Origin of the sequence: Pseudonocardia hydrocarbonoxydans, assembly GCF_006539565.1 — a bacterium.
GTDB classification, from domain to species: Bacteria; Actinomycetota; Actinomycetes; order Mycobacteriales; family Pseudonocardiaceae; genus Pseudonocardia; species Pseudonocardia hydrocarbonoxydans.
Genome location: NZ_BJNG01000038.1, coordinates 1 through 110,893 on the forward strand (window position 1 = coordinate 1; position 110,893 = coordinate 110,893).

General features: G+C 74.8%; 115 protein-coding genes, 4 pseudogenes and 1 riboswitch (1 of these 120 cut by a window edge). Of the genes and pseudogenes, 40 read left to right on the forward strand and 79 right to left on the reverse strand.

From position 1 onward, the window contains the following. Nucleotides 1-290 precede the first annotated feature (290 nt). Entirely contained in the window at nucleotides 291-713 is a 423-nt protein-coding gene (locus tag PHY01_RS20670) for a hypothetical protein (RefSeq protein WP_141280918.1), read from the reverse strand. A gap of 508 nt (nucleotides 714-1,221) precedes the next feature. Between PHY01_RS20670 and PHY01_RS20675 the strand changes: the two genes are divergently transcribed. Further along, nucleotides 1,222-1,473: a WhiB family transcriptional regulator gene (locus tag PHY01_RS20675; RefSeq protein WP_075950692.1), complete on the forward strand. Its 252-nt coding sequence runs from the start codon at nucleotides 1,222-1,224 to the stop codon at nucleotides 1,471-1,473. A gap of 167 nt (nucleotides 1,474-1,640) precedes the next feature. On the opposite strand, the gene PHY01_RS20680 is transcribed toward PHY01_RS20675, so the two are convergent. After that, nucleotides 1,641-3,110, reverse strand: a complete 1,470-nt coding sequence (locus tag PHY01_RS20680) for a sensor histidine kinase (RefSeq protein ID WP_141280920.1) — start codon at nucleotides 3,108-3,110, stop codon at nucleotides 1,641-1,643. 63 nt (nucleotides 3,111-3,173) lie between these two features. Here PHY01_RS20680 and PHY01_RS28285 point away from each other — a divergent pair, with 63 nt between their 5' ends. Beyond that, a complete protein-coding gene (locus PHY01_RS28285) occupies nucleotides 3,174-3,248 on the forward strand; it encodes a 50S ribosomal protein bL37 (protein WP_370467464.1) in 75 nt (24 codons plus the stop codon). A gap of 65 nt (nucleotides 3,249-3,313) precedes the next feature. Here PHY01_RS28285 and rsrA read toward each other — a convergent pair whose 3' ends face one another. Then, a complete protein-coding gene (gene rsrA / locus PHY01_RS20685) occupies nucleotides 3,314-3,655 on the reverse strand; it encodes a mycothiol system anti-sigma-R factor (RefSeq protein ID WP_141280922.1) in 342 nt (113 codons plus the stop codon). Next, on the reverse strand, nucleotides 3,652-4,269 hold the full coding sequence (locus PHY01_RS20690; protein WP_370467465.1) for a sigma-70 family RNA polymerase sigma factor: 618 nt from the start codon (nucleotides 4,267-4,269) through the stop codon (nucleotides 3,652-3,654). Before PHY01_RS20690 ends, rsrA begins: the two co-directional genes overlap by 4 nt. Nucleotides 4,270-4,521: 252 nt before the next feature. Between PHY01_RS20690 and ybaK the strand changes: the two genes are divergently transcribed. Next, nucleotides 4,522-5,004: a Cys-tRNA(Pro) deacylase gene (gene ybaK / locus PHY01_RS20695; RefSeq protein ID WP_141280924.1), complete on the forward strand. Its 483-nt coding sequence runs from the start codon at nucleotides 4,522-4,524 to the stop codon at nucleotides 5,002-5,004. Here the strand turns inward: ybaK and PHY01_RS20700 are convergent. Together PHY01_RS20700 and PHY01_RS20705 are read right to left on the reverse strand one after the other, a co-directional pair. Further along, on the reverse strand, nucleotides 4,997-5,596 hold the full coding sequence (locus PHY01_RS20700; RefSeq protein ID WP_141280926.1) for an alpha/beta hydrolase family protein: 600 nt from the start codon (nucleotides 5,594-5,596) through the stop codon (nucleotides 4,997-4,999). The genes ybaK and PHY01_RS20700 overlap by 8 nt on opposite strands. Continuing rightward, the gene (locus tag PHY01_RS20705) at nucleotides 5,593-6,381 is read right to left on the reverse strand and encodes an SOS response-associated peptidase (RefSeq protein ID WP_141280928.1); all 789 of its coding nucleotides are present in this window, start codon (nucleotides 6,379-6,381) and stop codon (nucleotides 5,593-5,595) included. The genes PHY01_RS20700 and PHY01_RS20705 overlap by 4 nt, the downstream gene beginning before the upstream one ends. Nucleotides 6,382-6,446: 65 nt before the next feature. On the opposite strand from PHY01_RS20705, the gene aroA reads away from it, so the two are divergent. The 4 genes from aroA (at nucleotide 6,447) to PHY01_RS20725 (ending at nucleotide 11,065) form a co-directional block, all read left to right on the forward strand. Then, nucleotides 6,447-7,709: a 3-phosphoshikimate 1-carboxyvinyltransferase gene (gene aroA, locus PHY01_RS20710; RefSeq protein WP_141280930.1), complete on the forward strand. Its 1,263-nt coding sequence runs from the start codon at nucleotides 6,447-6,449 to the stop codon at nucleotides 7,707-7,709. After that, entirely contained in the window at nucleotides 7,706-8,710 is a 1,005-nt protein-coding gene (rsgA, locus tag PHY01_RS20715; RefSeq protein ID WP_141280932.1) for a ribosome small subunit-dependent GTPase A, read from the forward strand. The genes aroA and rsgA overlap by 4 nt, the downstream gene beginning before the upstream one ends. 41 nt (nucleotides 8,711-8,751) lie before the next feature. Continuing rightward, nucleotides 8,752-9,555, forward strand: coding sequence for an SCO4651 family lipoprotein (locus PHY01_RS20720; RefSeq protein ID WP_141280934.1), 804 nt, complete (start codon nucleotides 8,752-8,754; stop codon nucleotides 9,553-9,555). A 301-nt stretch (nucleotides 9,556-9,856) separates the two neighbouring features. Continuing rightward, the gene (locus PHY01_RS20725; protein WP_141280936.1) at nucleotides 9,857-11,065 is read left to right on the forward strand and encodes an FAD-binding domain-containing protein; all 1,209 of its coding nucleotides are present in this window, start codon (nucleotides 9,857-9,859) and stop codon (nucleotides 11,063-11,065) included. On the opposite strand, the gene PHY01_RS20730 is transcribed toward PHY01_RS20725, so the two are convergent. Together PHY01_RS20730 and PHY01_RS20735 are read right to left on the reverse strand one after the other, a co-directional pair. Continuing rightward, nucleotides 11,062-11,565: a DUF6912 family protein gene (locus PHY01_RS20730; protein ID WP_141280938.1), complete on the reverse strand. Its 504-nt coding sequence runs from the start codon at nucleotides 11,563-11,565 to the stop codon at nucleotides 11,062-11,064. The two genes, PHY01_RS20725 and PHY01_RS20730, sit on opposite strands and share 4 nt — an antisense overlap. Beyond that, on the reverse strand, nucleotides 11,565-13,001 hold the full coding sequence (locus PHY01_RS20735; protein ID WP_141280940.1) for a WS/DGAT/MGAT family O-acyltransferase: 1,437 nt from the start codon (nucleotides 12,999-13,001) through the stop codon (nucleotides 11,565-11,567). Before PHY01_RS20735 ends, PHY01_RS20730 begins: the two co-directional genes overlap by 1 nt. Before the next feature lie 77 nt (nucleotides 13,002-13,078). Here PHY01_RS20735 and PHY01_RS20740 point away from each other — a divergent pair, with 77 nt between their 5' ends. Genes PHY01_RS20740 through PHY01_RS20750 form a run of 3 tightly spaced genes read left to right on the forward strand, consistent with a single transcriptional unit; the run spans nucleotide 13,079 to nucleotide 15,363 of the window. Beyond that, complete coding sequence (locus tag PHY01_RS20740; protein WP_246086035.1) at nucleotides 13,079-13,801, forward strand: TrmH family RNA methyltransferase; 723 nt, start codon at nucleotides 13,079-13,081, stop codon at nucleotides 13,799-13,801. 39 nt (nucleotides 13,802-13,840) lie between these two features. Continuing rightward, complete coding sequence (locus PHY01_RS20745) at nucleotides 13,841-15,061, forward strand: alpha-hydroxy acid oxidase (protein WP_141280944.1); 1,221 nt, start codon at nucleotides 13,841-13,843, stop codon at nucleotides 15,059-15,061. Between the two features lie 44 nt (nucleotides 15,062-15,105). Continuing rightward, nucleotides 15,106-15,363, forward strand: coding sequence for an antitoxin (locus PHY01_RS20750; RefSeq protein ID WP_141280946.1), 258 nt, complete (start codon nucleotides 15,106-15,108; stop codon nucleotides 15,361-15,363). A 48-nt stretch (nucleotides 15,364-15,411) separates the two neighbouring features. Here PHY01_RS20750 and PHY01_RS20755 read toward each other — a convergent pair whose 3' ends face one another. Further along, complete coding sequence (locus PHY01_RS20755) at nucleotides 15,412-15,786, reverse strand: HAD-IA family hydrolase (RefSeq protein ID WP_246086036.1); 375 nt, start codon at nucleotides 15,784-15,786, stop codon at nucleotides 15,412-15,414. 94 nt (nucleotides 15,787-15,880) lie between these two features. Here PHY01_RS20755 and PHY01_RS27760 point away from each other — a divergent pair, with 94 nt between their 5' ends. After that, complete coding sequence (locus PHY01_RS27760; protein WP_246086037.1) at nucleotides 15,881-16,315, forward strand: Rv3235 family protein; 435 nt, start codon at nucleotides 15,881-15,883, stop codon at nucleotides 16,313-16,315. Between the two features lie 180 nt (nucleotides 16,316-16,495). On the opposite strand, the pseudogene PHY01_RS28390 reads toward PHY01_RS27760, so the two are convergent. From PHY01_RS28390 to PHY01_RS20825, 14 genes and pseudogenes are all read right to left on the reverse strand, one after another. After that, nucleotides 16,496-16,942, reverse strand: a pseudogene (locus PHY01_RS28390) (MarR family winged helix-turn-helix transcriptional regulator); the annotation flags it as partial. Next, nucleotides 16,830-19,760: pseudogene (gene secA / locus PHY01_RS20765) on the reverse strand (preprotein translocase subunit SecA); the annotation flags it as partial. The pseudogenes secA and PHY01_RS28390, both read right to left, overlap by 113 nt. A gap of 166 nt (nucleotides 19,761-19,926) precedes the next feature. Next, nucleotides 19,927-20,586, reverse strand: coding sequence for a ribosome hibernation-promoting factor, HPF/YfiA family (hpf, locus tag PHY01_RS20770; protein ID WP_141280952.1), 660 nt, complete (start codon nucleotides 20,584-20,586; stop codon nucleotides 19,927-19,929). Between the two features lie 249 nt (nucleotides 20,587-20,835). Further along, nucleotides 20,836-21,471 carry a ComF family protein gene (locus tag PHY01_RS20775; protein WP_141280954.1) on the reverse strand — a complete coding sequence of 212 codons (636 nt, stop codon included), beginning with the start codon at nucleotides 21,469-21,471 and terminating at the stop codon, nucleotides 20,836-20,838. Between the two features lie 76 nt (nucleotides 21,472-21,547). After that, nucleotides 21,548-23,272, reverse strand: coding sequence for an LpqB family beta-propeller domain-containing protein (locus PHY01_RS20780; protein WP_141280956.1), 1,725 nt, complete (start codon nucleotides 23,270-23,272; stop codon nucleotides 21,548-21,550). Continuing rightward, a complete protein-coding gene (gene mtrB, locus PHY01_RS20785; protein WP_141280958.1) occupies nucleotides 23,269-24,990 on the reverse strand; it encodes an MtrAB system histidine kinase MtrB in 1,722 nt (573 codons plus the stop codon). Before mtrB ends, PHY01_RS20780 begins: the two co-directional genes overlap by 4 nt. A gap of 7 nt (nucleotides 24,991-24,997) precedes the next feature. Then, a pseudogene (gene mtrA, locus PHY01_RS20790) lies at nucleotides 24,998-25,674 on the reverse strand (MtrAB system response regulator MtrA). 195 nt (nucleotides 25,675-25,869) lie between these two features. Then, nucleotides 25,870-26,511, reverse strand: coding sequence for a dTMP kinase (locus PHY01_RS20795; RefSeq protein ID WP_141280960.1), 642 nt, complete (start codon nucleotides 26,509-26,511; stop codon nucleotides 25,870-25,872). Nucleotides 26,512-26,529: 18 nt separating this feature from the next. Beyond that, the gene (locus PHY01_RS20800; protein ID WP_141280962.1) at nucleotides 26,530-27,750 is read right to left on the reverse strand and encodes a DUF8692 domain-containing protein; all 1,221 of its coding nucleotides are present in this window, start codon (nucleotides 27,748-27,750) and stop codon (nucleotides 26,530-26,532) included. An 82-nt stretch (nucleotides 27,751-27,832) separates the two neighbouring features. Further along, complete coding sequence (locus PHY01_RS20805) at nucleotides 27,833-28,714, reverse strand: alpha/beta fold hydrolase (protein WP_141280964.1); 882 nt, start codon at nucleotides 28,712-28,714, stop codon at nucleotides 27,833-27,835. Between the two features lie 27 nt (nucleotides 28,715-28,741). Next, nucleotides 28,742-29,206, reverse strand: coding sequence for an NUDIX hydrolase (locus tag PHY01_RS20810; protein WP_141280966.1), 465 nt, complete (start codon nucleotides 29,204-29,206; stop codon nucleotides 28,742-28,744). Nucleotides 29,207-29,309: 103 nt separating this feature from the next. Next, nucleotides 29,310-30,812: an adenosylhomocysteinase gene (ahcY, locus tag PHY01_RS20815; protein WP_141280968.1), complete on the reverse strand. Its 1,503-nt coding sequence runs from the start codon at nucleotides 30,810-30,812 to the stop codon at nucleotides 29,310-29,312. Nucleotides 30,813-30,896: 84 nt separating this feature from the next. Beyond that, nucleotides 30,897-30,978, reverse strand: a riboswitch (S-adenosyl-L-homocysteine riboswitch). A 91-nt stretch (nucleotides 30,979-31,069) separates the two neighbouring features. After that, the gene (locus PHY01_RS20820) at nucleotides 31,070-31,471 is read right to left on the reverse strand and encodes a hypothetical protein (protein WP_141280970.1); all 402 of its coding nucleotides are present in this window, start codon (nucleotides 31,469-31,471) and stop codon (nucleotides 31,070-31,072) included. 260 nt (nucleotides 31,472-31,731) lie between these two features. Further along, nucleotides 31,732-33,015: a glutamate mutase L gene (locus PHY01_RS20825; protein WP_246086038.1), complete on the reverse strand. Its 1,284-nt coding sequence runs from the start codon at nucleotides 33,013-33,015 to the stop codon at nucleotides 31,732-31,734. Between the two features lie 108 nt (nucleotides 33,016-33,123). Here PHY01_RS20825 and PHY01_RS20830 point away from each other — a divergent pair, with 108 nt between their 5' ends. Beyond that, nucleotides 33,124-34,767, forward strand: a complete 1,644-nt coding sequence (locus tag PHY01_RS20830; protein ID WP_141280974.1) for a long-chain fatty acid--CoA ligase — start codon at nucleotides 33,124-33,126, stop codon at nucleotides 34,765-34,767. Here the strand turns inward: PHY01_RS20830 and PHY01_RS20835 are convergent, their stop codons facing one another. Next, nucleotides 34,768-35,274, reverse strand: coding sequence for a GNAT family N-acetyltransferase (locus tag PHY01_RS20835; RefSeq protein WP_141280976.1), 507 nt, complete (start codon nucleotides 35,272-35,274; stop codon nucleotides 34,768-34,770). Nucleotides 35,275-35,320: 46 nt separating this feature from the next. Here PHY01_RS20835 and PHY01_RS20840 point away from each other — a divergent pair, with 46 nt between their 5' ends. Next, nucleotides 35,321-35,872: a nucleoside/nucleotide kinase family protein gene (locus tag PHY01_RS20840; protein ID WP_141280978.1), complete on the forward strand. Its 552-nt coding sequence runs from the start codon at nucleotides 35,321-35,323 to the stop codon at nucleotides 35,870-35,872. 56 nt (nucleotides 35,873-35,928) lie between these two features. Here PHY01_RS20840 and PHY01_RS20845 read toward each other — a convergent pair whose 3' ends face one another. The 8 genes from PHY01_RS20845 to PHY01_RS20880 all read right to left on the reverse strand — a co-directional run bounded on the left by PHY01_RS20845 (nucleotide 35,929) and on the right by PHY01_RS20880 (nucleotide 43,021). Next, nucleotides 35,929-36,630 carry an SRPBCC family protein gene (locus tag PHY01_RS20845; RefSeq protein ID WP_141280980.1) on the reverse strand — a complete coding sequence of 234 codons (702 nt, stop codon included), beginning with the start codon at nucleotides 36,628-36,630 and terminating at the stop codon, nucleotides 35,929-35,931. Further along, entirely contained in the window at nucleotides 36,627-36,941 is a 315-nt protein-coding gene (locus PHY01_RS20850; RefSeq protein ID WP_141280982.1) for an ArsR/SmtB family transcription factor, read from the reverse strand. The genes PHY01_RS20845 and PHY01_RS20850 overlap by 4 nt, the downstream gene beginning before the upstream one ends. A gap of 43 nt (nucleotides 36,942-36,984) precedes the next feature. Continuing rightward, nucleotides 36,985-38,475 (reverse strand): amino acid permease, encoded by a 1,491-nt coding sequence (locus PHY01_RS20855; protein WP_141280984.1) that lies wholly within the window; start codon nucleotides 38,473-38,475, stop codon nucleotides 36,985-36,987. 185 nt (nucleotides 38,476-38,660) lie between these two features. Continuing rightward, a complete protein-coding gene (gene manA / locus PHY01_RS20860; protein WP_141280986.1) occupies nucleotides 38,661-39,866 on the reverse strand; it encodes a mannose-6-phosphate isomerase, class I in 1,206 nt (401 codons plus the stop codon). A gap of 27 nt (nucleotides 39,867-39,893) precedes the next feature. Next, nucleotides 39,894-40,988, reverse strand: coding sequence for an SIS domain-containing protein (locus tag PHY01_RS20865; protein ID WP_141280988.1), 1,095 nt, complete (start codon nucleotides 40,986-40,988; stop codon nucleotides 39,894-39,896). Continuing rightward, complete coding sequence (locus PHY01_RS20870) at nucleotides 40,988-41,197, reverse strand: Trm112 family protein (RefSeq protein WP_141280990.1); 210 nt, start codon at nucleotides 41,195-41,197, stop codon at nucleotides 40,988-40,990. Before PHY01_RS20870 ends, PHY01_RS20865 begins: the two co-directional genes overlap by 1 nt. Before the next feature lie 93 nt (nucleotides 41,198-41,290). Further along, the gene (locus PHY01_RS20875; RefSeq protein ID WP_141280992.1) at nucleotides 41,291-42,649 is read right to left on the reverse strand and encodes a phosphomannomutase/phosphoglucomutase; all 1,359 of its coding nucleotides are present in this window, start codon (nucleotides 42,647-42,649) and stop codon (nucleotides 41,291-41,293) included. 24 nt (nucleotides 42,650-42,673) lie between these two features. Beyond that, nucleotides 42,674-43,021, reverse strand: coding sequence for a DUF3499 domain-containing protein (locus PHY01_RS20880; protein ID WP_141281135.1), 348 nt, complete (start codon nucleotides 43,019-43,021; stop codon nucleotides 42,674-42,676). 86 nt (nucleotides 43,022-43,107) lie between these two features. Between PHY01_RS20880 and PHY01_RS20885 the strand changes: the two genes are divergently transcribed. Next, complete coding sequence (locus tag PHY01_RS20885) at nucleotides 43,108-43,602, forward strand: metallopeptidase family protein (RefSeq protein WP_141280994.1); 495 nt, start codon at nucleotides 43,108-43,110, stop codon at nucleotides 43,600-43,602. 9 nt (nucleotides 43,603-43,611) lie between these two features. Here PHY01_RS20885 and PHY01_RS20890 read toward each other — a convergent pair whose 3' ends face one another. Continuing rightward, nucleotides 43,612-43,863, reverse strand: a complete 252-nt coding sequence (locus PHY01_RS20890) for a WhiB family transcriptional regulator (RefSeq protein ID WP_170183916.1) — start codon at nucleotides 43,861-43,863, stop codon at nucleotides 43,612-43,614. Nucleotides 43,864-44,118: 255 nt separating this feature from the next. On the opposite strand from PHY01_RS20890, the gene PHY01_RS20895 reads away from it, so the two are divergent. Beyond that, on the forward strand, nucleotides 44,119-44,868 hold the full coding sequence (locus tag PHY01_RS20895) for a site-2 protease family protein (protein ID WP_141280996.1): 750 nt from the start codon (nucleotides 44,119-44,121) through the stop codon (nucleotides 44,866-44,868). Here the strand turns inward: PHY01_RS20895 and PHY01_RS20900 are convergent. The 8 genes from PHY01_RS20900 to PHY01_RS20935 form a co-directional block, all read right to left on the reverse strand. Next, nucleotides 44,841-45,410, reverse strand: coding sequence for an NUDIX hydrolase (locus tag PHY01_RS20900; RefSeq protein ID WP_141280998.1), 570 nt, complete (start codon nucleotides 45,408-45,410; stop codon nucleotides 44,841-44,843). The two genes, PHY01_RS20895 and PHY01_RS20900, sit on opposite strands and share 28 nt — an antisense overlap. Beyond that, complete coding sequence (locus tag PHY01_RS20905) at nucleotides 45,404-46,747, reverse strand: coenzyme F420-0:L-glutamate ligase (RefSeq protein WP_141281000.1); 1,344 nt, start codon at nucleotides 46,745-46,747, stop codon at nucleotides 45,404-45,406. Before PHY01_RS20905 ends, PHY01_RS20900 begins: the two co-directional genes overlap by 7 nt. Then, a complete protein-coding gene (cofD, locus tag PHY01_RS20910) occupies nucleotides 46,740-47,696 on the reverse strand; it encodes a 2-phospho-L-lactate transferase (RefSeq protein ID WP_141281002.1) in 957 nt (318 codons plus the stop codon). The genes PHY01_RS20905 and cofD overlap by 8 nt, the downstream gene beginning before the upstream one ends. Nucleotides 47,697-47,746: 50 nt before the next feature. After that, on the reverse strand, nucleotides 47,747-48,661 hold the full coding sequence (locus PHY01_RS20915) for a DNA-3-methyladenine glycosylase family protein (protein WP_141281004.1): 915 nt from the start codon (nucleotides 48,659-48,661) through the stop codon (nucleotides 47,747-47,749). Next, nucleotides 48,654-49,718 (reverse strand): mannose-1-phosphate guanylyltransferase, encoded by a 1,065-nt coding sequence (gene manB / locus PHY01_RS20920; protein ID WP_141281006.1) that lies wholly within the window; start codon nucleotides 49,716-49,718, stop codon nucleotides 48,654-48,656. The genes PHY01_RS20915 and manB overlap by 8 nt, the downstream gene beginning before the upstream one ends. Continuing rightward, complete coding sequence (locus PHY01_RS20925) at nucleotides 49,711-50,370, reverse strand: glycosyltransferase family 2 protein (RefSeq protein WP_141281008.1); 660 nt, start codon at nucleotides 50,368-50,370, stop codon at nucleotides 49,711-49,713. Before PHY01_RS20925 ends, manB begins: the two co-directional genes overlap by 8 nt. 89 nt (nucleotides 50,371-50,459) lie before the next feature. Further along, nucleotides 50,460-51,302: a tetratricopeptide repeat protein gene (locus tag PHY01_RS20930; RefSeq protein ID WP_141281010.1), complete on the reverse strand. Its 843-nt coding sequence runs from the start codon at nucleotides 51,300-51,302 to the stop codon at nucleotides 50,460-50,462. 49 nt (nucleotides 51,303-51,351) lie between these two features. Continuing rightward, entirely contained in the window at nucleotides 51,352-52,254 is a 903-nt protein-coding gene (locus PHY01_RS20935; RefSeq protein ID WP_246086039.1) for a glycosyltransferase, read from the reverse strand. 234 nt (nucleotides 52,255-52,488) lie between these two features. On the opposite strand from PHY01_RS20935, the gene PHY01_RS20940 reads away from it, so the two are divergent. Together PHY01_RS20940 and PHY01_RS20945 are read left to right on the forward strand one after the other, a co-directional pair. After that, nucleotides 52,489-54,057 (forward strand): LCP family protein, encoded by a 1,569-nt coding sequence (locus PHY01_RS20940; RefSeq protein ID WP_141281012.1) that lies wholly within the window; start codon nucleotides 52,489-52,491, stop codon nucleotides 54,055-54,057. 15 nt (nucleotides 54,058-54,072) lie between these two features. Then, a complete protein-coding gene (locus PHY01_RS20945) occupies nucleotides 54,073-54,786 on the forward strand; it encodes a TIGR03089 family protein (protein ID WP_141281014.1) in 714 nt (237 codons plus the stop codon). Nucleotides 54,787-54,794: 8 nt separating this feature from the next. Here PHY01_RS20945 and PHY01_RS20950 read toward each other — a convergent pair whose 3' ends face one another. The 4 genes from PHY01_RS20950 to PHY01_RS20965 all read right to left on the reverse strand — a co-directional run bounded on the left by PHY01_RS20950 (nucleotide 54,795) and on the right by PHY01_RS20965 (nucleotide 60,971). After that, nucleotides 54,795-55,619 (reverse strand): TIGR02569 family protein, encoded by an 825-nt coding sequence (locus PHY01_RS20950; protein ID WP_141281016.1) that lies wholly within the window; start codon nucleotides 55,617-55,619, stop codon nucleotides 54,795-54,797. A gap of 77 nt (nucleotides 55,620-55,696) precedes the next feature. Continuing rightward, nucleotides 55,697-58,429 (reverse strand): hypothetical protein, encoded by a 2,733-nt coding sequence (locus PHY01_RS20955; protein ID WP_141281018.1) that lies wholly within the window; start codon nucleotides 58,427-58,429, stop codon nucleotides 55,697-55,699. 410 nt (nucleotides 58,430-58,839) lie between these two features. Beyond that, nucleotides 58,840-60,012 (reverse strand): adenylyltransferase/sulfurtransferase MoeZ, encoded by a 1,173-nt coding sequence (moeZ, locus tag PHY01_RS20960; RefSeq protein ID WP_141281020.1) that lies wholly within the window; start codon nucleotides 60,010-60,012, stop codon nucleotides 58,840-58,842. Nucleotides 60,013-60,056: 44 nt separating this feature from the next. Continuing rightward, the gene (locus tag PHY01_RS20965; RefSeq protein ID WP_141281022.1) at nucleotides 60,057-60,971 is read right to left on the reverse strand and encodes an alpha/beta fold hydrolase; all 915 of its coding nucleotides are present in this window, start codon (nucleotides 60,969-60,971) and stop codon (nucleotides 60,057-60,059) included. A gap of 122 nt (nucleotides 60,972-61,093) precedes the next feature. Between PHY01_RS20965 and PHY01_RS20970 the strand changes: the two genes are divergently transcribed. Next, nucleotides 61,094-62,050 (forward strand): Abi-alpha family protein, encoded by a 957-nt coding sequence (locus PHY01_RS20970; protein WP_246086040.1) that lies wholly within the window; start codon nucleotides 61,094-61,096, stop codon nucleotides 62,048-62,050. Between the two features lie 63 nt (nucleotides 62,051-62,113). Here PHY01_RS20970 and PHY01_RS20975 read toward each other — a convergent pair whose 3' ends face one another. After that, the gene (locus tag PHY01_RS20975; protein ID WP_370467409.1) at nucleotides 62,114-63,361 is read right to left on the reverse strand and encodes a DUF445 family protein; all 1,248 of its coding nucleotides are present in this window, start codon (nucleotides 63,359-63,361) and stop codon (nucleotides 62,114-62,116) included. Between the two features lie 15 nt (nucleotides 63,362-63,376). Next, nucleotides 63,377-64,273, reverse strand: coding sequence for an AurF N-oxygenase family protein (locus PHY01_RS20980; RefSeq protein WP_141281026.1), 897 nt, complete (start codon nucleotides 64,271-64,273; stop codon nucleotides 63,377-63,379). Between the two features lie 117 nt (nucleotides 64,274-64,390). On the opposite strand from PHY01_RS20980, the gene PHY01_RS20985 reads away from it, so the two are divergent. From PHY01_RS20985 to PHY01_RS21000, 4 genes are all read left to right on the forward strand, one after another. Beyond that, entirely contained in the window at nucleotides 64,391-65,254 is an 864-nt protein-coding gene (locus PHY01_RS20985; protein WP_141281028.1) for a DUF8832 domain-containing protein, read from the forward strand. Between the two features lies 1 nt (nucleotide 65,255). Beyond that, complete coding sequence (locus tag PHY01_RS20990; protein WP_141281030.1) at nucleotides 65,256-66,353, forward strand: hypothetical protein; 1,098 nt, start codon at nucleotides 65,256-65,258, stop codon at nucleotides 66,351-66,353. Nucleotides 66,354-66,426: 73 nt separating this feature from the next. After that, entirely contained in the window at nucleotides 66,427-67,044 is a 618-nt protein-coding gene (locus PHY01_RS20995; protein WP_141281032.1) for a TetR/AcrR family transcriptional regulator, read from the forward strand. 4 nt (nucleotides 67,045-67,048) lie between these two features. Further along, nucleotides 67,049-67,876: a CPBP family intramembrane glutamic endopeptidase gene (locus PHY01_RS21000; protein WP_141281034.1), complete on the forward strand. Its 828-nt coding sequence runs from the start codon at nucleotides 67,049-67,051 to the stop codon at nucleotides 67,874-67,876. A 4-nt stretch (nucleotides 67,877-67,880) separates the two neighbouring features. Here the strand turns inward: PHY01_RS21000 and PHY01_RS21005 are convergent, their stop codons facing one another. Next, the gene (locus PHY01_RS21005; RefSeq protein WP_141281036.1) at nucleotides 67,881-68,762 is read right to left on the reverse strand and encodes an alpha/beta fold hydrolase; all 882 of its coding nucleotides are present in this window, start codon (nucleotides 68,760-68,762) and stop codon (nucleotides 67,881-67,883) included. Then, nucleotides 68,762-69,664, reverse strand: a complete 903-nt coding sequence (locus PHY01_RS21010; RefSeq protein ID WP_141281038.1) for an AurF N-oxygenase family protein — start codon at nucleotides 69,662-69,664, stop codon at nucleotides 68,762-68,764. The genes PHY01_RS21005 and PHY01_RS21010 overlap by 1 nt, the downstream gene beginning before the upstream one ends. Before the next feature lie 60 nt (nucleotides 69,665-69,724). Between PHY01_RS21010 and PHY01_RS21015 the strand changes: the two genes are divergently transcribed. From PHY01_RS21015 to PHY01_RS21025, 3 genes and pseudogenes are all read left to right on the forward strand, one after another. After that, nucleotides 69,725-70,402 (forward strand): TetR/AcrR family transcriptional regulator, encoded by a 678-nt coding sequence (locus PHY01_RS21015; RefSeq protein WP_246086041.1) that lies wholly within the window; start codon nucleotides 69,725-69,727, stop codon nucleotides 70,400-70,402. Next, nucleotides 70,399-70,722, forward strand: a complete 324-nt coding sequence (locus tag PHY01_RS21020; protein ID WP_141281040.1) for a DUF4873 domain-containing protein — start codon at nucleotides 70,399-70,401, stop codon at nucleotides 70,720-70,722. Before PHY01_RS21015 ends, PHY01_RS21020 begins: the two co-directional genes overlap by 4 nt. 46 nt (nucleotides 70,723-70,768) lie before the next feature. Beyond that, nucleotides 70,769-71,720 (forward strand): annotated as a pseudogene (locus PHY01_RS21025) (IS5 family transposase). Between the two features lie 93 nt (nucleotides 71,721-71,813). On the opposite strand, the gene PHY01_RS21030 reads toward PHY01_RS21025, so the two are convergent. Further along, nucleotides 71,814-72,041: a DUF3107 domain-containing protein gene (locus PHY01_RS21030; protein ID WP_141281042.1), complete on the reverse strand. Its 228-nt coding sequence runs from the start codon at nucleotides 72,039-72,041 to the stop codon at nucleotides 71,814-71,816. Between the two features lie 93 nt (nucleotides 72,042-72,134). Then, complete coding sequence (locus PHY01_RS21035) at nucleotides 72,135-72,812, reverse strand: ferritin-like fold-containing protein (RefSeq protein WP_370467408.1); 678 nt, start codon at nucleotides 72,810-72,812, stop codon at nucleotides 72,135-72,137. Between the two features lie 346 nt (nucleotides 72,813-73,158). Between PHY01_RS21035 and PHY01_RS21040 the strand changes: the two genes are divergently transcribed. From PHY01_RS21040 to PHY01_RS21050, 3 genes are read left to right on the forward strand one after another with little or no spacing between them, the layout of a single operon-like run. Further along, complete coding sequence (locus PHY01_RS21040; protein ID WP_373865365.1) at nucleotides 73,159-74,910, forward strand: DEAD/DEAH box helicase; 1,752 nt, start codon at nucleotides 73,159-73,161, stop codon at nucleotides 74,908-74,910. Nucleotides 74,911-74,942: 32 nt separating this feature from the next. Then, on the forward strand, nucleotides 74,943-76,211 hold the full coding sequence (locus tag PHY01_RS21045) for an Rv3212 family protein (protein WP_141281046.1): 1,269 nt from the start codon (nucleotides 74,943-74,945) through the stop codon (nucleotides 76,209-76,211). Nucleotides 76,212-76,220: 9 nt separating this feature from the next. Then, nucleotides 76,221-77,042, forward strand: a complete 822-nt coding sequence (locus tag PHY01_RS21050) for an oxygenase MpaB family protein (protein ID WP_141281048.1) — start codon at nucleotides 76,221-76,223, stop codon at nucleotides 77,040-77,042. On the opposite strand, the gene PHY01_RS21055 is transcribed toward PHY01_RS21050, so the two are convergent. The 5 genes from PHY01_RS21055 to PHY01_RS26665 are packed head-to-tail and all read right to left on the reverse strand — an operon-like array spanning nucleotide 77,005 to nucleotide 79,764. After that, nucleotides 77,005-77,274, reverse strand: coding sequence for a hypothetical protein (locus PHY01_RS21055; RefSeq protein ID WP_141281050.1), 270 nt, complete (start codon nucleotides 77,272-77,274; stop codon nucleotides 77,005-77,007). The two genes, PHY01_RS21050 and PHY01_RS21055, sit on opposite strands and share 38 nt — an antisense overlap. Next, nucleotides 77,271-78,113: a RecB family exonuclease gene (locus PHY01_RS21060; RefSeq protein ID WP_141281052.1), complete on the reverse strand. Its 843-nt coding sequence runs from the start codon at nucleotides 78,111-78,113 to the stop codon at nucleotides 77,271-77,273. The genes PHY01_RS21055 and PHY01_RS21060 overlap by 4 nt, the downstream gene beginning before the upstream one ends. 30 nt (nucleotides 78,114-78,143) lie before the next feature. After that, nucleotides 78,144-79,019 carry a PHP domain-containing protein gene (locus PHY01_RS21065; RefSeq protein ID WP_141281054.1) on the reverse strand — a complete coding sequence of 292 codons (876 nt, stop codon included), beginning with the start codon at nucleotides 79,017-79,019 and terminating at the stop codon, nucleotides 78,144-78,146. A 13-nt stretch (nucleotides 79,020-79,032) separates the two neighbouring features. Next, the gene (locus tag PHY01_RS21070) at nucleotides 79,033-79,602 is read right to left on the reverse strand and encodes a PH domain-containing protein (RefSeq protein WP_141281056.1); all 570 of its coding nucleotides are present in this window, start codon (nucleotides 79,600-79,602) and stop codon (nucleotides 79,033-79,035) included. Between the two features lie 3 nt (nucleotides 79,603-79,605). Next, nucleotides 79,606-79,764: a hypothetical protein gene (locus PHY01_RS26665; protein ID WP_170183908.1), complete on the reverse strand. Its 159-nt coding sequence runs from the start codon at nucleotides 79,762-79,764 to the stop codon at nucleotides 79,606-79,608. A 122-nt stretch (nucleotides 79,765-79,886) separates the two neighbouring features. Between PHY01_RS26665 and PHY01_RS21075 the strand changes: the two genes are divergently transcribed. Further along, a complete protein-coding gene (locus tag PHY01_RS21075) occupies nucleotides 79,887-80,264 on the forward strand; it encodes an NUDIX hydrolase (RefSeq protein ID WP_141281058.1) in 378 nt (125 codons plus the stop codon). 21 nt (nucleotides 80,265-80,285) lie between these two features. On the opposite strand, the gene PHY01_RS21080 is transcribed toward PHY01_RS21075, so the two are convergent. Continuing rightward, a complete protein-coding gene (locus PHY01_RS21080; RefSeq protein WP_141281147.1) occupies nucleotides 80,286-80,789 on the reverse strand; it encodes a MaoC family dehydratase in 504 nt (167 codons plus the stop codon). A gap of 250 nt (nucleotides 80,790-81,039) precedes the next feature. Here PHY01_RS21080 and corA point away from each other — a divergent pair, with 250 nt between their 5' ends. Together corA and PHY01_RS21090 are read left to right on the forward strand one after the other, a co-directional pair. Next, nucleotides 81,040-82,107 (forward strand): magnesium/cobalt transporter CorA, encoded by a 1,068-nt coding sequence (corA, locus tag PHY01_RS21085; RefSeq protein WP_370467406.1) that lies wholly within the window; start codon nucleotides 81,040-81,042, stop codon nucleotides 82,105-82,107. A gap of 51 nt (nucleotides 82,108-82,158) precedes the next feature. Next, nucleotides 82,159-83,154 (forward strand): Rieske (2Fe-2S) protein, encoded by a 996-nt coding sequence (locus PHY01_RS21090; RefSeq protein WP_141281062.1) that lies wholly within the window; start codon nucleotides 82,159-82,161, stop codon nucleotides 83,152-83,154. A gap of 6 nt (nucleotides 83,155-83,160) precedes the next feature. On the opposite strand, the gene PHY01_RS21095 is transcribed toward PHY01_RS21090, so the two are convergent. From PHY01_RS21095 to PHY01_RS21105, 3 genes are all read right to left on the reverse strand, one after another. Continuing rightward, nucleotides 83,161-83,952 carry a class I SAM-dependent methyltransferase gene (locus PHY01_RS21095; protein WP_246086043.1) on the reverse strand — a complete coding sequence of 264 codons (792 nt, stop codon included), beginning with the start codon at nucleotides 83,950-83,952 and terminating at the stop codon, nucleotides 83,161-83,163. 56 nt (nucleotides 83,953-84,008) lie between these two features. Beyond that, entirely contained in the window at nucleotides 84,009-84,533 is a 525-nt protein-coding gene (locus PHY01_RS21100; protein ID WP_141281063.1) for a YflT domain-containing protein, read from the reverse strand. Nucleotides 84,534-84,699: 166 nt separating this feature from the next. Then, a complete protein-coding gene (locus PHY01_RS21105; protein ID WP_141281065.1) occupies nucleotides 84,700-85,893 on the reverse strand; it encodes an acyl-CoA dehydrogenase family protein in 1,194 nt (397 codons plus the stop codon). Nucleotides 85,894-86,031: 138 nt separating this feature from the next. Between PHY01_RS21105 and PHY01_RS21110 the strand changes: the two genes are divergently transcribed. After that, nucleotides 86,032-86,439 (forward strand): methyltransferase domain-containing protein, encoded by a 408-nt coding sequence (locus PHY01_RS21110; RefSeq protein ID WP_141281067.1) that lies wholly within the window; start codon nucleotides 86,032-86,034, stop codon nucleotides 86,437-86,439. Nucleotides 86,440-86,496: 57 nt separating this feature from the next. On the opposite strand, the gene PHY01_RS21115 is transcribed toward PHY01_RS21110, so the two are convergent. The 3 genes from PHY01_RS21115 to PHY01_RS21125 form a co-directional block, all read right to left on the reverse strand. Beyond that, a complete protein-coding gene (locus PHY01_RS21115; protein WP_141281069.1) occupies nucleotides 86,497-87,456 on the reverse strand; it encodes an HpcH/HpaI aldolase/citrate lyase family protein in 960 nt (319 codons plus the stop codon). A gap of 157 nt (nucleotides 87,457-87,613) precedes the next feature. Then, nucleotides 87,614-88,483, reverse strand: a complete 870-nt coding sequence (locus PHY01_RS21120) for a PhzF family phenazine biosynthesis protein (RefSeq protein WP_141281071.1) — start codon at nucleotides 88,481-88,483, stop codon at nucleotides 87,614-87,616. After that, entirely contained in the window at nucleotides 88,480-88,968 is a 489-nt protein-coding gene (locus PHY01_RS21125; RefSeq protein ID WP_141281073.1) for a dual specificity protein phosphatase family protein, read from the reverse strand. Before PHY01_RS21125 ends, PHY01_RS21120 begins: the two co-directional genes overlap by 4 nt. Before the next feature lie 37 nt (nucleotides 88,969-89,005). On the opposite strand from PHY01_RS21125, the gene PHY01_RS21130 reads away from it, so the two are divergent. Both PHY01_RS21130 and PHY01_RS21135 read left to right on the forward strand, forming a co-directional pair. Further along, on the forward strand, nucleotides 89,006-90,283 hold the full coding sequence (locus PHY01_RS21130; RefSeq protein ID WP_141281075.1) for a magnesium transporter MgtE N-terminal domain-containing protein: 1,278 nt from the start codon (nucleotides 89,006-89,008) through the stop codon (nucleotides 90,281-90,283). Next, complete coding sequence (locus tag PHY01_RS21135) at nucleotides 90,276-90,743, forward strand: DUF1003 domain-containing protein (RefSeq protein WP_141281077.1); 468 nt, start codon at nucleotides 90,276-90,278, stop codon at nucleotides 90,741-90,743. Before PHY01_RS21130 ends, PHY01_RS21135 begins: the two co-directional genes overlap by 8 nt. On the opposite strand, the gene PHY01_RS21140 is transcribed toward PHY01_RS21135, so the two are convergent. Next, a complete protein-coding gene (locus tag PHY01_RS21140) occupies nucleotides 90,721-91,200 on the reverse strand; it encodes a MarR family winged helix-turn-helix transcriptional regulator (RefSeq protein WP_246086044.1) in 480 nt (159 codons plus the stop codon). The genes PHY01_RS21135 and PHY01_RS21140 overlap by 23 nt on opposite strands. A 57-nt stretch (nucleotides 91,201-91,257) precedes the next feature. Here PHY01_RS21140 and PHY01_RS21145 point away from each other — a divergent pair, with 57 nt between their 5' ends. Continuing rightward, nucleotides 91,258-92,406, forward strand: a complete 1,149-nt coding sequence (locus tag PHY01_RS21145) for an Mrp/NBP35 family ATP-binding protein (protein ID WP_141281081.1) — start codon at nucleotides 91,258-91,260, stop codon at nucleotides 92,404-92,406. 49 nt (nucleotides 92,407-92,455) lie between these two features. Here PHY01_RS21145 and PHY01_RS21150 read toward each other — a convergent pair whose 3' ends face one another. From PHY01_RS21150 to PHY01_RS21170, 5 genes are all read right to left on the reverse strand, one after another. Beyond that, entirely contained in the window at nucleotides 92,456-93,703 is a 1,248-nt protein-coding gene (locus tag PHY01_RS21150; protein ID WP_141281083.1) for an aspartate aminotransferase family protein, read from the reverse strand. Between the two features lie 179 nt (nucleotides 93,704-93,882). Then, a complete protein-coding gene (locus tag PHY01_RS21155; protein WP_141281085.1) occupies nucleotides 93,883-94,791 on the reverse strand; it encodes a hypothetical protein in 909 nt (302 codons plus the stop codon). Nucleotides 94,792-94,967: 176 nt separating this feature from the next. Next, nucleotides 94,968-95,654 (reverse strand): GntR family transcriptional regulator, encoded by a 687-nt coding sequence (locus PHY01_RS21160; protein WP_141281087.1) that lies wholly within the window; start codon nucleotides 95,652-95,654, stop codon nucleotides 94,968-94,970. Between the two features lie 4 nt (nucleotides 95,655-95,658). Next, the gene (locus tag PHY01_RS21165; protein WP_141281089.1) at nucleotides 95,659-96,366 is read right to left on the reverse strand and encodes a maleate cis-trans isomerase family protein; all 708 of its coding nucleotides are present in this window, start codon (nucleotides 96,364-96,366) and stop codon (nucleotides 95,659-95,661) included. Further along, nucleotides 96,363-96,857, reverse strand: a complete 495-nt coding sequence (locus PHY01_RS21170) for a DUF3830 family protein (RefSeq protein ID WP_218030265.1) — start codon at nucleotides 96,855-96,857, stop codon at nucleotides 96,363-96,365. The genes PHY01_RS21165 and PHY01_RS21170 overlap by 4 nt, the downstream gene beginning before the upstream one ends. 100 nt (nucleotides 96,858-96,957) lie before the next feature. On the opposite strand from PHY01_RS21170, the gene PHY01_RS21175 reads away from it, so the two are divergent. Further along, on the forward strand, nucleotides 96,958-97,920 hold the full coding sequence (locus tag PHY01_RS21175; protein ID WP_141281091.1) for a D-2-hydroxyacid dehydrogenase: 963 nt from the start codon (nucleotides 96,958-96,960) through the stop codon (nucleotides 97,918-97,920). Next, nucleotides 97,917-99,317 (forward strand): amidase, encoded by a 1,401-nt coding sequence (locus PHY01_RS21180; RefSeq protein WP_141281093.1) that lies wholly within the window; start codon nucleotides 97,917-97,919, stop codon nucleotides 99,315-99,317. Before PHY01_RS21175 ends, PHY01_RS21180 begins: the two co-directional genes overlap by 4 nt. A 1-nt stretch (nucleotide 99,318) precedes the next feature. Here the strand turns inward: PHY01_RS21180 and tatB are convergent, their stop codons facing one another. From tatB to sigE, 4 genes are all read right to left on the reverse strand, one after another. After that, nucleotides 99,319-99,774: a Sec-independent protein translocase protein TatB gene (gene tatB / locus PHY01_RS21185; protein ID WP_141281095.1), complete on the reverse strand. Its 456-nt coding sequence runs from the start codon at nucleotides 99,772-99,774 to the stop codon at nucleotides 99,319-99,321. 26 nt (nucleotides 99,775-99,800) lie between these two features. Further along, the gene (locus tag PHY01_RS21190) at nucleotides 99,801-101,378 is read right to left on the reverse strand and encodes a S1C family serine protease (protein WP_141281097.1); all 1,578 of its coding nucleotides are present in this window, start codon (nucleotides 101,376-101,378) and stop codon (nucleotides 99,801-99,803) included. Between the two features lie 93 nt (nucleotides 101,379-101,471). After that, nucleotides 101,472-102,128 carry an anti-sigma factor family protein gene (locus PHY01_RS21195; protein ID WP_141281099.1) on the reverse strand — a complete coding sequence of 219 codons (657 nt, stop codon included), beginning with the start codon at nucleotides 102,126-102,128 and terminating at the stop codon, nucleotides 101,472-101,474. Beyond that, entirely contained in the window at nucleotides 102,125-102,739 is a 615-nt protein-coding gene (gene sigE / locus PHY01_RS21200; protein WP_141281101.1) for an RNA polymerase sigma factor SigE, read from the reverse strand. The genes PHY01_RS21195 and sigE overlap by 4 nt, the downstream gene beginning before the upstream one ends. 195 nt (nucleotides 102,740-102,934) lie before the next feature. On the opposite strand from sigE, the gene PHY01_RS21205 reads away from it, so the two are divergent. Together PHY01_RS21205 and PHY01_RS21210 are read left to right on the forward strand one after the other, a co-directional pair. Next, nucleotides 102,935-103,582: an O-methyltransferase gene (locus PHY01_RS21205; RefSeq protein ID WP_141281103.1), complete on the forward strand. Its 648-nt coding sequence runs from the start codon at nucleotides 102,935-102,937 to the stop codon at nucleotides 103,580-103,582. Between the two features lie 97 nt (nucleotides 103,583-103,679). Next, nucleotides 103,680-104,129 (forward strand): DUF6918 family protein, encoded by a 450-nt coding sequence (locus PHY01_RS21210; RefSeq protein ID WP_141281105.1) that lies wholly within the window; start codon nucleotides 103,680-103,682, stop codon nucleotides 104,127-104,129. Nucleotides 104,130-104,182: 53 nt separating this feature from the next. Here PHY01_RS21210 and glgC read toward each other — a convergent pair whose 3' ends face one another. Then, nucleotides 104,183-105,442, reverse strand: coding sequence for a glucose-1-phosphate adenylyltransferase (glgC, locus tag PHY01_RS21215; protein WP_141281107.1), 1,260 nt, complete (start codon nucleotides 105,440-105,442; stop codon nucleotides 104,183-104,185). 113 nt (nucleotides 105,443-105,555) lie between these two features. Between glgC and glgA the strand changes: the two genes are divergently transcribed. Continuing rightward, nucleotides 105,556-106,716, forward strand: a complete 1,161-nt coding sequence (glgA, locus tag PHY01_RS21220) for a glycogen synthase (protein WP_141281109.1) — start codon at nucleotides 105,556-105,558, stop codon at nucleotides 106,714-106,716. 90 nt (nucleotides 106,717-106,806) lie between these two features. On the opposite strand, the gene PHY01_RS21225 is transcribed toward glgA, so the two are convergent. From PHY01_RS21225 to PHY01_RS21245, 5 genes are all read right to left on the reverse strand, one after another. Further along, complete coding sequence (locus tag PHY01_RS21225; RefSeq protein WP_084211001.1) at nucleotides 106,807-106,974, reverse strand: DUF3117 domain-containing protein; 168 nt, start codon at nucleotides 106,972-106,974, stop codon at nucleotides 106,807-106,809. Nucleotides 106,975-107,126: 152 nt separating this feature from the next. After that, the gene (locus tag PHY01_RS21230; protein ID WP_141281111.1) at nucleotides 107,127-107,882 is read right to left on the reverse strand and encodes a hypothetical protein; all 756 of its coding nucleotides are present in this window, start codon (nucleotides 107,880-107,882) and stop codon (nucleotides 107,127-107,129) included. Further along, complete coding sequence (locus PHY01_RS21235; protein ID WP_170183911.1) at nucleotides 107,879-108,760, reverse strand: ATP-binding cassette domain-containing protein; 882 nt, start codon at nucleotides 108,758-108,760, stop codon at nucleotides 107,879-107,881. The genes PHY01_RS21230 and PHY01_RS21235 overlap by 4 nt, the downstream gene beginning before the upstream one ends. Nucleotides 108,761-108,780: 20 nt before the next feature. Next, nucleotides 108,781-109,443: an ABC transporter ATP-binding protein gene (locus PHY01_RS21240; RefSeq protein ID WP_141281115.1), complete on the reverse strand. Its 663-nt coding sequence runs from the start codon at nucleotides 109,441-109,443 to the stop codon at nucleotides 108,781-108,783. Then, nucleotides 109,440-110,893: the 3' portion of a hypothetical protein gene (locus tag PHY01_RS21245; protein ID WP_141281117.1), read on the reverse strand. Its footprint extends 55 nt past the window's final position; 1,454 of the gene's 1,509 nt are visible here — the last part of the coding sequence; its start codon lies off the right edge, out of view; its stop codon occupies nucleotides 109,440-109,442. The genes PHY01_RS21240 and PHY01_RS21245 overlap by 4 nt, the downstream gene beginning before the upstream one ends.

Consider the following 110,893-nt stretch of genomic DNA (forward strand, 5'->3'; position numbering starts at 1 on the left):
CATGTTCGATCATACACGACCTGAACTGGGAAAACGACCGTCCCCAGCATCGGACCGTACCCGCGCCATCGATCCGAACCGGACGCCGACGGCCGGCCCCGGCCAGCGGGACGCGACGCCCGCTCGTCGCCGAACTGGCGCGCCCAGCATCCCGCCGCCTACGACACGGCCCCGAAGGCAGCTCACGCGCCTCCCCCGGCTGCCGTACCCCACACTCGGCGACCCCAGGCCGCCGCGGGCGACGCCCCGACGCCGAGAGCCCATCGGCGAACACGAGTGCGCAGCGAGGATCAACGAGGAGCGTCGGGCAGGTCCAGCCCCATCGACCACTCCCGCGACCGTTCACTGATCAACAGCATGAACGCCACGAACACCGCCGCTCCGCAGACGATGCCCAGCACGAGCTGCCGCGACGGCCCGATCAGCGAGTACACCACCGGCAACAGCAGCAGCTGCGTGACGATCGCCGGCGTCCGGGCCCAGCGGCGCCCGACGACCAGCCCGGCCCCGACGGCCACCAGCGCCCCCCCGATGAGCACGAAGTACCCGGCCTCCCCGATCACGAAGGAGAGCGGCAGTTCCGCGTCACCCGCCCGCACGACGAGCAGCACGGAGAACGCCAGGCCGAGCAGCCCCTGGACGCCCACGATCAGACCGGCCACCCGCACCTGGACGGGCGGACCGGAGGGAATGGCGGGCTCGTCGGTCCTCACCGACCCGAGGATAGGCGCGCACCGGCACGGTGACCCGCAGTTCCCGTCCGAACCCGCTGAGCGACGAGTCGTCGTACGAAAGGCACTTCTCGTCGCGTCGAGCGGTTCGCGTCACCCGATTCGGTGATGCAGGGGGGCCATTCACCGACCGCGGCGGACCGTCGAGCCGATAAGGGCTCGCACCAGGGCAAACGAGGGCGCACTGTAGGTCCCGGACAAGCAAGGGCCCGTCGGCCGCGACGGTGACGGGCTCCGCGCATGGTCCGTCGGAGACCGGGTAACCGAACTCCGACGGGCGGCCGAGGATCAGCGTTCATCCGTACGACAGTCACGAAGCAGTAACCGATCGTGTCAGCCGTCGTTACGATGAGTGGGTGAGAGTGCTCACCGGACTGGGCCTTGACCCTTGAAAGACGTACGCGCTCGTGAAATCATTCACAAGCGCGGAAACACCGTGACGGACGATCGGCGCGACCCCGATCGCGCAAGTACGAGGAGCAGAGCAATCATGGACTGGCGCCACCGCGCAATCTGCCGCGACGAGGACCCCGAGCTGTTCTTCCCTGTGGGGACGAGCGGTCCTGCGCTGCTGCAGATCGCCGAGGCCAAGACCGTATGCCGGCGCTGCCCCGTGGTCACCGAGTGCCTCACCTGGGCACTCGAGAGCGGCCAGGACGCAGGCGTCTGGGGCGGCATGAGCGAGGACGAGCGTCGGGCGCTGAAGCGTCGCAACGCGCGTACCCGCGCTCGCACGGCCTGACGAGACGAGCAGTAGAACTCAAGACTCCCCCACCGAGGGCCCGAGACCGGACTGCACCCGGTCGCGGGCCCTCGGTCGTTCCCTCCGGGCGCACGCGGGGGCTGCTCCGGACGGGGGGTCGGCGACTCGCCAGTGCGACCTGCGTGCCGTCAACCACAGTCCCCAGGCTAACGCCCCCGTAACGAGAGCCTGATGAGGGCCTCGGTTCCGCCGCCCTCCCGCGCCCGGACCTGGAGCGCCGAGCCGAGCTCGGAGTCCAGCAACGTGCGGACGATCTGCAGGCCCAGGCCCCCGGCCGTCTCGACGTCGAACCCGGGCGGCAGGCCGCGCCCGTCGTCGAGGACCGCGACGTCGAGCGCGGACGCCGTGCGCCGGGCGGTGACGACGACCTCGCCGGCGCGGCCGGGCTCGAAGGCGTGCGCCAGCGCGTTGTGCACGAGCTCGGTGAGCACCAGCACGAGCGGCGTGGCCAGCTCGGCGGGCAGCTCGCCGAAGCTGCCGTCGCGGCGCACCTTGGCCCGCGACTCGGCGGTGGCGCCGTCGCCGATGGCGGGCAGGACCTTGTCGACGAGCTCGTCGAGGTCGACCCGCTCGGCCACCGACGCCGACAGCGTCTCGTGGACCAGCGCGATGGAGTCGACCCGCCGCACGCTCTCCGCCAGCGCCCGGCGGGCCTCGGGGATCGCCGTACGGCGGGCCTGCAGGCGCAGCAGGGCCGCGACGGTCTGGAGATTGTTCTTCACCCGGTGGTGGATCTCCCGGATCGTCGCGTCCTTGGACAGCAACGCCATGTCACGGCGGCGCAGGTCGGTGATGTCGCGGACCAGCACCAGCGCGCCCGCCGCGTCGCCCCGGGGCCGCAGCGGCAGCGCGCGCACGAGCATCACCGCGCCGCGGGCCCGGACCTCCATCCGCAGCGAGTGCCGCCCGGCCAGCGCGGACTCGATGCGCCCGGCGACCTCGGCGGCGTCGAAGGGGTCGAGGACGAGCGCGCGGGTGGCACGGTCGAGCGGCAGACCCACGAGGTCGCTGGCGTGGCCCATGCGGTGGTAGGCCGAGAGCGCGTTGGGGCTGGCGTAGGCGACGAGGCCGTGCGCGTCGAGGCGGACCAGGCCGTCCCCTGCCCGGGGGCTGGTGTCGGCGCCCGCGACGGTGGCGCGCGGCGGGAAGGTGCCGTCGGCGACCATCTGGCACAGGTCCGACGCGCTGCCCAGGTACGCGATCTCCAGCGGGCTCGGCACCCGCGGCATCGCGAGGTTCGTGTCGCGGGACAGGACCGCGACGACCGCCCCGGCGTGCCGCACCGGGATCGTCTCGGTACGGACCGGTACCTCCAGGTGCCACCGGGGGGCCTCGTCACGACAGATCCGCCCCTCGACGACCGCCCGGCGCAGCTGCGGGTTGTCCGCCACCGGCACCCGCCGGGCCACCATGTCCTCCGCGTGCGCGGTGGGCGCGGTGGTGGGCCGGGCCTGCGCCACGCAGAGGAAGTCGGAGTCGAGCGGGACCCAGAGCAGGAAGTCGGCGAAGGACATGTCGGCCAGCAGCTGCCACTCGGCGACGACCCGCTGCAGGTGCTCGACGGCGTCACCGGGCAGCTGCGTGTGCTCGGCCAGCAGCTCGCTCAGGGTGGACATCGGCGCCAGTCAATCACGTGCGATGCTGGTCCCAGCAGCCACGACCGTGTGAGGGAGGGAACCATGTCGAAGCGTGCACGCAAGCGCCGCGACCGCAAGAAGGGCGGCGCCAACCACGGCAAGCGCCCCAACACCTGAGGCCCGAACCCTCGTGAGACACCGGACGCCGGGACCCGACGGGTCCCGGCGTTCCGTGTGCGTGATCAGCCGCGGCGCTCGACGCGGGTCGTGCGCACCTCGACCGTGGTGGTGACGCCGTCGGGGCCGGACTCGACCGTGACCTCGGCCTGCTCCAGCACCGCGGTGCGGATCTGGTGGCGCAGCTTGTCCTTGAGCCCGGGCGGCGCCTGCTCCCCGCCGCACTTCGCGGCCAGCAGCCGCTTGAGCTTCTCGTCCAGGCCGTACTCGGCCAGGCACGGGCCGCACTCGTCGAGATGCTTGGACAGCAGCGCCCGGCGCTCGCCGTCGCACTCCTGGTCGAGGAACAGCCAGACCTCGGCCAGCACCTCCGAGCAGTCCGTCTCGTGGTGGTCGCCGCAGCTCATGAGGTGACCTCCTCCTGCTTGCCGCGCAGGAAGCCCCGCTCCCGGGCGGTCTCGGTGAGCATGTCGCGCAGCTGGCGGCGTCCGCGGTGCAGCCGCGACATGACGGTGCCGATCGGGGTGCCCATGATCTCGGCGATCTCCTTGTAGGCGAACCCCTCGACGTCGGCGTAGTACACCGCCATCCGGAAGTCCTCCGGGAGCGCCTGCAGCGCCGCCTTCACCGCGTCGTCGGGCAGCCCGTCGAGCGCCTCGGCCTCGGCCGAGGGCAGCCCCTTCGACGTGTGCTCACCGGCCTGCGCGATCTGCCAGTCGGTGATCTCGTCGGTGGGGGACTGCAGCGGCTGGCGCTGCTTCTTGCGGTACCCGTTGATGTAGGTGTTGGTGAGGATCCGGTACAGCCAGGCCTTGAGGTTGGTGCCCGCGCGGAAGGTGCCGAAGGCCGAGTAGGCCTTCAGGTAGGTCTCCTGCACCAGGTCCTCGGCGTCGGCGGGGTTGCGCGTCATGCGCAGACCGGCACCGTAGAGCTGGTCGATCAGGGGCATCGCGTCGCGCTCGAAGCGCGCCATGCGCTCCTCGGGGGTCTCCGCCTCCTGGTCGATCGCCTTCTGGTCGATCGCCTCCTGGTCGACGGCCTCCACCGCATCGGTGACCGGTGCGGTGCGGTCGGACGTGCTGCCGGGCACCGTGCTCCTCTCACGCCGGACCACGCGGGCCCCGGGGACGACCCCCGAAGCGGTGGCCGGACGACGAGGCGAGCCTACGCGCCTCGTCGCGGAGCGGCCCGGCGATGCCGGGGGGGAGTCCATCAGTGCGTGCGTCACGGCCCGTACAACACGCGCTCCCCGCCGGGTGATTCCCTGTCCGTCATGGCCGGAAGAGCAACCCCCGCGACGGCGCTGCTGGCGAAGGGCCGCGTGGCGCACGTCCTGCACTCCTACGAGCACGGCACCGGGCAGGCCTATGGGCCGGAGGCGGCGCAGATGCTGGGGCTGGACCCGGGGCGGGTGTTCAAGACCCTGGTCGCCGACGTCGACGGGCGGCTCACCGTCGCCGTCGTCCCGGTCACCGCGTCGCTGGACCTCAAGGCGCTGGCGGCGGCGGTCGGCGGGAAGCGGGCGCGGATGGCGGAGGTGGCCGACGCCGAGCGCGTCACCGGCTACGTCGCGGGCGGGATCTCGCCGCTGGGGCAGCGCAGGCGCCTGCCCACGGTGATCGACTCCTCGGCCCGCGGGTTCGACACGCTGTTCTGCAGCGCGGGACGGCGCGGCCTGGAGATGGAACTGGCCCCCGACGACCTCGCGCGCCTGGCCGGGGCGAGCTTCGCCCCCATCGCCACCGCGCTCAGCTGAGCAGGCCGCCCAGGAACCCGGCGACCGCGGCCCGGAGCTCGCCGTGCGCGGCCTTGAGGCCGTGGTCACCGGGCAGCAGCACGACCCGGCGACCGGGCGCCTCCTCGGGGCGGCCGAACGGGTCGCGCTCGCCCTGCACCACCAGCACCGGGACCTGCGGTGCGGCCAGCTCGGCGAGCCGGTGCTTCTCCGGGCTCCGCGGCGGGGCGACCGGGAACGCCAGGCACACCACGCCGACCGCGCCGCCCGCACCGGCCGTGCGGCAGGCGACCCGGGCACCGGAGGAGCGCCCGCCGAACACCAGCGGCAGATCCGCACGGACGTGCTCGACGACGGCCAGCCAGGCGGTGTCGAGCTGCCCGGCGGGCGCGGGGGCCCGACGACCGGCCACGCGGTAGGGCTGCTCGACGAGCACCACCGACACCCCGGTCGCGACGGCCGCGGCGGTGGCGGACACCAGGTCCGGCGCCCCCACCCCGCCACCCGCCCCGTGGCCGAGCAGCAGCACCGCCCGCGGGTCGGTGGCCTCGTGCCGGGTGACGCGGGCGGGGCCGTGCGGGGTGTCGACCTCGGTGGCCGCGACCTCGGTCACTGCGGGTTCGGCCCGGCCAGCAGGTCGAGCTGCAGCGGCTCGGGGACGTCGGTGAACGGCTCCAGCAGCTCGGGCCCGTTGTTGCGGACGCTGTTGACCAGCGGCGACACCGGACGCAGCTCCAGCGACGCCACCAGCTCCTCCGACGGCGGCGCGAGCCAGGACGCGACCGGGTCGGCGTCGGCGCCGGTGTCGGGGTCGAGCCAGGCGTCCCAGGCCGCGGGCGGGAGCAGCAGCGGCATCCGGTCGTGCACCTGGGCCAGCTCCCCCACCGCCGACGTCGTGAGCACCGCGGCGGTGACGAGCCCGTCGGGGTAGGCGCCCTCCGGGTCGTCCTTGGGCTTCCAGAACTCCCAGATGCCGGCCATCGCCAGGCTCGAGCGGTCGGCGTAGCGGGTGTAGTACGGCTGCTTGTGGTCGGGCCCGCGCTGCCACTCGTACCAGCCGTCGGCCGGGATCAGGCAGCGCCGCGCCCGCATCGCCCGCTTGAAGGCCGGCTTCTCCGCGGCCGTCTCCGACCGCGCGTTGATCATCCGGGCACCGCCCTTGGCGTCCTTGGCCCACGACGGCACCAGGCCCCAGGTGACCAGGCGCAGCGTGCGCTCGGTGACGTCCGGGTCCGGCGTGCCGTCGGCGTCGCGCGGGTGCCGCTGGACGACGGTGACGATGGTCTTGGTCGGTGCGACGTTGTAGTCGGGCTCCGCGGCGCCGTCGGTGGCGTCGACGGCGCGGAACTCGTCGGCGAGGTCGGTGGGCGCCTTGATCGAGGCGTAGCGGCCGCACATGGGTCCATCGTGGCACCCCACCCCGACACCCCGCGGGCCGGACGGAGTGGGGGATCATGGGTGCCGTGACCAGCCCCTGGACCGCACCCGTCGCGACCGGCCCCGTCCGCGGCCGGGTGTCCGTGCCCGGCTCCAAGTCGGTGACCAACCGCGCGCTGCTGCTCGCCGCCCTGTCCGGCGGCCCGGCGTCGGTGTCCGGTGCCCCGGCCACCCGCGACACCGCGCTCATGGTGGGGGCGCTGCGCGCGCTCGGCGTCCCGGTCACCGTCGACGGCGAGCACGTCGCGATCGGTGCGTACGACGGCCTGCGCGGCGGCGGGGCGGTCGACTGCGGGCTGGCCGGCACCGTCATGCGCTTCGTCCCGCCCGCCGCGGCGCTGGCCGACGGCCCGGTGGCCTTCGACGGCGACCCGCGCGCCCGCGAGCGGCCGATGGGCACCGTCCTTCACGCCCTGCGGGCCCTGGGTGCCGCGGTCGACGGCGACGGGCTGCCGTTCACGCTGCGCGGTTCCGGCGCGCTGCCCGGCGGCGACGTCGTGATCGACGCGTCGGCGTCGAGCCAGTTCGTCTCCGGGCTGCTGCTCTCGGCGGCGCGCTACGACAAGGGCGTGACCGTGCACCACGACGGCAAGCCGGTGCCGTCGCTGCCGCACATCGAGATGACGGTGGAGATGCTGCGCACCGCCGGGGTGCACGTCGACGACTCCTCCGCGAACACCTGGCACGTCGCCCCGGGCCCGATCGCGGCGCGTGACTGGGCCGTGGAGCCCGACCTGTCCAACGCCTCGGTGTTCCTCGCCGCCGCCGCGCTGACCGGGGGCTCGGTCACCGTCGCGGGCTGGCCGGCCGGCTCCACCCAGCCGGGCGCGGAGATCCTGTCGGTCCTCGCGCAGGCCGGGTGCACGGTCGAGCCCGGGCCGGACGGGATGACGGTGCACGGGCCGGACGCCCTGCTCGGCGTCGACGTCGACCTGCACGACGCCAGCGAGCTCACGCCCACCGTCGCCGCGCTCGCCGCGCTCGCCACCACCCCGTCGCGGATCCGCGGCGTCGCGCACATCCGCGGCCACGAGACCGACCGGATCGCCGCGCTCGCCCACGAGATCACCGCCGTCGGCGGCGACGTCACCGAGACCGACGACGGCCTGGAGATCCGCCCCGCGCCGCTGCACGGCGGACCGTGGGGGGCCTACGCGGACCACCGCATGGCCACCGCGGGCGCGCTGGTGGGGCTGCGCGTGCCCGGGGTGGAGATCGACGACATCGGCTGCACGGACAAGACGATCCCCGACTTCCCCGGGCGCTGGACGGCGCTGCTCGCTCCGTGAGCAAGCGGGAGTACGACGAGTCCGACGTCCGGATCCGCCCCGGGCGCCGGGGCTCGCGGCCGCGCACGAAACAGCGCCCCGACCACGCCGACGCCGCCGAGGCCATGGTCGTCACCGTCGACCGCGGCCGCTGGACCTGCGCCCCCGACGGCGACAGCACCCGCCCGCCGGTCACCGCGATGCGCGCCCGCGAGCTGGGTCGCACGCCGATCGTCGTCGGCGACCGGGTGGGCCTGGTCGGCGACCTGACCGGCGCCGTCGACACCCTCGCCCGGATCGTCCGCGTCGAGCCGCGCTCCACCGTCCTGCGCCGCACCGCCGAGGACGACGACCCGTTCGAGCGGGTGGTGGTGGCCAACGCCGAGCAGCTCGTGATCGTCACGGCGGTGGCCGACCCGGTGCCGCGGACCGGGTTCGTCGACCGCTGCCTCGTCGCCGCCTACGCGGGCGGGCTGCGGCCCGTGCTGTGCCTGACGAAGGCCGACCTCGCCGACCCCGAACCGTTCGCGGCGGCCTACCGGGAGCTGGACTTCCCGGTCGTGGTGACCCGGCGCGACCGGCCGCCGACGGAGCTGGCCGCGCTGCTCGCCGGGAAGGTGTCGGCACTGGTCGGGCACTCGGGGGTCGGCAAGTCCACGCTGGTCAACGCGCTGGTGCCGGACGCCGACCGGGCCGTCGGCGTGGTGTCGGCCGTCGGCAAGGGGCGGCACACCACCGTCGCCGCGCTGGCCCTGCCGCTGCCGCGCACCCCCGACGGCCGGGACGGGTGGGTCGTCGACACGCCGGGCGTCCGGTCGTTCGGGCTGGCGCACGTCACCCCCGACGACGTGCCCGCCGCGTTCGAGGACCTGGCCGCCGCCATCGAGGACTGCCCGCGCGGCTGCGGGCACCTCGGGCCGCCCGCCGACCCCGAGTGCGCGCTCGACGTCCGGGTGGCGCAGGGACTGTTGCGGCCGGGGCGGCTGGAGGCGCTGCGCCGGGTGCTCGTCGCGCTCCGGTGACCGACCGCTACCGTTCCTCAACCCCCGACGGAGGTGCCGTGGTGGCTTCGTGGATCCCCCGCCTGCTCGCGTTGCTGCTCGTGGTCGGTGCCGTCGTCGGCTGCGGCGGGCCGGAACCCGCCGCCGCCGCGCTCACCCGCTACGACGACATCGACGAGCTGATCGCGGCCGTGTCGGCGCAGCAGCGCCTCGACCGCACGGCCCGGTTCAGCCTGCGGGGCGAGCTCATCGGCGCCGACGACGTCCGGCTGCGGTTCACCGGCGCGGGCGAGCTGCGGATCAGCGACGACGACGTGGAGCTGTCGTTCACCCAGGTCGTCACGCAGCGGGGTGCCGACCCGCAGGAGACCGGCTTCGTGGTCCTGCCCGACGCGGTCTACCTGCGGATGCCGGCCGACGACGGCGACGACCGGCCGTGGGTGCGGGTCGACCCGGCCAGCACCGACCCGGACGCCCAGCAGCTCATCGCGCAGGCCGACCAGCTCACCGAGCGCGCCGACCTCACCGTCACCCTGGCCCGCTACGCCGACTCCACGCAGATCAGCGAGGCCGCCGACGACGTCATCGGCGGGGACCCGGCGGTGCGCTACACGATCGTCACCGACCTCGCCCGGGCCGCCGAGACCGCCACCGACCCCGCACTCAAGGCGCAGCTGGAGCAGCAGGTGCGGGCCGGGCTGACCCTCATCACCTCCACGCTGTGGGTCGACTCCGCGCACCGGCCGCTGCGCAGCGCCGCCCGCCAGCAGCTCCCCGGCATCGGCACCCTGGCGATCACGAGCAGCTACCGCGACTGGGGCCAGGCCGCCACGATCGCCCCGCCGCCGGACAACCGGGTGCGCTGAGGCCCACTCGGCCCCGCGCACCGTCGGGCCCCACGCGCATCGTCGACGGTGCGCGAGGGGCCGGAGGGTGCGCGGCGAGGGCGACGGTGCGCGCCGGCCGCAGAGGACGCCGCCGACCGCTTCACACCCGGCCACGCGCACCATCGCACCCCACGCGCACCCTCGACGGTGCGCGCCGGGCCGCAAGGTGCGCGCCGGGCCGAACGGTGCGCGTCGGCCGGTGGCAGGGCGGGCCCGGTGGGTGTGGCGGGCGGGCGGGTGTCGGCGCGCGGGCCGCGGCCGCCGGGGTGAGACTGGGCCGGTGCTGCTCCCCACGCCCGAGCCGGGCACCGCCGTCGGCTGGGTCCGCGACCACCTCGCCGACCTGTGCTGCGACGAACCCGCCCCGTCCCCCGCGTTCCGGGGCGGGCAGCAGGCCGCCGACACCGCGCTCGCCACGCTCGACCTCACCGGTTACGCGGCCCGCCGCAACGAGGTGCTCCCGGTGTCGCGCCGGGGCGCGACCCGGCTGTCGCCGTGGATCCGGCACGGCCTGATCGACCTGCCGACGGCCTGGGCGGCCGCCGCCGACGCCCCGCCGCGCGACCGCACCAAGTTCCGCGACGAGCTCGCCTGGCAGGAGTACGCCCGCCACCTCTACGCCCGGCTGGGCCGGCGCACCGCCTCCGCGCTGCGGGCCGCCCCGGCCCGCCCGGCGCGGTCGTGGGACGAGCCGTGGCCCGTGGAGATGAACTGCGTGGCGAGCTGCGTCGAGGAGTTGGAGACCGACGGCTGGCTGGTCAACCAGACCCGGATGTGGATGTCGTCGCAGTGGACCGTGCGCGCCGGGGCGGAGTGGACGGGCGGCGAGGACCGCTTCTTCACCCATCTGCTCGACGGCTCGCGCGCGGCCAACCGGCTGGGCTGGCAGTGGAGCATCGGGGCCGGCACCGGCAAGCCCTACGGCTTCTCGCGCTGGCAGGTGCAGAAGCGCGCGCCGCAGCTGTGCCGGGGTTGCGCCCTGCGCGACGCGTGCCCCATCCAGGACTGGCCGCCGGACGCCCCCGTCGACCGGCTCGACCCCGATCCGCGCATGCGCTCCGACCCCGACCCCGAGGCCACCGGCGGGCCGCGGGAACCGGCGGGCGAGGGCGACCCCGGGGCCGTGTGGCTCACCGCGGAGTCGCTCGGCGACGCCGACCCGGCGCTGGCGGCCCACCCCGACCTGCCCGCGGTGTTCGTGTTCGACGAGCCGCTCCTCGCGCGGCTTCGCCTGTCGGGCAAGCGCCTGGTGTTCCTCGCCGAGACCCTCGCCGACCTGGGCACCCGCCGCCCGGTCGAGGTGCGCCGCGGCGTCGTGGCCGACGAGCTGGCCGGGCGCGCGGTGGCCGTCACGCACGCCCCCGTGCCCGGCTTCGCCCGGCGGGCCGCGGCCGTCGGCCCGGTGCGGGTGCACCCCTGGCCGTGGCTGTTCCGCCCGCACTCCGGCCCGGTGACCTCCTACAGCGCGTGGCGGAAGAAGGCGCGCTAGCCCAGCTCCACCAGGAACGCGATCTCCGAGGGGTCATACCAGGCCAGCTCGTGGTCCTGCGCCTCGCCGATGAGGAACTCGGCGTCGAGGTCGCCCATGTCGGCGGCGTCGACCGCGCCCGCGGCCTGCCGCACGGCGTACTCCGCCTCCTCGGTGTCGACGTGCACCGCGGCGACCGCCGACATCGGCACCCCGCCGGAGATCCGCACCGCGCCGTCGTCGAGGTCGGGGCGCAGGGTGGCGTCGACGTCGGCGGCCACCACCACCCGCCGTGCGGGTACGTCGTTCTCCCCCAGCCCGAACTCGACGCCGAGCAGCCGCAGCGACGCGCGGGCGGCCTCGGCCATCGCCGCGTACTCCAGCTCCTCCTCGTCGCCCGCGGCGTAGCTCTCGCGCAGCTTCGGGGTGAGCGCGAACGCCGTGCCGCCCATCGGGTCGAGGCGGCCGTTCTTCACCATCCGCGCCAGCATCGGCCAGGTCGCCGGGACGTAGACCCTCATCAGTTCACCGTTCCCACGAGCTCCTCGAGTGCCTCGTCGACGAGGCCGGCCAGCACCTCGACGTCGGGCATGGCGTCGCGGTCGCCGTTGAAGCCGTAGTAGACACCACCGTCGTAGGACGTCAGCCCGATGGCCAGCGCCTGCCCCTTCGCCAGCGGGACGACGGGGAACATCTCCAGCATCCGGGCGCCCGCGGCGTAGAGCGGGAACTGCGGGCCGGGGACGTTGGTGACGACCAGGTTGAAGATCCGCTTCGACATGCCGCTCGCCGCGCGGGCGCCCAGCGCGTGCAGCGTGGGCGGGGCGAACCCGCCGATCCGCACGAGCGTGTCGGCCCCGACGGAGTGCGCCGAGGCCGTGTGCTCGCGCATCGCGTGCGTGACGTGGTGCAGCCGCACGACCGGGCTGGGCTCGCCGACGGGCAGGTCGACGATGAACGACGACACCCGGTTGCCCAGCGAACCCGCCGTGGCGCTGCTGGGGACGTCGGCCTCGCCGCGGACCGACAGCGGCACCATCGCCCGCACCGACGAGCCCGCGCGCACCGGCTCGCCGCGGGAGAGCAGCCAGTCGCGCAGCGCGCCCGCGACGACGCTGAGCACCACGTCGTTGACGGTGCACCCGTGTGCCGCCCGCACCCGGCGGTAGGCCTCCAGCTCCGTGCGCGCGATCGCGAAGCGCCGCTGGGTGGAGATGTCGACGTTGAGCGGGGTGCCCGGGGCGCGCCTGCTCGCCGTGCGGGCCATCGAGAACAGCTGCCCGAACCCGCCGGCGACCTTCCCGACGGTGGCCACCGCGTCGCCCGCCGCCGCGACGGCCGTCTCGACGACCAGCCCCGGCCGGGCCACGGCCTCGGCGACCGCCCCCATCACCAGCTCGACGTCGGTGGGCTCCGGGCGGGGCATCCACAGCTCCGGATGGGTCCCCGGCCCGCGGGCCCGGCCGTCGCCGTTCGTCTCGGGGGCGGCGACGTCGAGGATCACCTGACCGATGTCGATGGCGCTGATGCCGTCGACCATGGCCTGGTGGGTCTTGGTGAGGATCGCCGACCGGCCGCCCTCCAGCCCCTCGACCAGGTACATCTCCCACAGCGGGCGCGTCGGGTCGAGCGGGCGCGACATCAGCCGCGCCACCAGCTCCGTCAGCTGCTCGTCGGAGCCGGGCTTGGGCAGGGCGGAGCGGCGGACGTGGTAGGCGACGTCGAAGTCGACGTCGTCGACCCACACCGGCCGGGCCAGGTTGGCCGGGACGTGGCGCACCTTCTGGCGGTAGCGGGGCACCAGCGCGATGCGCTGCTCCACCAGACCCACCAGGGTGTCGTAGTCGAAGCCCGACGGGGGCCGCTCGACGATCGAGACGGCTCCGACGTGCATCGGCGTGGTCGGCTGCTCGAGGTAGAGGAACGAGGCGTCGAGGGGCGAGAGCCGGGGCGGCATGGGCCTGATCCTAGGCTGCGCGGGTGCCGGACCCCCGTTCGCCGAAGGCTCGTTCACCCAAAGACACCTTCATCACCGTGTACGGCCGCAAGCCCGTGCAGGAGGCGCTGGAGGACCCCGACCTGCGGGTCGACAAGGTGATCCTCGCCGAGGGGCTGCACGGCGGGCCGGTCCGCGCGATCCTCGACGCCGCCCGCGCCCGCGGGGTCCCGGTGCAGCGCGCCAGCGCCCACCGCGTCAAGGTGCTCGCCGGCAACGGGCGCCACGACCAGGGCGTGCTCGCCGACGTCGTCGCACCGCGGATGGCCCCGGTCGCCGAGTTCCTCGACGCGCTGGCCCCCGGCGCGCCCGCCGCCGTGCTGGTGCTCGACCGCGTCACCAACCCGGCGAACGTCGGCATGATCCTGCGCAGCGCCACCGCCGCCGGTCTCGACGGCGTGCTGCTCCCCCGCCGCGGCGTCCCGGCGATCGACCCGCTGGTCGTCAAGGCCTCGGCGGGGGTGGCGTTCCGGGCGCCGGTGCTGCGCGCGGGCACCGTCGAGGAGGGCTGCACCGCCCTGCGCGACGCCGGGTTCGCCCTGCACGGTCTCGACGCCGGCGGGTCGTCGCTGCTCGACGCCGACCTGCCGCCGCGGGTGGCGCTGGTGCTGGGCAACGAGACCGACGGCCTGTCCGCGACCGTGCGCCCGCTGCTCGACGGCGTCCTCGGCATCCCCATGCACGGCGGCGTCGAGTCGCTGGGCGTGGCCAGCGCCGGGGCGGTGACGGCGTTCGAGCTCGCCCGCAGGCGCCACGCGTGAGCACTGTGCGCGGGCCCGGGGCCGCCTAACCTGGAGGCCATGGTCCAGCGTCGCCTCCCCCGCCCGTCCGAGCTCGCACCCCTGCTCCGCCCGGCGCCGATCCGGTGGAACGGCACCGATCGGCGCCTGGCCAAGGCCGCCAGCATCGCCGACCTGCGCCGCATCGCCCGGCGCCGCACGCCGCGGGCGGTGTTCGACTACACCGACGGCGCCGCCGACGGCGAGCTGTCGCTGAACCGGGCCCGCGACGCGTTCAACCGCGTGGAGTTCTCGCCCACCGTGCTGCGCGACGTCTCCGAGGTCGACACCGGCCGCGACATCCTGGGCGTGCGCGCGAACCTCCCCTTCGCGTTCGGGCCCACCGGCTTCACGCGGATGATGAACCACGAGGGCGAGCGGGCCGTCGCGGCCGTCGCGGAGCGGGTCGGCATCCCCTACGCCCTGTCGACGATGGGCACCACGACCATCGAGGACGTCGCCGCGGCCGCGCCCGGGGCCCGCCGCTGGTTCCAGCTCTACCTCTGGCGCGACCGCTCCGTGGCCAAGGACCTCGTGCAGCGCGCCGCCGACTCCGGCTACGACACGCTCATGCTCACCGTCGACACACCCGTCGGCGGGGCCCGGCTGCGCGACGTCCACAACGGGCTGACGATCCCGCCCGCGCTGTCGCTCAAGACCTTCGTCGACGGGGCGATGCACCCCCACTGGTGGGTCAACCTGCTCACCACCGACCCGCTGACCTTCGCCAGCCTGGAGTCCACCGACGGCACCGTCGCCGAGCTCATCAACCGCGTCTTCGACCCGGCGCTGACCATGGACGACGTCGACTGGCTGCGCGGCACCTGGCCCGGGAAGCTGGTGATCAAGGGCATCCAGAGCGTCGACGACGCCCGCCGCGTGGTCGACGCCGGCGCCGACGCGGTGCTGCTGTCCAACCACGGCGGCCGCCAGCTCGACCGCGCGCCGGTGCCGCTGGAGCTGGTGCCCCCGGTCGTCGACGCGGTGGGCGACCGGGCCGAGGTGTGGGTCGACACCGGTATCACCCACGGCGCCGACATCGTCGCCGCGATCGCCTTCGGTGCGCGCGCCGCGCTGATCGGGCGCGCCTACCTCTACGGGCTGATGGCGGGCGGGCAGCGGGGCGTGGAGAAGGCGGTGGAGATCCTCGCGGGCGAGATCGTGCGGACGATGCAGCTCATGGGCGTCGGCAGCGTCGACGAGCTGCGGCCTTCACACGTTCGGCTTCGTTCGATCGGGTGAATGCGGATGTTGCATTCGCCGGTGATCCACGCCAGGGTGCGGGTATGAGCTTCCTGGACAAGGCAAAGGACCTGTTGAACCAGCACGACGACAAGGTGGACCAGGGTCTCGACAAGGTGGGCGAGGCCGCCAAGGGCCGGTTCGCCGGGCACGAGGGCCACATCGACAACATCGTCGACCAGGCGCAGCAGCGGACCGGGGCGGGCGACACCACCCAGGCGCCGCCGCCCGCGCCCGCCGAGGGTGCGCCGGCCGACGAGCAGCAGCACGAGACGCCGCCGCCCGCTCCGCCGCAGCAGTGACGACCCGGGACCGCCCCCGGTGGCGACCGGCCACCGGGGGCGGTCCCGTCACGTGAGCCCGAGCAGCACCTCGACCTCGTCGACGGTGCGCTCCGGGTCCACGTGGTGCACGACCACCGCGCCCGCCTCCCGGGCGCCCCGCACGTTCACGGCCAGGTCGTCGACGACCACGCACTCGTCGACGCCGAGCCCCAGTAGCCCCGCGGTCCGCCGGAACACCTCCGGGTCGGGCTTGCGAACACCGAGCGCGGGGCCGAGCACGAGCACGTCGAACAGGGCGGCCAGTTCGTCGGACACCGCGTGCGCGTCGGACACCAGCGCCGTGGGGCACCCGGCGGCCCGCGCCCGGCGCACCAGCTCCAGCACCTCGGGCCCGTCGGTGAGCACCCCGCCGAGGTCCATGACCAGCCCGCGCAACGGCACCGGACCACCGTAGACCGCTTCGCCGCCGGACCGTACGGACCCGAACCGATCCGACCGGCCCCGCCGGGCGTCGCCGGCGCCGCACCCTCCCGGCATGACGATCCTGGCGACGCCCACCCGCCCGCGCATCCGTGCCGCCTCCTACGAGCCCACCCCGGGTCCGGTCACGGCACCGGCCCGGGCCCGCCCGCCGTCGCCGACGCCTGCCGCGGACCCCCCGGACGCCCGGGTCGCGATCACCCGGCTGCTGCGGCTGGGCTGCGAGGTCCTCGACGGGCGTCGCCCGCCCGGGCAGCTCGCCGCGCACTCCGCCGAGGAGGTGGTGCGCTACTGGCGGGTGGTCGCGGCCCGGCGCCCGGTGCCGCGCCGGTCACCCGCGCGCTTCCACCGCGTCCGGCTCTGCCATCCGCGGCCCGACGCCGCCGAGGTGGCGCTGGCCGTCGAGCTCGACGGCGGGGTGCGGGCCCTCGCCGCCCGGTTCGACCTGGCCGACGGGCGCTGGCGCTGGACCGCCGTCCGCATCGGCTGAGGCCGGCGGCACGACCCCGTCCAGGGCCGCGAGTACCGCACACAGGTAGCCGCGGACGGCCGCCTCCGACCCCGGGGGCGGCTGTGGCACCCGGGCGCGCAGCTCGCGGCCGACCGCGGCGAACGCGGCGGCGTAGCGCGCCGAGCCGGCACCGGTGACCCCGACCCGCACGACCCGGCGGTCGACCGCGTCGCGGACCCGCACGACCTCGCCCGCGCGCTCCAGCGCGTCGACGACCGGGGTGAGGGTGGCCGGCGCCACGCCGAGTGCGGCCGCCAGGTCCCGGTGAGCCGCGGGTCGGCCGCGGACCAGCACGCCGAGGACCCCCAACGAGGTCGGGGTGAGCCCGTGGGCGGCGACGACCCGCCGCAGCAGGCGGTCGACCGCCTGCCCGGCCCGCGGGAGCAGCAGGTCGGGCAGGAGCAGGTCCGGTTCCGTCACACCCCGCACGCTAGGGCGCGCGGCCCGCGCGGCGGGGCGGTTCGGGAAACTACGACCGTGCCGCGGTGGCCGACCCGTGGCACTGCTTGTACTTGCGACCGGAACCGCACGGGCACGGCCGGTTGCGCGAGGGCTCGGCGTCGCTGCGCGCCGCCGTGCCCCGGGCCGCGCGACCGTTGCCGCCACGGGTGACGGTGCCGCCGTCCTCGGCGGGGCCGCTGTAGCGCAGCTCCGAGGGGCGGGCGCCGGTGAAGGCCGACGGGAGCACGCTGGTGGCTGCCGCGTCGTCGACGACGGCGGCGGCCGGCTCGGGACGGCGGCGGCGACCCGTGGGCCGGGCGGCGGCCGGAGCCGCGGCCGCGGGGGTGGCCGGGACGCCGGTCGCCGGGGTGGCGGGCTCGGTCGCCGGGGTCGGCTCCACCGGGACCGCCGCAGGCTGCTCCGCGGCGGGCGCTGCCGGGGCGGCGGGCGCCGCCGGGGCGGCGGCCTGCACCTTGACGTTGAACAGGTGCCCGACCGTCTCCTCCTTGATGCCCTCGAGCATCGCGGCGAACATGTCGTAGCCCTCGCGCTGGTACTCGATGACCGGGTCGCGCTGGGCCATCGCGCGCAGGCCGATGCCCTCCTTGAGGTAGTCCATCTCGTAGAGGTGCTCGCGCCACTTGCGGTCGATGACCTGCAGGAGGACCTGGCGCTCCAGCTCCCGCATGCCACCCTGGGCGCCGATCATCGCGTCGATCTCGGCCTCGCGCCGGGCGTAGGCGCCCCGCGCGTCCTCCAGGACCGCGGCAGTGAGCGCCTCGCTGGTCAGGTCGCCCGGGTCGTCGAGGTCGCCCTCGTCGTCGGCGCCCGCGAGGTCCTGCCAGCGGATCCCGATCGGGTAGACGGTGCGCAGCGCGGTCCACAGCTTGTCGAGGTCCCAGTCCTCGGCGTAGCCCTGGCCGGTCTCGCCGTCGACGTAGGCGGTGACCACGTCGGTGAGCATGTGCTCGATCTGCTCCTGGATGTTCTCGCCCGCGAGCACACGGCGCCGCTCGGAGTAGATGACGGTGCGCTGCTTGTTGAGCACCTCGTCGTACTTGAGGACGTTCTTGCGGATCTCGAAGTTCTGCTGCTCGACCTGCGTCTGGGCGCTGCGGATGGCCTTGGTGACCATCCCCGCCTCGATCGGCACGTCGTCGGGCAGGTTGAACCGGTTCATGATCGACTCGACCATGTGGCCGTTGAACCGGCGCATGAGCTCGTCGCCGAGAGACAGGTAGAAGCGCGACTCGCCCTGGTCGCCCTGGCGGCCGGACCGGCCGCGGAGCTGGTTGTCGATGCGGCGGGACTCGTGCCGCTCGGTGCCCAGCACGTAGAGTCCGCCCGCGGCCTTGACCTCCTCGGCCTCGGCCGCGACCTGCGACTTCATGTCGGCGACGGCGGCGTCCCAGGCCGCCTCGTACTCCTCGCGCGTCTCCACCGGGTCGAGCCCGCGACGGCGCAGCTCGAGGTCGGCGAGGAACTCCGGGTTGCCGCCCAGCACGATGTCGGTGCCGCGGCCGGCCATGTTGGTGGCGACGGTGACCGCGCCCGCGTGCCCGGCCTGCGCCACGATCGCGGCCTCGCGCTCGTGGTGCTTGGCGTTGAGGACCTCGTGCGGGACCTGCCGCTTGAGCAGCAGCTTCGACAGGTACTCGGACTTCTCGACGCTCGTGGTGCCCACCAGCACCGGCTGCCCGGCCGCGTGCTTCTCGGCGATGTCGTCGGCGACGGCCTCGAACTTCGCCTCCTCGGTCTTGTAGATGAGGTCGGGCTGGTCCTTGCGGATCATGTCGCGGTTGGTGGGGATGGAGACGACGCCCAGCTTGTAGATCTGGTTGAGCTCGGCGGCCTCGGTCTGCGCGGTGCCGGTCATGCCGGAGAGGCGCTCGTAGAGGCGGAAATAGTTCTGCAGGGTGATGGTGGCCAGCGTCTGGTTCTCCGCCTTGACCTCCACCCCCTCCTTGGCCTCGATGGCCTGGTGCATGCCCTCGTTGTAGCGGCGCCCGGCCAGGACGCGGCCGGTGAACTCGTCGACGATGAGCACCTGCCCGTCGCGGACGATGTAGTCCTTGTCCTTCTTGAACAGCTCCTTGACCTTGATCGCGTTGTTCAGGTAGCCGACGAGCGGGGTGTTGGCCGCCTCGTAGAGGTTGTCGATGCCGAGCTGGTCCTCGACCAGCGACACGCCCTCCTCGGTGACGCCGATCGTGCGCTTGCGCTCGTCGACCTCGTAGTGGACGTCGCGCTTGAGCATCGGCGCCATCCGCGCGAACTCCTGGTACCAGCGGGCGCTCTGCTCGGCCGGGCCGGAGATGATCAGCGGGGTGCGCGCCTCGTCGATGAGGATGGAGTCGGCCTCGTCGACGACGGCGAAGTTGTGGCCGCGCTGCACCATGTCCGCGGCGTTCCAGGCCATGTTGTCGCGCAGGTAGTCGAAGCCGAACTCGTTGTTCGTGCCGTAGGTGATGTCGGCCTTGTACTGGCCGCGGCGGATCAGCGGCGGCATCTCCGAGAGGATCACCCCGACCGACAGGCCCAGGAAGCGGTGGATGCGGCCCATCGTCTCCGCGTCGCGCTTGGCCAGGTAGTCGTTGACGGTGACCAGGTGCACGCCCTCGCCGGACAGCGCGTTGAGGTAGGCCGGCAGCGTGGAGGTGAGCGTCTTGCCCTCACCGGTCTTCATCTCGGCGATGTTGCCCAGGTGCAGCGCGGCACCACCCATCAGCTGGACGGTGAACGGGCGCTGGCCGATCGTGCGGCGCGCGGCCTCGCGGACGACGGAGAAGGCCTCGGGCAGCAGCTCGTCGAGGGTCTCCCCGGCGGTGTAGCGCTCGCGGAACTCGTCGGTCTTGGCGCGCAGCTCGGCGTCGGTGAGACGCTCCACGTCGGGCTCGAGGGTGTCGATGTGCGCGGCGATCCGACCCAGCCGCTTGACCAGCTTCGTCTCTCCGGCGCGCAGCAGGCGGTTCAACAGCGGCACAGCTGAAACCTCATTCACGTCGCGGTCAGGTCGCAGCACGCCAGCCGAGGCGGCGCACTGCCCGTCCAGGGTAGCGAAGCACCCGGACCCACCTGCACAACGCCGAGGGGGCGGCCCGCGTTCCGTGGAACGCGTGACCGCCCCCTCGGGGTCGGTGGACGGGTCGTCAGCCGAGCCGGATGACGCCGTAGTCGTAGCCCTTGCGCCGGTAGACCACGCAGGGCGAACCGCTCTCGACGTCGGCGAAGAGGTAGAAGTCGTGCCCGACGAGCTCCATGCGCGACAGTGCGTCGTCGATCGACATCGGCTCGGCCGTGTGCACCTTGCGCCGCACGACGCGGCCGGGGGCCGGGTCGGGGTCGCCGTGGTCGTGGTCGTGGGTCCCGGCGGGCGCGTGCTCGTGGAGCGCGTCGTCCGCTGCGTCGCGTGGGAACGGGATGTCGACCGACGGGGCCTCGTCGAGCACCGCGGTGGCGCGCCCGTTCGACGACCCGCGGCCGACGAGGACGCGGGTGCGGCGTGCGGTGACGCGGCGGCGGTCGTGCGACCGGCGCAGGCGCGCCTCCAGCTTGGCCACGCAGGCGTCGAGGGCGGCGTAGAAGTCCTGCGCACAGGCCTCCGCCCTGGCGACGGGGCCCGCGCCGCGTCCGGTGAGCTCGACGCGCTGGCAGGTCTTGAGCTGTCGTCGGTTGGGTTCGTGGAACAGCTCCACCTCCAGCCCGACGATCTTGTGGTCGTAGCGTTCCAGGCGAGCGACCTTCTCGGCGACGTGAACCCGGAAATGTTCGGGCACCTCGACGTTACGGCCGGTGACAACGATCTCCACGCAGACTTCCCTCGCTCTCAGCGTCGGGTTGGCGGTGCAGACGCCCCGGGACCTCTGGCCCCGGCGCCGGGTGGTGCTTCCTCCTCTGCTCCCCGTTCGGTCGGGGGTGGGTCGGATGCTCAGGGACGGTAGCCGGGATCACAGAAGTGCAACAGAGGCGTGCGCTGAGTGACGCCGACCTGTGTGAATGCGCCCGATGACATTCCCCGGACGGCCTCGCGCCGGTATGATTCCACCCGGCGTTCATGATCAACTGAAGCCCGTCGCGTCGCACAGCACGAGCGCGCCGTCCACCGGGATCCCGGCCGCGGCCAGCGCGGCGACGCACGTCCGCAACGTCGCGCCGGTGGTCACGACGTCGTCGACGAGCAGCAGCGGCCCGCCGGGCGAGGGCCCGTGGCCGGGCCGCACGAGCACCCGTCCGCGCAGGTTGGCCGCCCGCTGCGCGGCGTCGAGGCCCACCGAGTCGGCCACCCCGCGGGCCAGGCCCAGCACGGGCCACACCCGCACCCCTGGGCCCAGGAGGGCCAGGCCGCGGCACAGCCGCAGGACGTGGTCGCCCCCGCGGGCCCGCGCGGCGGCCGCGCGCGAGGGCGCGGGCACCAGCGTCGCCGGGCCGGCCAGCCCGGTCGCCAGCACCGCGGCGAGCGGGGCGGCCAGGTCGCGGCGCCCGCGCTCCTTGGCCCGCAGCAGCGCGGTGCGCAGCGGGCCGCCGTAGCGGCCGGCCGCCAGCGTCGGCGGCAGGCCCGGCAGGTCGACCCGCCGCGGCGGGCCCACGGCCGGCGCGCAGCCCGCGCACCACGGCCCGGCCGGGTCGGCGCATCCGGCACAGCCGCCCGGGAACACCAGGTCGGTGAGGGCGGCCCCGAGGCCACGGACGTCCATGCCCGCACCCTGCCGCCCCCGCGGCACGCACGCGGAGACCGTCCACAGGCCGGTCCCGCGGCCTGTGGACAACCGGTCAGCCGGGGTAGAACGGCACGGCGTCGGGCGCGGCGCCGAGCACCTGGCGCCAGGCGTCCTGGTCGCCCCCCGCGAAGCTCCACACCCCGCTCTGGTCGGTGACCAGGAACGGCCGGCTCGGTGCCGCGGCCACCGCGCCCAGCGGCGGCGTCAGGTTGTTGACCAGCAGTCCCTGCACCGACAGCCCGTCCACCGACACCTGCGCGACCAGGCGGTCGGGCCGCCGGGTGATCGCGACGACCGCCTCCGCGGAGCGCCAGTCGGCGCTCACGACCTCGCCGAGGTCGTCGGGGCGCAGCCGCCGGATGTTGCGGACGGCCACCTCGCCGTCGATCCCGCGCGTCACCGCGGCGGTGTAGAGGCCGCCCGCGACGACCGCGACCACCCGCATGCCGTCACGGGACAGGCGCAGGTCCTGGATCGGGCCGAACGCGGCCAGCTCGTCGGCGTTGACCTGGCCGGTGCGCGGGGGACCGCTGCCGTCGACGAGGACGCGCGCCACCGTCGTCTGGTCCAGGACGGTCCAGACCTCCGAGCCGGTGGGCGTCCACGACGGGCGGGACATGTCCGCGGCGCCGAGCCCGACCTCGGACACCCCGGCCTCGGCCCCGCCCCCGACCAGCAGCAGCCGCCGCCCGGCCGACCGGGCGACCGCGGCGAGTCGCTGCCCGTCGACGGTGGACGCCGCGGACTCGACGTCGAAGCCGCCGTTGCCGACCGGTCCCGGCAGCTCGGCGGCCGCCGCCCCGAGCTCGCGCAGCCGCCCGCCCGCGGCGACCAGCGCCGGGACGTCGGCACCGGGCTGGGTGTCGCCACTGAGGTCGGCGACGTCCTCGCGGCTGAGCACCGGCCGCTCGGGCAGCAGCGGGATGCCGTCGACGAGCAGCTGCACGCGCGCCACGTTCACCTCGGCCAGCGACAGCACGACCTGGGCCGCGAGCAGCCTGCGGCCGGGCTCGTCGAGGTCGCCGACCCGCGTCAGGTCGACGACCAGGGCCCCGGTCTCGCTCAGCGCCACGTTGGACCGCAGGCGGGCGCCCGCCGCCAGCTGCGAGCCGACCGCGCCGAGCAGCGCCCCCGACGGCCCGGCGAGCAGCAGCTCCATGACGCGCGCGGCCTGCGCCCGCGACGGGAACGACGGCAGGTAGCGCAGGTCGGGCACGACCACGGGCCGTGACGGGTCGACGAACCAGGTGCGGACCCCGCGGTAGTGGGTGCGGAACTCGTCGAGCGGCACGACGACGCCGTCGGGCAGCTCGGAGATCCGCCACTGCCCGTCGCGGCGCACGACGGTGACGTCGATCTGCACCGGGGCCGGCGCGGGCTCGAACGACCCCGACGAGGTCACCCGGCCCACCGAGGTGCCCCGGATCCGGATGCGGGTGACGTCGGTGGACGGGTCCGACGCGCCCGGCGCGGGGACGGTGTCGAACTGGGGTTCGAGCACGGTGAAGCCGGCGCCCGCGTCCCACTGCTGGGCCTCGGGGGCGAGGAACTGGCGGGCGGCGCCGTAGTCGTCGGTGCTGCTGGCCGAGGCCTCGACGAAGCCGCGGACCAGGCCGCCCGCGTCGGTGCCGTCGACCGGGCCGGGCGGGAGGACCGCCGTCTCGCCCTCGGTGACGCGGCGCAGGATCTGCACGGGGGAGCTGCCCGGCACGCTCGCGCAGCCGGCCACCCCGGACAGCGCGAGCAGCAGGGCCAGGGCCACGGTCACGCGCCTCATCGCGGGTCCTCCGCCAGGTCCGCGACCGGCTCCCCGACGTCGTCGCCCGGGAGCCACTCCGGCGCCGGCTCCGGCTCCGGACGCCCGCGGGGCGGCGTCGGGACCGAGCCCACCGTCGACGCCAGTGCCCGCTCGTCGGGCCCCAGCGGGAGCGGGCTGCCGACCAGGGTGTCGCCGGAGACGCGCGGCAGCGTCAGCCGGAAGGCCGCGCCGCACCCGACCTCGCCCCAGGCCTGCAGCCAGCCGCCGTGCAGCCGGGCGTCCTCGACGCTGATCGACAGGCCCAGCCCGCTGCCCCCGCTGCGGCGCGCCCGGCTCTCCTCGGCCCGCCAGAACCGGTTGAACACCAGCGCCGCCTCGCCAGGGCGCAGCCCGACGCCCTGGTCGCGGACCAGCACGGCCACCGCCAGGTCGTCGGCGGCCAGCTCGACGCGCACCGGCCGCCCCTCCCCGTGGTCGACGGCGTTGGCGACGAGGTTGCGCACGATCCGCTCGACCCGCCGGTTGTCGATCTCGGCGTACACGCCGTGCGGCAGGAGGAGCTCCAGCTCGGTGCCGGTCTCGTCGGCGATGCCCCGGACGGCCTCGACGGCGCGCAGCACGACCGACCGGACGTCGACGTTCTCGGCCACCAGCTCGGCCACGCCCGCGTCGAGGCGGCTGATCTCCAACAGGTCCGAGAGCAGCGCCTCGAACCGGTCGAGCTCGGTGACCAGCAGCTCCGAGCTGCGCCGCAGCGCCGGGAGCAGCTCCCCGCGGGAGGCGTAGAGGACGTCGGCGGCCATCCGCACGGTAGTCAGGGGGGTGCGCAGCTCGTGGCTGACGTCGGAGGTGAACCGGCGCTGCAGCGCCCCGAACTCCTCCAGCTGCCGGATCTGGTTCTGGATGCTCTGCGCCATCTCGTTGTACGACTCGCCCAGCCGGGCGACCTCGTCGTCGCCCTGCACGCGCATGCGCTCGTCGAGGTGGCCGTCGGCGAACCGCTCGGCGATCTCCGCGGCCTCCCGGACCGGCCGCACCACCAGCCGCGTCACGATGCTCACGATGCCCGCGAGCAGCAGGAGCAGCAGCAGCCCGCCGACGATCAGCGTGCTCTGCACCAGGCCGAGCGTGCGCTGCTCGGAGTCGAGCGGGAACAGCATGTAGAACTCGAGGACCCGCGGCCCGGCCGTGCGCACCGGCTGCCCGACCACCAGCGTCGGCACCGCCACCCCGTCGCGGACGATCGTGACGTACTGGCGGGCCAGCGTGCCGTCGGCGCCGACGTCGCGGCGCAGCTCGGCGGGCACGTCCTCGACCGGCCCGGAGGAGACCTCCTCGCCGCCGTCGCGCCGCCCGGTCGTCAGCACCGCCCGGAACTCGCCCGCCGCGGCCGCGTCGCCGCTCGCGTCGGCGCTGGTCAGCTGCGCGAGCGCGTTGTTCAGCTCGCCCTCGGCGCCCTCGCGGTCGGGATCGACCCCGGACAGGTCGCGCTCCAGCAGCGCGACGCCCGCCTCGAAGCGCAGCAGCGTGTCGGCCTCCTTGCCCTGCACCAGCCGCTGCGCGATCTGGGTCTGCAGGACCAGGCCCAGCACCAGGACGACGGCGGTGGACAGCGCCAGCGTGCTGATGACGACCCGCAGCTGCAGCGACCGGCGCCACACCGCACCGGAGGCCTCGGCCACCTCCGAGGAGAGCTGGCGCACCTGCGCCAGGCCGCGGCGCATGCGGCCCGACATCAGCCGATCACGGCGGGCCGGCCTTGTAGCCGACCCCGCGGACCGTCAGCACGACCTCCGGGTGCTCGGGGTCGGTTTCGACCTTCGAGCGCAGCCGCTGCACGTGGACGTTGACCAGGCGGGTGTCGGCGGCGTGCCGGTAGCCCCAGACCTGCTCCAGCAGCACCTCGCGGGTGAACACCTGACGCGGCTTGCGCGCCAGCGCCACCAGCAGGTCGAACTCCAGCGGGGTCAGCGCGATCTGCTCGGTGCCGCGCTGCACCTGGTGGGCGGGCACGTCGATCGTGACGTCGCCGATGGACAGCTGCTCGCGGGCTCGTTCTCGGTGCGCCGCACGCGCGCCCGGATCCGCGCCACCAGCTCCTTGGGCTTGAACGGCTTGACCACGTAGTCGTCGGCGCCGGACTCCAGGCCCAGCACGATGTCGACGGTGTCGCTCTTGGCCGTGAGCATGACGATCGGCACGCCCGACTCCGACCGGATCGCCCGGCACACGTCGATGCCGTTCATCCCGGGCAGCATCAGGTCGAGCAGCACGACGTCGGGCCGCAGCTCGCGGACGGCGGGCAGCGCCCGGGTGCCGTCGGCGACCACCGCGGTGTCGAACCCCTCGCCCCGCAGCACGATGGTGAGCATCTCGGCCAGGGCCGGGTCGTCGTCGACCACCAGCACGCGCGACTTCATGCCGGCCAGCATCCCATTCCCGGGTCGGCGGCCGCGCCGGGGCCGAGGTTCGCGACGGGCCCGCGCGCATCCCCCGGCCCTGCGCGCACCGTCGAGGGTGCGCGCGGGGCGACGAGGTGCGCGGCGGCCGGGCTCGCCCCGCAGCCTGTCGGGCTCGCCCCGCAGCCCGCCGGGCTCGCCCCGCGGCCGGTCGGGTCAGCCCAGCAGCCGGTCGGCCAGCGCTGCCGCGTCGACGTCGGCCGCGCCGTCCAGCACCACCCACGGCGCGACCCACCCGGCCGCCGCGAGCCCGGCGTAGACGGCGCCGGTGCGCTCCTGCAGCCCGTCGTCGGTCTCGTAGACGTCGCGTTCCCGGCCGGGTTCGGTGCGTTCGCGGTGGGCGGCCCGCCCGGCGGCGACCTCGCGGCTCACCGCCAGCAGCAGGTGGTGGTCGGGCACCGGGACGCCGAAGCGGTCGAACTCCAGCGCCCGCACCCACTCGACGAACTCCCCCGCGGCGTCCTGGTGCAGGCGGGCGGCCCCGTAGGCGGCCCCCGAGGCGACGTACCGGTCGACCAGCACGACGTCGTGCTCCGCCAGCGCGGCCCGCAGGCCGTCGGCGGCGGCGCGGCGGTCCAGCGCGTACAGCACCGCCATCCCGTGCACCGAGTCGGTGAGGTCGCCCAGGCGGCCGTAGAGGGCGTCGCGGACCAGCTCGGCGTGCACGTCGTCGTCGTAGCGCGGGAAGGCGACGGCGTGGGTCCGGGCACCGCGGTCGGCCAGCGCGGTCACGAGCCGGTCGGCCAGCGTGCGCTTCCCCGCCCCGTCCACCCCTTCGACGACGATCATCCGGCCCACGGCGCGGAACTGTAGTGCCTACTGCCTGGTGGGGTCGTGCTCCCGCCGGGGCTCCGCGGTGCGGGCCTCGTCGTCGCCGGACCGGCGCGGCGGGACGACGCCGACGGGCCGGGTGGCGTCGTCGGGAACGCCCGGCTGGGGGGCGGGCTGTGGAGGGGCGGGCTGCTGGGGGGCCTGCCGGCGGGTCGGGACGGGGCGGGTCGCGTCGTCGACCGGCGGCCGGGCGGCGGCCGGGGCCGGGTACCGACCGGACGGGGGACCCGGCGCCGACGGGGGCCGGGCGGCGGGAGGGTGCGGCCGGGGCGGCCCCGCACCGTGCGGGTGCGCACCGGAGGGCTGCAGCCCCGGCGGACGGGGGGTGTGCTGCGTCCGGGGGCCCACGGGCTGCGGGGGCAGGTGCTGCGGCATCTGCGGCGGGCGCGGCCCCGGCGGGGGCCGGGTGCCGGGGGGCGGCCGGGTGCCGACCGGAGGGTGGGTGCCGGGTGGAGGCGGGGTGCCGGGCGGGAGCGGGGCGCCGGGGGGAGCCTGGGCGTGCCGGGCCGTCGCCGGCTCGGCGGACGCGACCTCGGCCGACGCCCCCGCGGCGGCGTCGGGCTCCTGCACCCGGATCAGGCGGCGGAGCTCGGTCATCGAGATCCGGACCATCAGGTAGGCCCACAGCGCGACCCCGGCCAGCTTGAGCCCGTCCTCGACGATGAACGGGGCGCCGGTGCTGAGCACGATGTCGAGAGCGGCCGAGGAGAGCCAGCAGCCGAAGGCCGCGGCGAGCAGCAGCAGGCCCGGGCCGAGGCGGCGCCGGTGGAGCCAGGCGAAGGCGACGGTCGCCAGCCCGTAGGCGACGAAGAAGATCTCCTCGCGCTCGCCGAGGATCAGCCCGATGGTCTCGTGCAGCAGGAAGGCGTCGTCCAGGACCATGAACGCGGTGATCAGGCCGCCGAACAGCAGGTACCGGAACGCGGCCCGGTCGCCCGACCGGCGCATCACCAGCGCGCAGAACAGCGCCACGGCGGCCGAGGACGCCCAGAGCAGCACCGTGAACATGGCGTAGGCGCCGGTGTAGTTCGGGCCCTCCAGCACCGCGGCGGCATCGCGGCTCAGGTCGGCGAACGGCACGCCCTCGAGGTTGGCGTACACCTGCGCGACCGCGGTGACGACGGCCGCGGCGACCAGCGCCAGCAGGGCGCCGACGGCCACGACCCTGACCTCGGGCCATCGCCAGCGCGCCGTGTCGCCCACCACGACGACCGACCCTACCTTTGCCTGTCAATAGCCGCGGGCTCGCCTCGCGTTCACCTGCCGTCCACCCACCCCGCGGTCGGGCCTACGGGGCCTCGGACAGGAACGTGCGAAGGGCGGCGAGGGTCTCCTCCGGGCGCTCCTCGGCGAGGAAGTGGCCGGCGTCGACGGTGCCGCCGCGGACGTCGTCCCCGCGCTCGCGCCACACCTCCAGCGGCCCGGCCGGGCTCGCCCCGACCACGCTGCGGGCGCCCCACAGGGCGAGCAGCGGCACGGCGACGCGGCGGTGCAGGTCGGCCCGGTCGTGCTCCAGGTCGGTCGACGCGCCCGCGCGGTAGTCCTCCAGCATCGCGTGGCGGGCGCCGTCGTCGGAGAAGCAGCGCTCGTACTCCGCGAGAGCCTCGGGCGCGAACGCGTCCAGGCCCGATCCCCAGCCGCCGAGCAGGGAGTGCAGGTAGCCGACGGGGTCGGCGGCGATCATGCGTTCGGGCAGGTCGGCGGGCTGGATGAAGAAGAACCAGTGGTAGTACGCCGTGGCCAGGGCCTGGTCGACGTGGTCGTAGACGTGCAGCGTCGGGAGGATGTCGAGCACCGCGGCGCGGGTGACGACGGCGGGGTGGTCGAGCGCCATCCGGTGCGTCACGCGGGCGCCGCGGTCGTGCCCGACGACCGCGAACTCCTCGTACCCCAGCGCGCGCATCAGCCCGACCTGGTCGGCCGCCATCGCCCGGAACGTGTAGCCGGTGTGGCGGTCCCCCGACGGCGGGCGTCCGGAGTCGCCGTAGCCGCGCAGGTCGGCCGCGACGACGGTGTGGTCGGCGGCGAGGCCGGGCGCGACGCCGTGCCACATCGCGTGCGTCTGGGGGAAGCCGTGCAACAGCAGCACCGGCGGCCCGTCGCCACCGCGCACCGCGTGCACCGGCACCCCGTCGATCACCCGGTCGATCGTCTCGAACCCCTCGAACACGCCCGGGACGCTACCTCGCGGCGGCCGTCAGGCCCGCGCGGGCGGCCCGGCCGCACGCACCGCCGCCCAGCTCGCGGCGAAACCGGGGTGCAGGGACAGCGCGCCGAGGTCGTCGGCGGGGACCCAGCGCACCTCGATCGTCTCCGCGGTGAGCGCGGTGAGGTGCAGCGGCGTCGCGACCCGCCCGATGACCGTGGTGTAGCTCCAGCCGCCGTGGTCGTCGACGTGACCGGCGGTGGTCACGACGTCGGCGGGGTCGACGCCCGCCTCCTCGCCCGCCTCGCGCAACGCGGCCGCCTCGGCGCTCTCGCCGCGGTTGCGGGCGCCGCCGAGGATGCCCCACGTGCCGCCGTGGTGGCTCCACAGGGCGCGGTGCTGGAGCAGCACGTGGTCGTCGTGCCACAGCAGCAGGCCCGCGGCGCCGAACAGGCCCCAGTGGGTGTGCCCCTGCCCGCACCGGACCCAGCCGTCACCGTCACCGCGCGGGAACACCCCACCAGCCTAGGCCGCCGCCCCCGGACCGGCTCGCACACAGGCCGCGGGGCCCGCACACAGGTCCGTACCCGTGTGCGGGCCCCGCGAGGTGTGTGCGGGCTCAGTACCGGTAGTGCTCCGGCTTGAACGGGCCCTCGACGTCCACGCCTATGTACTCGGCCTGGTCCTTCGTCAGCTTCGTCAGCTCGCCGCCCAGCGCCAGGACGTGGATCTTCGCGACCTTCTCGTCCAGGTGCTTGGGCAGGCGGTAGACGTCCTTGTTGTACTCCTCGTGCTTGGTGAACAGCTCAACCTGCGCGATGACCTGGTTCGCGAAGCTGTTGCTCATCACGAACGACGGGTGACCCGTGGCGTTGCCCAGGTTCATCAGCCGGCCCTCGGACAGCAGGATGATCGAGTGCCCGTCCGGGAACACCCACTCGTCGACCTGCGGCTTGATGTTGATCTTGATGATGCCGGGGATCCGGCCCAGGCCCGCGACGTCGATCTCGTTGTCGAAGTGACCCACGTTGGCGACGATCGCCTGGTGCTTCATCCGGGACATCGCCTCGGTGGTGATGATGTCCTTGTTGCCCGTGGTCGTGACGACGATGTCGGCCTTCTCGATGACCGAGTCCAGCGTGGCGACCTGGAAGCCCTGCAGCAGCGCCTGCAGCGCGCAGATCGGGTCGACCTCCGAGACGATGACGCGCGCGCCCTGGCCGGCCAGCGCGGCCGCCGAGCCCTTGCCCACGTCGCCGAAGCCGCAGACCAGCGCCACCTTGCCGCCGATGAGGACGTCGGTGGCGCGGTTGAGGCCGTCGACGAGCGAGTGGCGGATGCCGTAGACGTTGTCGAACTTGCTCTTGGTGACCGAGTCGTTGACGTTGATCGCCGGGAACAGCAGCTCGCCGCGCTCGGCCAGCTGGTAGAGCCGGTGCACGCCGGTGGTGGTCTCCTCGGTGACGCCGCGGATGTCGGAGGCGACCGTGGTCCAGCGCTGCGGGTCGTCGGCCAGCGAGCGGCGCAGGGTGTCGAGGATGATCCGGTACTCGTCGGAGACGGTCAGGTCGTCGTCGTCGACCGTGGGCACGACGCCGGTCTTCTCGTACTCGACGCCCTTGTGGATCAGCAGGGTGGCGTCGCCGCCGTCGTCGAGGATCATGTTCGGGCCGACGACGTTCCCGTCGGCGTCACGGAACAGGAACAGCTGCTCGGTGCACCACCAGTAGTCCTCCAGCGTCTCGCCCTTCCAGGCGAAGACGGGGACGCCCTTGGGCTCCTCCGGGGTGCCGTGCGGGCCGACGACGGTGGCCGCGGCGGCGTGGTCCTGCGTGGAGAAGATGTTGCAGGAGACCCAGCGGACCTCGGCGCCGAGGCTGACCAGGGTCTCGATGAGCACGGCGGTCTGCACGGTCATGTGCAGCGAGCCGACGATCCGGGCGCCGTGCAGCGGGCGCGCCTCGGCGTACTCGGTACGCAGCTCCATCAGGCCGGGCATCTCGTTCTCGGCGAGACGGATCTCCTTGCGGCCGAACTCGTGCAGCGCGAGGTCGGCGACGGCGAAGTCGATGCCGTTGCGGTTCTGCAGCCGGCTGGCGCCGGTGGGGGTGACGGTGGTCATGCGGGTGCTACGCCTTCCATGGGGCAGATCAGGGCAGGAACGGTCGACTGCCCGGCGGGGATGAGCGGCACGGGAACAGCCTCCGGATCGGAGGCGCCCTTAACACGATGGCCCGGACTCCCCGAGCGTGGCGGACCACAGGTCCGTCGCAGCGCCTCTCGGGGATCGGCATTGCCAGTGCCCGTCCAGGGTGGCGAGGCCGTGCGGCGGTGTCAACCCGACCGGAGTGCTCCCCGCCACACCCGCTGCAGGGCGGGTCAGCCCGCCGCCTCTCCGGCGATCCGCGGCCAGGTCGGGCCGGGCTCCGGGACGTCCCAGAAGACGGCGAAGAAGTATCCGTCCGCGACAGCAGGCCGCATCGTGCGGCCCGCGTACTCGACGGCGACAGGGTCCTCCCGAGTACCGACCTCACCCCAGAAGGTGACGAGCCCGCGACCGGCGGGTTCCCGCCACCCCGGCCCGTTCGCACCGGCGACCTCGACCCAGCGTCCGTCACGTCGCTCGCACACCACCTCGTACGGATACGGGGTGCCGGCCGAGCCGGTGTCGACGAGCACCACCCCCGCATCTCCCGAGGTCTCCTCGAACAGCACCCGCGCGCCGGGCGGGAAGCCGTCCAGCGCAGCGGTCGCAGCCGTCGGGGATCCCTTCGGGTCCATGCGGCGCTCCTCGGCAGCCCGGTCAGGGCACACGGCAGATGTTCGTGACACTCGTGTAGATCCTGCCGTCTGCTGATGCCAAGGTCGCCTCGACCTCGAACGATTGACCCGAGCGAGCGGCGACGCTGCCGTGCGGGACGTACGACCCGGTCGTCGGACGGTTGAACGAGCTGCTCGTGCGACGTCCGTTCAGGTAGGTGAAGTCGGCACGGCGTACGGCCGTGGGCGAACGGCACGGGATCGCCCCATCGTGTGCGGCGCTACCCCAGCAGGTGGTCGCGCAGCAGGGACTCCGCGGCGTCTGTGCGGCCGTGGGTGGCGAGCAGCCCGGCCGGGGCGACGGTGAAGTCGGCGTCCACCACCACCTCGACGTCGGCCAGCACGGACGCGAGCACCGGGTCGGCACGCAGGGTGGCGATCACCGAGGCCAGCCCGTTGGCCCGCCCGCGCTGCCGGAACACCCCGCCGGTCAGCACGACCAGCCCGATCCCGCCCCCGGGCTCGACGGCTCGCAGGTGCCGTCGCACCGCGATGACGGCGGCGAGCGCGGCGATCCTGCGGTCCTCCGCCGCGCTGCCCGCATTGCTCGGCACGTAGCCGACCTCGCTGGCCATGCGCGCGACGGTGGGGGCGAGCAGGTCGGCCTCCACCGGGTCGACGACGCCCTCGGCCTGCCCCTCCAGGAGTACGCCCCCGGCCGCCGCCCGGACACCGAGATCGCCCTCGACGGTGCGCACCGGGTCGCCGGTGCCACCCGCGGAGTGGACGTCGGTGGTGGCGCACCCGACGTCGACGAGCAGCACCCGGCCGTCGCGGATCCGGGCAAGCTCCGCGGTGCCCCGGCCGACGGCGTCGGGGGTGACGACCCGGACGAGGCGCCGGAAGCGGGGGGCGACGGCCGGGCCGCGGCCGCCGATGGCGTGGCGCTGGTACAGGGCGACGAGCGCGGCCCGGGCCGGGCCCGGTTCCACCTCCCCGAGCCGGGGCAGCACGTTCTCACAGCTCACGACGGTGCGCCCGGTGGCCAGCAGGATGGCGAGCGCCTCCTCACGACCGTCGGCGTTGCCCGCGAGCAGGATCGGCGGGCGGATCCGGGCCCGGGCCAGGCGGGCGGCGTTGTGCAGCAGCGGGGCGGGATCGTCCCCGTCGGAGCCGCCGAGCAGCAGCACCACCCCGGGCCGGGCGTTGCGCAGCGCGCGGACGTCGGCCGGTTCGAGGGGCCCCGCGTGCACGTGGACGACGTGCGCCCCCGCCGAGACGGCGACACGGTGCCCCGCCTCGGTGGCCGGGAGCCGTTCGGACCCGACGACGGCCAGCCGGAGCCCGCCGCCCGCCGAGGAGCAGGCCAGCAGCGTGGGCTCGCCGGCCGATCCGCCGACGGCGGTGACCGCGCGGACCGTCGCGTCCATGCCCGCCAGGACATCTGCGGTGGTGGTCGGGTGCTCGGCGAAGCCGCCCAGCCCGCCGTCGGGATGGACGAGCACGGCCTTCGTCCACGTCGAGCCCACGTCGAGGCACACCGCGGCGGCAGGGACGGGTGTCACGACGGTCGAGCCTAACGGGCCGGAGCCCCGGTGGCGCATGGTCAACACCCGGGCGTCCCGGTAGGTTCGCGCGAGACCTGGTTCACATCGCGCAGCCCGGGAGTACCCATGCTCGGCCTCATGCAGGATCGCCCGCTCACCCTTCCGCACGTGTTCCACCGGGCCGAACAGTTCTTCGGGCACAAGGAGATCGTCACGGCGGGGGCGGGCGGGGAGGCGACGTCCACCACCGTCGCGGAGTGGGCGGCGCGGGTGCGCCGGCTCGCGACCGTCCTCGACACGCTCGGGGTGTCGGCCGACGGCCGCGTGGCCACCTTCTGCTGGAACACCGGGCGGCACCTGGAGCTGTACCTGGCCGCGCCGTGCACCGGACGGGTGCTGCACACGCTCAACATCCGGCTCTTCCCCGAGCAGCTGGTCTACATCGCGAACCACGCCGAGGACGAGGTCGTCTTCGTCGACCGCTCGCTGATCCCGCTGCTCGCGCCGCTGGCCGACAAGCTGACGACGGTACGCACCTACGTCGTCGTCGACGACGGCGCCGACGCCCCGATCCCCGACGGCTGGCTCGACTACGAGGAGCTGCTCGCCGCCGCCTCCCCCCACGAGGGGCGGTTCGTCGTCGAGGACGAGAACACCGCCGCGGCCATGTGCTACACCTCCGGCACCACGGGCAACCCCAAGGGCGTGGTCTACAGCCACCGCTCGGCGGTGCTGCACTCCCTGATCACGCTGACCGCCGACGCGTTCGGCCTGTCCGAGCGCGACGTCGTGCTGCCGGTCGTCCCGATGTTCCACGCCAACGCCTGGGGCCTGCCCTACGGCTGCCTGCTGGCCGGCGCGACGATGGTGTTTCCCGGCCCGAACATGACCCCGCAGGCGATCGTGGACATGCTGGAGCGCCACCGCGTCACGATCACCGGAGGTGTCCCCACCATCTGGATGGGGATGCTGCCGCTGGCCGAGGGGCGCGACCTGTCGGCGCTGCGGCAGATCCTCTGCGGCGGCTCGGCGGTGCCGCGGTCGCTCTCGGAGGCCTACCGCGAGAAGGTCGGCATCCCGATCACCCAGGCCTGGGGCATGACCGAGACCAGCCCGATCGCCACGATGGCCACCCCGCGCAGCCACCACGACGCGCTCACCGAGGACGAGCGGGCCGACATCCGCGCGCGGCAGGGCCAGCCCGCACCGTTCGTCGACATCCGGCTGGTCGACCCGGACTCCGGCGAGGTGCAGCCCTGGGACGACGTCGCCACCGGCGAGATCCAGGCCGCGGGCCCGTGGATCGCGAGCGAGTACTACCGCGGCGAGGGCGGCGGCGCGCAGTTCACCGACGACGGCTGGCTGCGCACCGGCGACGTCGGCACCGGCGACCGCTACGGCTTCGTCCGCCTCGTCGACCGCACCAAGGACCTGATCAAGTCCGGCGGCGAGTGGATCGGCTCCGTCGAGCTGGAGAACGAGATCATGGCCCACCCGAAGGTGGCCGAGGCCGCGGTCATCGCGATCCCCAGCGAGAAGTGGGTGGAGCGCCCGCTGGCCTGCGTCGTCGTCGCGCCCGGGGAGTCGGTCACCGCCGAGGAGATCATCGAGTTCCTCACCCCGCGGGTGGCGAAGTGGTGGCTGCCCGACGCCGTCGAGTTCATCGACGAGGTGCCCAAGACCAGCGTGGGCAAGTTCTCGAAGAAGACGCTGCGGGAGAAGTTCGGCGGGTACCAGGTGGCCGGGCCCACCAGCCACGACCCGGCCTGATCAGATGCCGAACGGGGCCGCGTAGCGGACCCGCCCTGCGGGCAGCGGGCCGCCGTCGAGCGACAGCGCCATGAGCGCCTCGTCGGGCACCTCGACCGACAGCGAGATGCCGTGCGCGGAGGCCCGCCCGAAGCCGAAGCGCGGGTAGTACGCGGGGTGGCCGAGCACGACGACGGTCCGCTCGCCGCGGTCGCGGGCGGCGTCGAGCGCGGCGGTGACGGCCGCCGAACCCGCCCCGCTCCGCTGGAAGGCCGGCAGCACCGCGCACGGGGCCAGGCACAGCGCTGCGACCTCGCCGACGTGGCAGCGGGTCAGCAGGGCGTGGCCGACCGGCGTGCCGTCGGCGTGCACCGCGAGCAGCGACAGGCCGGGGATCCAGGCGCGGTCGGCGCGCAGGGCGTCGACGAGATCGGCCTCGTCGGCGGTGTCGAAGGCCGCCAGCTCGATCTCGCGGACGGCGGCGACGTCGGCGGGGGTCTCGGGGCGGGTGGACCACGGCTCGGGCACGACCGGGATCCTCCCGCACCGGGGAGCGGGCGTGCGACGGTGAGCCGTGACCTCCCTGCCCGCGACGCTCGCCGCGCGGGTGCGGGCGGCCCCGCCGCGGTGCGGGGCGACGCGGCTGGTCTGCGTCGACGGGCCGTCGGGGTCGGGCAAGACGACGCTGGCGGGGCGCCTCGGCGCGGCCCTGGACGCCACCGTCCTGCACCTGGACGACCTCTACCCCGGCTGGGACGGGCTCGCCGCCGCCGTGGCGCTGCTGCACGACCGGGTGGTCGCGCCGCTGTGCGCCGGGCGGGCGGGCGCCTACCGGCGCTGGGACTGGGAGCGGTCGGCACCCGGGGCGGAGGTCGACGTCGGGCGGCCGCCGGTGCTCGTCGTCGAGGGGGCGGGCAGCGGGGCGCGGGTGGTCGCCGCGCACGCGGTGCTGCTGGTGTGGGTCGACGCGCCCCGGGCGGAGCGGTACCGCCGCGGCATCGCCCGCGACGGCGAGACCTACCGCCCGCACTGGGAGCGCTGGGCCACCCAGGAGGACGCGTTGTTCGCCGCCGAGGGCACCCGCGCCCGGGCCGACGTGGTGCTCGACACCGGCCCGCCGCGGTGATCACCGTCTGCGGTGCGATCCGGCCGTCCGTGGCCGCCCCGCACCGCGACCGGTGATCACGGGCGGGCGGCGAGCCTGCCGACGAGCGCCGTGACCTCCGCGGGGAGCTCCCGCACGGCGCGGTCGCGCTCCCCCGCGTCCGTCCCGCTCCGGACGTGCCGCAGCCGGGCCCCGTGGCCGGTGCCCTCGACGAGCTCCCACCGCCCGTCGAGGCCGGCCAGCAGCGGCTCGACGACCTCGGCGGGGTGCACGAGCTGGCGCTCGACCGTCACCTCCCAGCCGTCCCGGTCCGCGGTGACGACAGGGGCCAGCAGCCCCAGCTCCTCGACGTAGCGCTCGTGCAGCGCGTCGTGGTCGACACCCGGGTCCGCCCCGGGCCGCCCGGCCAGCAGGAGATCGAGCTCTAGCACGCAGGTGTGCCAGCCGGCGGCGAAGCTGGCGGCGCCCGCACGGTCGTCGAAGGTGTGGGTGAGCAGCAGCACCGAACCGTCGCCGTCCGGGCGCAGCTCGAAGCGCAGGTGGTCGGTGTCCCAGGTGAACGCGACCAGCCGCGGCGGGTCGAGGTCGGTCACCACACCGTCGTCGCCGAAGCCGAACGCGACCCGGCCGCCGACGCAAGGCTCGATCGTCGCCCCGCTCGGGAACCAGGTGGCCAGGCGGTCGGTCTCGACCAGTGCGGGCCAGACGCGCTCGGGCGGGTGGGCCAACCTGCGCTCCATGCGCAGGACCGAGCGGCCGTCGGTGGTGGTCAGGTTCATGGCGTCTCCTCGTCGGCGGCGGTGTCGAGGTGGCGCTCCAGGGCGTCGAACCGGTCGGCCCACATGCGGCGGTAGGGCGCGAGCCAGGCGTCGATCTCGGCCAGCGGGGCCGGGTCGAGCTCGTAGCGGCGCCGCTGCGCCTCCGCACGCACGCGGACCAGCCCCGCGTCGCGCAGCACCCGCAGGTGCTTGGAGGTGCCGGGCTGGCTCAGCCCGAGCGCCTCGGACAGCTCCCCGACCAGGCGCGGGCGCTCCCGGAGCAGGTCCAGGATCCGTCGGCGGGCCGGCTCGGCGAGCACCTCGAACGTCACCCGGCGAACATATCTCGTCAGCTATATAACTGGCAAGACATGTTCATCGCGCGGCGAGACGGGAGTGCCGGCGGCCGTACACGGCGTAGACGACCACGCCGAGCACCATCCACACGACGAACCGCAGCCACGTCTCCACCGACAGGTTCAGCATCAGCCACAGGCACGCCAGCACGGCGAGGACCGGCACCAGCGGCACCAGCGGGGTCCGGAACGCCCGCGGCAGGTCGGGCCGGGTGCGGCGCAGCACGACGACCCCGATCGAGACCAGCACGAACGCGAACAGCGTGCCGATGTTGACCATCTGCTCCAGGTCGCCCGCCGGGAAGAAGGTGGCGATCGCCGCGACGACGGCGCCCACCAGCAGCGTCGCGCGCGCCGGGGTGCCGCGCTCCCCGGTGCGCGAGAGCGCGCGGGGCAGCAGCCCGTCGCGCGACATCGCGAACAGCACCCGGATCTGGCCCAGCATCAGCACCATGACGACGGTCGTGAGGCCGGCCAGCGCGCCGACGGCGATGACGGTGGCCGCCCAGTCGACGCCCAGCGAGGCGAAGGCGGTCGACAGCGTGGCGCCCGTGCCGTCCTCGGCGGTCTGCAGCTCGGTGTAGGGCACCATGCCGGTGAGCACCAGGGAGACGGCGACGTAGAGCACGGTGACGATCGCCAGCGAGCCCAGGATCCCGCGGGGCAGGGCCTTCTGGGGGTCTCGCGTCTCCTCCGCGGTGGTGGCGACGACGTCGAAGCCGATGAACGCGAAGAACACCAGCGACGCCGCGGCGAGCAGCCCGTAGATGCCGTAGACGCTGCCGGACTCCCCGCCGAACAGCGACAGCAGCGACTGGGTGAGGCCGCTCTCGGCCTCGCCCCCCGACGCCGCGGGCGGCACGAACGGCGTGTAGTTCGCCGGGTTCACGTACATCAGGCCGACGACGATCACCAGCAGCACGATGGCGACCTTGATCGTGGTGAAGACCAGGCTGACGCGGCTGGAGAGCTTGGTGCCCAGCGCCAGCAGCGTCGCGAGGACGACCACGAGCAGCAGCGCGCCCCAGTCCATCGTCAGCGGGCCCAGCGGGACCGTCGTGGACACCTCGAGGCCGAACTGCGCGAACACCGTGGCCAGGTACTCCGACCAGCCCTTCGACACCACCGCGGAGCCGACGGCGAACTCCAGCACGAGGTCCCAGCCGATGATCCACGCGACGAACTCGCCGAAGGTGGCGTAGGAGAACGTGTAGGCCGACCCGGCGACCGGGACGGTGGAGGCGAACTCCGCGTAGCACAGCGCGGCGAGCCCGCAGGCGATCGCCGCGATCACGAACGCCAGCGAGACCGAGGGCCCCGCGACGTCGCCCGCGGTGCTCGCAGCGAGGGTGAAGATACCGGCCCCGACCACGACGGCGACCCCGAAGACGATCAGGTCCCCGGTGCCCAGGTCCTTGCGGAGCCGGGTGTCCGGCTCGTCGGTGTCGGCGATGGACTGCTCCACCGACTTGGTGCGGAAGATGCCTGTCTGCCGGTCGCGCACGGCCATGACGGGCGCCTCCTCTCCTCGTGGGCTGCGGGTGCGGGGTCCGGGCCCCACCGTGTCCGGCCACGACTCCCCCGGTCCACCGTCCGCCCGCGGCGACCCTACCGAGCGCGGGCGGTCCGCGACGGGTCGGGACCCGGCCCCGAAACGGACGAAAGTGCTGATCAGGGTGGGTGCGGACGAAGCGGTCAGAGCCCGTCGCCGGCCAGGAACAGCTGGGTGCCCTCGGCCCGCGCCGACACGGTGACGTCGGTGTCGGACGCCCCCAGCCACACCGACGCCCCGCGCTTGACGGCCAGCTCGGCGGCCCCGCTCCGGACCGCGGCCGCCCCGGAGGTGCACAGCAGGATGCGCGGCCCGTCGCCGGGCACGCGGACGTCGTCGGGGCCGCCCTCCCAGCGCCGCAGCAGGAACTCGGTGGCGGGGGTGTCGTAGCGGCACCACCCGGCGTCGGGCGTGCCGTGGAGCACGGGCGCGGAGGGCGCGGTGAAGTCGAGCACCCGCAGCAGCTCCGGCACGTCGACGTGCTTGGGGGTGAGCCCGCCGCGCAGCACGTTGTCGGAGTTGGCCATCAGCTCGACGGCGGCCCCGGACAGGTAGGCGTGCAGGTTGCCGGCCGGCAGGTACAGCGCCTCGCCGGGGGCGAGGGTGACGCGGCGCAGCAGCAGCGCGGCCAGCACGCCGGCGTCACCGGGGTAGCGCTCGGACAGCTCCAGGACGGTGCGGGCCTCCGCGCTGAACCGCTCGGACCCCCCGGCGAGCCGCACGCACCCCTCCTGCAGGGCCGGGACGAGGGTGTCGAGCGAGGACTGCGGCAGGGTGATCCAGGTGGTGAACAGCGCGCGCAGGCCGTGGTGGTCGGGCTGGGCGGCGAGCAGCTCGGCGTGCCCGGCGAGCGCGGGGACGTCGAGGTCGCGCAGCAGCTCGACGGTGGCCGTCGGCTCCCGGAACCCGATCAGCGCGTGGAACTCGGTGAGCGCGCAGACCAGCTCGGGCTTGTGCTGGGCGTCGCGGTAGTTGCGGTCGGGGGCGTCGCGGTCGAGCCCGGCGGCCTCCTCGCGGGCGAACCCCTCGGCCGCCTGCGCCGCGCTCGGGTGCGCCTGCAGCGACAGCGGCTCGTCGGCGGCGAGGACCTTGAACAGGAAGGGCAGCCGCCCGTCCCACCGGTCCGCGCGGTCGGGGCCGAGCCGCCCGCGGGGATCGGCGGTGATCGCGTCGAGCAGGGAGGTGCGGCTGCCGTGCCCGTCGACCAGGTGCGACGGCGCGCCCGGGTGCGCGCCCAGCCACAGCTCGGCCTGCGGGTGCGGCGAGGGCACCTCCTCGCCGAGGAGGTCGGCGATGACGGTGCGCGATCCCCACGAGTAGGGCCGGACCGGGTTCTCCAGCAGCTCCACGGCGGTCGGGTACTCCCTGTCGGTCGGTCAGGCGGGCTCGATGGTGCGGGTGGCCAGCCCGAGGTACACCGCGGCGATGTCGACGCGGGACGCCAGCAGCGCGGCCCGCAGCAGCGCGGAGTGCGGAACCCCCCGGGCGACCTCGTCGACGGGGTGCAGGAGGTCGCCGTCGGGCAGCGTCCGTCCGGTGCGGCGCAGCACCGCCTGGCCCGGATCATCCTCCCCCGTCGCCACGAGCACCAGCCTCGGCGGCGGGGCCTCGCCGCCGGGCGCGGGATCGTCGAACGGGTCGTGGAAGACGTCGCGTGCCCCGGCCGCACGGTCGAGCGCGGCGAGCAGCGCCGACGCCGCGACGCCCTCGGCGACGTCGCCGCCGTGCGCGACGACCCCGGCGTGGGTGGCCAGCGACGACGCCGCGTGCCGGGCGACCGCGACCGCCAGCGGGTCGGTGCCCCAGACCAGCGGGGTGTGCTCGGCCAGGCGCAGCGCGAGCGCCTTCGCCGGGTTCATGAACGGCTCGTGGCCGGGCTGGTCGCGCTCGGCCTCGGCGTCCAGGACGTCGGCGAGCACGTCCATCGCGGGGTCCAGCGGCGCGGTGAGCAACCCGAGCGCGCGCAGCACGGCGAGCCCGACGGCGAGCGCGCGCGGCAGGTCCAGACCCGGCGGCACCGGGATCCGCGGCTCCACCAGCCGCATCCGGCCCGCCCCGGCGGAGCCGACCGGCCCGTCGGCGGGCGCGGACAGCACGACCTCGGCGCCGCGGCGGACCGAGCGCGCCACCGAGTCGGCGAGGTCGGCGTCGGTGGGGTCGTCGGTGTGGGCGAACACGACGTCGAGCGGGCCGATCCAGCTCGGCACCGACTCCGCCACCACCACCGGCACCGGGCACGCCGGGCCGAGCAGGGCCGTCAGCAGCGCCGTCGCCGAGGTGGACGCCCCCGGCCGGCGCACCAGCACCAGTGCCCGGGGGCGCGAGCCGCCCAGCTCGGCGATCCCGGCCTCCTGGACGCCGTGCGCGGCCGAGCGGACCTGCGCGCCCGCCGTCGCCGCGGAGCGCAGGACGCCGCGGGTGTCGAGCGCGGCCAGCGCGCGGGGGTCGGCCAGGAGCGTGTCGTCGAGCACTACGGCCGTTCCCCGGCCGGGAGCGGCGGGGACGCCTCCTCCAGCAACAGGACCGGGATGCCGTCGACGACCGGGAAGCCGCGGCCGCACGCCGTGCACGTCAGCACGTCGGCCTGCGGGTCGGCCGGCGTGCCCGCGCGCAGCGGCGCGTGGTCGTCGGACGGGCAGGCCAGGATGTCGAGCAGCTGGGGGTCGAGCCGGACGGTCACGGTTCCTCCTGGGGTGGTGCTGTGGTCGACTCTGCCAGTGCGGCGGGGCCGGCGCCGGATCCGTCCGGGTGCCGGCGTCCTCACCGCGGGTGGCTACGCCCGCACGATCGCCAGCACCTCGTCGCGCAACCGGGCGACGGCCGCGTCGTCGGCCGCCTCGACGTTGAGGCGCAGCAGCGGCTCGGTGTTGGACGACCGCAGGTTGAACCAGGACCGGTCGTCGAGACGGACGGTGAGCCCGTCGAGCTCGTCGAACTCGGCCCCGGCGTAGGCCGCGCGCACGGCCGCGATCCGCCCGGGCGCGTCGGCGACGGTGGAGTTGACCTCGCCCGACGCCGCGTACCGCTCGAAGTCGCGCATCAGCTCCGACGCGGTGCCGCCGGACGCCCCGAGCTCGGCCAGCACGTGCAGCGCGGCGAGCATCCCGGAGTCGGCCTTCCAGAAGTCCCGGAAGTAGTAGTGCGCGGAGTGCTCGCCGCCGAACACCGCCCCGGTCTGCGCCATCGTCTGCTTGATGAACGAGTGCCCGACGCGGGTGCGCACCGGCGTGCCGCCGTGCTCGGCGACGATCTCCGGGACCGCCTGCGACGTGATGCAGTTGTGGATCACGGTGCCGCCCGGCGCGCCGGCCAGCGCCCGCACCGCCACCAGCGCGGTGATCGCGCTGGGGCTCACCGGCTCGCCCCGCTCGTCGACGACGAAGCAGCGGTCGGCGTCGCCGTCGAAGGCCAGGCCCAGGTCGGCCCCCTCGGCGACGACGGCCTTGCGCAGGTCGACCAGGTTGGCCGGCTCCAGCGGGTTGGCCTCGTGGTTCGGGAAGGAGCCGTCGAGCTCGAAGTAGAGCGGCACGACGTCGATCGGCGCGCCCAGCACCGCGGGGACGGTGTGCCCGCCCATCCCGTTGCCGGCGTCGACGACGACCCGCAGCGGACGGCACCCGGACAGGTCGACGAGCTCCCGCAGGTACGCCGCGTAGTCCGCCAGCACGTCGCGGTGGCTCTCGGTGCCGCCGCCCGGCCCGTCCGGCACGCCCTGCTCGACGGCCGCGCGGATCGTCGACAGGCCGGTGTCCTGGCCGATCGGGGTGGCGCCCGCGCGGCAGAGCTTGATGCCGTTGTAGCGCGCCGGGTTGTGGCTGGCGGTGAACATCGCGCCGGGCAGGCCGAGCCGGCCGGAGGCGAAGTAGAGCTGGTCGGTGCTGGCCAGGCCGATGTGCACGACGTCGAGCCCCTGGCCGGTGACGCCGGCCGCGAACGCCGCGACCAGCCCGGGCGAGGAGTCGCGCATGTCGTGGCCCACCACGACGGCGGTGGGCGCGTCGGCCGCGGCGCCCTCCGAGCGCAGCAGGCGGGCCAGCGCGGCACCGATGGAGCGGACCGTCGGCTCGTCGATCCCGTCGCCGACGACGCCGCGGATGTCGTAGGCCTTGATGACGGCGGAGAGGTCCCTCATGGAGGGAACCCTATCGACGGGTGCTCAGGACTCCGATGGGCCGGGCAGCACCCGCAGGTGCCCGCGGCGGCCGGTGCCCGTGGCCGGGGCGGCCTCGACGTGCCGGTCCGCGCGGCCCGCCTCGCGCACGGCCTCGGCGAGCGCCGTCAGGTCGTCGCTGGTGTGCTGCGGCGGCGCGAACTCGCCCTCGAACCGCACGACCTCCCAGCCCCGGGGGGCGGTGAGGCGGTGGGCGTGCCGGTTGCACAGGTCGTAGGAGTGCGGCTCGGCCTGCGTGGCCAGCGGGCCCACGACGGCCGTGGAATCGGCATAGACGTAGGTGAGAGTGGCCACCGCGAGCTCGGTGCACCCGGTCCGCGAACACCGCCGCACACTCAGCACGCCGACGACAGTAGCGCGTGGCCGACGCCGATCCCCGTTCCGACGCGCGGGGCCGCGGCGCGCTCTAGGATTCACCGATGACCACCGCGCGACGCACGCTGCGCCAGTCCCCGGCGCGCCGTTCCCCGCGGCGTCGCGACCGCAGGGGGCGGGGCCTGCGGGGACTGCTCTACCCCACCACCACCCCGGTCGCCCGCACCCGAGCGGAGAAGTTCGACGCGCTGGTGCTCGAGGCGCTGGAGCCGATCGAGCTGCGCTGGGGCTCGGAGCTGGCCGACCTCGACCTCGCCGTCGACGAGGTGCCGGAGGTCGAGCGCACCGCGCCCGACGAGGTGAGCTGGGCCGCCGGCACCCTCGCCGACGCGGGCGTGCCGCTCGCGCAGCTGGTGCCCGCGGGCGTCGACCCCGACGGCATCCCGTCCCGGGCCCGGATCGTGGTCTACCGCAGGCCGCTGGAGGCCCGCGCCAAGGGCGGGGCCGAGCTCGCCGACCTGCTGCACGAGGTCCTCGTGGAGCAGGTGGCGGAGTACCTCAACATCGAGCCCGACGCCGTCGACGGCGGGGCTCCCTGACCCGGGAGGTCAGATGACGGCGCCGAGCTCACCGCGGCGCAGCCGGCGGCGTTCCCGCTCCGAGAGCCCGCCCCAGATGCCGAAGCGCTCGTCGTGGGCCAGCGCGTAGTCCAGGCACTCGGCGCGCACGTCGCAACCCCCGCAGATGCGCTTGGCCTCGCGGGTGGAGCCGCCCTTCTCCGGGAAGAACGCCTCGGGGTCGGTCTGGGCGCACAGCGCGCGCTCCTGCCACTCCGGGTCCTCCTCACCCCCGCCGTCGATGACGGTGAAGGGGCCGGAGAGGCGGTCGGGCAGCAGGCCCACGATCCCGGATCCGGACTCGAAGGGTCCCTCGTCCAGGACTCCTGCAACGACGTTCACTCGCCCACCTCCCCGCAAACCACTCACGCGATCCACGTGCCCCCGCGAATCACAGCCCTGTAAGTACAGCCCTGTCGGTTGGTAGTTGGCAAGCCGAAGCTGCCATCCGGGTGACGTTGTCCACCCCATCGGTCCCCCGTTCAGCACAATGAGCGGATGCGTGGTGTGGCGAATCGAGTCAGTCCGTGGTTCCTGGTGTTACTCGTGGTCACTGTGGGTGGTGCTGTACTCACTACTTCGGGTACACCCGCCCTACTGACGGCCGGGATCGTGCTCCTCGTGCTAGGCGGCTGGGCGGTGTCGCTGTGCCTGCACGAGTTCGGGCACGCCTGGGTCGCCCTGCGCGGCGGCGACCGGTCGGTGCGCGACAAGGGCTACCTCACCCTCGACATCCGCCGGTACACCGACCCGGTGCTCTCCTTCGGCCTGCCGGTGGTGTTCCTGCTGCTCGGCGGCATCCCGCTGCCCGGCGGGGCGGTGTGGATCGAGCACGGGGCGATCCGCTCCCGGGCCGCGCGCAGCCTCGTCTCGCTCGCCGGGCCGGCGGTGAACCTGGTGCTCGGCGCCGCACTGACCATCGCCGTGGCCACCGTGTCGATGCCCGTCGGGCTCGCGGTCGGGCTGTCCTGCCTGGCCCTGATCCAGGTGCTCGCGTTCGTCCTGAACATCCTGCCCGTCCCCGGTCTCGACGGGTTCGGCGTGCTGGAGCCCTACCTGTCCGCCCCGGCCCGCCGACTGGCCTCGCGGGTGCGCCCGTGGGCCCCGCTGGCGCTGTTCGTCCTGCTCATCGGGGTGCCCGGGGTGGCCGCGGTGTTCTTCGACCTCGCCTACGCCGTCTTCGACGCCGTCGGGGGCGACGGCCGCTACGCCGCGGCGGGCTACGGGGAGCTGCTGTTCTGGCGCTGACCCCCGGCCAGGCGGCGGCGGGCCGCCGCCACCATCTCCCGCACGGTCGGGCTGTCGTCGGGCAGCGCGTCGACCGGCCACCAGCGCAGGTCGTCGGACTCGTCGCTGATCCGCTCGACCGCACCGGCCGGGGCCCGCACCAGGAAGCGGACGTCGAGGTGGTGGGTGGGCACGCCCAGCGAGCAGGTGATCGGGTGCACGTCGACGTGCAGCGGGACCGGGTCGATCTCCAGCCCGCCGATCCCGGACTCCTCGGTGGCCTCGCGCAGGGCGGCGGCGACCAGCGAGCCGTCACCGGGCTCGCAGTGCCCGCCGAGCTGGATCCACTTGCCCACGCGCGGGTGCAGCGTCAGCAGGGTGTGCGTGCCTGCAGCGTCGAGGAGCAGCGCCGACGCCGTCAGGTGTCCGGGCTCGCACGAGCGCTCGCAGGCGTCGGGCCGGGCGGCGAGGAAGGCGAGCACCGCGTGCTTGAGGCCGCGCTGGTCGGACCCGTCGGGCTCCCAGGCCCCCAGCTCGCCCGCGGCGGTGGCGGCGGCTACCACTGCCCCAGCTCCCCCTCGCGGGCCGGGCGCGGCGTCAGCGGCTCCGGCGGGTGGCCGACGGCGACGGCGCCGAGGGGCTGCCAGTCCGGCGGGAGGTCGAGCACGGTGCGGACGACGTCGGGGGCGAAGATCGTGGACCCGACCCAGCAGGACGCGAGCCCCTCCGCGGCCAGAGCCACGAGCAGCGACTGCACCGCCGCCCCGCCCGCGACGGTGAACATCGTGCGCTCGCCCAGGCGCCGCGCGTCGTCGGGATAGGTGTGCATGCCCTCGCCGGTGCGGAAGGCGAGCAGCAGCTCGGGGGCGCGGCGCAGCAGGTCGCCGCGGGCGGTGCGGCGCGCCACCTCCTCGGCCGGGCGCCCGTCGGCGACGAGGTGCTCGCGCCACCGCCGGGCCATCGCGTCGAGCAGCTCCGTGCGCCGCTCCCGCACCACGCCGAACCGGAACGGGCTGCTGTGGTGCGGCGCCGGGGCCGTCAGCGCGACCCCGACGGCGCGGCGCACCGCCGCGAGGTCGACGGGGGTGTCGGCGAAGTCGCGGGTGCTGCGCCGCAGCAGCACGGCCTCGCCGCGCCCGCGCGCGATCGCCTCGTTCGCGCCCAGCCAGAACATGTCCTCGTGCACGGGGCGCACCAGGTCGCGCGCGGTCGACCCGTCGTCGACCGGGGCCAGCCCGCGCACCACCGCCACCGGCAGGCCGCCGAGCTTGCCCTTGACGAGGTCGGCGGCCGCGGCCAGCTCGTCCGCGATCGCGACCTGGGTGACGAGCAGCTCGTTGCCCTGCTCGTCGGTCTGCCCCTCGTAGCCGTGCAGCACCGCGATCCCGGCCGACCCGATCGCGACGTCGGTCTGCCCGATCCGCCAGGACCGCCCGAGGGTGTCGGTGACGACCACGGCCACGTCGACGCCGAGGCGCGCACGCAGCTCCCCCCGCAGCCGCGCCGCGCTGGCGTCGGGGTCGGCGGGCAGCAGCGCGAGCTCGTCGCGGCGCACGTTGGACCCGTCGATCCCGGCGGCGGCCTGCACGATCCCCAGCTTGCCGACCACGATCGCGGTGGGGCCGCGGCGGGCGACCACCCGCTCGGTCTCGGCGTCGATCAGCTCGCGGCGCAGGGCGTCGCGCGCCTGCGGGTCGGTGGGGGCGGCGACGAGCCGGCCCTCGACCTTGGAGAACACCTTCGAGGTGACCACCACGACGTCGCCGTCGACGATCCACGGCGCGGCCGCGGCGAGCGCGGCCCCCAGGTCGTCGCCGGGGCGGAACTCGGGCAGGCCGCGGACGGGCAGGACGGTGACGGCGTCGCGGGCGCCGTGGTCGGCGACGGCTCGCTCAGGCACCCGCGAGCCCCACGGCCTCGCGCGCCATCGCGGCGGTGGCGTCGGGGTCCGACATCAGCAGCGGCACCGACCGGACCTCGACGCCGGGCACGTCGGCCGTCTCGCCGGAGTGGACCAGCCAGCCGTCGAGGATCCCGCCGGCGGACCGGGCCCCGTAGTGCCGGCCGACGGCCTCGGCGGTGGTGTCGACGCCGATCGCGGCGAGGCAGCGGTCGGCCATGCCGCGCAGCGGGCGCCCGCCGACGATCGGGGAGACGCCGACGACCTTCGCCGCCGTGGCGCGCAGCGCGTCGCGGGTGCCCGGGACCTCCAGCAGCGCCCCGATGCTCACGACCGGGTTCGACGGCGCCAGCAGCACCACGTCGGCGCCGGTGACCGCCTCGCGGGCGGCGGGCAGCATCGTGGCCTCGTCGGCCCCGATGGCGGCGAACCGGCGCGCGGGCAGCTCGCCCTTGTGCCGGATCCACCACTCCTGGAAGTGGATCGCCTTCTGCGCCTTCGGGCCGTTCGTCGGGTCGTCGACGACGACGTGGGTCTCGACGCGGTCGTCGGTGACCGGCAGCAGGGTGACGCCGGGCTGCCAGCGGTGGCACAGCGCCGCGGTGACGTCGGAGAGCGGGTAGCCCGCCCGCAGCATCCGCGACCGGACGAGGTGCGTGGCGGTGTCCTTGTCGCCGAGGCCGAACCAGTCGGGGTCGGCGCCGTAGGCGGCCAGCTCGTCGCGCACCGACCAGGTCTCCCCCGCGTGCCCCCACCCGCGGTCGGGGTCGATGCCCCCGCCGAGGGTGTACATGCAGGTGTCGAGGTCGGGGCAGATGCGCAGCCCGTGGAGCCAGATGTCGTCGCCGACGTTGACGACGGCGGTGATCTCGGCGTCGGGGTACGCGGCACGGACGCCGACGAGGAACCGGGCGCCGCCCACGCCGCCGACCAGCACGGTGACCTTCACGCGTCGAGCCTACGACGGGCGGTGGCGGCCGACCCGACCGGCGCGGCGCGTCAGATCGCGCGGTAGTCGCGCGGGGGGAAGCGGGGGCCGAAGCGGGGCCTGCGGAAGCCGCTGACCTCCACGTACCGCACCGCCCGCTGCCGCTGCGGCACGTAGGGGGCCAGCACCTCCAGCATCCCGGCGTCGTCGAGCGGGCGGCCGACCAGCGCCCAGCCGACCAGGGTGGGGATGTGGAAGTCGCCGAAGCTGACGGCGTCGGGATCGCCCCAGACGCGCTGGGCCACCTCGGCCGCGGTCCAGACGCCGATGCCCGGGACGCGGCGCAGCAGCTCGCGCCCGGCGCTGCCGCCCAGCTCGGCGGCGTTCTCCAGCCGGTGTGCGACGGCGGCGCAGGACAGGATCGCGCGCCGCCGGGCCGAGTCGACGCCCGCACGGTGCCACTCCCAGTCCGGGACGGCCCGGATCTGCGCCGGGGTGGGCGGCACCCGCATCCCGGGCGGGACCGGACCGGGCGGGGTGTCGCCGAAGCGGCGGCACAGCTCGCGCCAGGACCGCCGGGCCTCGGTGCCGGTGACCTTCTGCTCCAGGATCGCCGGCACCAGCTGGTCCCACACCCGCCGCGAGCTGCCGAACCGCAGGCCGGGCAGGCGCCGGTGGGCGTCGGCGACCAGCGGGTGGTGTGCGGTGAACTCCTCGGGCCGGTCGTCGGCGCCGAGCAGGGCGGGCAGCCCGTCGAGCGACCACTGCGCCCCCGCCCCCCACGCCCTGGCCAGCACCGACCCGTCGGCGCGGCGGCGCAGCAGCGTCGTCACCGGGCCGTCGGGGGTGGTGCCGACGAGCCAGATCCCGTCGTCGGTGTGCTGCCAGGTGGGGTCGCCCCTGCCGCGGCGCAGCGGGGCCAGGACGCCCGCGAGGTCGACGGGGAACCCCGGCGTCCACTCCCGCCTGCGCGGCTCGTCAGGCATCCGGGGAGAAGCGGATCCCGCGCACCTGCGCGTCCGGCCACACCCGCGCGCCGCCGCGCAGCTCGCACCCGCTCCCCACGACCGCGCGGTCGCCCACCACGGAGCCGACGACGACCGCGCCGTCCTCCACGACCGCGCCCGCGCCCACGACGGAGTGCTCGACGACGGCGCCCGCCCCGACCACGGCCCCGTCGAACAGCATCGACCCCTCGACCGAGGCCCCGGCACCGACGCTCGCCCCGCGCCCGACCGTGCTGCCGCCGGACACCTTCGCCGACGGGTCGACCCGCGCGCCGTCGAGCACCAGCGCGTCGCCCGTGGGCCCCGGCAGGGCCGCGGACGGGGCCACGCCGCGCACCAGGTCGGCAGAGCCCTGGACGAGGTCGGCCGGGGTGCCCATGTCGCGCCAGTACGCCGAGTCGACGTGGCCCGACACCCGCCGCCCGGCCGCGAGCAGCCCCGGGAAGGTCTCGCGCTCCACCGACACCGCCCGCCCCGCGGGGATGGAGTCGATCACCGAGCGGCGGAAGACGTAGCAGCCGGCGTTGATCTGGTCGGTCGGCGGGTCCGGGGTCTTCTCCAGGAACGCGGTGACGCGGCCGTCGGCGTCGGTGGGGACGCAGCCGAACGCGCGCGGATCGGGCACCCGCACCAGGTGCAGCGTGACGTCGGCGTCGGTGCGGCGGTGGGTGTCGACGACGGCGGTCAGGTCGGTGCCCGCGAGGACGTCGCCGTTGAACACCAGCACGTGCTCGGCGCTCAGGTGCGCCGCCACGTTGCGGATGCCGCCGCCGGTGCCCAGCGGCTCGTCCTCGACGACGTAGGTCAGGCGCAGGTCGAGCGCGGCGCCGTCGCCGAAGTGCGCGGAGAACGTCTCCGCCAGGTAGGAGGTGCCCAGCACGACGTGCCGGACCCCGGCGGCCCGGATGCGGGAGAGCAGGTGCGCCAGGAACGGCACCCCGGCCGTGGGCAGCATCGGCTTGGGCGCGGACAGGGTGAGCGGGCGCAGGCGGGTGCCCTTGCCGCCCACCAGCACCACGGCCTCGACGTCATCCATCCCGGCGCCCTCCATCACGGTGTCCCCTCGCGTAGCGGCGCAGGCCGCACTCGACGGACTCCAGCATGCCGGTCGGCGCACCCGGTCCGACGACGACCTCCGCGGCGGGCACGTGCACGGCCAGCCAGCCCGCGCGGCCCAGCCGCGCGCCCAGGTCGACGGCGTCGACCGGGCCGAGGTGCCGCGCGTCGAACCCGTCGACGGACTCCCAGGCCGCGCGGCGCACCAGCAGGCACTCCCCCGCGACCCAGCCGACGGGGGCGGTGTGCCGCGGCGCGCCGTCCGGGAGTCGGCCCCGGCGCAGGTCGCGGCGTGCCGGGAGCGCCCCGGCGCTGGGCAGGGCGGCCCCGTCGGCGCCGCGCAGCCGCGGCCCGAGCACGCCCGCCCGCGGGAAGCGCCGGGCGGCGGCCCGCAGCGCGTCGACCGCGCCGGGCCCGGGCTCGGCCCGCGGGTCGAGCACCAGGACCGCGTCGACGTCGGGCAGCGCCGCCACCCCGCGGTTGACCGCCGCCGCGCGCGCCAGCCGCTCGCCGACCGCCACCACCCGGGCCCCCGCGACCGGCTCCGCGCCCTCGGTGACGACCACCACGGGCCCGTCGTACGCCGGGAACCGCTCGCCGGGCGCGTCCCACGTCACGACTCCGATGCGCACGCCGCCACTCTAGGACCCGGCCCGTGATCACCATCTGCGGTGCGGGGCGGCCACCGGTGGCCGCTCCGCACCGCGGACGGTGATCATGGTCAGTCGTCGGCCGGGTCGACGCCGTCGAGCTCGGCGAGGGTCTCGGCGGCCACGCGGTCCCCGGTGTCGGCGGCGACCTGCAGGAACTCGCGGGCGTCGTCGGGTCGCCCGACGTCGAGCAGGAAGCGGCCCATCGTCCAGGCCCAGCCCGGCTCGGCGTGCCGGCGGGCCTCGAAGAACTCGCCCTGGGCGCCCAGGACGTCGCCGCGCTCGGTGAGCAGGAACTGCCCGTAGGCGGTGTGCGCCCGCAGCGCCCCGAGCTCGGCCGCCTGGCGGAACAGCCCGTCGGCCTCCTCCAGCCGGGACTGCGCGGCACGCACCTCGGCCAGGGCCAGCACGGTGTCGGGGCGGGCGGGGTCGGCGTAGTGCTCGGCGGCCTCGACGGCGGCGGGCAGGTCGCCGTCCTCCAGGTGCAGGGCGACGAGGTTGGCCGGGGCGAGCGGGTCGCCGTCGGCCGCGGCCCTGGCCAGCACCTGGATGCCCTCGGCGAGGCGGCCCTCGTCGCGCAGCAGGATGCCCAGGTCGTTGGCCGCCGCGGGCTCGCCGGAGGCCACGGCCAGGCGCAGCGCGTCCTCGGCACGCGCGCGGTCGCCGGTCTCGATCAGCGCCACCCCGAGCCGCCCCGCGAAGCGGACGTGGCCCTGCTCGACCAGCGGCGCCAGCCACTCGACGGCCGAGTGCCAGCTCCCGCTGTCGAGGTAGGCGCGGACCAGCAGGTCGGGCGCGGAGCTCTCCCCCGACGCGACGGCCTGCCGGAGCACGTCGACCGCCTCGAGCGGGCGGCCCGCCTCCAGGAGCGCGGCGCCCTCGGCGGCGAGGGGCTCGACAGGGAGCGACGTCATGGAACCTCCTCGATGGAGTGACCCATGCTGTCAGCTCGAGCCCGGACGGTCACCCTCGGTAGGTGGCTATCACCTTTCTGTAGGCCATTCGGCGCAACGACTCCGGCACCAGCCGGTACCCGCCGCGCACGACGACGTTGCGCGCGAACTGCCCGCGCGTGGTGAACCCGAGCTGCCGGAAGCGCCGCTGCACGGCCAGCTCGGCGCGCAGCTGACCCAGCCCGCCGCGGCGCGCGTAGGCGCCCGCCCCCACCCGGTACTTGACGAGGGGCTCCGCCACGTTCGCCACCCGCGCCCCGGCGACGAGCAGCTTCGCCCAGAGCAGGTAGTCCTCCATCAGCGCGAAGTCGCTGTAGCCGCCGACGGCGCGGACGAGGTCGCGGCGGTAGACGACGGTGGGGTGGTTGAACGGATCGGCGAAGCGGGCGCGGACCGCGATGTCGTGCGCGTCGACGGGCGGGGTGCGGGTGCCGACGATCTCGTCGGGGTCGTCACCGAACTCCTGCAACCCCGACCCGACCAGGTCGATCCCCGACTCGATGATCGGCAGCTGCACCGCGAACCGGTGCGGCAGCGAGATGTCGTCGGCGTCCATCCGCGCGACGACGTCGTACCGGCACGCCTCCAGCCCCGCGTCCAGCGCCGGGCCGAGCCCGCGGTTGCGCTCGCCCGCCAGCACGTCGACCGGCACCGGGCTGGACGCCACCAGCTCCGCGATCGCCGCGTCCAGCGCGGCCGGCACCGGGCCGTCACGCACGATGACGACGTGGTCGGGCCGGCGGGTCTGCTCGTCGACGCTGGAGCGGAACGCCCCGGTCAGGTGGTCGGCCCGGTCACCGGCCCAGACCGGCAGCAACAGCGAGAACTGTGCGGGCAACGCCGGGTCCTCCGCCTCTCCTGCGTCGTCACGGTCGGTACCGGGCCGCGGGGCGACGACGGTCACCCGCGACACGCCCGCAGCCTCCCGCCGGGCGGCGCCCGATGCTGCACCCTAGAAGGCTCGACACACCGGTCACGCCGTCGGGGATGGAGTGAGGTGGAGATGGACCCGCGCGACGCCGGATACCCGGCTGCCGCACTGCCCGAGCCGCCCTGGCTGGCGCGCGCCACGCGCGAGCGCGTCGCGCGGTCCGTGTCCACCCGGACCGCTCCGGCCCCGTCCAGCAGTGGATCTTCGAGTAGATCCTTGCGCACCCGGTCCACGCGGCCCGTCGCGGGGTCCCCCGTCCCGGCACCCCGTCCGGCACCCGCCGTCCGTCGACGGCCCAAGCCCGTCCGCACCCCGGCCCCGCGGCCCGCGCCGGGCCGGGTGCTGCGGCGGCTGCGGATCGCCACCGTCGTCGCCTCGGCGCTCGTGCTGGCCGTCACCGGCACGGCGTGGGGGCTCTACCGCGACATCACCGCGGGCATCGTCACCACCGACGTCATCTCCGGGGGCGGTGACGGCGGCGCGCAGAACATCCTGCTCGTCGGCGTCGACAGTCGCACCGACGCCCAGGGCAACCCGCTGCCGCCGGAGATCCTGCGCGAGCTCAACAGCGGCGCCGACACCGGCGTCCTCAACTCCGACACGATCATGATGCTGCACCTGCCCGAGGACGGCGGGGCCGCGGCGGCGTTCTCCATCCCGCGCGACACCTACGTCGACATCCCCGGCTACCGCACCGACAAGATCAACGCGGCCTACCCCGCCGTCAAGGCGCTGACGGCCGAGCGCCTGGTCGCCGACGGGATCCGCAACCCCGCGCAGGTCGAGGCCGAGGCCGCGCGGGCCGGGCGCAGCGCGCTGATCGGGGCCGTCGAACGCCTCACCGGTCAGCAGATCGACCACTACGCCGAGCTCAACCTCGTCGGGTTCTACGACCTGACGCGCGCGATCGGCGGCGTCGACGTCTGCCTCGCCGCGCCCGTCGACGAGCCGCTGTCCGGCGCGCGCTTCGCGGCGGGCCCGCAGACGATCTCCGGCCGCGACGCGCTGGCGTTCGTGCGCCAGCGCCACGGGCTGCCCGACGGCGACCTGTCCCGGATCCGGCGCCAGCAGGTCTTCCTGGCCGCGGTCGCCGACAAGGTGCTCTCCGCCGGCACGCTGACCGACCCGGCGGCGCTGGGCGCGCTGATCGGGGTGATCCAGCAGTCCGTCGTGCTCGACGAGGGCTGGGACCTGCTCGCCTTCGCCCAGCAGGCCTCCGACATCGCCGCGGGCAACCTGGAGTTCGTCACGATCCCGACCGAGGGCGCCGAGAACAACGCCCGCGGGGACGTCCTGCTGGTCGATCCCGACGTCGTGCGCGGGTTCGTGGAGGAGCGGATCGAGGCGCAGCGGCTCGCGGCCGAGGCCGCCGCGCAGGTGCGTGCGGCCGAGCCCCCGCCGCCGGTCACCGTCATCGCCTCGCGCTACATCGTCCACGTCCTCAACGGCTCCGAGGCCGGCGGCCTGGCCGGTGACGTGCGCGGCCACCTCACCGGCCTCGGCTTCTCCGGCGGCACCGTCGACAACACCGAGCCCGCCGAGACCAGCGTGGTGCGCCACTCGGGCGCCGACGGCGAGGCGGCGCGGTCGGTGGCCGACCAGCTCGGCGGCATCGACGTCGAGCGCGACGAGTCCGTGCCACGGGGCCACCTGACGGTGGTGCTCGGCGGCGACTTCGACCCGTCGGTGCTGCCCGCGCCGCCGCCGGCCGTCGCCGACGACGCCGCGCCGCCGCCGCCGGTGGACGCCGCGATCACCGCCGCCGGGGTGCCCTGCATCGACTGAGGCGACAATGTCGCGGTGTCCCTCACCGATGCGCTCCTGGACCGCTCGTCCGCCCGGCCCCTGATCACCTTCTACGACGACGCCACCGGCGAGCGGATCGAGCTCTCCGGGGTCACGACGGCGAACTGGGCGGCGAAGACCGCCAACCTGCTGCGCGACGAGTGCGACGTCGAGCCGGGCACGACCGTCGCCGTCCTGCTCCCCGCGCACTGGCAGACCGCGGCGGTGCTGCTGGGCGCGTGGTGGTGCGGGGCGCAGGTCGTCGGCGACCCGGTGGGGGCCGACCTGGTGCTGTGCGACCGCGAGCGCCTCGACCTCGCCCTGTCCGCCGCGCCCCCGCTGGGGGTGGTGGCCCTGTCGCTGCACGCGTTCGGCCAGGGCATCGACGGGCTGCCCGCGGGGGTCGTCGACTACGCCACCGAGGTGCGCCTGCACGGTGACGACTTCGTGCCGTGGGAGCCCGTCCCGGACTCCGCGCCCGCCCTGGACTCCGCCCCCGTCTCCGACGTCGTCGCCGCCGCCCGCGACAGGGCGGCGGCGCTGGGGTTCACGGCGTCGGACCGGGTGCTGTCGACCCTGGACTGGTCCTCGCCGGGGGGCCTCACCGACGGCCTGCTCGCCGTGCTCGCCGCGGGCGCGAGCCTGGTCCAGTGCCGCCACCCGGACCCGGCGGCGCTCGAGCGGCGGGCCGGGGCCGAGCGCACGACGGCCCGCCTGGGCAGCGGGTAGCGGCCCAGTCAGAGCAGGGCGGTGACGAGCCCGGCCGCCCGCTCCAGCCCCGGCAGCGTGCGGGCGGAGGCCTCGGGGTGCTGGGCGTGCAGGGCCAGGCGGTACAGCGCGGCCCGCAGCAGCATCTGCGGCCACTCGTCGAGGTGCGACCAGCGGTCCGGCAGCCCGTCGTCGGCCCCGCCCCAGGCCAGCGCGTCGACGACGACCACGGCCGCCGCCCACTCCGGGGGCCGCCACGCGGGTACGAGGTCGACGAGCGCGGGCACGTCGTCGTCGAACAGGACCGCCCCGAACAGCTCGGCGTGCACGACCTGCGGGGTCACCTGCACGTTCGTGCGGTACGCCGCCAGCTCCGCGTAGAGGGCGCCGCCCGTGTCGGGGTCGAGGGAGAGCCGCCGTTCCCCCCACGCCGCCGCGGCGGAGCGGGCCAGCAGGTCGTCACGGCCGTCGAGGACGCGGGGCCGGGCCAGGTCGGCGGTCGCCGCGTGCAGGCGGTTGGCCGCCTCGATCACGTCGTCGTAGCGGGGTTCCAGGGTGCCCGGGACGTAGCGGCTCGCGGCCCAGCCCGCCACGACCCACCGGCCGTCCGACGACCGCACCGGGTGCGCCAGCCGCAGCCCCTCGACCCGGAGGCCGTCGAGCACGCCCGCCGACCAGGCGGCCACGGCGTTGTCGGGCACCGGGCGGACGAGGACGTCGCCGCAGTGCCAGGCCCGCCGGCCCGCCCACACCACGGGGCGCGGCTCGGTGTCCTGGACGCCGAATGCGGTGCGGACGTGCGGCGGCAGAGTGGTCCCCGCGGGTCCGCTCGGGAGGACGGGAGCAGCGGTCACGGTCCGGCACGCTACCGGCGGACGGTCGCCGATCAACGTCGCCACGCGGGGGCGCGGCGCAGTATCGCCTGGTCCGGTCAGCCCTCCTCGTCGTCGTCCCAGGAGTCGCTGCCGGAGTCGCCGGAGTCGCCGGAGTCGCCGGAGTCGTCGGCGGAGTCACTGCCGGAGTCGCCGGAGTCGTCGCCGGAGTCGTCGCCGTCGGACGACCCGCCCCCGTCGCCCGATCCGCCCTCGTCCCGGCCGTCGTCGCCCGATCCGCCCTCGTCCGAGCCGTCGTCGTCCGACCCGTCGGCCTCGTCGGACCCGTCGGCGTCGTACGACACGTCGTCATCGGACCCGGCGGACCCGTCGGGACCATCGGCGTCGTCGGACGGCCCCCCGGAGTCGCCGTCGCCGGACCCCGACCCGTCGCCGGCCCCACTCCCGCCCGGGCCGTACCCGTACGCGCCGTCCTCGTCCGCACCGTCGTCGCCGGACCCGTAGGCGTCGCCGGACCCGTCACCGTCACCGGGGCCCGGGTCGTACCCGGTGGCGCGGTCGGACGCCGTGTCGGCGGCGGACGAGGACCCGCCGTACCCGACGTCGTAGCCGAGGCTCTCCGCGTACTCGACGTACGCGGCCTCCTCCGGGAGGCCGGAGTCGTACCCGGAGCCCGTCCCGGCATCGGCCGTCGGGATCCCGTAGGCCTCCAGGACCGCCTGTTCCTGGGCCGAGCCGGTCCCGGCCCGGTCGGCGCCCGCCGGGTACCCCTGCCCGGATGCGGCGGCCATCTCGTTGAGCGCCTCGATGCTCTCGTCGTCGAAGCCCCACATGCCCAGCGCCGCCGCCGCGACGGCCTGCTCCCCGCCGGTCGGGCCCGCGGCGGACGACCCGGGCTCGCCCGCCTGCTGCGCCTCCTGCCGGGCCGCTTCCTCGACCGCGGCCTCGACCAGCGGTGCGGCCCACGCCGCGGCCGGGGTCGAGCGCACGACCTCGAGCGCCGTCGCGGCCTCGGCGGACGGCGCGGCCTCGGCGGACGGCGCGGCGACCGCAGGGGCCTCCTCCACGGGAACCTCGACCGGGAGTGCGCGGACCGTGGGTGCGGGGGCGGCGCTCCGGGAGCCGTCGGCGTCGCGGACCGGGCCGGCCGGCGCGGCGGCCGGCTCGTCCGGGGCGTCGGGGTAGCGGTCGTCGACGGCCGGGAGGGTCGCGGTGTCCTCGACGGCGTCGACGACCGGGGACAGCACCCGGCCGGCTCCCCCGGCCCGGGCGGGGGCGTCGTCGACGTCCTCACCCCCGGTGGAGCGCTCGGCGTCGGCCGCGCCCCGGCCGCCGCGGTCGCGCTCGCGGTCGCGGGCCTCGTCGGCCGGCTGGTCGGGCCCGTCGACGACGTCGCCGACGGTGTCCACGACCTCCGCCACGGGCCCGCCGCGCTGCTCGTCGCCGTCGCGGTCGCGGTCCGGAGGCCCCGGATCCGGGGCCGCGGCGGGCGCGGGCCCGCCGACGACGCCCTCGACGGTGTCGACGACGGTCTCCACCGGCCCGGGGGCGGTGTCGGCGGCCGGGCCCGCGGGGGCCGGGTCGCCGGGCCGGTCGGCCGACCTGTCGCGGTCGCGGTCGCGGTTCCCGCCGTCCACCACGGCGCCGACGGCCCCGTCGACGCCCTGGGCGAGCTGGTCGACCGGGCCGGCGGGCGGCGCCGGATCGGGCGGCGGGACGTCGACGGGCCCCTCGCCGGGGCCGCGCGGGTCGGGCGGCCCGCTGGTGTCGACGTCCTGGCGCGGCGGCCCGCCCGGCTCGTCGCGGCCGTTGACGACCTCGGGGCGCGGGGGCACCGGATCCGTCGGGGCCGGGGTCGGGACGTCCTCGCCGCGGATGACCCGCCGGACGTCCTCGCCGACCTGCTCGGTCTCCGCGACGTCGTCGGGCAGCGGCCGGGCCATCGCGCTCTCGACGCCGCCCTCGAGCGCGGCCAGCTCCTCGCGGCGGGAGTCGCGCTGGCGGATGCGCAGGTCGCGCTGCTCGTCGAGGGCCGAGAGGGCGGTGGCCTGCTCGGGAGAGCGCCGGGCGGGCGGCGGCGCCGCGGCCAGCGTGCTCTCCATCTCCTGCAGGTCCTGCTCGGCCGCCGCGAGCTGGGCGCGCGCGGCGTCGAGCTCCTCCAGCGAGTCGAGCTGGGACAGCAGGGTGGCGCGCCGGTTCTCCAGCAGCTCGCGACGCTCCTCCAGCGCCTCCACCGGGGCGGCCGGGCTCGCCGAGCGCTGGGCCGCGGGGAGCTGCAACCACTCGGCCTCGACCTCGGCGATCGCGTCGAGCTGCCGGTTGACCGAGGCCAGCGTGACGCGCGCGTCGCGGGCCCACTCCTCCTGGGACACCGCGGCGGCGACCGACGTCGACGGCACCGGACCGGAGGAGGTGATGGCGTACCCGCCCGCGAGGATGCCCGCGGCCCCGAGCACGGCGAGGGCGCGACGGCGGCGCGGGATCGGCGCGTGCAACCCCCCGGTACGCCGCCCCGGAGGTGTCTCGGAACGTCGGGGGGCGGCGGCCCGGCGGCGGGCGGCGCGGTTGCCCGGCACCTTCGGCGCCACCGGGGCGGGCCCGGGCGGCGGACCGTCGACGGCCGCGGGGTTCTCGACGGGTGCGGGCTCGGCGAGCCAGGGCAGGGTGGCCGCGAGCCGGGAGTCGGCGCCGGACTGCATCGCCGCACGGCGGGCCTGGCGGGCGGCCGCGCGGTGGGCCGCGGTGCAGTAGCGGCGGGGCGGACGACCGGGGGTGTCCTGGATGGGGACCGCGCACCCGGGAAGGGCGCAGCGCCGCGTCGTCTCGGTCATCGTCTCGTGCCCCCTGCCGACGGCGGGCGGGTGGCCCCACCCACGACGCTCACCGCTGCGGCGCGTCCCCCGACGCCCCGGACCGCCACCCGTGAAATTGATCTTCCGAGAGCCGAACGTACCCCGCTCACCCGAACTTGTCACTGCTCCAAGTGGGACGGAAAGCCCTGGTCAGGGTCACACTCCGTACACGGCGGCCCGTCCCCTCACGCTCCGTCGGCAGCCGGGGAGCACGGCACCCACCGATGGCCGGATGCGGGTCGGCGTGCACCCACAGGGTCACCGTGCACACGCCCCGCGGTGTGCACGGCGACCGCCCGGTGTGCACCGCCACATCGGACGGGGGCCGCGGACGACGAACGGCGCGCCGTCCCCCGTGGGGGCCGGCGCGCCGTCGGGGACGCGGGGCGTCAGTAGGTGGGCAGGCTCTTGTCCACCTGGTTGGCCCAGGCGAGCACGCCGCCGCCGACGTGCACGGCGTCGGAGAACCCGGCCTTGTGCAGGGCCGCGAGCGCGTCGGCGGAGCGGGCGCCGGACTTGCAGTGCAGGACCACCGGCTTGTCCTGCGGGATCTCCGAGAGCGCCTCGCCGGAGAGGATGCGGTCCTTGGGGATCAGGACCGCGCCCGGGATGTTGACGATCTCGTACTCGTGCTGCTCGCGGACGTCGATGAGCGCGAAGTCCTTGCCCGCGTCCATCATCTCCTTGAGCTCGGTGGCCGTGATCGTGTGACCGGCGGCGGCGCTCTGCGCGTCGTCGGACACCACACCGCAGAACGCGTCGTAGTCGATCAGCTCGGTGATCGGCTTGGTCTCCGGGTCCTTGCGGATGTTGATCGTGCGGTAGCTCATCTCGAGCGCGTCGTAGACCATCAGCCGGCCCAGCAGCGGCTCGCCGATGCCGGTGATCAGCTTGATCGCCTCGTTGACCATGATCGAGCCGATCGAGGCGCACAGCACGCCCAGCACGCCGCCCTCGGCGCAGGACGGGACCATGCCGGGGGGCGGGGGCTCGGGGTAGAGGTCGCGGTAGTTCAGGCCCTTGCCGTTCGGTGCGTCCTCCCAGAAGACCGACGCCTGGCCCTCGAACCGGAAGATCGAGCCCCAGACGTAGGGCTTGCCGAGCAGCACGGCGGCGTCGTTCACCAGGTAGCGGGTGGCGAAGTTGTCGGTGCCGTCGAGGATCAGGTCGTAGTCGCGGAAGATGTCGAGGACGTTGGAGCTGTCCAGGCGCACCGGGTGCAGCCGCACCTCGACGAACGGGTTGATCTCGCGGATCGAGTCGCGCGCCGACTCACCCTTGGGCCGCCCGATGTCGGACTGGCCGTGGATGACCTGGCGGTGCAGGTTGGACTCGTCGACCTCGTCGAACTCGGCGATCCCCAGCGTGCCGACGCCCGCGGCGGCCAGGTAGAGCAGCGCCGGGCTGCCCAGGCCGCCCGCGCCCACCACCAGGACCTTCGCGTTCTTCAGCCGCTTCTGCCCGGCCATCCCGACGTCGGGGATGATCAGGTGGCGGCTGTAGCGGGCCACCTCGTCCTTGGTCAGCTCGGCGGCCGGCTCCACGAGCGGCGGTAGCGCCATTTGACATGCTCCTCGGTATCGACTGCGGTCTGTGTGCGGCAACGTCAGACCGCGGCAGGATCTTCCCAGAGCTCGCCCACCGCCGCGGCGACGGCGTCGGGCGCCTCCATCTGCGCCACGTGCCCGACCCCGGGCAGCATGAGCAGCCGCGCCCCCGGGATCGTCGACGCCGTGCGGGCCGCCAGCCGCGGCGAGACCAGCCGGTCCCGATCGCCCCAGACGACCAGCGTCGGCGCCTGCACCCGGGCCGCCTGCCGCCACAACCCGCCCAGCGCCCAGCTCGCGATCATCTGGCCCGCCGTGCCCATGACGGCCTGGCGGGCCCACGGCAGGTCGGCCCGCGCCTCGATCTCGGCCACGGCCTGCGCCAGCCGCTGCGGCGGGACGACGCCCGGGTCCCCGAAGCACAGCCGGATCGTCTGCTCGGCGCGCTCGGCCGCCGTCAGCTCCGCGATCTGCGCCCGCGCACGGCGCCCCAGCACCGGCACCATGGCCAGGGCCAGGCGGGGGTCGGCGATGCGCCGGGGGTCGGGCCTGCGGTCCGGCATCGCGGGCGAGACGAGCGTGAGGCTGGCGACGAGCTCGGGACGCCGCGCCGCCACGCTGATCGAGAGCGCACCGCCGAGCGAGTTGCCGAGCAGGTGCACGCGTTCGCCGCGCCCGGCCAGGAAGCACATCAGCGCGTCGGCGTGGGCGTCGGGCGACCAGTCCGGCGTGGCGAGCGGGCGGGAGCGCCCGAACCCCGGCAGGTCGACGGCCGTGCCCGCGGCCCGTGGGGACAGCAGCCCGGCGAGGTCGGTCCAGTTCGTGGCCGAGCCGGACAGTCCGTGGACGTAGACGGCCGGGATCCCGCCGGGTCCGGGGGTCTCGCGGACGTGCAGGGTGACGCCGCCGGAGCTGATCTCCCGCCCGGGCCACGGCTCGCGGAGGCCGTTCTCGGCCGATACCTGTGTGCTCACCCCACGAGCATCACCCGTCGACCGGCCGTCCGGCCACTTCCGGAGACGTGAGTTACCATCGGTAACACCTGCGGGGGGCGTGGTAGCTTCCGCCGCATCCGACCCGCCCGCGGAGGTTCCCGGTGCCGAGCGAGAACCCGCCACCCCCGGCCGACGGGCTGACGGCGCACGCCGAGGCGCTGGTCACCCGGGCCGGTTCGCTGGCGCGGTGGGCCGCCCGCACCGGGACCGACGTGGCCCGCAGGCTCCCCGGTGCGGCGGCCGTCGAGTCCGAGCTGGGCCAGCTCGAACGGGTGGTCCTGTCGAAGCTGCGCCGGCGCCTGGACACCATCGACCCCCTCGGCGAGGGCGACCCGGACGAGCCGGTCGAGAACCCGACGCGCAACGCCCCGCCTCCCCGGCAGACCGAGCCGCTGCGGGTGGCCATGGCCGAGCTGCTGATGAGGTCGCTGGAGCAGTCCAAGCAGCGTGCCCGCGAGTACCTCTACCTCGCCCTGCTGCGCCAGCTCGTGCCCGACGAGGCCCGCATCCTGTCCGCGCTCGCCGACGGCAGCACCTATCCCGTGGTGCACGTCGACTGCCGGACCGGCGTCTCCGGGTCGCGGCGGGTGCTGTCGTACGCCTCCACCGTCGGCCGCGCGGCCGGGGTCGCCGTGCTGCCGTCGGTGCCGCGCTACCTGTCGCGGCTGCGCCACTTCGATCTCGTCGAGCTGGGCGAGGCCGCGCCCGACCTCAACGTGCAGTACGACATCCTGATGACCGACCAGACCGTGCGCGACGCGGAGGACGCCGCCCGCGCGGAGGGGCGCGTCCGCTTCGTCCGTGCCACCGTGCGGATCTCGCCGCTGGGCCGCGACCTGTGGGACGCCTGCCACCCGCGCTCCGACGTGGACCCCGGACCCGATCCCGCCGGTGCCGCGCAGGTGCTCGTCGACCCGGCCGACCCGCCCACCCGCTACGCCTGGGAGCAGGTGCTGCCGCCCGAACCCGCACCGCCGGTGGCCGCGCCGACCGCCCCGTCGACGGTCGAGGTCCCCTGGGCGGTCAACGGCAACGGCCGCCACCCCCGCGACGACTGACCCGCCGCGGCCCGTCCCGCACGGAGCGCACGACCCGGACGCACGGAAGTCCCGACTCGCGGGTCAGACCGAGAAGTGCACGACCGCGTAGGACTGGATCTCACCGACCGCGAAGCCCAGCACCGCCCCGACCGTGATCAGGATCCACTCGTCCTGCGAGAACGCCGGGCGCAGGATCTCCTCGAACTCCTCGGGCGTGAGCTCCTGCATCTTGGTGACCAGGATGTTGCGGATGTCCATGGCGTCCTCGGCGTAGTCCTCCATGTACGCCATGGTCTCCGGGAGCGCGGCCATCACCTGGCCGCTGACGATCCGCTTCATCTCCTGGTAGCGGGTGCTGCCGACGGCGAACACGAGCAGCGGCTTGACCAGCCCCGCCTGGGAGTCCAGTACCGCCTGGACCTCCTTCTGCACCATCACGAACAGCTTGTCCGACATCGGCCCGGTGAGCACGGCCTCGATGATGTTGTGCGGGGTGATGATCTCCTTGGCGATCAGGTCGCCGTAGGCGGCGGCGACCTCCTTGTGCCGCTTGAGGAACAGGCCCTGCCACTCGAAGAGGCCGAAGTAGCGCGTGGGCCGCTTCGGGTTGAAGATCATCTTCAGGGCGAGCCAGTCGGTGAACCAGCCCGTCAGGCCGCCCGCGATCGGCATGATGATCGGCAGCTTGAGCAGCGCCCAGGCCACCGCCTGGAACAGGCCGATGATCGCGCCGAAGTAGATCCCCGAGTACCGGATGAACGCGAACTCCTTGTGCCCCGCCTCCTTGAAGATGCGGTTGAGCAGCGCCTTGTCCTTGACGAGGTTGGTGACGATCATGTCCTTGAGGTCGAACACGCCGTCGATGTCGTCCTTGATGGCCGCCATCATGTGCTCGACGATGAACGGCGCCTGCCGTTGCACCCGCCCGATGATGATCCGGCGCACGCTCTCGGGCACCGACTCCCACAGCCCGGGCTGGAACTGCGTGGCCACCTGACGGGTGATCGTCTCGATGTTGTCCAGGAGCGGCTTCTCGATTTCCTTGGCGACCCGCTCGGCGTCGAGCCGGTCGAAGATCTCCTCCGGGCTGATGAGCTTCTCGGTCATCGTGTCGCAGACGATGCTGGCCATCCGGGCCGCGCGGCGCGGCACGATGCCCTGCCAGCCCAGGTACGGCGGGATGCCCCGGAACTCCAGCGGGCGGAACATCATCTCGATCGCGACGATCTTGGTGAAGTACCCGATGACGGCCGCGACCAGCGGCATCGACAGGTAGATGTACCAGTTGCGACCGACGTCGGCGATGATCTCGTCCACGCCCACCCCGATCATCGCCGCGCCCGACTAGTCCGTCCGGGTGGTCAGATTGGCATACCGCCACAACCGGGTGAGCGGCCCGCCCACGATGCCGACCTCGCGCAGGAACGGCATGAGCTTGCGCGCGGACCAGGCGATCGACTCCCGGTGGTGCGGGTTGGCCAGCGCCGCCCGCCGCGCGGTGGCCGGGTCGAGCCCGACGCTCGCGTAGACCGAGGGGTGGATCAGGCTCCGGATGACGACGAACGAGACCACCGGCGTCAGCGTCCGCGCGACGCGGCGCTGGTGGGCGGTGAGCCGCGGCATCAGCCGGGCCAGCTCCTCCCGCGCCCAGCGGACGTGCCGGGCCTCCTCCGTCACGTGGATCCGGTTGACCATGCGGCTCAGCGGCTGCACCCGCTCGTCGCGCATCGACTCGCGCTGGAACTGGTCGAGGGTCTCCTCGGCCACCAGCACGCTGGCGAACATCGCCGCGCCGCCGGCGGTGGCCGCGAACAGCCCGCCCAGGGCGTGCACGAGCGGCCCGGGCCGGTAGTCGGGCACGTCGAAGCGGGCGGCGAGCTTCGCGAACATGATCGAGTGCCGGCACTCGTCGGCGATCTCGGTGAGGGCGTACTGGACGTGCCCGGTGCGCGGGTCGCGGTCGTAGGAGTACCGCAGCAGCATCTGCATGAGGATCATCTCGAACCACAGCCCGACCTGCGCGATGCTGCAGATCTCGTGGATCGACAGCGTCACCCGCTGCTCCTCGGTGAGCCCCTCCCACAGGTCGGTGCCGTAGAGGGAGCAGCGCTCGGGACTCAGGCCGTAGAGGCCCGCGACGAGGTCGGCGTCCCAGTCGACGTCGATCGACGGCTCGTAGGAGTGCTCCAGCGACGAGCGGAGCAGCCGCTCGGCGACGGACTCGCGGTCGGTGACCTTCATGTCCGGACCCTCCGTTGGGCGTTACCGGCGGTTACTGTTACCACAGGTAACGTGACCGGGGCCTCAGTTGTCAAGACCCGGCCGCCACCACCGTGGCGGTCGCGCGTTGTACCGGGCATGACGACCGTGGTCCGGCTCGGCGGCTACGCCACCGTGCTCGCGGTCGCCTTCGGGGTCGCCTTCGGCGTGGGTTCCGCGGTCGGTGAGCCCCCCGCCACCGTTCCGGGCACCGGCCACACCGCCGCCGGCCACGCCACCGACGGCCGTCCGGCCGCCACCGACGGCCTGGCCGCCACCTCCGCCGGCTACACCCTCGTCCCGGCGACCGACACGCTCACCCCGGGCGAGCCGGGCGGGTACGCGTTCACCGTCACCGGGCCGGACGGCGCGCCGGTCACCGCGTTCGACGTCGCGCACGACCGGCCCCTGCACCTGGTCGTCGTGCGCCGCGACGCCGCCGGCTTCCAGCACCTGCACCCCGAGCTGGGCCCCGGCGGCGTGTGGCGGGTGCCGCTCACACTGCCCGCGGGCGGGGTCTACCGGGTCTACGCCGACTTCACCCCGGTCGGCGGGCCCCCGCTCGTGCTGGGCACCGACCTGTTCGCCCCCGGCGACTTCACCCCCCTCCCGTCCACGCCGTCCCGGGTCGCCGGGGTCGACCGCTACCAGGTGCGGCTCGACGGCGACCTCGTCCCCGGCACGGAGTCGGCGGTGTTCGCCACCGTCAGCCTCGACGGGGCGCCGGTCACCGACCTGGAACCCCACCTCGGCGCGTTCGGCCATCTCGTCGCGATCCGCCGCAGCGACCTCGCCTACGTGCACGTCCACCCCGACGCCCCGGCCCCCGCCGCGACCGACCGCTCCGGGCCGGGCGTCCCGTTCGTCGCCGAGGTGCCCTCGGCGGGCGGGTACCGGCTGTTCCTCGACTTCCGCCACGGCGGGGTCGTCCGCACCGCCGAGTTCACCGTCGACGTCGGCTGACGTGCGGTTCGCCCCGGGCGTCGCGACGGCGGCGGTGGTCGCCCTCTCGGCGGTGCCGCCGTGGCAGTTCCGGTACTGGCAGTGGGTCGCGCTCGCCCTCACCGTGGCCGTGGTGCTGCACGGGCTGCTCGGGGCCCTGCGGCGTCGGTCGGCACCCGCCGACCCCGCGGTGGCGCTCACCGCGGCCGGCGCACTGGCCGCGCTGGGCTGGTCGGTGGCGGCGTTGCTGGTGGGCGGGGCCGGGGAGCCCGGTATGACCCAGCCCGCCGGGTCACCGGTGCTGGCCCTCGACGCCGCCGCGGTACTCGCCGCCCTGCTGCCCCTGCGGGACGACGGGCCCCCGGTGCCCGGCGTGCGGGTGCTGGCCGGGCTCGTCCCCGTCGTCGCGGTGGTGGCACTGGGCTTCCGGTTCGGAGCGGGCGACCTCGCCGACGGGGTGGGCTCGGCCGTCGCCGTGCTGGTGGCCGGCAGCCCGTGCGCCCTGCTGCTGCTCCCCCGGCTCGGCGCCGGGCCGCCGCGGGTCGTCGTGGCCGCCGCGCACGGCCCCGACGTACTGCGGACCGCCGGTGCGCTGCACGTCGCCGCGGGCGGGACGGCGCCGGTCGGCCGGGCCGTGGTCGCCGCTGCCCGGGCGCGGCACTCCGTGCTGCCCGGCGTCTCCGACCCCGACGGCGATGCCGCCACCGGGCTGCGCGGGGTCGTCTCCGAGCTGGCCGGGCCGGACCGCGTCGTCGCGCACGCCGCGCTGGCCGGGCCGCCCGACTGGCTGGCCGCCCACGGCGTGGCCCCCACCGAGGCCGCGGGCCGCGCGGCCGGGCGCGGCGCGGGCGTGTGGTGCGTGGCCTGGGACGGCGTCGCCCGCGGCTGGCTGGAGCTCTCGACGGCCCCGCTCCCGGGCACCCGCAGGCGACGGGTCGCGGTCGCCGTGACACTGGCCGCCGCCGCGCTCGGCGCCACGGCGGCCGCGCTCGGCACGCCGGCGCCGGCCGCGGCGGGGGCGGTCCCCGCAGGCGTCGCCCTGCTGGTCGCGGCGCTGCGCGCACTCCCCCGGCACGACGCGGACGACGAGGGCCACCCGATCGGGGCTACCAGCGGGTAAGGTGTGCACTCGCCCCGGACCGGGGCGTGCACGCGATCGGAAGGCCGCCGCCCATGACCCACTCTCCGGGCCGATGACCGAGGCCACCGCGCCCCCCCACCGCGGGGCGCGTCTCTCCCGCAGCGCCCGCCGCGCCCAGCTGCTCGTCGCCGCGCGCGACGTGTTCGCCGCGCAGGGCTACCACTCCGCCGCGATGGACGACATCGCCGAGAAGGCGGGCGTCAGCAAGCCGGTGCTCTACCAGCACTTCCCCGGCAAGATGGAGCTCTACCGGGCACTGCTGACGACCTACGCCGACGAGCTGGTCGACCGCGTCCGCGACGCGCTGAGCCGTCCGGGCGACAACCACGACCGCGCCCGCGCCGCGGTGGCCGCCTACTTCGACTTCGTCGCCGACGAGGGCAGCCGGCTGATCTTCGAGTCCGACCTGCGCGGCGAGCCGGAGGCGGCCGCCGTCGTGGAGGGCGCGTCGACCCGCTGCATCGAGCTCATCGCCGAGGCCGTCACCACCGACGCCGGCCTCGACGGCCCCCGGGCCCGGCTCCTCGCCGTCGGCGTGGTGGGCCTGAGTCAGGTCACCGCCCAGTACTGGCTCGACTCGGGCAAGACCGTGCCGCGCGACGAGGCCGTCGAGCTGGCCACCGGCCTGGCCTGGCGCGGCCTGGCCGGGTTTCCCCTGATCAACCCGTGACGGCGTGGCCACGGAACCGAGCAACCTGACGGCCCGCCGCGACCTCGTGCGCCCGCTCGCCGCAGCGCTGGTGTCGGTCTCGGCCGTGTTCCTGTTCGGCCTGCAGGACCGCCCGGTCGGCTACGCGGTGCTCGCCGCAGGCCTGGTCGTCGCCGCGGCCGTGGACCGGGCGCTGCTGCGGCACCTGCTGCTGATCGCGGCCGGCCTGGTGATCATCAGCTCGATGTCGCTGGAGGCCGACCTCAGCGACGCCGGGATGCTCCGCTTCACCGTCACCCTGACGGCGGCGGTCGCCGTGCCCTACGCGATCTCCCGGTGGGTCTACCGCGAGGACGTGATCAAGTTCCCGGTCGGCACGGGCAACCGGTGGAGCCGGTTCGAGTTCGGCTACCTCGCGCTGGTCGTCGTCGGCGGCTACCTGATCCTGCCGGTGTACTTCCTCGGTTCGGGCGCCTACCTGAACTGGCCCGAGATCACCGGGCCGGACGAGATCGCGCGGCTGTTCGTCGGTGTCAACGCGGTGGGGCTGTGGGACGAGCTGTTCTTCGTCTGCACGGTGTTCGCCCTGCTGCGCAGGCACTTCCCGTTCTGGCAGGCCAACCTGCTGCAGGCCGTGGTGTTCGTGTCGTTCCTGTGGGAGCTGGGCTACCGCGGCTGGGGCCCGCTGCTCACGGTGCCCTTCGCGCTGCTGCAGGGCTACATCTTCCAGCGCACCCGCTCGCTGCCCTACGTGGTCACCGTCCACCTGACCTTCGACGTGATCATCTTCGGGATCCTGGTGCACGCCTACAACCCGGCGCTGGCGGACGTGTTCGTCACCGATCCGCGGTAGCGCCTCAGGCGGCCGGGGACCGGACCGCCCGGGCCCCGCGGACCAGCGCCCCGAGCCGCCCGGACACCCCGGCCACCCGCTCCAGCGGCAGCATGTGCCCGGCCTCCGGGAAGATCGTGAGCGAGGCCGAGGGCAGCGCGGCCCGGATCCGGCGCGACGCCGCGACCGGGGTGAGCCGGTCGCGCGACCCGGCGAGCACGACCGTCGGGATCCCGGCGAACGCGGCCAGCGCGGTCTCGCGCTCGTGCGCGGCGAGGGTGGGCCGGAAGCCCGACAGCGTCAGCGGCCGGCACGCGGCCAGCGACCGCACGGTGGTCCGCACGGCGTGCCGGTCGGCGTCCGGCCCGAGCAGCAGCCACCTCGCGGCCGGGGCGATCGCCCGTGGGCTGCCCAGCCGCGACCCCGCGGCCCAGCGCCGCGAGGCGAACAGCCGGTCCTCCACCGCCCTGACGACCGGGACCGTCTGCCGGGGCAGCCCGAACGAGGTGTCCGCCAGCCCGCCGGCCGCCGTCGCGACCAGCGCGACCCCGGCCGCCCGCGCCACGACGTCGGGGTGCCGGTCGGCCAGCGCCATGAGCGTCATGCCGCCCATCGAGTGCCCGGCGAGCACCAGCGGGCCGGTCGGCGCGGTCCGCGCGATCAGCAGCGCGAGATCGTCGGCGAGCTGGTCGAGGGTGAGCGAGGCCGGGTCGGCGACGCCGGAGCGGCCGTGACCGCGGTGGTCGTAGCGGACGACCCGCGCGCCCGGCCCGGACAGTGCGGCCGACACCGGCGCCCAGGTGGACGAGTCGAGCGTCCAGCCGTGGGCGAGCACGACGGTGACCGGGGCGGTGTCGGGTCCGTCCACCTCGACGTGCAGGGGGACCCCGTCGGTGGTGGTGAGCATCAGATCAGGTGCGCCTTCCGCCAGAGGATCTCGGTGGGCCCGCCGACGAGCTTCTGCTCGCGCAGGAACGGCACCAGCTTGCGGGCCGACCACCGGAGCATCTCGTGATGATGCGGGTTGGCCTGCGCCGCGCGGAACCCCACGGCGGGGTCGATGCCGACCGAGGCGTAGACGTCGCGGTGGATCAGGTTCTTCGCCACGACGTAGGCGATCCGGGCGGTGAGGTAGTTGGCCAGCGCGCGCTCGGCCGCGTTGGTCCTGGGCATCAGCCGGACCAGCTCCTCGCGGGCGTAGCGGACGTGCCGGGCCTCCTCCGTCACGTGGATCTTGTTGACCATGCGGGTGAGCGGCTGCACGGTCTCGTCGCGCATCGCCTCGCGCTGCATCTGGTCGAGGATCTCCTCGACGAACAGCGTGCCCGCGAACATCGCCGGCCCGCTCGCGACGGCCTTGAACAGGCGGCCGAGCTCGTGGGTGAGGCGGCGCGGGCGGTAGTCGGGCACCTCGCAGTGCGCGTTCATCTTGGCGAACATGATCGAGTGTCGGCACTCGTCGGCGATCTCGACGAGCGCGTACTGGATGTGGTTGCTGCGCGGGTCGCGGTCGTAGGAGTACCGCAGCAGCATCTGCATGAGGATCATCTCGAACCACAGCCCGATGCGCGCCACGCTGCACAGCTCGTGGATCGACAGCGTGCGCCGCTGCTCCTCGGAGAGCGTGTCCCACAGCTCGGTGCCGTAGAGCGACACCCGGTGCTCGGGCACGCCCCACAGCCCGTCGACGAGCGGGGCGTCCCAGTCGATGTCGATGCTGGGCTCGTAGGAGTGGTCGAGCGACGACTTGAGCAGCCGCGTGGCGGTGGCCTCGCGGTCACCCACCCGACTCGCGAATCCTGCGGTCATCCGGCATTCCTCCCGACACTGTTACCGGCGGTAACTGTTACCTCTGGTACCGTGCCTCCAGTGGAGCCTCCTGTCAAGCCGACCGATCGCCAGGCCCGCCGCGCGCAGCGCCGCGCCGAGATGGTGCAGGCCGCGATGGACGCCGTGCGCCGGCACGGGCCGGGCGTCTCCGTCGCCGACATCGCCGCCGAGGCCGGCATCACGAAACCCGTGCTCTACCGGCACTTCGACGACCGCGCCGACCTGCACCGCGCCGTCGGCCACGAGGCCGCCGCGCTGCTGATGGCCCGCATCGCGCCGGAGCTGATGAAGAACCGCGAGCCCAAGGAGCACATCCGCGGGGTCATCGACGGCTTCCTGTCCGGCGTCGAGGACGAGCCGCAGCTGTGGCGCTTCGTCGTGCACAACCCGGGCGAGCACACGCCGGGCGCGGAGGTCGTCGACGACGTCCGGCAGACCATCGCGAGCCTGCTCTCGTCGCTGATCGGCGTGCGGCTGCGGGAGGCCGACCTCGACCCGGGCGGCGCGGAGGCCTGGGCGATCGGGCTCGTCGGCATGGTGCAGAGCGCGGGCGACTGGTGGCTGGAGCGCCAGACGATGAGCCGCGAGGCCGTCACCGACTACCTGACCACGTTGATCTGGGGCGGCGTCGCCGGCGTGCTGGGCGACGGCACCGCCGCCGAGCCGCACCCGCCGCTGCGCCTGCTGCCCCCCACCGGAACGGGAGAACCCACATGAGCGACGAGCACGAGGACGGCTACCGGGGCCCCGCCACCCTCACCGTCGACGGGCGCGACGTGCCGGTCACGGTCGTCCTCGACGCCCGCCACGAGCCGCACGACGGCCGGCTGCACTGGTTCGGGCGGCTCACCCTGGAGCCCGGCGTCGAGCCCGCGCTGGTCGGCGCCCTCACGGCCGCGTCGAGCCGCCTGGAGCTGAGCACCGGGGGCGGCCGCGCCGACGCCCGCATCGGCGACCGGGACCCGTGGGGCCGCTTCCGCGTCACCGGGGTGGGCCGGCTCCCGTACGCCGTCGAGGAACCCTCGCTCGACGACTAGAGCGTGTCCCGTGGATCAGTGGTGCGGGATGCGATAGACCGTGGTCGTGCTTGATCGTCACGATCTGACCGACGAGGAATGGGCGCGGCTGGAGCCGCTGTTACCCAGTCGTGCACCTCGTCGTGGGGGCCGCTGGGCTGATCACCGCCAGGTGGTCAACGGGGTGTTCTGGCGGACCCGTTGCGGGTCGCCGTGGCGGGATCTGCCCGTCGAGTATGGGCACTGGAAGACCGTCTACAACCGGCATCGCCGCTGGTCGGGTGATGGGACCTGGGCCGGCGTGCTGGCCGAGCTGCGTCGCGGCGCGGACGGTGAGCAGGGCGCGGGCTGGGTGGTGGCGGTGGACGCCGGGGTGGTGCGTGGCCATCAACACGCCGCCGGCGCCCGGCACGCCCCGCCCGCCGACATCGACGTGGAGGTCGCCACCCCGCTCGATGTCGACACAGGGGGCGATGTCGAATGACAAGAATCCGGGCCGGCCGCGGGCCACGCGGCCCAGCCGGGAGTCGCTGGGGCGCTCCCGGGGCGGGCTGACCTGCAAGATCCACCTCGCGGCTGATTCCCGCTGTCGGCCGATCTCCCGGGTGACCACTGCGGGGCACCGGCACGATTCGCTGGCCTTCGCCGCGGTGATGGCCGGGATCCGGATCGGCCGCCGCGGACCGGGCCGGCCGCGGACCCGGCCCGGGCAGGTACTGGGCGACAAGGCCTATTCCAGCCGGGCGATCCGTTCCCACCTGCGACGACGCGGGATCCGGGCGGTCATCCCGGAGCCAGCCGACCAGGCCGGTCACCGGGCCAAGCGGGGCAGCCGGGGCGGGCGACCACCCGGGTTCGATGCCGAGGCCTACAAGCAGCGCAACATAGTCGAGCGGGCGATCAACAAGCTCAAGAGCTTCCGCGCGGTCGCGACCCGCTACGACAAACGCGACTTCGTGTACCGCGGAACCGTCGACATCGCCTCGATCAGGATCTGGCTACGCGACCCCGTCCCATGATCCACGGGACACGCTCTAGCCCCGGAATGGCAGGAAGGCCACCTTCACGCAGCGAGATGGCGTGAAGGTGGCCTTCCTGCAGTTCGAGAGGGCTCAGCCGATGGCGAAGCCGACCCGGCGGCCCTCCTCGGGCGCGATCTCCACGTAGGCGATGTGCGCCGCCCGGACCACGTACTTGCGGCCCTTCTCGTCGACCAGCCGCAGCAGGCCGTCGCCGCCGGCGAGCGCCTCGTCGACGAGCTTCGAGACCTCGTCCGGGGTCTGGTCGCTGGACACCACGAGCTCGCGCTGGCTCTCCGCGATGCCGATCTTGACCTCCACCGGGGACCTCCTGGTCGTCGTGTGAGTGGCTGTGCGGCCCAGGCTAGTCGAGCCGGGGCGTCCGGGCGTGGACGGGCGTGCGCCGTGAGCGAACTAGGAGAGCCCGAGCTTGGTCATCCGCTTGCCGTGGTTGATCTGCAGCCGCCGCAGCAGGGCGCCGATCCCGGCGAGGTCGCCCGAGCCGGTGACGATGAACTCGGCCAGCTCGTCGCGCTCGGCCACGATGTGCTGGGCCTGGGTGACGGCCTCGCCGAGCAGCCGCCGACCCCACAGGGCCAGGCGGTCGTGCAGCTGACGGTCCGCCGCGCACGCCGCCCTGACCTCGCGTTCGGCGAACGCGCTGTGCCCGGTGTCGGCGAGTACCAGGCGCACCAGCTCACCGGTCGGACCCGACACCCAGGCCGCGACCTCGCGGTAGAAGTCGGCGGCCAGCCCGTCGCCGAGGTAGGCCTTGACCAGCGACTCCAGCCAGCTCCGCGGCGCGGTGGACGCGTGGTAGGCGTCCCACATGTCGATGAACGGCGCCATCGCGTCCTCGATCGGCACCCCGATGCCGCGCAGGTGCTCCTCCAGCATCCGGAAGTGCTCGATCTCGGCCGCCGCCATCGACGAGAGCGCGGCCCGCCCGCTCAGCGTCGGGGCGTGCCGGGCGTCCTCGGCGAGGCGGTCGAACGCCGAGAGCTCCCCGTAGGCGAGCACCCCCAGCAGGTCGATCGTGGCCCGTCCGGCGGCGGTGTCGCCGTCGACCGCCGTCACGCCGGCACCCCTGATGTGCACATGGCCGGAAGCCTAGAGGGCGGACCGCCCCCGCGGAGCGGCACACATCACCCCGCCGTGGACGCGCCGGGCGGGCGGCCGGGCAGACGCGCGGGGCCCACGGCGGGTAGGATGCGACCCAGCGCAGCACCCGTACGGGTGCGCGCCTACCCGCGGCCCGCATCCGAGGACGGTCTGGCCGCAACGACCTGGTGCGTGCAGCGCCTCGTCGGCTCTCCCGCACGGCGAGGTCCCGGATCGGGCGCCCGCGCCGCGCGGTCGACGAGCCGGCCCCGGCTCCTGTGCGCGGAGAGAGGCGATCACACTGTCCGTCGACACCGATAACTCCACCCCCGCGATCATCCCCGACCCCGAGGACGCAGCGCAGGCGAAGCCGCTCACCGGCGACGCCCCCGTCCGGCCCGAGTCCCCCACCTTCGCCTCGCTGGGCGTACGCCCCGAGATCGTCCAGGCACTGGCCGAGGCGGGCATCGTGCACACCTTCGCCATCCAGGAGCTGACGCTCCCGCTGGCGCTGGCCGGCGAGGACGTCATCGGCCAGGCCCGCACCGGCATGGGCAAGACCCTGGGCTTCGGCGTGCCGCTGCTGCAGCGCGTCACCCCGCCCGCCGAGCAGCCCGCCGCCACGCTGGAGGGCGAGGCCGCCGACCGCACGAAGGACGTCCCGCAGGCGCTGGTCGTCGTCCCCACCCGTGAGCTGTGCGTGCAGGTGGCCGCCGACCTGGCCGACGCCGGCAAGCACCTCGGCATCCGCGTCACCGCGATCTACGGCGGGCGCGCCTACGAGCCCCAGCTGGCCGCGCTGCGCAAGGGCGTCGACGTCGTGGTCGGCACCCCCGGCCGCCTGCTCGACCTCGCCGAGCAGCGCCACCTGGTGCTCGGGCGGGTCAAGGCGCTCGTCCTCGACGAGGCCGACGAGATGCTCGACCTGGGCTTCCTGCCCGACGTCGAGAAGATCCTGCGGATGCTGCCCGACGAGCGCCACACGATGCTCTTCTCGGCCACCATGCCCGGCCCGATCATCGCGCTGGCCAGGGCGTTCCTCACCCGGCCCACACACATCCGCGCCGAGGAGCCCGACTCGGGCTCCACGCACGAGAACACCACGCAGCACGTCTACCGCGCCCACGCGATGGACAAGGTCGAGCTGCTCACCCGCGTGCTGCAGGCCGAGGGGCGCGGGCTCACGATGATCTTCGCGCGCACCAAGCGCACCGTGCAGCGCGTGGCCGACGACCTCGCCGACCGCGGGTTCGCCGCCGCCGCCGTGCACGGCGACCTGGGCCAGGGCGCCCGCGAGCAGGCGCTGCGCGCGTTCCGCTCGGGCAAGGTCGACGTGCTGGTCGCCACCGACGTCGCCGCCCGCGGCATCGACGTCTCCGACGTCACGCACGTCATCAACTACCAGTGCCCCGAGGACTCCAAGACCTACGTCCACCGGATCGGCCGCACCGGCCGCGCCGGGAAGACCGGGGTCGCGGTCACGCTCGTCGACTGGGACGAGCTGCACAAGTGGAAGACGATCAGCGACGACCTGGGCCTCGACATGCCCGAGGCGCCGGAGACCTACTCCACCTCGCCGCACCTGTTCACCGACCTGTCCATCCCCACCACCGCCAAGGGGCGGCTGCCGCACTCGCAGCGCACCCGGGCCGGGCTCGACGCCGAGTACGTCGACACCGAGGGCGACCAGGGCGGCGGCCGCCGACGCGACCGCGACCGCGGCCGGCGCACCGAGGACGTCGTGCTGCCCGAGCGCCGGCCGCGCCGGTCGCGCTCGCGCACGCGCAGCCGGGCGGGCGTCTCGCTCGACGGCGGTGACACGCCCGCCGTGGCCGCCACCGCCGGGGCCGCTCCCGCCGGGGACACCACCGCGGCGGCCGACCCGGTCGCCGAGCCGAACGGGCCCGGGTCGAACGGATCCGGGCCCAACGGATCAGGGCCGAACGGATCAGGGCCGCGCACCGAGGGCGAGGACGGGCGTCCGCGCCGTCGCCGCCGGCGGGGCGGCCGGGGCCGCAGCGCGGGCGGCACGCGTCCCGACGACGGCCCGTCCTCGGACGGTGCCTCCGAGGACGCCGCCGCGAGCTGATCCCGGCGTCCGGCCGGAGAGGACGACGCCCGATGTTCCGCGCGCCACCACCCGAACGCCGCCGCCGCCGCGACCTCGTCGCGGCGGCGGTCGTCGTCGTGGTGCTCGCCGCGCTGGTGCTCGCCCTGGCCGCCACCAGCGACATCGCCGGCACCACCTCCCGCACCGCCGACGAGCCGATCGCGGCCCCGCCCCCGGCGTCCGGGGCCCCGGCCGCGTTCTCGACGGCCTGGGAGGCGGCCGGCCCCGGTGCGCCGGCACCGGTGGTCGCGGGGCCCGCCGTCGTCACCGCCGAGGGGTCGACGGTCCTCGGCCGCGATCCGCGCACCGGCGAGGAGCGCTGGAGCTACACCCGCGACCTGCCGCTGTGCACCGTCGGAGCCGGGTTCCCCGGCATCGAGCAGGGCCGGGTGCTGGCCGTCTACGCCAACGACGACCTCGTCGAGGACCCCGGCGCGGGCGACGGCGCCTACTGCTCCGAGCTGACGATGCTCAGCGGCGACACCGGCGAACGGGTCGGCGCCCGCAACCCCGACTCCCGGCCCGGCACCCGGCTCCTCGCCGACGACACCTACGTGCTCGCCACCGGCACCGACCGCCTGGAGGTGTGGCGCTCCGACCTGGTCCGCACGCTGGAGTACGGCACCGTCCCGGCACAGGAGCAGGTGGGGCGCCAGCCCCGCCCCGACTGCACGCACGGGTCCGCGGCACTGGGCGGGCGCCGGGTCGCGGTGCTCGAACGCTGCCCCGGCGAGGCCACCGACCGGCTCACCGTCCTGGCCGCGGACGGCGAGGACGGCGCCGAGCAGCCGGAGGAGCGCTTCTCCGTGCTGCTGCCCGGCACCGGGGCCGTGGTGGTCGCGGTGTCGACCGCGCAGGTCGCGGTGGCCCTGCCCGACCCCGCGCGCCTGGTCGTGCTCGACGACGCGGGGGTGCAGGTGTCGGTGAGCGAGGTGGCGGGCACGGTCGCCGACCCGCCGGGGGGTGTCGCCGCCACGTCGGCGGACGACACCCACCGCTTCTGGTTCACCGGCTCGTCGGTGGTCGCCCTCGACGCCACCCAGCTCGCCCTGCTCTGGACGCTGCCCGACGCGCTGGGCCCGCCCGTCCGCTACGGCGTCGACCTGCTCGTCCCGGTGCGCGAGGGCCTGCGGGTCGTCGACGCCGAGCGCGGCACGCCCGGGCGGCTGCTGCCGGTGTCCCGCCCGGACCCGGACGCCCCGGTCACCCTCGCCGTCGCCGGGGACGTGCTGCTCGAGCAGCGCGGCGGCCGGGTGGCCGCACTCGTCCCCGCTGCCTAGCCTCGGTACGTGAGCACCACGGCCGACACCGGCTACTTCCCGCCCGGCAGCGCCACCCGCCGGGTCATCGGCGACCCGGCCGCCCTGATCGGCGGCTTCAGCGCCCTGTTCCTGCAGGCCCTGCACCCGCGCGCGATGGCGGGTATCGACCAGCACTCGTCGTTCCCCGACGACTTCTGGCCCCGCCTGCAGCGCACCGCCGAGTACGTCACGACGCTGGCCTTCGCCGACACCGCCACGGCCGACCGCGCCGCCGCGCGGGTGCGCGGCATCCACCGCCACGTCCACGGCACCGACCCGGTCACCGGGCTGCCCTACTCCGCCGCCGACCCCGACCTGTTGCGCTGGGTCCACGTCACCGAGGTGAGCTCGTTCTCCGCGGCCGTGCGCCGCCTCGGCCTGATCGACGCCGCCGAGGAGGACCGCTTCCTGGCCGAGCAGGTGCGGGCGGGTGCGCTGCTCGGCGCCGTCGACCTGCCGGCGAGCCGCGCCGAGGTCGACGCCTACTTCGCCGCCGTCCGGCCCGAGCTGGTGGCGACCCCCGTCGCCCGCCGCGCGGCCCGGCGGCTCGCGCTGGCCCCCATCCCGCGCCGGATCCCGCTGCCGGTGCCGGTGGGCCCCCTCGGCGAGATGGCCGCGTCGCTGGCTCTGGCCCGGCCCGCCTGGACCGCGGTCGCGACCGTCGCGATCGGGCTGCTGCCGCCGTGGGCGAAGCGGCTCTACCGCATCCCGCGCGTCCCGGAGATCGCCACCACCGCGGGACTGGCCACGCTGCGCGCGGCGTTCCTGGGCGTCACGCGAGCCACAGGCCGGCCAGGACCGCCGCGCTGATCAGCAGCACGACGGCGGCGGCACCGGCGCCGCGGCCGTCGGACGCCCGGTCGGCCCGTACCTGGGCCACGACGGCGGCGACCGCGGCCACCGCGTGCCAGGCCAGGAACGCGCCGTCGGGCCCGGGGGCGCCGGTGCGGGTCGCCATCACCCAGGCGACGCCGAGGGCGACCGCGAGCACGACGAGCCCGCCCGCGAACACCCCGGACACCCGGCGCAGCACCCCGCTCACGGCGCCAGCCCGTCCCACGGAGCGGGCTCCGGCACCGCCGCACGCCCCTCGGGACAGTGCCGGCGCACCCCGCAGGTGCCGCAGGACGGCGAGATCCGGGGCGGGAACAGCGCCTCCGGGTCGCCGCCCGCGGCCAGGGCGTCGGTGGCGCCGGCCAGCTCCGCCGCGGTCGCCTCGGCCCGCCCCAGCGCCGCCCGCAGCGTCCGCTCGTCGTGGTCGAAGGCGTGCACCTCGCCGGTCGGCAGGTGGTGCAGCTCGACGCGCGTGCACGCGCGGTGCAGCGTGCGCGCGGTGGCGACGGCGTAGAGCGCGAGCGCCTCGGAGTCGCGGGCGTCGTCGGCGGACAGACCGCGGCGCCCGGTCTTGTAGTCGACGACCACCGCCTCACGGCCGCGCGCGTCGATCCGGTCGACCCGGCCCTCGGCGACGATCCGCTCGGTGGACACCGACACCCACTGCTCGACGCCCAGCGGCTCGGCCCCGCCCAGGTCCCCGCCCGCCCCGTCGGTGACGTAGGCGGCCACCCAGCCCCTGGCCCGCTCGCGGTGCACCTGCTCCTGCGCGGCGTCGCGGAAGCCCTCGCCGTTCCAGTTGCGGTCGACGAACGCCGCGGCGGCGTCCGGGGTGCGGCGGGCGGGCGGCAGGCCGTAGAACGCGCGCAGCGCCAGGTGCACCACCGCGCCCAGCGTGCTGCTCGCGCGCCCCCCGCCGCGGGAGGCCCGGTCGAGATAGCCCAGCCGGTAGCGGCGGGGGCAGTCGCGCCAGGTGCCGAGCCGGGCGGGGGTGACCCGCACCAGCCGGGGCGCGACGAAGTCGAAGCCGAGCTGCCCGGAGCTCATGCGCACACTGCCACCGCGCCACGGTAGCGGTCAGCCGGTGACCACCCCGACGCCGCCCACGGCCCGCTCGACCAGCGCGTCGAGGGCGTCGGCGCCGGTGGTCTCGGCCGCGATCGGGGTGGTCTTGTTGGTGCCGTGGTAGTCGCTGGAGCCCGTCGCGACCAGGCCGTGCTCCGCCGCCAGGTCGCGCAGCAGCGCGCGGTCCTCCGGCGCGTGGTCGGGGTGGTCGACCTCGACCCCGCCCAGCCCGGCCGCCGCCAGCTCGACCAGCACCGAGGGCTCGATCACCCGTCCCCGCCTGCGGGCCAGCGGGTGCGCGAACACCGCGACCCCCCCGGCGGCCCGCACCATCTCCACAGCCGTGCGCACGTCGGTGTCGCGCTTGGGGACGTAGAACGGGCTACCGGTGTAGAGCAGCTTCGCGAACGCCTCGTTCACGCTCTCGACGACACCCGCGGCCACCAGCGCCCGCGCGAGGTGCGGCCGTCCGGCGCTGGCGCCCTCGGGGAGGTAGGCGAAGACCGTCTCGACGTCGACGGGATACCCCGCGTCGGCCATCTTCCCGACCATCCCGACGAGCCGGTGGTGGCGCTCCTCGCGCAGCCGCGCCTGCTCGGAGACGATCGCGGAGTGCGTGGGGTCGAACAGGTAACCCAGCAGGTGCACCGACACGTCGGGGTCGTCGCGCCCGGTCGGGCTCACGCACGAGAACTCCGCGCCGCGGACCAGCCGCATGCCGCGCGGGAGCGCGGCGACCGCCTCGTCCCAGCCCGCGGTGGTGTCGTGGTCGGTGATCGCCAGCACGTCGACGCCCGCCGCGGCGGCGGTGGCCACCAGCTGCGCGGGGGTGTCGGTGCCGTCGGAGGTGGTGGTATGCGCGTGCAGGTCGATCCGGGGTGAGGCCACGCCGCACGCTACGTCAGCGGCGCCAGCGCGGCCGGGCCAGCATGCCCGTGGCGCGCGTCTTGCCCTTCTCCCCGAACACCAGCTCGGACAGCGCCTCGTAGATCTCCTCCGGGCGCGGCATGTAGTCGATCCGGTTGAGCGCCTGGATCTGCCCGGCCGACTCGACGATCATCGTGCCGTAGCCGAACATCCGGCCGCCCAGCGTGCGCTGGAACGTCAGGTCGGTGACCTTGCTCAGCGGCATCATCTTCACGTTGTGGACGATGATCCCCTCGGCCAGCATCACCCGCTTGTCGGTGATCACGATGCGCTCGATCCACCACAGGATCGTCAGCACGGTGAACCGCAGGACCGCGACCAGACCGAGGTAGAAGGTGATGTTGTCGGCGAGCACCGCACCGAAGGTCGGCTCGCCCGAGGCGGGGGTGTTCGGCTCGATCCACAGCTGGATGATGACCAGCAGCAGCAGGAACAGGGCCGTCTCGGTGAGATGCTTGATCATCACCGCCCAGTGCTGGCGCACACGGATGACCCGCCGCTCCGTCGGGAGCAGGTACTCGTCGATCTCCCGGGGGGCGAGCACGGCCTACACGAGCTCGGTGAAGAACGTGACGATCGAGTTCGCGGCGTCGGAGAGGATGCCACCGATGTTCTGGACCGACTGCGCAGCGCTGCCCGGCTGGGTGACCACGAAGAAGATCAGCAACGCGATCGCGAGCAGTCCGACGATCTTCCTGACGTTCACCCGTACCACCGTTCCGAGCCGGAGTTGGACCGCTTCCGCACTGATTTGTACAGCACCCGCGCGACCCAGGGTATCCGGCACGCGGGCCAGTACGGTGCACATCTGTGACCGAACGTAACGATATGACTCCCTGTGTCGGGGGTCTCGTCTACGACGTCCACGGCCGCCTGCTGCTGGTCCGACGGGCCAACGAGCCGGGCCGCGGGCGGTGGTCCGTGCCTGGTGGGAGGGTCGAGGCCGGGGAGGACGACGCGGCCGCGGTGGTGCGCGAGATGCGCGAGGAGACCGGTCTGCACGTGACCCCCGGTCGCCTGATCGGGCGAGTGGTGCGGGGGCCGTACGGCATCGCGGACTACGCCTGCACGGTCGTCGGCGGCGCCCTGCGGGCCGGCGACGACGCACTCGACGCCCGCTGGTGCTCGGCCGCCGACCTCGCCGCGCTGCCGCTCGTCGACGGGCTCGTGGAGACCCTCGACGCCTGGGGCGCGCTCCCCCGCTGAGGGTGCGCGCCCCGGGCGGCGTCAGACCTGCGGCTCGGGGCGCCCGGCCTGCTCGCCGCCGCGCGCGTCGCCGTAGGACCTCTTGGGGATCATCACCTTGCGCCGGAACGTGCACACGACGGTGCCGTCCTGCTTGTAGCCGCGCGTCTCGACGTAGACGACGCCGCGGTCGTCCTTGGACTTCGACGGCGTCTTGTCCAGTACCTCGGTCTCGCCGTAGATGGTGTCGCCGTGGAAGGTCGGCTTCGTGTGCTTGAGCGACTCCACCTCCAGGTTGGCGATGGCCTTGCCCGACACGTCCGGCACCGACATCCCCAGCAGCAGCGAGTAGATGTAGTTGCCCACCACCACGTTCTTGCCGAACTCGGTGGTCTCCTGCGCGAAGTGCGCGTCGAGGTGCAGCGGGTGGTGGTTCATCGTGATCAGACAGAAGAGGTGGTCGTCGTACTCGGTGACCGTCTTCCCGGGCCAGTGCTTGTACACCGCACCGACCTCGAACTCCTCGTAGTACCGCCCGAACTGCAACGTCAACGCCTCCTGAGCCGATGTAGGTCTCCGAGGAGTAATCTAGTCAACGGCCTCGCGCACAGCGGGGCGATGGTCGACACAGGGATTGAGAGGTGAGCGCGGTGCCGACGGCACCCGGTTGTAGTAGTCGCCGCGCCCCCGACCGAGTCCGCCGCTAGCGGGTTCCTGCAGGTCCGGGGCGTGAACTCGTGCGTTCCGAACCTCCTGGAGGTACCCCGTGCCGCCGCTGTCCTCGATCCGCCCTGCCATCCGGGCGGCCTCGCGCATCACCACCCGCATCTCCGAGCCGCTGCTGCCCAAGCTGCGCGTGCCCGTCTCCGCCTACGTCGTCGACTGCGCCGTGTACGTCGACGGCGAGCGCCTGCCCGGCCGCTGGACCCACGACGGCGCCCTCGCCGAGGTCCGCAGGCGCGAGGAGGGCTTCGTCTGGATCGGGCTCCACGAGCCCGACGAGGAGCAGATCACCAGCATCGCCGACGTGTTCGGGCTGCACGAGCTCGCCGTCGAGGACGCCGTGCACGCCCACCAGCGCCCCAAGCTGGAGCGCTACGAGGACATGCTGTTCATGGTGCTCAAGACCGTCTGCTACATCGGCAACGGCCAGCCCACCGCCGAGCACGAGATCGTCGAGACCGGCGAGGTCATGGTGTTCGTCGGACCCGACTTCGCGATCACCGTCCGGCACGGCAAGCACTCCTCGCTGCGCGACGTCCGCAGCCGGCTGGAGGCCGACCCGGAGCAGCTCGCGCAGGGCCCGGCCGCGGTCCTGCACGCGATCGCCGACCGCGTCGTCGACACCTACCTCGAGGTCACCGAGGCCATCGAGGACGACATCGACGAGCTGGAGGCGCAGGTCTTCACCCCCCGCTCCACGATGGACGCCGAGCAGATCTACGTCATGAAGCGCGAGGTGCTGGAGCTGCGCCGCGCCGTGGTGCCGCTGGCCACGCCGCTGCGCAAGCTCACCGAGGGCTACAGCGCCCTGGTCCCGCACGACGTGCGCTCCTACTTCCGCGACGTCGACGACCACCTCGTCACCGTGGTGGAGCGGGTGGCGGGCTTCAACGAACTGCTCACCACGCTCGTCGACGCGTCGCTGGCGAAGATCACGATGCAGCAGAACAACGACATGCGGAAGATCACCTCGTACGCCGCGCTGATCACCGTGCCCACGATGATCGCGGGCATCTACGGCATGAACTTCGAGTACATGCCCGAGCTCTCGCACCCGTTGGGCTATCCGGCCGTGCTGCTGTCCATCGCGCTGATCTGCGGTTTCCTGTTCCGACAGTTCCGGCGCAACCACTGGCTGTGACCTGTACCGGTCGCCGCGCCCCGTCCGGGGCGCGGTCCTAATCTGGGGTGCGTGAACGAGCACCGTTCCGACCGCCCCGTCAACCCCCTGCGGCTGTTCCCCCGCCCGGCCTGGGCCGAACAGGCACCCACGTGGGCCGACGCGAAACCCGGCGTCATCCGCGCCGCGCTGGCCCGCGCGCAGGCCCGGCCCTCCGGGGGCTGGTTCGTGGTGGCCGGCAGCCGGGAGATCCGCCGGGGCACCACGTTCGGGCGCGTCGTCGGGGGCCGCGAGGTCGTCCTGTGGCGCGACGACGACGGCACCCTGCACGCCGGTCCCGGCGCCTGCCCGCACCTGGGAGCGGCGCTGTGCGACACCCCCGTCCACGGCGGGCGGGTCGTCTGCCGCTGGCACGGGCTCGCGCTCGGCCCCGAGGGCCGGCCCGGCTGGCGCCCCTTCCCCGCCCACGACGACGGCGTGCTGGCCTGGGTGCGCCTGGAGGCGGCGGGCGAGGCCGTCACCGAGGCGCCGGTGCTGGGCCCGCGTCCCGACCCCGCACGCAGCCTGCCCACCGTCGCCACCGTGATCGGCCGGTGCGAACCGGAGGACGTGCTGGCCAACCGGCTCGACCCGTGGCACGGCGCCTGGTTCCACCCGTACTCGTTCGCGAACCTGCGGGTGCTCTCGGCCCCACGGCTCGACTCCCCGCCCGCCGAGGACCGCTTCCTCGTCGAAGTCACCTTCACCCTGGCCCGCAGGCTCGGCGTGCCGGTCCGGGCCGAGTTCACCTGCCCCGACCCGCGCACGATCACGATGGAGATCGTCGACGGGGAGGGCGCGGGCTCGGTCGTGGAGACCCACGCGACGCCGCTGCGGCCCGGCCCCGACGGGCGCCCGCGCACCGCGGTGATCGAGGCCGTCGTCGCCCACTCCGACCGGCCCGGCTTCGTGCACTCGCGCAAGGTCGCCGCGGCCGTGCGCCCGCTGGTGGCGACGGTGGCGAAGCGGCTGTGGCGCGACGACCTGGACTACGCCGAGCGCCGCTACGAGCTGCGCTCCCGCCGCTGATCCACCTCACTTCGTGAGGTCGAGGCCCTCCGGCGGCGTCGGCGCCTCGGGGTCGGTGCCGGGCGGCACGCCGGGGCTGCGGCCCAGGAAGGTGTGCACGATGTGCTGCTGCCAGCCCGGCATCGTCTGCACGCGGACGTCCTCGAAGCCCACGGCCGTCATGCGCCCGGTGAAGGCCTCGACCCCGTCGAAGTCCAGGACGCTGCGCCACAGGTAGCGGTAGAGGTCGGCGGAGCCCGTGCGCAGCCTGCCCATCGGGATGATCACGCCCCAGCAGACCGCCGTCCACACCGCCCGGCTGCGGGCGGAGTCGCGCACCGAGTACTCGTGGACCGCCAGGGGCGCGCCCGGCTTGAGCAGGCCGCGGAAGCGGCGCAGCGCGGCGTTGCGGTCGGTGAGGTTGCGCAGCAGGTAGGCGGCGAGGATGCCGTCGTAGGGCCCGGCGAACTTCGCCGGGTCGAGCTCCTCGGCGTTGCCGTGCACGAACCGCACCGACGACGGCCAGCTCTTGCGGGTGGCCTGCGCGAGCATCTCCGCGGAGGCGTCGACGGCCGTGATCTGCGCATGGGGGGCCGCGTCGAGCAGCGCCGCCGTCGACGCGCCGGTGCCGCACCCGAGGTCGAGCAGCCGCAGCCCGGCGCCGCCGCCGGGCAGCCCCATCCGCTTCGCCGAGAGCCGCAGGTGCTCGTGGTACCCCGGGTTCGCGCCGACGAGCTTGTCGTAGGTGCGCGCGTGCGAGTCGAAGGACCGCGAGACGTTGCCGGCGTCGATCCGGCCGGGCTGCTGCTTGGGGCTCACCCCTGCGATCCTGCCGCACCGGTGCGACCCCGGCCCACCGGTGCGGCCGGGCGCGTTCAGCTCTGCTGCGCGGGGCCCATCGCGAGCTTGGCGAGCAGCTCGCGCGCCTTCTCGGCGTTGCGGGGCTGGCACAGGACGTCGTAGCGGCCCGCGACCATCTGGCTCGCGGAGGTGAAGTCGCGCCGGCCGCGGGAGGCGCCGTACCCGACGGCCGCGAACACCAGGCCGAACACCACACCGCTGGCCAGACCGACCAGGATCGGGCCGAAGCCGCCGCCCTCCGTGCCGCTGAACAGGCTCAGCAGCAGGCCGACGAACAGGCCGAACCACGCCCCCGACGCCGCGCCCGACATCAGGACGCGGCCCCAGGTGAGCCGCCCGATGACCCGCTCGACCAGCATCAGGTCGACCCCGACGATGGTGACGTCGCGGACCGGGAAGTCGGAGTCGGCGAGATGGTCGACCGCGCGCTGCGCCTCCTCGTAGGTGGCGTACGAGCCGACCGGCCAGCCGGTGGGCGGGGTCGGCAGGTTGGGCAGGCCGGGCGCGGTGCGCGCGGGCCCGCCGAAGGGGGAACTCACGGGGGCCTCCTCTGGGTGGACGGGCAGGTGTCCACGACCGGTCAACGCGCGGACCTGCACGGTGGTGCCGGACGCGCCCATCATCACACCACCGGGAACGTCGTCGACACCCCCCGCGGCCGCGCCGGTGGGTGACGTGTCCGGACCGGTCCGCGGCGCCCGCCGCTCAGCGCAGCTTGTACTCCTTCAGCAGGCCCCGGCTGATGATCGTCTTCTGGATCTCGGAGGTGCCCTCGCCGATGAGCAGGAACGGCGCCTCGCGCATGAGGCGCTCGATCTCGTACTCCTTGGAGTAGCCGTAGCCGCCGTGGATGCGGAACGACTCCTGGGTGACCTCGGCGCAGTACTCGCTCGCGATCAGCTTCGCCATGCCCGACTCGACGTCGAAGCGCTCGCCGGAGTCCTTGAGGCGCGCAGCGTTGACCATCATCAGGTGCGCGGCCTCGACCTTGGTGGCCATCTCCGCGAGCTTGAACGCGATCGCCTGGTGCTGCGCGATCGGCTTGCCGAAGGTGGAGCGCTGCTGGGCGTACTCGACGGCGAGCTCGAACGCGCGGATCGAGATGCCGCAGGCGCGGGCCGCGACGTTGACCCGGCCGACCTCGACACCGTCCATCATCTGGGCGAAGCCGCCGCCCCGCTTGCCGCCCAGGATCCGGTCGGCGGGCACGCGGTGGCCCTTGAACACCATCTCGGTGGTGTCGACGCCCTTGTAGCCCATCTTGTCGATCTTGCCGGGGACGATCAGCCCGGGCGCCACCTCGCCGTAGCCGACGGGCTTCTCCACCAGGAAGCAGGTGAGGTTCTGGTACGGCTTCTCCGCGCCCTCGTCGGTCTTCACCAGCACCGCGGTGAGCGTGGACGTGCCGCCGTTGGTCAGCCACATCTTGGCGCCGTCGATGACGAAGTCGTCACCGTCCTGCACGGCCTTCGTCTTGATCGCCGCGACGTCGGAGCCGAGGTCGGGCTCGGACATCGAGAAGGAGCCGCGGGTCTCCCCCAGGGCCATCTGCGGCAGGTACTTCTGCTTCTGCTCGTCGGTGCCGTGGTGGGTGATCATGTGCGCCACGATGAAGTGGGTGTTGATCACGCCGGAGACGCTCATCCAGCCGCGGGCGATCTGCTCGACGACCAGCGCGTAGGTCAGCAGCGACTCGCCGAGCCCGCCGAACTCCTCGGGGATGGTGAGCCCGAACAGTCCCATCTCCTTCATCCCGTCGACGATGTCCTGCGGGTAGGTGTCGGCGTGCTCCAGGGCCGTGGCGTGCGGGATGATCTCCTTGTCCACGAAGGTCTTGACGGTGGACAGGATCTCCTGCTGGATCTCGGTGAGACCTGCGGTCTGGGCGAGCCTGGCCATGGGTCATTCCTCCGGACGGACGATCGGTCGCCGGGTCGTCCCGGCGCTGGGTACTGGTTGGGAAGTATCCCGTGCGATCCGCGCGGGCCGCGCGGCCATCCCGTGTGAACCTGCCCACGACCCACCTACCCTGGCCCGGTGACCGCGCTCTCGCCCCGGCTGGCCGCCGTCGTCGAGGCCCTGCCGCTCACCCCGTCGTCCCGTGTGCTGGAGGTCGGCTGCGGCCCGGGCGCGGCGGCCCGGGCCGTCGCCGCCCGGCTCGTCGACGGGCGGGTGGTGGCGATCGACCGCTCGGCCACCGCGGTCGCCGCCGCCCGCCGCGCGGGCGCGGACCTGATCGCGGCCGGGCGGCTCGACGTGCGGCAGGTGGCGATCGAGGACTTCGTCCGGGAGCCGGACGAGCCCCCGTTCGACCTGGTGTTCGCGGTGCGGGTGGGGGCACTGGACGGCCGTCACCCGGGGGCCGCGGCCTGGGCCCGGATCACCGCCGCCCTCGCCCCCGACGGCCGGGTGTTCCTCGACGGGCGGCCGGTCCGACACGGGTGAGATCGACGTCATCGGGGTCCCCGGCGTCGGGAACCCCGATGGTGTCGATCTCGCGCGTCAGCTCTCCGGCGGGGTCCACCGGTCGGTGCGCTCCATGCCCGCGGCCCGGCCCTTGCCCGAGATCACCAGGGCCATCTTGCGGCTGGCCTCGTCGATCATCTCGTCGCCGATCATCGCCGCGCCGCGCTTGCCGCCCGCCTCGGAGGTGAAGTACTCGTAGGCGTCGAGGATGTTCTCGGCGTGGTCGTAGTCGCTCTGCAGCGGGCTGTAGGTCTCGTTGGCCGCGTCGATCTGGCCGGGGTGCAGCACCCACTTGCCGTCGAAGCCGAGCGCGGCGGAGCGACCGGCCACCCTGCGGTACCCGTCGACGTCCTTGATCTGCAGGTACGGACCGTCGATGGCCTGCTTGTCGTAGGCCCGCGCCGCCATGAGGATGCTCATGAGGATGTGGTGGTAGGCGTCGCCCACGTCGTAGCCGGGGGGCTGCTCGCCCACCACGAGCGACTTCATGTTGATCGAGGCCATGAAGTCGGCCGGGCCGAAGATGATGGTCTCGACGCGCGGCGAGGCCGCCGCGATGGCGTTGACGTTGGTCAGCCCCAGCGCGTTCTCGATCTGCGCCTCGATGCCGATCTTCCCGATCTCGTAGCCCATCGACTTCTCGATCTGGGTGAGCAGCAGGTCGAGCGCGACGACCTGCTCGGCCGTCTGGACCTTCGGCAGCATGATCGCGTCGAGGTTCGCGCCCGCGCCCTCGACGACCTCGGTGACGTCGCGGTAGGTCCACTCGGTGGTCCAGTCGTTCACGCGGACGACGCGGATCTTCTCGCCCCAGCCGCCCTCGTTGAGCGCGGAGACGATGGTCTTGCGGGCGCCGGGCTTGGCCAGCGGCGCGCACGCGTCCTCGAGGTCGAGGAACACCTGGTCGGCCGGCAGCGTCCGCGCCTTGTCGATGAACTTCTGGCTCGACCCCGGTACCGCCAGGCAGGAGCGGCGGGGGCGGATCTTGTCGGTCATCGGTGAGGGCTCCTCGTCGGCGTCGGCGGGTGGAAGGCGATGCTGGCACGGAGTGCCGCTGCCCGGCGCCCCGGGGTGACCGGCTTCTCACCCGGCGGTGGCACCGGCGGCGACGGTCCGGACGGGCACCCGCTGCCCGGCCCCCCGCTGCGCCCGGTCAGCGGTCGGGCAGGGCCACCAGCTCGCCGCGGGCCACGGGCGTCACCGTGCCCCAGACCGAGGTGCGCACCGCCGCCCCGGCGTCGGCGTGCACCAGCACCCCGAGCTGCGACGGGCGGCCCAGCTCCGCGCCCTGCGCCACGATGAAGCCGGTCTGGCCCTCTGGCGACAGCACGCCCCGGTCGACCAGGAGGACCGCCAGCGCCACGGCCGCCGAGCCGGTGGCCGGGTCCTCCGCGACGCCGACGTCCGGGGCGAACATCCGCATGTGCGCGGCACCGGCCGGGGCGTCGTAGGCCACGACGACGAGCCCGACCAGCCCGTCGGTGTGCGCCCGGACGGCCGCGGGGTCGGGCACCGCGCGGGCCACCGCGTCCGGGTGCACGGCGAGGAAGGCGTAGGGCACCCCGGCACCGGCCACCCCGGCCGGCACGGCCGCGTCGACGTCGGACCCGGTGAGCCCGACCGCCGCGGCGAGCGCGGCCCCGTCGAGCGCCGGGCCGATCTCCGGTGCCCCGCCGGTGACCTGCGCGCCGTAGTCGTCGACCCGCACCGGCAGCAGGCCCGCGCCGCACTCCTGCACGACGTCGCCGGTGGAGATCAGGCCGTCGCGGGCCAGCACCCACGCGGCGCCGACGCTCGGGTGCCCGGCGAAGGGCAGCTCCCGGCCCGGGGTGAAGATCCGCACCCGGTAGTCGGCGTCGCCGGTGGGCGGCAGCGGGAACACCGTCTCCGACAGGTGGAACTCCGCCGCGATCGCCTGCATCTGCGCGGTGCTCAGCCCGTGGCCGCCGTGCACCACGGCCAGCGGGTTGCCGGCGTAGGGGCGGTCGGTGAACACGTCGACGACGTCGTAGCGCAGGCTCATGCCCCCTGTCTACCGGCCTCCCACGCCAGCAGGTCGGCCACCTGGTGCGGCAGCGGGCGTGCGTCGGGGCGGGCGCGCCGGACGGCGGCGAGCGCGGCGGCGGCCCCCAGCCCGTCGCGGGCGACGAGCGCGGCCGCGGCCACCGTGGCCGAGCGCTGCCAGCCGGCCCGGCAGTGCACGTAGACGGCCTGCCCGGCGTCCAGGGCCGCCCCGACGGTGGCGGCGCCGCGCTCGAGCAGCTCGGGGGTGAGCCCGCCGTAGTCCTGCGAGGCCATGCGGTGCTCGACGACGCCGGCGCCCGCGTAGGCCGCCGTCACCGCCGCGCGGGCCCCCGGCCGGTACTCCTCGTCACGGCACAGGTTGACCACCGTCGCGACCCCGGCGGCGCGCAGCGCGGCGACGTCGGCCGCGTCCTGCGGGTAGGCGCCGGTGAAGAGCCCGGGAGCCACCGCACCCCACCCGTACTCGTGGAACCAGCTCGACATGATCGCCGACGGTAGCGACACGCCCTAGGCTGCGGGTATGGGGTCGGACCGGGTCTTCGTCGCACGGCTGGCGGGGCTGTCGGTGTTCGGGCCCGACGGCGAGCGGATCGGGCGGGTGCGCGACGTCGTCGTCACCGTGCGGGTCGACGCGAGCCCCCCGCGGGTGCTGGGGCTCGTGGTGGAGATGGTCACCCGGCGGCGCATCTTCGTGCCGATGCTGCGCGTGACGTCGATCGACCCGGGATCGGTCACCCTGGCGACGGGGTCGGTCAGCCTGCGCGGGTTCGGCCAGCGCCCCAACGAGACGCTCGTGCTGGGCCAGCTGCTCGACGCCCCCGTCACGATCGTCGACGGCGGGGCGCCCGCGCTGGTCGTCGACGCGGCGATCGAGCCGACCCGCTCCCGCGACTGGGTGATCAGCCGGCTGGCGGTGCGCGCCCGGCGGCACCGCCTCGGCCGCCGCGGCCAGGTGCAGGAGCTGCCGTGGGGCGCGGTCACCGGCCTGTCGCTCACCGACCGCCAGGGCACCGCGGGCCTGCTCACGGTGTTCGAGACGATGCGCGCCGCCGACGTCGCCGCCGCGCTGTCGGAGCTGCCGGACAAGCGCCGCCGCGAGGTCGTCGACGCCCTCGACGACGAGCGGCTCGCCGACGTCGTCGAGGAGCTGTCCGACGCCGACCAGCGCAGGCTGCTCGCCGAGCTCGACGACGAACGGGCCGCCGACGTGCTGGAGGCGATGAGTCCCGACGACGCGGCCGACCTGCTGGGCGACCTGCCGCAGGCGGAGTCCGACGCGCTGCTGGCCCTGATGGAGCCGGGCGAGTCGGGGCCGGTGCGGCGGCTGATGTCGTACTCGGGCGACACCGCGGGCGGGCTGATGACACCGGAGCCGGTGATCCTGCGGCCCGACGCCACCGTCGCGGAGGCGCTGGCCCGGGTCCGCAACCCCGACCTGCCCGTGGCGCTGGCCAGCATGGTGTTCGTCTGCCGGCCGCCCACCGAGACCCCGACCGGGCGCTACCTGGGCTGCGCCCACGTGCAGCGGCTGCTGCGCGAGGCGCCCTACGAGCTGGTGGCGGGCGTGCTCGACAAGGAGCTCGCGCGGCTGTCCCCGGACGCCACGCTCGGCGGCATCGCGCGGTACTTCGCGGCCTACAACCTGGTGGCCGGCCCCGTCGTCGACGACCAGGACCACCTGCTCGGCGCCGTCACCGTCGACGACGTGCTCGACCACCTGCTCCCCCACGACTGGCGCGACCGGTTCACCGAGGAGGCCCCGACGGAGGCCGCCCCCACGGAGCCTGCCGATGCCTGACGCCCCGCGCCGCAGGCTCGACCGCCCGGGACGGCGCCCCTTCGAGCTCGACCCCGACGGCTTCGCCAAGCTCTCCGAGCGCATCGCCCGGTTCCTGGGCACGGGGCGGTTCCTGGCGATCCAGACCGTCATCGTGATCGTCTGGATCGCGCTCAACCTCACGGCGGTGTCGCTGCGCTGGGACCCCTACCCGTTCATCCTGCTCAACCTGGCCTTCTCCACCCAGGCCGCCTACGCCGCGCCGCTGATCCTGCTGGCGCAGAACCGCCAGGACGACCGCGACCGCGTCGCCCTCGACGAGGACCGCACCCGCGCCGAGCGCACCAAGGCCGACACCGAGTACCTGGCCCGCGAGCTGGCCGCGCTGCGGATCGCGGTCGGCGAGACCGTCACCCGCGACTACCTGCGCGGCGAGCTCGACCGCCTCGCCGACCGGATCAGCCGGAGAGCCGGCGGCTGATCCGCTCCAGCGCGCACAGGTCGTCGGCGTCGAGGCGGGCGACGAAGTGCCGCAGCACCCCCGCGAGGTGGGTGCGCGAGGCGGTCCGCAGCCGGCCGAAGCCCTGGTCGGTCAGCTCCGCGGCCACGCCCCGGCCGTCGCCCTCGACCCGGGTGCGCGCCACCAGCCCGCTCTGCTCCATCCGGTCGACCAGGCGGGTCACGCCCGAGCGCGAGAGCAGCACGGCCTCGGCGAGCTCGGTCATCCGCAACCGGCGCCCCGGCGCCTCGGCGAGCTGCACCAGCACGTCGTAGGCGGCCAGCGACAGGTCCTGCTCCGCGAGGAGCTCGGACTCCAGCCGCCGCGTGATCGTCGCGTGCGCCCGCAGGAAGGCCCGCCAGGCCGTGAGCTGCTCGACCGACGGGGTGACGCGCGCGGCCGCGTCCGGCGCGCTGTCGGTGACGTCACGGGAGGGCACGTCGGCTGATGCTACGGACCGGCGGGCGGGATCCGGAGGTCCACGTAGCATGGCGGCGTGTCCACCTCCACCGGAACCACCACCGTCGAGCAGGCCGTGCGGGCCGCGCTCGCCACCGTCGAGGACCCGGAGATCCACAAGCCGATCACCGACCTGGGGATGGTCAAGAGCGTCTCCGTGTCGCCGGAGGGCCTCGCCCACATCGGCGTGTACCTCACCGTCGCCGGCTGCCCCATGAAGGACACGATCACCACGCGCGTCACCACGGCCGTGGGTGCCGTGGCCGGCGTCAGCGAGGTCCGCGTCGAGCTCGACGTCATGAACGACGAGCAGCGCACCGAGCTGCGCCGCGGCCTGCGCGGCGACGCGGCCGAGCCGGTGATCCCGTTCGCGCAGCCCGGGTCGATGACCCGCGTGTACTGCGTGGCGTCGGGCAAGGGCGGCGTCGGCAAGTCCTCGGTCACGGTCAACCTGGCCGCGGCCATGGCCGCGCGCGGGCTGTCGGTCGGGGTCGTCGACGCCGACATCTACGGCCACTCGGTCCCGCGCATGCTGGGCACCACCACGCTGCCCACCAAGGTCGACGACATGATCATGCCGCCGCAGGCGCACGGCGTGAAGGTCATCTCCATCGGGATGTTCACCCCGGGCAACGAGGCGGTCGTCTGGCGCGGCCCGATGCTGCACCGCGCGCTGCAGCAGTTCCTCGCCGACGTGTTCTGGGGCGACCTCGACATCCTGCTGCTCGACCTGCCCCCGGGCACCGGCGACATCGCCATCTCCACCGCCCAGCTCATCCCCAACGCCGAGCTGCTCGTCGTCACCACGCCGCAGCAGGCCGCGGCCGAGGTGGCCGAGCGGGCCGGGTCGATCGCGCTGCAGACCAAGCAGCGGATCGCGGGCGTCGTGGAGAACATGTCGTGGATGGAGCTGCCCGACGGCACCCGGATGGAGGTCTTCGGCTCCGGCGGCGGGCAGACCGTCGCCGACTCGCTGACCCGCGCCATCGGCGCGCCGGTTCCGCTGCTGGGCCAGGTCCCGCTGGACACGGCGCTGCGCGAGTGCGGCGACGCCGGCACCCCGATCGTGCTCACCCACCCGGACAGCGCCGCCGCGCGGGCGCTCAAGGGCGTCTCCGACAAGCTGACGACCCGGGCCCGCGGGCTGGCCGGGATGAGCCTGAACCTGACGCCGGTCAGCCGGTAGCCGGTGCGCGGGGGCCGTGGCCGGGCCACGGTCCCCGCGCACGGCCCCGTCAGGCCCGCACCGCCTCCGACCAGATCTGCACGCCCTCCTCCACCTGCTCGGCGGTGACGATCAGCGGCGGGATCATCCGCACGACGTTGCCGAACGGGCCACAGGTCAGCAGCAGCAGGCCGCGTTCGGCCGCGGCCGCGTGCGCCCGGCCCGCCGCGGCGGCGTCGGGCGCGCCGTCGGCGGTCAGGAACTCGTTGCCGACCATCAGCCCCAGCCCGCGGACGTCGGCGATGGCGGGGTTCTCCACGGCCACCTTGCGCAGGCCCTCCAGCAGCCGCAGCCCCTGCTCGCGGGCGTTGTCGACCAGGTTCTCCTCCGCGATGACCTCCAGCGTGGCCAGCGCGGCGGCGCAGGACACCGCGTTGCCGCCGTAGGTGCCGCCCTGCGAACCGGGCAGCGCCTTGCCCATGATCGCCTCCGGGGCCGCGATGGCGGAGAGCGGGAAGCCGGACGCGAGACCCTTGGCGGTGATGAGGATGTCGGGGGTGAGGCCGTCGGTGTGCTGGTGGCCCCAGAACCGGCCCGTGCGGCCGTAGCCGGTCTGCACCTCGTCGGCGATCAGCATGATGCCGTGGGCGTCGGCGCGCTCGCGCAGGCCCTTCAGGAACGCGGGCGGCGTGGGCACGTAGCCGCCCTCGCCGAGCACGGGCTCGATGAGGAACGCGGCCACGTCCCGGGCGGGTGCGGCCGTCACCAGGACCCGGTCGAGCTCCTTGAGGCAGAACGCGACCGTCTCCTCCTCGCTCCAGCCGTAGCGGAACGCGTAGGGGAACGGCGCGAACGCGACCCCACCCATCATCGGGCCGATGCCCGCGCGGATCTTGGCCCCCGACGTGGTGAGCGCGGCGGCGCCCATCGTGCGGCCGTGGAAGCCGCCGTCGAAGGCGATGATCGTCTGCCGGCCGGTGGCGTGGCGGGCCAGCCGCACCGACGCCTCGACGGCCTCGCTGCCGGAGTTGAGGAAGAACACCCGGTCCATCCCCGACGGCAGGACCTCGCCCATGCGCTCGGCGAGGCGCAGCAGCGGCTGGTGCATCACCGTCGTGTACTGGCCGTGGATCAGCGTCGCGACCTGCTCCTGCGCCGCGGCGACCACCTTCGGGTGGCAGTGCCCGGTGCTGGTGACGCCGATGCCCGCGGTGAAGTCGAGATGGCGGCGGCCGTCGGTGTCGTACAGGTGGACGCCCTCACCGCGCGCGGCCTGCACGGGGGTCGCCTGCTGGAGGACGGGGGACAGCCGGGCCATGAGCACTCCTGGTGTTGTCGGATTGTCGACAACAGCGAGGAAAGCACACGGGCCCCGGGGCGGACAAGGCGCCGGACCGGGAAGTGCGCCGGGCGCGGAGGGACACACACCGGTCCCGTGCGCCGCACACCGGCTGCGACCGGTGCGCGGGCGGCGGGACCGGTGTGTCGGGCGGTCCGTCAACGGCCGCCGGCGAGGGCGCGGCGCAGGCGCTCGCTCACCTCGCCGAAGCGGCGCAGCTCGTCCCAGATCCACCGGACCACCCGCAGTCCCTCGTCACGGATGCGGTCCTCGCGCTGCTTCTCGGCGAACACCGCATCGCCCGGGTCCTGGCCCGGCCGCAGGTACTTGCCGTACTTCACGCGGCCGTCGAACTCCCCGACGACGCCGGGCCAGGCGAAGTCGACGCGCCCGAGCCACACCTGCCCGGACGACACCTCCCGTTGCAGGTGCGGCACCGGCAACCCGGCCCGCGCGATCGCCACCCGGCTGCGCGACTCCCCGACGCTCTCGGCCCGGTGGTCGGCGAACTCCAGGGCCCGGCGCGCGGCGGGCACGCCCCGCCACCCCGCCGCCCGCAGCAGCGCCTGCTGCAACGCCTCCGGATCCACCAGGCGCCGGTGCAGCGCGGCGTCGGCCAGAACGACCACCTGCTCGAACCCCGCGGTCCGGCCGATGTCGGCGAGGGTGCGGGCGACCGTGGTGACGAGCCGGCCGCCCACCTCCGTCACCTCCCCCGCGTCGAGCGGGGCGGCGTGCAGATGCGCGGTGGGGGTGCGCCGTCCGCCGGTGCGGCGATCGCGGGTGCGGTGCACGCGGTCCAGCGGGAGGTTCCAGACCGGGAGCCCGTGCACCACGGCGGCGGAGACGTGGCTGACCACGGAGTCGTCGGCCCTCAGCGGCTCACCCGACTCGATGCGCAGCGCGTGCGCCGCCGCGGCCTCGACGAGCCGGGGGTCCGTCGCGGGGAGGTACCCGCCGCGCCCGACCGCGACCAGCTCACCGGAGCGCCGGCGCCGACGGAGCTCCCCGTCCGACCACCCTGCCGCCAGCAACCGCGGCCGCAACATCACCGGAGGCTCGTCCATGGGGCGCAGGGTGCCCGGCTGACCCCGGTCCGCGGGCACGAACACCACGACCCGCCCCACGACACACCGGTTCCCTACCCGGCACACCGGCTACGACCGGTGTGTGGGGGCCGGATCCGGTGTGCGGGCCGGGAAAGCCGGTGTGCGGACGCATACGCGGCCGCCGGTGCGCGGGCTCAGGCCGGGAGGGAGGCGCCGGGGACCGCGGACGGGGCGAGCAGGCGACCCACCGCGTCGGCCATGTGGGCCTCCAGCACGGCCGTGAGGCGGTCGCGGTCCCCGGCCCGCACCGCCTCGCACAGCTCCCGGTGCTCGGCGAGCAGCCCAGCGGACGGCGGGGCGGTCTGTTGCAGCGCGGCCAGGCACATCCGGGTCTCCACGAGCAGGCCGTCGGCCATCCGGCGCAGCCGCGGGCTCCCCGACGCCGCGACGAACTCGGCGTGGAAGGCGTGGTCGGCGTCGGCGACCGCGGCCGGGTCGCCCGCGGCCGCAGCGCCGGCCATGACGGCCAGCGCGGCGTCGAGCCGGTCGGCCGCGGCCTCGCGGTCGCCGTCGAGCAGCAGCAGACCGGCGGCCCGCTCGACGGACGCCCGGGCGTGGTAGATGTCGCGGACGTCGGCGGCGTCGAGGTCACGGACGAACAGCCCGCGATGGCGCTCGCTGCGCAGCAGGCCCTCGGCCACCAGCCGCTGCATCGCCTCCCGCAGCGGCCCGCGGCTCACCCCGAGCCGCGCGGCCAGCTCCACCTCGCCGAGCTGGGTGCCGGGCGGGAAGGTGCCGCGCATGATCGCGGTGCGGATGCGGTCGGCGACGATCGCCGCGGTGGAGCGCCGCTCGACCGGCTCCAGATCCGTCAGGTCCACCGCGCTACTCCGCGAACAGCCGGCCGAGCCCGGCCCGCGGCCCGGCGGCACCGGCGAGCCGCAGCCCCTGCCAGATGCTCACCTGGTTGGCCGTGAGCACCGGCTTGCCGACGCGCGCGTCGAGCGCGTCGAGCAGGTCGACGGTGTGCAGCGCCGTGTCGGGCAGCAGCACGGCCTGCGCGTCGGCGTGGTCGGCCGCCTCGGCGAAGGCCAGCACGTCCTCGGGGGGCAGCGTGCCCACCTCCGCCGCGGTGACGATCCCCCGCGCGGACAGCGCCAGCACCTCGACACCCGCCCGGGCCAGGAACGCGACGAACCGCTCGGCGACGTCGTCGGGATAGGTGGCCCCGACCGCGACGCGGGTGACCCCGAGGTGCGCGCAGGCGTCGGCGAACGCGAACGACGTGCTCGACGCCGGGACGCCCGCCGCGGCGCCGAGCGCCGCCACCTGCGCGGCGGCGCCGTCCCAGCCGAAGACGAAGCTGCCCGACGTGCAGGCCCAGACGATCGAGTCGAGCGGGCCGGGCAGCGCGCGGGCACCCGCGGCCAGCACCTCGTCGCCGCCGATGTCGAGCAGGGCGTCGACGCGGTGGGCGTCCTCGCGCATCTCGGTGTGCACCAGCGGCAGCAGCGGCCCGTCCAGGAGCCGCTCGGCCCGCGGGTAGTCGTCCTCGGCGGAGAAGCCGGGGTAGAGGATGCCGACGGTGGTCATGCGCGCTCGTAGACCAGTCGCTCGCCGACGCTGCCCGAGCGCCACACGTCGTGGCAGGCCTCGGCCATCGCGTCGAGACCCTCGGTGATCGCGCCGAACACGTTGCCGGGCACCCAGCCGACGTCGCCGTTGATCAGCAGGTTGTTGCGGCCGTAGAAGATCGCCAGGTCGATGCCACCCGCCTCCTGGTCGATGCCCTGGTCGGCCTTGAACGCGGTGTCCAGGACGCCGCCCGCGAAGTCGAAGTAGCACAGGTCGCCCGGGATCGGGGTGACGGTGGTGTTCTCGTGGCCGATCCGCGGGCCGAAGCGCGGGACGATCGTGTACACCTCGTTGCGCGCGTACTTGGCGTGCTGGGCGGGCCCGGCGAGCGGGCCGTCGGCCGTCGCCTCCCACACCGCGGCGACCGTGCGCGGGGCCTGCTTCTCCAGCAGTTCGGCCACGCACGAGACGCCGCGGCGCTCGAGACGGATGCGCAGGAGCTTCGACAACGGAGATCACCTCGGGTCGGAGGGGTAGATTGTTGACAATCATACGAGCGCTTCATAGCGTGTCAATCACCGTCGCCGGACCGTCGAGAGGATCGTGAACGTGCCCGTTTCCGCAGATCAGGGGCACGATCCCGTCGTCACGATCCTGCACTCCGACGACCGCCCGAAGCACCTCGACGGGCCGAACGTCCGCTTCGTGACCGACGAGACGCTGGAGGCCGCACTGCCGGGCACGGAGGTCCTGCTCGTCTGGGACTTCACCTCCACGGCCGTGCGCGAGGCCTTCCCCGCCGCCGACGCGCTGCGCTGGGTGCACACCGCGAGCGCGGGCGTCGACCGGCTGACGTTCCCGGCCCTGCTCGACTCCGAGGTGGTCCTGACGAACTCGCGCGGCGTCTTCGACACCCCGATCGCCGAGTACGTCACCGGGCTGGTCATCGCGATGGCCAAGGACCTGGCGGGCACGCTGCACGCCCAGTCGCAGCGGCAGTGGCGTCACCGGGAGACCGAGCGGGTCGGCGGGCGCACCGCCGTCGTCGTCGGCAGCGGGCCGATCGGGCGGGCCACCGCGGCGATGCTCGCGGCGGTCGGGATGCGCGTCGAGCTGGTGGGGCGCCGCGCGGGCGAGGGCGTGCACGCGATCGACGACCTGCCCGCCCTGCTGCCCCGCGCGGAGTGGCTGGTGCTCGCCGCCCCGCTCACCGACTCCACCCGCGGCATGCTCGACGCCACCGCGCTGGGCCTGCTCCCGGCCGGGGCACGGGTCGTCAACGTGGGCCGCGGCGCGCTGGTCGTGCAGGACGACCTGATCGCCGCCCTGCGCGCCGGCACGCTCGCCGGGGCCGCCCTCGACGTGTTCGAGGCCGAGCCGCTGCCCGCCGACTCCCCGCTGTGGGAGCTGCCGGGTGTCGTCGTCTCGCCGCACATGTCGGGTGACATCCTCGGCTGGCGCGACGAGCTGGAGGCCCTGTTCGTCGCCAACCTCGCCCGCTTCCGGGCGGGGGAACCCCTGGCCAACGTCGTCGACAAGACGCTGGGCTTCGTGACGGGAAGTGCCCGATGACCTCCGCCGACCTCTCCGCCGTCGAGCTGCTCGCGGCGTACCGCACGGGCGAGCTGTCGCCCGTCGAGGCCACCCACGACGCGCTGGCCCGGATCGAGACCTACGACCCGGTCGTCAACGCGTTCTGCCTGGTGCAGGCCGACGAGGCGCAGGCGGCGGCCAAGGAGTCGGAGGCGCGCTGGCACCGGGGCGAGCCCCGGGGCTCCCTCGACGGCGTACCGACCTCGATCAAGGACCTGCTGCTCACCGCGGGCCGCCCCACGCTGCGCGGGTCGCGGACGATCGACCCGGCGGGCCCGTGGGAGGTCGACGCCCCGGCCGTCGCCCGGCTGCGCGAGCACAACGCCGTCATCATCGGCCGCACCACCACCCCGGAGCTGGGCTGGAAGGGCGTCACCGACTCGCCGCTGACCGGCGTCACCCGCAACCCGTGGGACCCGTCGACGACGGCGGGCGGGTCGAGCGGGGGCAGCGCGGCGGCCGTCGCGCTCGGGATGGGCGCGCTCTCCCTCGGCACCGACGGGGGCGGCTCGGTCCGCATCCCGGCCGCGTTCACCGGCACGTCGACGATCAAGCCGACCTACGGCCGCGTGCCGAACTGGCCGGCCAGCCCGTACGGCACGCTCGCGCACGTCGGCCCGATGACGCGCAGCGCCGCCGACACCGCCCTGCTGCTCGACGCGATCTCCGGCTTCGACCCGCGCGACCCGTGGGCGCTGGCGCCGGCCGCGCCGACGAACGGGCGCCTCGGGGAGACCGCGATGGCCGGTATGCGGATCGCGGTCAGCCCGACGCTGGGCTACGTCCGGCTCGACCCCGAGGTGGCGGCGGCGTTCGAGTCGGCCGTCGACGTCTTCGCCTCGCTCGGGGCCCTGCTCACCGAGGCCGACCCCGGCTTCACCGACCCCGTCGAGGCGTTCCACACGCTGTGGTTCTCCGGGGCCGCCAAGTCGATCGAGCACCTGGGCCCGGAACAGCGCGCGCTGATGGACCCGGCGCTGGTCGCCGTCGCCGAGGAGGGGGCGCGGGCGAGCGCGCTGGACTACCTCACCGCGATGGCCGTGCGCAACGACCTCGGCCGGACGATGGGCGAGTTCCACACCCGGCACGCGCTGCTGCTCACCCCGACGATGCCGATCCCCGCGTTCGAGGCCGGGGTCGAGTCACCGGCGGGGTGGGGCGAGCGGTGGACGTCGTGGACGCCGTTCACCTACCCGTTCAACATGACGCAGCAGCCGGCCGCGAGCGTGCCCTGCGGGTTCACCCGCGGAGGGCTGCCGATCGGGCTGCAGATCGTCGGCCCGCGCCACGCCGACCGGGCCGTGCTCTCCGCCGCGCACGCGTTCCAGGCCGTCACCGACTGGCACCTGCAGCGGCCGCGGCCCGCGACCGGCTAGGTCAGGTGGCGTCGGGGTCGAGCGGGGGGCGCTCGTTCTTCGCGAGCGTCTCCGGCGCCGGGCCGGTGGCCGGGTGGGGCTCGGGCGCCGTGGGGGCGGCGGGGGCGGCGCCGCCGTTCTGCTTCGACAGGTACGGCGTGCTCGCGGCCATGCCGTTGCGGGGCGCGAACCCGTTGGGCTTCACGGCCGGCCCGTCGTCGAACAGGGCACGGGTGGCCGCGGTCTTCGGGTTGAAGTTGCGCAGGCCCCGCAGCTCCTCCAGCGGCTTGCGCAGCTCGTCGAACTCCGGGCCGAGCTCGCCCTTGAGCTGGTCGCGGGCGCCGGTGGCGTACTCCTTGACCTGCCGGATCGCACCGCCCAGCCAGGCGGCCGCCGCCGGGAGCCGTTCGGGACCGAGGATGAACAGCCCGGCCACGACCAACACCATGATCTCGCCCCAGCCGACGCTGTCGAACATGACCGGATCCTACCGGGCGGGCCGCGTCAGTCCGAGGCCAGCACCACCGACACCGTCAGCGGGCGGCCCTCCCGCACGATCCCGACCGGCACCGTGGCCCCAGGCTCGAACTCCCGGACGGCCACCTCCAGCTCGTCGGCACCGGAGATCGCCCGCTCCCCCAGCGTGACGATCACGTCGCCCTCCAGGATCCCGGCCGCCGCGGCGGCCCCGCCCTGCTGGACGTTCTGCACCTGCGCGCCGGCCGACGTGTCGTCCTCGACCGAGCGGGCGTTGACGCCCAGCTCGGCGTGCTTCACGACCCCGGTGCGGATGAGCTCCTCGGCGATCACGCGGGCGTCGTCGATGGGGATGGCGAACCCGAGCCCGATCGACCCGCCCTCGCCGCCGCCGATGCTGCTGATCGCGGTGTTGATGCCGACCACCGCGCCCGTGGCGTCGACCAGCGGGCCGCCGGAGTTGCCCGGGTTGATGGCGGCGTCGGTCTGGATCGCGTCGATCACGGCGTTGACGTTGCCGCCGCCCTCCAGCCGCACCGGCCGGTCGAGCGCGCTGACGATGCCGTCGGTGACGGTGCCGGCCAGGCCCAGCGGGGAGCCGACGGCGATCACGGCGTCGCCGACGGCCAGCGAGCCGGACGAGCCGATCTGCGCGACCACCGGGTTGGTGACGCCCACCCGGATCACGGCGAGATCGGTCTTCGGGTCGCGCCCGACGATCGCGGCCTGCGTGCGCGTGCCGTCGCTGAACACCGTCTCGATCGACGCCCCCGCCACCTCCGCGGCCGGGGCGACGACGTGGTTGTTGGTGAGCACGAAGCCGCCGCCGTCGATGACGACGCCGGACCCGGTCCCGCCCTCCTCCCCCACCCGGACCTCGATGGAGACGACGGCGGGCACGACCCGCTGCGCGATGTCGGCGACCGAGCCGGGCGGGCGCTCCAGCGCCGGCTCGACCGCGGCCAGGGTGACCCCGGGCTCGGTGAGCGCGTTCGCGCCCTCCGCGCTGAACCGGCCGACCAGACCGCCCACGGCGCCGACGGCGAGCGCGAGCACCGCCAGCAGGGCCAGCGCGCGGGGATGGACGCGGCGGCCGAACAGCACCTCGCGCAGGCTCAGCCGCGCCCCCTCCCCGGTGGGCGCGGCCGCGGGCGCCCCGGGGTCGACGGCGGGCGGTCCGAGCGCGACGCCGCTGCCCGGGTCGCGCCACGGGTCGTCGCCGGAGCCGGCCCAGAACGGGTCCTCGGCGCCCGGCTCGGACCCGGTCGACGCGGGCGGGCGCTGCAGCGTGTCGTCGGCCCCCGCCGGGCGCCCGAAGGCGGCGGCGAGCGCGGGCGGGGCGACCGTCGCGACCGGCGGGGCGGCGGCGCGGGCGGCCGGGCCGGCGAACCCCCCGGACAGCCCGGCGGGGCGCCCGAACACCGACTCCGCCGTGGCGTCGACGGCGGGACGGTCGAGGGGACGGGGGGCCAGTCGCGGGGGTCCCTCGCCCGAGGCCGCCGACGACGGCGCGTCGGCAGCCGGGGCGGCGCCGGGCGCGTCCCCCGGATCGGCCGCCGGCCGGACCGGCTCGCGGTCGGCGTCGCTGGTCGCGCGGTCTGTCATCGGGGGCGGGCGCTCCTGGGGCGGCGGGCGGGACGGGCCGCGGTCAGCGTGCCGCAGCCGGGGTGAAGTCCGCGTACCGACCCGCCGGGGCCGTCAGTGGATGCCGTGCCCCAGGTAGGTGCGGGGGCTGCGCGCCAGGCCGCCGAGGCGGGTGTCGCCGCCGGGGGACGGCGCGTCGAGCCCGAGCCGGGCCGGCACCACCCCGCCGGGGCCCAGCACCGAGCCGCCGAGGACGCCCCGGTCGGTGGCGGTGGGCGCCGCGACCGTCGGGAGCGCCGTGCCGCCGAACGCGAGGGCGCCGATGGCGAGGCCGGAGACGGCGGCCCCGGCGCCGATCCGCATTCGGCGGTTGGAGCGCGGGCGGGACGCGGCGGGCCGGTCGGGCTCCGGCACGGGCTCGGGGGCGGGGGCGGGGGCGGGGGCGCGCACGACCGAGACCAGCTCCCCCTCGGTGCTGACGGCCAGCCCCGCGGGCGGCTCGGGCAGCTCGGTGTCCTGCGGGATCGCGCGCAGCGCGGTGAGCAGTGAGGACGGCAGCGACGGGCAGGACGCGCCGCGCAGCGCCGTGCGGGCCTGCCGCTGGGCGACGACCTCGGCCGCGCAGTCCGGGCAGGCGGCGACATGCTGGGTGGCGCGGGCGTGCGGGCGCCGGGCGAGCTCGTCGTCGACGAAGGCCACGACCGCGTCCGACGTGAGGTGCGTCTGACCCCACTCGGACCTGTTGACCGTGAACAGCCGACGCTCGCTCATGCCCTGGCCTCCTCCGGCACCCTCGACCCGGCCGCCGCGGACCGGTCACGCTCGATGGCGGCCCGGAGCGCGGCGCGTCCGCGGTGGATCCTGCTGCGCACCGTACCCAGCTTCACCCCGAGGGTCGCGCCGATCTCCTCGTAGGACAGCCCCTCGACGTCGCAGAGCACGACCGCGGCGCGGAACTCCGGCGGCAGTGCGTCGAGCGCGGTCTGCAACGCGGGGTCGAGGTGGGTGTCGGAGAACACCTGCTCCGGCTCGGGCCCGCGGCCCGGGATGCGCTCGGAGTCCTCCGGCAGCGCCTCCATCCGGATGCGGGCGCGGCGCCGGACCATGTCGAGGAACAGGTTGGTGGTGATCCTGTGCAGCCAGCCCTCGAACGTGCCGGGGCGGTAGGAGGCGAGGTTGCGGAAGACCCGGACGAACGTCTCCTGCGTGAGGTCCTCGGCGTCGTGCGGGTTACCGGTGAGGCGGTAGGCGAGTCGGTACACCCGGTCCGCGTGCTCGCGCACGACCTCGTCCCACGTCGGCGGGGTCCACGGCACACCCTCGCCGGGCAGCACCGTCCCCACGGACTGCGGGGCGGTGGCGGTGGCCAGGCCGTCGGTCATGGTGTTCTCGAACCCTCTCGGCGCGGGTCGTGCTGCTCGTGCCAACGTCCCCAGGGGCCGGGGGGTTCCCCGGTCTGCGGTGCACCGGCCGACGACCCCGGCCGATCTGTGCTCCACGGTGCCCTACCGCTGTGAACGACGGGTGAGAACCGACTGAGAGGAACCTGTGAAACCGCAGCACAGTAGCCTCCCCCCATGACCGTCCGCACGGACGACGGCTACCCGTGGGCCGTCCGCGACTACGTCGAGGGATACCTGGCCGAGGACGACGTCGTCCGCGACGCACGGGCCCGCGGCGACGCGCTCGGCTGCGCCCCGATCGCCCCGGGCTGCGGCGCGGGCCTGCGCTTCCTCGCGGCCGCCATCGGCGCCCGCGCCGTCGTCGAGATCGGGACCGGGGCGGGGGTCAGCGGGCTCTGGCTGCTCGGGGGCATGGCCGTCGACGGCGTGCTCACCTCGATCGACGTCGACCCGGAGGCGCAGCGGGTCGCCCGGTCGGCGTTCGTGGCCGCGGGGTACGCCCCCGGACGCCTGCGGCTGATCAACGGGATGGGCCTGGAGGTGCTGCCGCGCCTCACCGACGCCGGCTACGACCTGGTGTTCGTCGACGCGAGCAGCACCGACTACCCCCGCTACCTCGACGAGGCCGTGCGGCTGCTGCGCCCGGGCGGGGTGGTCGCGATGGCGGGCGTGCTCACCGGCGGCGTCACCGACCCCGCGGCGGCCGACGCGGGCAGCGTCGCGCTGCGCGAGGTGGCCCGCCAGGTGCGCGAGGACGAGCGGCTCGTGCCGGTGCTGCTGCCCCTGGGCGACGGCCTGCTGGCCGCCGTGGCCGCCACCTGATCGAGTGCCCCCGCGCACGGCCCGGGATGGATCTTGCATTACCGTCTCGACCCGGCCGAGATGCCTCGGTGAACGGATCAGAGAGGACGACACACCCGTGACGCAGACCCTCAACGCCATCCTGCTGGACCCGACCCGGCGCCCCGCCGTCGTGACGGACCTGCAGACGCTGGTCGACCAGGAGGTCTCGGACTCCGGCGGTGTCTCCGGCGCCGTCATCAAGACCGGTTACGCCACGGTCAAGAAGGTCAAGCCGGGCATCGTGACCAGCGCGGTCGACAAGATGCTGCCCGACTTCGCCACCGCGCTGGAGCCGTTCTACGCCGACTACCGCGCGAGCGCGGGCACCGACTTCGGCGCCTACCTCTCGGCCCGCCCGGCCGAGGCCGCCAACGCGCTGCTCGGCGTCAGCGACTCCCGGGCGAACGGCAGCAGCTCCGAGGCCATCAAGAAGGTCTACGCGAAGCTGCGCCCGCAGGGTCAGAAGAACGTCGAGGAGGCGCTGCCCCGCCTGGGCCGCCTGATCGACCAGCACGCCAAGGGCTGACATCCCGTGCGCGGGGAACCGTGGCTCCGGCCACGGTCCCCGCGCACGACCGTCTACAGGGCCGTCATGCCCTTGCCGAGCACCACGACCCCGCCGGGGCTGACGGTGTAGCGGGCCCGGTCGGTGGCCAGGTCGACGCCGACCAGCGCGCCGTCGGGGATGCTGACGTTCTTGTCCAGGATCGCCCCGCGCACCACCGCCCCGCGGCCGATGCGGACGCCCGGCAGGATCACCGAGTCCGACACCTCCGCCCCGGCGTGGATCAGCACGTTGGGGCTGATCACCGAACGGCGCACGATGGCCCCGGAGATGATCGTGCCGGAGCCGACGATCGAGTCCTGCGCGATGCCGCCCTCCACGAACTTCGCCGGGGGCAGCGGAGCGGTGGCCGTGCGGATCGGCCAGCGGTCGTTGTAGAGGTTGAAGATCGGGTGCACCGACCACAGGTCGTTGTGCGCCTCGTAGTAGGCGTCGATCGTGCCCACGTCGCGCCAGTAGCCCGAGTCGCGGTCGGTGGCGCCGGGCACCACGTTCTCGGCGAAGTCGTAGACGGCCGCCTGACCCTCGTCCACCAGGCGCGGGATGATGTCGCCGCCCATGTCGTGGTCGGAGTCGCCGTCCTCGGCGTCGGCCCGCAGCGCGTCGAGCAGGACGTCGGTGGTGAAGACGTAGTTGCCCATCGACGCGAACGTGACGTCGGGGTCGTCGGGCACCGACGGCGGCTCGGACGGCTTCTCCAGGAACTCGATGATCTTCCCGGACTCGTCGGAGGCGATGACGCCGAACGCCTTCGCCTCCGCCCGCGGCACCCGGATGCCGGCGACGGTGACGCCCGCGCCGCTCTCGATGTGCTGGGCGATCATCTGGCTGGGGTCCATGCGGTACACGTGGTCGGCACCGAACACCGCGATGTAGTCGGGGCGCTCGTCGTAGACGAGGTTGAGGCTCTGGAAGATCGCGTCGGCGCTGCCGGTGTACCAGCGGCGGCCGAGCCGCTGCTGGGCCGGGACCGTGGTGATGTACTGCCCGAGCACGCTGGAGAGCCGCCAGGTGGTGGAGATGTGCCGGTCGAGGCTGTGCGACTTGTACTGGGTGAGCACGCAGATGCGGTGCAGCCCGGCGTTGACCAGGTTGGACAGCACGAAGTCGATCAGGCGGTAGTTGCCGCCGAAGGGGACCGCGGGCTTGGCCCGGTCGGCCGTGAGCGGCCACAGGCGCTTGCCCTCGCCGCCGGCGAGCACGATGCCCAGCACGTTGGCCGACAGACCACGGGGCGCAGCGGCCGAGAGCCGAGCGCCCGTCACAGCAGCCATCCCCGCAGCGTCACGAGGTCGACCCTAGTGGCCCGACACGGTGCCCGGCCACATCTGGATCGGTGCCCCGCACGACAGCCCGCGGGCGTCCCCGGACGGCTACGGTGCACGGCGTGCGCATCGGCCTGCTCACCCGCGAATACCCGCCCGACGTCTACGGAGGGGCCGGGGTGCACGTCGAGCACCTGGTGCCCGCGCTGCGGGCGCTCGTCGACGTCGACGTCCATTGCTTCGGGGAACCCCGCCCCGACCGGCCGCAAACCTTCGGCCACCGCGCCCCCGGCGCGCTGCAGGGCGCGAACCCGGCGCTGCAGACCCTGGGCGTCGACCTGACGATGGTGGCCGCGCTCGACGGCGTCGACCTCGCGCACTCCCACACCTGGTACGCCAACATGGCCGGGCACCTGGCGAAGATCCTGCACGGCGTGCCGCACGTCGTCACCGCGCACTCGCTGGAGCCGCGGCGGCCGTGGAAGGCCGAGCAGCTCGGCGGTGGCTACCGCCTGTCCTCGTGGGTGGAGCGCACCTCCTACGAGTACGCCGACGCGGTGATCGCGGTGAGCGCGGGCATGCGCACCGACGTGCTGGACTGCTACCCCGCGCTCGACCCGGACCGGGTGCACGTGGTGCACAACGGCATCGACACCGTCTTCTACCACCCCGACGAGCGGCGCGACGCCGTCGTGGCCGCGGGCGTCGACCCGGACCGGCCCAGCGTCGTGTTCGTCGGCCGGATCACCCGCCAGAAGGGGCTCGGGCACCTCGTCGCCGCCGCCCACCGCATCGACCCGGCGGCCCAGATCGTGCTGTGCGCGGGGGCGCCGGACACCCCGGAGATCGCCGAGGAGACCGAGAAGGCGGTGGCCGAGCTGTCCGCCGCCCGCGGGAACGTGGTGTGGGTGCGCCGGATGCTGCCCACCGCGGAGATCCGCCAGCTGCTCTCCGCGGCCACGGTGTTCGTCTGCCCGTCGGTCTACGAGCCGCTGGGCATCGTCAACCTCGAGGCGATGGCGTGCGGCACCGCGGTCGTCGCCTCGGACGTGGGCGGCATCCCCGAGGTCGTCGACGACGGGCGGACCGGCACGCTGGTGCACTACGACCAGCACGCCGAGGACGACTTCCGCGCCGGGGTCGCCGACGCCGTCAACGCCCTGCTGGCCGATCCCGCGCGCGCGGCGGAGATGGGGGCGGCCGGCCGGGCCCGTGCCGAGCGGGAGTTCGCCTGGGAGCAGGCCGCGGCCCGGACCGTGGAGATCTACCGCTCACTGCGCTGATTCGGTCTGCGGTGAGACGGCACGGCACCCGTACGCGTGCGCGTACGGGTGCCGTGTCGTCCGGTGGGCCGCCGGGGCGGCCCGTGCGGTTCAGCCCGATGCGGCCTTGAGGGCGTCGCCGAGGTCGCTGGCCTCCTCGGCCGACATCTCCACGACCAGGCGGCCACCGCCCTCCAGCGGAACGCGCATCACGATGCCGCGCCCCTCCTTGGTCACCTCCAGGGGACCGTCACCGGTACGGGGCTTCATCGCCGCCATGTCCTGCTCCCTCCGTCATCGTGTCTGCAGGGCGCCGCTGCGCCGGGGAGAGCGCAGGACGGGATGCTGGGGAACATCTTTCCTCATCCGAGGGTGAGGGCCACAACCGGAGCGATCAATCCGACGCAGGTTCACGCTGCGGAGCCGCGCAGTCACGGTCGACGTACCTGCAGCGCCGCCGCGCCCAGGGCCAGCGCGGCCACCGCCCAGGCCGCCAAGAGCAGCGCCGCACCCGCACCGTCGGCGTCGAGCATCCCGTTCGCCGCGGTGTGCGGAAGCCACATCGCCACCCCCGGCAGCACGGCCGCGAACAGCGGCAGCACGAGAAAGACGGCCAGGACCCCGCTGACCGCGCCCGCCGCCGACCGCAGAACGGCGGCGACGCCGAGTGCGAACACCGCCACGAGCGCCGGCTGCGCTGCGCCGGCCAGGAGCAGCCGCAGGCACTCGGCGACGCCCGGACCGGGCCCGGATGCCGCGAGGTCGACGGCGACCAGCACCGCACCACCGCCCAGACCGACGACGGCCACCGCGCCGGCGAGCACCGCCGCCTTGGCCAGCAGCAGCGTCGTCCGCCCGGGGCACAGCCGCAGCGACAGCAGGATCTGGCCGGAGGCGAATTCGTCGGCCACCACCAGCACGCCCAGCGGCACCACGACGAGCCGGGCGATGTTGACGGCGAGGAACGACGCGTGCAGGTCGGTGCCGGCGAGGGGCGCGCCGCCGATACCCCCGGCGGTGGACAGCCACGCGTAGCCGCAGCCGAGTAGCACCATCAGCGCAGCGGTGACCGCCAGCAGACGCCGGTAGGACGGGGTGGCGACGAACTTCGCCGCCTCCATCCGCAGCACCCGTCCCCACCCCCCTCCCGTCGTGCCCGCCCGGTAGCGGACCGTGCCCCCGCTCACGCCGATCCCCGTGGTGCCGCCGGGCCGCAAACGAGCCGCAGGTACGCGTCCTCCAACGTGGCCCGCTCCGGTGTCAGCTCGTGCGCCGTGAGCGCGTGCGTGGCAAGCAGTTCACCGATCGCGGCTGCGCACAGGCCGGTGACCAGGACCGCACCACCCGGCTGCGGTGCGACGCTCCCGCCTGCGCGGAGCAGGACGGTCCGCAGCACGTCGAGCTGGTCGGGCCGCACCCGCACTCGCACCACCGTGCCCTCACCGCGCAGCGACTCGGTGTCGGCGTCGGCGACGAGCCGCCCGTCGTCGAGAACGACGATCCGGTCGGCGATCGATTGCAGCTCGTGGATGAGGTGGCTCGACACCAGCACTGTGCGTCCCGCGTCCGCGTGCCCGCGCAGGAACGCGCGCAACCACCGCACCGATACCGGGTCCAGGCCGTTCATCGGTTCGTCGAGTATGTAGACCGTCGGGTCGGCCAGCGCCGCGGCGACGATCCCGACCCGGGAAGCGGTGCCGAGCGACAGTTCCCCGGTTCGGCGACGCGCCACGTGCTCGAGCCCGGCTTCGGCGAGCAACTCGCCCACCCGGCGCCGCGGCACCCCCGCACCGATCGCGACCGACGCCAGGTGACGCTCCACCGTCCGGCCCGGATGCCACCCGCGGTGCTCCAGCACGGCCCCGACCACCCGGGCTGGGGAGGGCAGATCGATGTATCGCAGCCCGTCGACAGTTGCGCTGCCGAGCTCGGGCCGGTCCAACCCGACGATCGTGCGGAGGGCCGTCGACTTTCCGGCACCGTTGGGCCCGACCAGCCCGGTGATCTCGCCACGCCGGGCCGTGAAAGTGACGGCGTCGAGAACCGGGCGGCCCCCGAGTCGCACCGTCACTCCATCCAGCGCGATCACCGGGGGCCGGTTCCCGCGGGCTCGGGCAGGCCTGGGCCAGCTATCCGGATCGTGACCTCGACAAGATCGCGGAAGACCTCCGGTGGCTCGTGGGCCACGACTGTGACGGAACATCCGGTCGCCATCCAGGTGTCGATGTCTCCGGCGAGGGCACCGACGCCCTGGGGGTCCAGACCGTTGAAGGGCTCGTCGAGGACGAGCAGCTCGCCGGGTGCGCCGGTGGTCAGCAGTAGCCATGCCTTGCGAACGTTGCCGGTGGAGAGGCCGTGCACGGGTGTGTCGAGCCATCGGGCCAGGCCATAACGCCCGGCGCGCTCCGCGAAGCTCCCGGGATCGATCTCGAGCAGCGACACGTGCTCGGAGACGGTCAGGGCGGGATACAGGGCAGGGGTCGCGCGGCACACGGTGCGCCGGGAGCGCAGCTCCGGGGTGCTCGCAGGCAGCCCGAGCACCGTGACCGAGCCCCTGCTCGGCCGCAACGTGCCGGCCACGAGCTCCACGACGGTGGACTTGCCGCTCCCGTTCGGGCCGGTCAACAGTGTGCATCCGTGCGGAACGCGCAGGTCCACACCAGTCAGCACGTCGACGTCGCGGCGGTAGCCGGCGGAGACACCGGACAGCTCACAGACGAGCCGGCCGGGGCCGGGGTCGGCGTTCATGCGAGCACCGTCCGGTCGAGCAGCGCAGCGGCGGCAACCATCGACGCCAGGGCGACGACGGTCCCGGCGATCCAGGAGCCTGGTGCGGACAGGACGACCCACGGGACCACCCCTGCCGCGACGACGACGATGCCGACGGCCGCACCCGCCGCCGTGCTTTCCGTCGACCCGTCGGCACCGGCCTGGCTGCCGCCCTGCCACAGGTCACCGAGCAGACCCGACGCCGTGGTGACGAGGACGGCGCAGACGCCGAAGCCGAGTACCGCCGCATCCCCGGCGAGCATGGCGAGGCCGACACAAACGAGCACGACGGGCAGCAGCGGCCGCAGCGACCCCAACATGTAGCCGACCACGAGCGCGCGTCTGTCGACGCCACGTTCGGCGGTCCAGCGCAGCTGCCGAGCCCAGCCCGCCGGGCCGGTGATTGCGCGTACCAGCCCGCCGAGCACGAGCCCGATGGTGAGCAACACACCGCCACCGGCGATCCCATCGACGCCCGACCCTGCGAGGTCGAGCCGGCCGGGGGCGGCCACACCGGAGCCGACCAGCCCCGCGCCCACGATGCTGAACACCCGACCCGCCCGCCGGGCCAGTGCCGCGCCGCCCTGCTCGCCACGGCGCACCGCCACCGTGACGAGGTCGATCGGCCGGCAGTGCCCGCCGGTGTCGATCGACCCGGCACGAGGCCGAAGCACGGCCCGCCACCGCTCGGCTCCCCCGCGCCGCAACGTGAGGACGGCGCCGCCCGCCACGACGAGCGGTACGACGACGGCGAGTGGGCTGCCCGCGGCGGCCGCGGCAGCCGAGCCGACGCCCGCGACCTGAGTGATCAGTGCTGGTGCGCCAGCCACGGCGAGCAGCTCGGCTGCGGCGATCCCAGCGCGGCCGGCCAACCAGCCCAGCAGGGCCGCTACCAGCAGGCCGAGCAGCGCCGACCATCTCCGGCGCGGCCGCTCGACGGGCGGCCGAGCGGCTGCGGCGGCGGCCAGTGCCGAGCCCACGACCGCAAGTGCGACCGCGCATCCCAGCCACACCGGGGACACCGGGTTTCCGTAGCCGCGACCCACCCCGATCAGCACCGAGCCCGTGAGAACGGCGCCGACGACCCCGCTCAGCACCGCGGGGGCCGCGACCCGGACGGCGAGCACGGCCGCCGTCGAGATCTCGAAGTGCCGCAGCACGGCCACGTCGGGGGGCGCGAACACCCGTGCCCGCGTCCCGGCCGCGTTGCCTCGCACGGCGACGGCGAGCGCGCGGCCCGCGGCGAGGAGCAGCACCCCACCGGAGACCGCGTCCGCACCCACCGGCAGCGAGAGCCCAAGTACGGCCAGGACGAACCCGGCCAGGAGGCCCGCCGCGGGCACCGCGACGACGACTCCGACGACGGTGAGCAGCACCGCCGCCCGCCGCAGGTTCCGTGTCGGTGCGATGTTGTTGCGCAGGCAGAACT

Coding starts and splice junctions, on each gene's coding strand:
- PHY01_RS20730 (WP_141280938.1), bottom strand. CDS start 11,565: ATGAGGGTCTACGTCCCGGCGACCTGGCCGATGCTGGCGCGGATGGTG.
- PHY01_RS21125 (WP_141281073.1), bottom strand. CDS start 88,968: ATGTCGAGCTGGTTCCACGAGTACGGGTGGGGTGCGGTGGCTCCCGGG.
- PHY01_RS21190 (WP_141281097.1), bottom strand. CDS start 101,378: ATGACAGACCGCGCGACCAGCGACGCCGACCGCGAGCCGGTCCGGCCG.
- PHY01_RS21105 (WP_141281065.1), bottom strand. CDS start 85,893: ATGGCCAGGCTCGCCCAGACCGCAGGTCTCACCGAGATCCAGCAGGAG.
- PHY01_RS20780 (WP_141280956.1), bottom strand. CDS start 23,272: ATGAGGCGCGTGACCGTGGCCCTGGCCCTGCTGCTCGCGCTGTCCGGG.
- PHY01_RS20895 (WP_141280996.1), top strand. CDS start 44,119: ATGCGTGGTGTGGCGAATCGAGTCAGTCCGTGGTTCCTGGTGTTACTC.
- PHY01_RS20955 (WP_141281018.1), bottom strand. CDS start 58,429: ATGACCGAGACGACGCGGCGCTGCGCCCTTCCCGGGTGCGCGGTCCCC.
- moeZ (WP_141281020.1), bottom strand. CDS start 60,012: ATGGCGCTACCGCCGCTCGTGGAGCCGGCCGCCGAGCTGACCAAGGAC.
- PHY01_RS20875 (WP_141280992.1), bottom strand. CDS start 42,649: ATGAGGGACCTCTCCGCCGTCATCAAGGCCTACGACATCCGCGGCGTC.
- rsrA (WP_141280922.1), bottom strand. CDS start 3,655: ATGAGCTGCGGCGACCACCACGAGACGGACTGCTCGGAGGTGCTGGCC.
- PHY01_RS20830 (WP_141280974.1), top strand. CDS start 33,124: ATGCTCGGCCTCATGCAGGATCGCCCGCTCACCCTTCCGCACGTGTTC.
- manB (WP_141281006.1), bottom strand. CDS start 49,718: ATGGATGACGTCGAGGCCGTGGTGCTGGTGGGCGGCAAGGGCACCCGC.
- PHY01_RS20930 (WP_141281010.1), bottom strand. CDS start 51,302: ATGACGTCGCTCCCTGTCGAGCCCCTCGCCGCCGAGGGCGCCGCGCTC.
- PHY01_RS20885 (WP_141280994.1), top strand. CDS start 43,108: ATGACCACCGCGCGACGCACGCTGCGCCAGTCCCCGGCGCGCCGTTCC.
- PHY01_RS21180 (WP_141281093.1), top strand. CDS start 97,917: ATGACCTCCGCCGACCTCTCCGCCGTCGAGCTGCTCGCGGCGTACCGC.
- PHY01_RS21135 (WP_141281077.1), top strand. CDS start 90,276: ATGCCTGACGCCCCGCGCCGCAGGCTCGACCGCCCGGGACGGCGCCCC.
- PHY01_RS27760 (WP_246086037.1), top strand. CDS start 15,881: ATGACGATCCTGGCGACGCCCACCCGCCCGCGCATCCGTGCCGCCTCC.
- PHY01_RS20750 (WP_141280946.1), top strand. CDS start 15,106: ATGAGCTTCCTGGACAAGGCAAAGGACCTGTTGAACCAGCACGACGAC.
- sigE (WP_141281101.1), bottom strand. CDS start 102,739: ATGACCGACGGCCTGGCCACCGCCACCGCCCCGCAGTCCGTGGGGACG.
- PHY01_RS20820 (WP_141280970.1), bottom strand. CDS start 31,471: ATGGACCCGAAGGGATCCCCGACGGCTGCGACCGCTGCGCTGGACGGC.
- PHY01_RS20675 (WP_075950692.1), top strand. CDS start 1,222: ATGGACTGGCGCCACCGCGCAATCTGCCGCGACGAGGACCCCGAGCTG.
- PHY01_RS20855 (WP_141280984.1), bottom strand. CDS start 38,475: ATGGCCGTGCGCGACCGGCAGACAGGCATCTTCCGCACCAAGTCGGTG.
- PHY01_RS21045 (WP_141281046.1), top strand. CDS start 74,943: ATGTTCCGCGCGCCACCACCCGAACGCCGCCGCCGCCGCGACCTCGTC.
- PHY01_RS21060 (WP_141281052.1), bottom strand. CDS start 78,113: ATGAGCTCCGGGCAGCTCGGCTTCGACTTCGTCGCGCCCCGGCTGGTG.
- PHY01_RS21115 (WP_141281069.1), bottom strand. CDS start 87,456: ATGACCGACAAGATCCGCCCCCGCCGCTCCTGCCTGGCGGTACCGGGG.
- PHY01_RS20705 (WP_141280928.1), bottom strand. CDS start 6,381: ATGTGCGGCCGCTACGCCTCGATCAAGGCGCCCACCGACCTCGCCGAC.
- PHY01_RS21075 (WP_141281058.1), top strand. CDS start 79,887: ATGACTCCCTGTGTCGGGGGTCTCGTCTACGACGTCCACGGCCGCCTG.
- PHY01_RS21005 (WP_141281036.1), bottom strand. CDS start 68,762: ATGCTCACCACCACCGACGGGGTCCCCCTGCACGTCGAGGTGGACGGA.
- tatB (WP_141281095.1), bottom strand. CDS start 99,774: ATGTTCGACAGCGTCGGCTGGGGCGAGATCATGGTGTTGGTCGTGGCC.
- PHY01_RS20985 (WP_141281028.1), top strand. CDS start 64,391: ATGACGACCGTGGTCCGGCTCGGCGGCTACGCCACCGTGCTCGCGGTC.
- PHY01_RS21165 (WP_141281089.1), bottom strand. CDS start 96,366: ATGACCACCGTCGGCATCCTCTACCCCGGCTTCTCCGCCGAGGACGAC.
- PHY01_RS20745 (WP_141280944.1), top strand. CDS start 13,841: ATGGTCCAGCGTCGCCTCCCCCGCCCGTCCGAGCTCGCACCCCTGCTC.
- ahcY (WP_141280968.1), bottom strand. CDS start 30,812: ATGACCACCGTCACCCCCACCGGCGCCAGCCGGCTGCAGAACCGCAAC.
- PHY01_RS20980 (WP_141281026.1), bottom strand. CDS start 64,273: ATGAAGGTCACCGACCGCGAGTCCGTCGCCGAGCGGCTGCTCCGCTCG.
- PHY01_RS20915 (WP_141281004.1), bottom strand. CDS start 48,661: ATGCCTGACGAGCCGCGCAGGCGGGAGTGGACGCCGGGGTTCCCCGTC.
- PHY01_RS20775 (WP_141280954.1), bottom strand. CDS start 21,471: ATGGACGTCCGTGGCCTCGGGGCCGCCCTCACCGACCTGGTGTTCCCG.
- PHY01_RS20735 (WP_141280940.1), bottom strand. CDS start 13,001: ATGCCGCCCCGGCTCTCGCCCCTCGACGCCTCGTTCCTCTACCTCGAG.
- ybaK (WP_141280924.1), top strand. CDS start 4,522: ATGGCCGGAAGAGCAACCCCCGCGACGGCGCTGCTGGCGAAGGGCCGC.
- mtrB (WP_141280958.1), bottom strand. CDS start 24,990: ATGTCGGGCCGCATGCGCCGCGGCCTGGCGCAGGTGCGCCAGCTCTCC.
- PHY01_RS21010 (WP_141281038.1), bottom strand. CDS start 69,664: ATGACCGCAGGATTCGCGAGTCGGGTGGGTGACCGCGAGGCCACCGCC.
- PHY01_RS21150 (WP_141281083.1), bottom strand. CDS start 93,703: ATGGCCCGGCTGTCCCCCGTCCTCCAGCAGGCGACCCCCGTGCAGGCC.
- PHY01_RS21130 (WP_141281075.1), top strand. CDS start 89,006: ATGGGGTCGGACCGGGTCTTCGTCGCACGGCTGGCGGGGCTGTCGGTG.
- PHY01_RS21195 (WP_141281099.1), bottom strand. CDS start 102,128: ATGAGCGAGCGTCGGCTGTTCACGGTCAACAGGTCCGAGTGGGGTCAG.
- PHY01_RS21120 (WP_141281071.1), bottom strand. CDS start 88,483: ATGAGCCTGCGCTACGACGTCGTCGACGTGTTCACCGACCGCCCCTAC.
- PHY01_RS20680 (WP_141280920.1), bottom strand. CDS start 3,110: ATGTCCACCCTGAGCGAGCTGCTGGCCGAGCACACGCAGCTGCCCGGT.
- PHY01_RS21225 (WP_084211001.1), bottom strand. CDS start 106,974: ATGGCGGCGATGAAGCCCCGTACCGGTGACGGTCCCCTGGAGGTGACC.
- PHY01_RS21240 (WP_141281115.1), bottom strand. CDS start 109,443: ATGAACGCCGACCCCGGCCCCGGCCGGCTCGTCTGTGAGCTGTCCGGT.
- PHY01_RS21020 (WP_141281040.1), top strand. CDS start 70,399: ATGAGCGACGAGCACGAGGACGGCTACCGGGGCCCCGCCACCCTCACC.
- PHY01_RS21155 (WP_141281085.1), bottom strand. CDS start 94,791: ATGGACGAGCCTCCGGTGATGTTGCGGCCGCGGTTGCTGGCGGCAGGG.
- glgC (WP_141281107.1), bottom strand. CDS start 105,442: ATGGCTGCTGTGACGGGCGCTCGGCTCTCGGCCGCTGCGCCCCGTGGT.
- PHY01_RS20995 (WP_141281032.1), top strand. CDS start 66,427: ATGACCGAGGCCACCGCGCCCCCCCACCGCGGGGCGCGTCTCTCCCGC.
- PHY01_RS21205 (WP_141281103.1), top strand. CDS start 102,935: ATGACCGTCCGCACGGACGACGGCTACCCGTGGGCCGTCCGCGACTAC.
- PHY01_RS20845 (WP_141280980.1), bottom strand. CDS start 36,630: ATGAACCTGACCACCACCGACGGCCGCTCGGTCCTGCGCATGGAGCGC.